Genomic DNA, 115,343 nt, shown 5'->3' on the forward strand with positions numbered 1-115,343 from the left:
TTTACAAGGAACACCTCAGCAAACCTTATTACGCTGGTACCACGAAGGTTTAAACGCTTTCGAACAAACTTGCCCTGCCGGGTCGATTATTTACACTGAGTTTGGTGAAAGCTTAATGGGTTTGTTGGCACAAAATGAGCCAGACGAAGCTGAATTGAATCAGCTAATTAGTGAAACCGCAAAACGCTATCATGCAGTAAAACAAAAACTGGATGCTGGCCGAGATCGATTATTAGAAATTCATTCTAGTGGCGGTAATAAAGCGGCTGAGTTGATTGAAAAAATTCAAGCGGCAGAACAAGATCCGCATTTTGTTACCTTTAGCTTGCGTCTCTTTGACACGATTGGGATCAACCAAGATGACAAAGGCGAAAATGCTCTAGTGCTTCATGCTAGCGAACAAATGATAGTTCCTACACTTAATGGCTTACCGGAAGACGGTTGTACCATTACTTACGATAGAGATACCGCGTTAAGCCGAGATGAAATTCAGCTGATGTCTTGGGAGCACCCTTTATTACAAAGTTGTATCGATACCATCTTGGGCGCCGATTTAGGTACCACCTCGGTAGCGCTACTTAAAAACCGCGCGCTACCTGTAGGCAGTTTATTTGTGGAAGGGATCTTTGTAATAGAAACCAGTGCCCCCGCTGAATACCAAATTGAACGCTACCTACCCGCAACGCCGGTACGCATTCTGCTTGATAAAAACGGCGGAAACTTATCTAACAACGTGAGCTTTGAGCAATTTAACCAGCAGCTTTCGGCGGTAAATCGCCATTTAGCGGCCAAATTGATTAGCGCCTCTCAAGCACAAATTCATCCTTTGTTAGCGCAAGCCAATGAACTTGCTCAACAGCAACTTTCTGAAGTGGTTGATAACGCAAGTCAAAGCATGCATCAAAGCTTGAACGCAGAGCTGGAACGTTTAGAGGCATTAAGTGCGGTTAATCCAAGCATTCGCCAAGATGAGTTGGATACCTTACGCGAACTGCGTGATAACGCGGGCAATTACCTGCAAAAAGCCCAAGTAAAACTGGACGCTTTACGAGTGATTCTGGTGTCACATAACTAGTTAGTCGATTTTCTATTTTATTTTCTCCAAGGCCTTAGCTTACACTAAGGCCTTATTTTTTAGAGCTGTAGCTATGCCTGATTTTGTTTATCGTCCGCCAATGTCTCCCTATTTTAGTGTTGTATACAAAGACGACTCAGTGATTGTATTTAATAAGGCGAGTGGTTTGTTATCGGTACCCGGTCGCCTTGAGAAAGACAGTTTATGGCATCGCGCACAGCGGGTGTGGCCAGATGCAAAAGTGGTACATCGCTTAGACATGGCAACCTCTGGCTTAATTGTAATGGCACTAGGCAAACCCGCGCAAAGCCACTTAAGCCGGCAATTTCAACAGCGACGAACCACTAAAACCTATTACGCAGAAATATTTGGTCACCCAGAACACAGTAGTGGCGAAGTTAACTTACCCTTACGCTGTGACTGGCCAAATCGTCCCAAACAAATTGTCGATTATGAGCAGGGCAAAGAGGCGCTCACTCATTGGAAAGTCATTGAGCAGCGAGAGCAAAGTAGTCTGGTTGAGCTTAAGCCGATTACTGGCCGTACCCATCAGTTAAGAGTTCATATGCAGCAAATTAATTGCCCCATTATTGGTGATGCCTTTTATGCTCATCAGCAAGCTAAAGACTTGAGTGAGCGCTTACATTTACATGCCGCCAAGCTTGGCTTTTTCCACCCTGATACAGAGCAATTTATGGAATTTGAATGCGCGCCACCGTTTTAGTTAAAGCTTACGCCTAGTGTGTCCGATACATAAGTATTAACTTGGCCAAGGAATCGTTTATCGTGCAAATTGTTAAGCTTTGCGTGCTCACCAGCTTATTGGCGATAAATGGGGCATGGGCTCAAGTTCAATCTCAAGATTTTTCACACTGGCAGGTCAATGGCGAGCTTAAGCCGCTTGACGTAGAGCAACAACAGTTTGTTAGCCTATGGCTAGAAGAAGAAACACCTCAAAAACGCGGCACAGTAATTCTGCTACCCGATTGGGGGGTATCACCTAGCGCGCCCAATAGTGTTGATTCACTCCGCCAAGCGCTACCAAAACTCGGCTGGGAAACGGGTGCTGTTCTACCTCCTGCTCCTATGCAAGGTTTAATGCAGCAAATAGAAGCTGAAGACACCGAACAACAACAGCAATACAAAAAAAACCTGCAAGCGGTAATAGAGGCAGCCAAACAAAATCAACAAGAACAATTTGGTTTTCAGGTGATTGTTGCCCAGGGTGTAATGGGCGCATGGTTGGTCGAGTTATTGTCTCAGCAGCAACTGACTCCGCCAGATGGTTTAGTGCTAATCAGTGCCTACTACCCAAACCAACAACTCAACAAAAAGCTGGCAGAACAAACTGCCAAGCTGCCTATCCCAGTATTAGATATTTACGCAGAGCAGTATAACCAATGGCAACAACATGCACGGGAACTAAGGCTAACCGCCAGTAATAAAAATCAAAAACTAAACTACCGACAAACACATCTGCCCGCCACCGCCGACAACGAGCCGAATAGTGCGAAGTTAAACAAAACCGTTTACGGATGGTTTAGCTCTTTAGGCTGGTACTAGCCGCAAGTAGTCGCAGCAAGCGCTTATTGGTAAGCTTAAGCACAAAGAACCTACGCTGATGCTTAAACATGAAAATTGTATTTTTAGACCGTCTTACTCTTGCCAATAACATTGAACTTAGCCGTCCACAATTCCCCCATCAATGGCATGAATACCCAAGCAGCACCTCACAACAAGCATTAGAGCGGGCCAATAATGCCGACATCATTATCGTGAACAAAGTGCAGTTAAACAGGCAATTGTTAGAGCAATTACCACAGCTCAAAATGATAGCGGTAGCCGCCACCGGCACCAACAACGTTGACCTAAACGCCGCTAAAGAACTAAACATTGTGGTTTCAAATGTGAGAGATTACGCATCGCAAAGCATTGCCGAACACAGCCTAGCGTTAATGTTCAATCTACGACGCAACCTATTGGCTTATCATCAAGCAATTCAACAAGGGCGCTGGCAGCAATCTCAACAGTTCTGCTTTTTTGACTACCCGATAGATAACTTAGCGGGTCAAACGCTACTGGTAATAGGCGCAGGAAATCTTGGCCAAGCCACTGCAGAGTTAGCCAGCAATATTGGCATGAAGGTGATCTTTGCAGAGCACAAAAACAAACAGCCTAGGCCGGGAAGAATGGCCTTTAACCAAGCACTTTCTTGTGCCGATATGATCAGTATTCACTGCCCATTAACTCCGCAAACTCAAGATTTAATCGATGAACCAGAGTTTTTGTTAATGAAGAAGAATGCATTGTTAATTAATACCGCACGCGGCGGCATAGTAAATGAGCAGGCCTTATTACTGGCCCTTCAAAACAAACAAATAGCAGGTGCTGCTAGCGATGTATCGGAATCAGAGCCCCCTAAGGCCGATAGCCCTTTGTTACAAGCAATGCACTTAAACAATTTTATAATGAGCCCTCATATAGGCTGGGCCAGTCAACAAAACATGCAAATGTTGGCCGACCAACTCATTGGCAATATAGATGCCTTTGCCGCTGGCCAAGCCCGTCATCAAGTATTCCCTGATTAAGCCGCTTTTCGTTGCAGCTTAACCAATTCGTAAGCTTGCTGAATATCTTGAGTTCGCTGCTTAGCAAGCTCCATCATCTCGGGCGGTAAACCTTTGGCTACCAGTTTATCGGGGTGATGCTGAGTCATCAATTTACGATAGGCTCGCTTAAGTTGTTGGTCACTATCCTCGACACTTACACCCAGTATTTGATAAGCCTCTTCTAGCTGTTTAGCAGAGCTTTGTGTGCTATGACGTTGACCGCCCCCATGACGATGAAATTTAAGTTCGGCTTCCCAGCGCGATATCATTGCTTGCAACTCTTGCTCTGAGAAACCCAACGCTAGCGCAACTCGTTCCAACAAAGCATGTTCACTGTCGTCAATCACGCCATCGGCAAATACGCCCTGTAATTGAATTTCCATAAACATTTGCAATAAATCTCGGCGGCCGTTTACTGCGGCAACAAAACGAGACACTTGCTCTTCTAGCGGGAAATCAGAATCTTTCCCTTGGCGAAATGCTTCTTGCGCTTGGCGACGGGCTTCACCTTGCAAGCGCATTTGATCCATTAAAAAGTTAGCTACCTGAATTTCTTGCTGAGTAACTACACCTTTGGATTTGGCAATATGTCCAAGTACTGCAAAAGTGGAAAATAGAAACTCTTGCTGAGCGGCCTGGCTATTAGCAGCAGAAAAAACAAAGTTTCCGCCCACTGCTTTATCAAAACGATGACCAAGCCATAAGCCGAGTAAGGCCCCAAAAACATTGCCAAATAAGAAGCCAAAAAATACCCCTAATACCTTTCCCCAAACGCGCATAGTTAATCTCTGTTATTGGTTAAATGTTTATCTAGTTCTTTCAGTCGCTGCGGAGTACCCACATCAACCCATTGTCCGTGTTGTAAGTGACCACTTACACGCTGCTTTTTCATGGCTTTGCGTAACATAGGAGCGAGCGCTTGCTTACCCTTTGCTGCATCTTCAAAAAAACACTGCTGATAAATAGCCACACCACTAAAGGTGAACTCTGGTGTATCTAGCACTTTGCCATTGTTAAGGCTGAAATCTCCAGTCAAATTATGCGCTGGGTTCGCTACCAAATACAAATAAGCATCGGCATTAGCATCAAGTGCAGTATTTTGGCAAAGCGTGCGATAATCCCAATCGTTCCATACATCACCGTTGATCACCAAAAATTGTTTACTGACGATTAAGGGGAGTGCATTAACAATTCCGCCGGCGGTTTCTAATGCAGCGACTTCGTGGCTATACAAAATCTCTATTCCCCAGCGCTGACCATCTCCTACACTTGCTTCTATTTGCTCTCCCAAATACGCGGTGTTGATAACAATTTTGCTTATCCCTGCCCTAACCAATTTATCAATGTGCCATTCAATTAAGGATTTGCCTGCTACTTTTAGCAATGGCTTTGGGCAGTTATCAGTAAGTGGTCGCATTCGCTCGCCCCGCCCCGCCGCCAAAATCATCGCGGTTTTAATCTGACTCATTGTTTAAACCCTTCAGATATGGGCTTTAGCCACTGATTAAACTTAGCTAACTCAGGATAGCGAGCACTTACTTGCATAACGTAATTAAGGGTTTGTGGAATAGCCGCTCGGTAAGCTGTTTTACCGTCACGGTGATCTAAGCGACAGAAAATACCAATCGCTTTGAGGTGTCTTTGTAAACCGGTTAAATCAAACCATCGTTGCCATTGTTCTGCACTAACATCTTGCTTAAAATTAGCTTTAATTGTCTGGTAGAGCGCTAGATTTAAGCCATCAACTAATGGCTCTGGCCATGCAATGTAACAATCCCTTAGCAGTGAAACCACATCGTAGCTAACAGGCCCCCACACCATATCTTGAAAATCTATCATCACCATTTGTTGCTTATGCAGCATCAGGTTACGACTATGGAAATCACGATGCATCGGCACATAGGGCTGCTCTAAAATCGCTCGGCTGACGGAATCACATAACTCATCCCAAGCAGCGCTGTCTTGCCAACCTTCAGCTAAGCACAACTCTTTTCCGGCAAACCACTCAGCAAATATATCTAACTCTCGCTGGATAAACGCCCGGTCAAATGTGTCTAATTCCGTCAAATCAGAGCGTTTAACTGTTTGTAAGTGAACGATTAAATCAAGTGCTTGTCTATAAAGTTGCTGAGCAGAGTCTTGATTAAGCTGATCTTCTAACATGCTAGAGCCAAGATCCTCGATACAGAGAAAGCCGTCATCGAAGTTTGCCGCTAGCACCTTAGGTGCGGCAATACCTTGATCGCATAGCGCTTTAGCCAGCGCAACAAACTGTTGATTTTTTTCTGTGCTGGGCGGTGCATCTACAGCAATCGCTGTTTCACCCGTTTTTAAGGTGAAGCGAAAATAACGTCGAAAGCTGGCGTCACCACTTATCATCGTTAACTGAGGAGGTACAATGTGTAAGGTTTTTGACAGCCATTGCTGTAAAGCAGATTCGCGCACTAAATTACCTATAATTTCTTATACTAATAGCAGCCTTTAAATAGCCGCTCACCAATAAATCCAGTATTATAAGCGGCTAACTTTAACCACAGAATTCATTAAGCACAACGTTGAAGTCTCGCGCTTGGAATTTGTTTATATCAGGGAATGGTTCATATTTATATGTTCGTAACTAAACGGTGCCTGCAAACTTCGCTAGGATTAGCGGCGTTGCTTTCTAGCCTCAGTGCTCACGCAGAAACACCGTTGTCCATGCCACAATGCCGAGCTCATATTCCAGAGCGCATCAAATCCGGTCCCGTAGACCCTCTCGCACCATACACTATTGCGGCTGATGAACTGCATGCAAAGCAGGGCGATAAAGCCAGTTTTACCGGCAATGTTGAGTTTGCTCAAGGGCCTCGTGTACTGAAAGCCGAAAATACTGTGCTTGATGAACAAGCGCAAACCCTTAAAGCTACCGGCGACATTGAATTTCAAGATAATCTAGTGAGTGTAAAAAGCGATACCTTTGACGCAAGTTTGAAGGATCACAAAGCCACACTTAACTCAGCTGAATATCAGCTCTTCGAGCAACAAGGCCGGGGCGAAGCGCATAACCTTACCATCAATGGCGAACAAAACCTTTCACTAGAGGATGCCAGCTACACTGCTTGTCCACCCGATGACAAGAGCTGGGAAATCCGCGCAGAAAAAATTGATATCGATTCAAAAGAACAATGGGCCACCACTAAAAATGCCACCGTAAGGCTATTTGATGTGCCGGTTATGTATTTGCCTTATTTCTCTTACCCCATTGGCGACCAACGGCATAGTGGTTTTTTGTTTCCAACCATCTCTACCTCAACTAAAAATGGTATAGATATCGCCACGCCCTATTACTGGAATATTGCCCCCAACTTAGATGCAACCATTACTCCGCGTTTAATGACACGCCGAGGTTTGCAATTACAAACTGAGTTTAGATATTTGAAAGGGCAAAACAACGGCACCATCAATGCAGAATACTTGGCCAATGACGACGTTATTAATGAAGACCGCTATCTATTTCATTGGGACCATCAAGGCCAATATAAACGCCACTGGCGCTTTAATACCGATTACACTCAAATCAGTGACGATAACTATTTCAATGACTTAGGCGATAAACTCGGCAAAGTGAATGAAAACCAACTATTGCAAACTGGTGATGTGGGTTACCACACCAAAAACTGGTACACCCAATTGTTAGTTCAAGACTTTCAGGTACTAGGCAACACCGAACAACCACACACCTTATTGCCACAACTTACATTCGCAGGTGATTGGGATCTCGACTGGCAAACCCTGCAATTTGGTTTTGATAGCGAAATCAGTAATTTCACTCATAGTGATAACACTGTTTACACCGCTCAACGTGTTCATTTGGAACCGAGCTTAAGTTTACCTTATGCGGTACCTGCAGGTTTTTTCCAAGCAGACCTCGCCTTAATGCATACCTACTACAACCAAGATAAAGGCAATAGTTCTGAGTACGATTACTTGGCCACAAATGTAAGCCGTACCTTGCCTAAAGTAAGTGTTCAGGGGGGCTTAAACTTTGATAGAAAAACTCGCTGGTATGGCGACAACTATACCCAAACACTCGAGCCAGTGATTAAGTATTTATATATCCCATATACCAATCAAGATGATATAGGCATATACGATACTGATAACCTACAACAAGATTATTACGGCCTGTTTCGCGATCAACGCTACAGCGGCTTAGATCGCATTGCTGATGCTAACCAAATTACTTTAGGTGTACATTCACGATTTTTGTCGCCAAGTAACCAAGAAACCTTACGCTTAAGTCTGGGGCAAATTATTTATATCGAGCCCAGCCGCACCACATTGATACCAGGAAGCGAGCCTACTAATAATTCAAGTTCGGCACTCGCGTTCGAAGCCGACGCTAACATTCAACAAGATTGGTATGGGCATACTGGAATACAAATCGATACCTTAGAAGGCCGCATTAACAAAGCCAACGCGGCGGTAGAATGGCGCCCAGAAATCCAAAAGCTGATACAGCTTAATTACCGTTATTCACAAGCCAGTGAAACCATGGTGAGCGATGTAAACCAAATTGGTAGCAAAGTAGCTTGGCCCGTTACCGATAGCATTTCTGCTGTAGGTAGCTATTACCGCGATATGATCTTAGATAGAAGCATCGAAAGCTATCTTGGCGTTCAATACAACTCTTGTTGTTGGGGGATTCGCTTAACTTACCAACGTGGCTTACAAAGCACCTATGTGGATGACTCTTCAGGCGTTGACCGAGTGGGCGAATTTGATACCTCACTACGTCTCGATTTCGAAATTAAAGGGCTTGGCGGTAGTGATACCAGCAGCCGTGAACAAATGTTAGAGGGCGGCAACTTTAAATACGGACAGCCCTTTTACCTCAACAATTAAAACCTTTAGTACAAATATGTTAAAGTAGCCGGCGCTTTGCACGCCGTAATATAGGAACGAAATGAAAAAGTTAATTTTGCTTAGTGTAAGTATGTTAATGCTTAACACTGGGCTGGTTCAGGCTCAAGAACAGTTACTCGACAAAGTCGTAGTGATTGTAAATAACGATGTCATTACAGAAAGTCAGATTGACGAGCTAACCAACAAAGTATTGCGTAATGCTACAGATTCTGGCCAAGAACTTCCTCCAGAGGAAGAGCTACAAGAACAGGTAATGGATCGACTCATCCTTGAAAGCTTACAGCTTCAGCTTGCCGACAGACTTGGCATTAAAATTAGTGATAGCCAATTAGAAAACACCATCGATAACATTATCGCTGGAGAGAAGAAAACTCGTGAGCAATTCTTAGACGATTTAGAAAAACAGAATGTTAGCTATAACCAGTTTCGCGAAGACATTCGAACAGAGATTGTTTTAGGCGAAGTTGGTCGCAGTCAAGTCCAGCGCCGAGTGAATGTTTCTGAGCAAGAGATTGACGCCTTAATGAAGCTTATAGAAGAGCAAGATAAAGGCACTGTTCGCTATCATGTAGGGCACATTTTGTTGCGCCTTGGGAGCGATGAAACCAATACTCAACAACTTGCAGAAAGCCTAGTGCAACAGTTAAAAGACGGCGAAAACTTTAATCAGTTGGCAATGACCCACTCGCAAGGTCCAAAAGCTTTAGAGGGCGGAGACTGGGGCTGGATGACCATAGAAGAAATGCCGACCTTGTTTGCAGGTGTAGTAAGAAACCAACATCAAGGTTCAGTACTAGGGCCAATTCGTACTGACTCAGGTTTACATATTTTGATGGTACTAGATGCCGAAGGTTTACAAAAAGTGGAAACGCTGGAAGTAAACGCTCGCCACATTCTAATCAAGCCATCAATTATTCTTAGTGACAACAAAGCGCAAAGCTTGCTCGCTGAATTTCGCCAACAATTAATTCTCGGCGAAGTGACCTTTGAAGAGCTGGCTCGTCAATATTCTGAGGACCCAGGTTCAGCGGTACGCGGTGGCGAGCTTGGTTGGTCGGATCCAAGTGTATTCGTACCGGCATTTAGAGATACAGCTAGCCGATTAGAAGTGGGTGAACTCAGCCAGCCATTCCGCTCAACCTTTGGTTGGCACTTGTTAGAGGTTCTCGATAAACGCACCACTGACACCACCAATAAAGCCAGTCAAAACCGCGCTTATCAAATGATCTTCAATCGTAAATTCAACGAAGAAACTCAAGCTTGGCAAGAAGAACTTCGCGAAGAAGCTTATGTAGAAATTTTGGACGGTGAGGCATGAGCCAGCCAGTAGCAAGAATTGCTATAACGCCAGGAGAGCCCGCTGGCATTGGCCCAGATTTAGTACTTGCGATTAGCCAGCGCGATTGGCCAATGGAGCTAGTGGTAGTTGCAGATCCACGTTTACTTAAAGAGCGTGCGGCTAAACTAGGCCTTAATATCACCCTACTTCCTTATCAACCAGAGCAAGCCGCTAAACCACAAGCGGCTGGCACCTTAACCGTTGCTCCAGTAGCGATGAGCACGCCAGCAATAGCTGGTAAGCTAGATGAAGCGAACGGTCACTATGTGTTAAATACGCTTAAATTTGCCAGTGATGGCAATATGAATGGGCAGTTTGCCGCAGTGGTCACTGGCCCGGTACACAAAGGTATTATCAATAAAGCCGGCGTGTCGTTTAGTGGCCATACTGAATTCTTCGCTCAACAATCAGGCACCGCCGATGTCGTGATGATGTTAGCCACCGAAGGGTTACGCGTAGCATTAGCTACCACGCACTTGCCGCTAGCCTATGTAGCTAAAGCAATTACCCATGAGCGCTTGCATAACATTATTACCATTTTGCACCACGATTTAAAAACCAAGTTTGCGATTAAGCAACCAAAGATTTTTGTTTGTGGGCTGAATCCTCATGCAGGGGAAGATGGGCATCTGGGTAGAGAAGAGCTGGACATTATTATCCCCTTGCTCGAGCAAATGCGCGAAGAACATAATATGAATTTAATTGGCCCTTTACCGGCTGATACCTTATTTCAAGACAAATACTTGGCCGAAGCAGACGCTGTATTGGCGATGTATCACGACCAGGGTTTACCGGTGCTAAAATATAAAGGTTTTGGTAAGTCGGTAAACATTACCCTTGGACTCCCCTTTATTAGAACCTCAGTTGACCACGGAACAGCTTTAGAGCTTGCGGGAACTGGTGAAGCCGATCATGGAAGTATGATTACCGCCATTGAACAAGCCATTGACATGGTGGAGCGAGAGCATGAATAAACAAGTTCACCAGGGGCACCGTGCCCGTAAACGTTTTGGTCAAAATTTCTTAAACAACGATTCGGTTATTAGCCAAATTGTGGCCACTATTTACCCACAACCAGGTGAAAACTTGGTAGAGATTGGCCCTGGTCTAGGCGCATTGACAGATCCAGTAGCGAGTACTGCTGGCCACCTGCAAGTTGTAGAGCTAGATAGAGATTTGGCTCAGCGTTTACGTGAGCATCCAACCTTGGCCGACAAACTCACTATCCATGAAATTGACGCGCTTAAATTTGATTTCATGCAATTGTGTAAACCCGAGCAAAAAATGCGGGTTTTTGGCAACTTGCCTTATAACATTTCTACGCCACTTATTTTCCATTTATTGAGCTTTACCAGTGCCATTTCTGACATGCATTTTATGCTGCAGAAAGAAGTGGTTAAGCGCATGGCCGCAGAGCCAAATTGCAAAGCCTATGGCCGATTAAGTGTAATGACTCAAGTCCAATGTAAGGTGCTACCAGCCTTAGAAGTACCGCCTGAAGCCTTTATGCCTCCGCCTAAAGTTGACTCTGCAGTGGTCCGTTTAGAGCCTTACGAAAGTACCTTGCACCCGCTCAACTCTTTAAGCACCTTAGATAGAGTGTGTAAAGAAGCCTTTAATCAACGTCGTAAAACTATTCGCAATGCTTTGGGTAATTTACTTACCGTAGAGCACTTAGAAATATTGGGACTTAAGCCAACCCTTCGACCAGAAAATTTAACTATTCAACAGTTTTGTGATATTGCTAATTACATAGATAAAGAACAATTATTGCAGGCTTCAAATAGTGACCAGTAATACTCAAGACTATGATTTAGATATTGAAGTGGAATCAGGTTTTTTACCTGAACACTCAGTACCAGAAAAGCAGCAATTTGCCTTTTTCTACACCATCACTATTCGTAATTGTAGCGCTCACGCGCTGCAATTATTACGCCGTCATTGGGTGATCACTGACGGTGATGGCAAAGTGAACGAAGTAAAAGGTGATGGCGTAGTTGGCAAACAACCCCACCTAAAACCTGAAAAGCCCTTCTCTTATACCAGTAGTGCAGTATTAGCCACCGAAGTGGGCGTAATGCAAGGCAGCTACACCTTGGTAGATGAGGCTGGTAATGAATTTGAGGCCGAAATTCCTCCTTTTCGATTATCCTTACCCAATAAACTGCACTAGCCGAGGCAAGCCATGGCCACCTATTTTGTTGGGGACATTCAAGGCTGTTTAGATGAACTAAAAGCACTATTAAATCAGTGTAAGTTCTCCAAGAAAAAAGACCAGCTTTGGCTAGCCGGAGACTTAGTCGCGCGAGGACCTAAATCTTTAGAAACCCTGCGTTTTGTAAAAGAGTTAGGCGACGCAGCGCAAACTGTCCTCGGTAATCATGATCTTCATCTATTAGCCGTAGCAAACGGTATCCATCGCGCGAAACGCCGCGACAAACTGCAAGATTTATTAGATGCACCAGATAAAGATGAGTTACTTGATTGGTTACGCCAGCAACCACTGATTGTTAAACATCCTGAGCACGATGTGGTAATGGTGCATGCGGGTATTTACCCTAAGTGGAAAGTAAGCAAAGCACTGAAACTTGGCAAAGAAGTCCACAAAGAATTGGCTGGAGACAACTACTTATCGCTGCTGAAAAGTATGTACAGCAATGAGCCAGCACATTGGAGTGATGAGTTAGTCGGTTACGACCGCTTACGCTACATCATCAATGTTTTCACTCGTATGCGATATTGCTTTCCTGATGCTAGTTTAGACTTTGAATGCAAAGTACCTCCGAATAAAAACAATAACCCTAACCTAAAACCGTGGTTCGAATTGCCCGGAAAACACCTTAAACAGACCCATATCGTCTTTGGGCACTGGGCTGCGCTAATGGGTAAAAGTAAGCAAGAGTTAGTCTCAGGTTTAGATACAGGCTGTGTATGGGGCAACCATTTATCAATGCTGCGCTGGGAAGACCAGCGCATGTATACTCAAGATTGCTTAATTGGGAATGCCGCCGGCTAAATTACGCTCTCGCTAAGGTAACAAACTCATAGTCATAAGGGTTTTGCTCATCAGCGAGATGTTTTTCTGAGGAAATGTCAGTCCATTGGTGCTGTTGATAATCAGGGAAATGTGCATCTCCCTCTACATCTTTATTAATAAAGGTAAGGTAAAGCACATCGGCAAACGCTAAACACTGTTGGTATATGTTAGCCCCACCAATCACCATAACTTCAACGTCTTCTTTAACCAAGTCTAAGGCGGCTACTACGCTACTAACTACCGTAACACCTTCAATGTTTAAATCTGGATTGCGGCTAATCACAATGTTTAAACGGCCAGGCAAAGGACGCCCAATTGAATCGTAGGTTAACCGACCCATGATCACCGGCTTTCCCATCGTTACCGCTTTAAAATGTTTCAAATCGGCGGGTAAGTGCCAAGGCATTTGATTATCTTTACCAATCACACGCTGTTTTGCCATTGCGGCAATCATTGCTACTTTCACTGCTCTACCTTTTTCTAAAACATCTGTTAAACAATTGGCCTTCCTCGGTATATCACTACCGAAGGTATAGCCAAACCAAAACTCAAGGCCATAAGTATAAACATCGTTCTTAGGCCATTTTCGATAATTGTTGCGAGCAAGGGTTCACTAAAACCATTGCTGTATAAGCTAATAATGCCCACCATGGTAGTGAAGGCGTAACTTCCTGGGATCATCGGGATAATGGCGGCCACGGTAAATACCGGTCGCGGTATTAAATAGCGCCGTGACCAATACACCCCCAATAAACCTACACTGGTGGAAGCAACGAGAGTCGCCCATTCCAGAGGTACACCCCAATAGATGCATAAGGTACGCAGACTATGCGCAAAAGCGCCGCCAATGGCGCAAAAAGCTAACATGCGTGTTGGTACATTAAACACCATGGCAAAACCTACCGCAGGAACTGCAGAGAATAAGGCATCTTCAAGAAGAAGTTTGATTAAGTCACCCATTCTATAACCACCCACTCACACCGGTAGCCCACATCGACAACGCAATGCCCATCGCTACACCCAAGGTCAGTAATGAAGCAAAAAACCAACGTGAAATCCCCATACTAATGTGTCCTTTTACCATGTCAGACACTGCATTAATAAGCGGAAAACCAGGCACCAGAAGTAACACAGAAGCCGCCATTACAGTTTGCGGTTGATTACCAATATCGTAACGTACAGCTAAGCCCGCGATGGTGGTGGCTACAAATGCGGTCATGCCAAAATTCAAAATGGGGTTATGGTGTCGGTGTGCCATTTCTTGGCGGAATGTCATGGCCACAGCGGAGGCAATAAAGGTCATGCCAAATACTGACCAATCCCCTCCGAATAAGTGACTAAAGCAAGCACACGACAAGCCAATCATAAACACCACTAGCCAGCGGTTATGTTTATAAGGCTGCAAGCGCTCGAGGCGCTTTACCACATCGGCCTCATCCAGTAACTGCTTCTCGGCCATAATGGTAATACGCTGCACTTCGCACACCATATGCATGTTAATACCACGATCGTAAACCCTGCGCGTAGTAGTAATACAGCGCCCTTGGCACAAACCAGTCAGTATTAAAGCGTTTGCAGTAATGGCCAGCTCTACGCTGTCTAAACCCAGCGCTTTGCCTAAACGCACCGTAGTTTCTTCAATGAGTTTACTTTCTGCGCCATGCTGCTGCATGATGCGACCAGCCTGCACCGCAACACGGCAGATACTAGTTTGCTGTTCTAAAGAGAGTGTACGAACCGGAGCCTGAACAGGCTCCGGAGAATGTCTAAACGAGCGTAACATTTAACGATCCAAGTAATACTACCACTGTAAGTAGCCTACTATGGTTGGTAAATAATCTCTACACCATGATCGTCATCATCATCGTCCCAATCATCATCATCTTCGTCATCCCAGTCCTCTTGATTGGCCTGGTCGATTTGCTGTTGATGATAGTCATCCCACTGGAACTTCACTTCTTCTCGTTCTGCGATTTCTTCTTCAACCACAGGCAGCGTTTCAATGAATTGTCCAATGGCCTTACAAATATCTTTAGTGCCACTATTTTCAAGCGCCGAAATAGAGAAAACTTCACCTTGCCAATCTAGTGCTTCAATCACCTGCTGGCGGATTTCTTCTGCTTCATCTTCAAGCACCAAGTCCACTTTGTTAAATACCAACCAACGAGGCTTTTCAAACAGTTTTTCACTGTATTGCTCTAGTTCATTGATGATAGTCACTGCGTTTTCTGCAGGGTCACTGCCGTCTGCAGGTAATACATCCACAAGGTGCAATAACACTCGGCAACGCTCCAAGTGTTTCAAGAAGCGAACACCTAGCCCTGCTCCGTCAGCAGCGCCTTCAATCAAACCAGGGATATCAGCAATAACAAAACCGCGGTTCTCAGATTGACGAACAACACCAAGGTTTGGAATTAAGGTGGTAAAAGGGTAATCAGCTACTTTAGGCTTAGCCGCAGAAACACTGCGAATAAAAGTCGACTTACCAGCATTAGGTAGGCCTAACATACCTACGTCTGCAAGCAGCAAAAGCTCTAACTGGAGCTGTCTTACCTCTCCTGGCGTACCGTTAGACTTACGACGAGGTGCACGGTTAGTACTGCTCTTAAAACGGGTATTACCTAAGCCGTGAAAACCACCTTTTGCTACGAGTAAACGCTGCTTATGCTGAGTTAAATCACCTAACAATTCGCCAGTGTCACGATCGCGAGCTCGAGTACCAACAGGAACCGGCAACTCTAAATCTTCACCGCGCCTTCCGGTACAGTTCGAGCCTTGGCCATTTTCGCCACGTTCCGCTTTATGGAAACGTTCGAAACGGTAGTCAATTAGCGTGTTCAGGTTTTCATCCGCGACCAAATAAACACTGCCGCCATCACCGCCATCGCCACCATCTGGGCCGCCACGAGGGACATATTTTTCACGGCGAAAGCTAATGGTGCCATTACCACCATCACCCGCATCAACTTTAATTACCGCTTCATCTACAAATTTCATTTTCTACTCCAGCATTATCGCTTAACTATAATGCACCACATCTATTAAGTAATAGAAATAGTGGCTTCTTGGAAAAAAAAAGCCCCGCTAGTAGCGGGGCTTTTTAAAGATCTAGTTGGAAGTTTATTCAGCTACGATGCTAACAAACTTACGGCTTTTAGGACCTTTTACTTCAAATTTCACTTTGCCTTCGGCAGTTGCGAAAAGAGTATGGTCTTTACCGATACCAACGTTTGAGCCCGCGTGGAACTTAGTACCACGTTGACGAACAATAATGCTACCCGCTAATACAGACTCGCCACCGAAACGCTTAACACCTAGGCGTTTGCTTTCCGAATCGCGACCGTTACGAGTACTACCACCAGCCTTTTTATGTGCCATGAGTATATTCCTCTAAATTAACCGTTAATGCCTGTAATGCGAACTTCAGTGAACCACTGACGGTGGCCCTGTTGCTTACGTGAATGCTTACGACGACGGAACTTAACGATTTTAACTTTATCGCCACGACCATGAGAAACAACTTCTGCTGTTACTTTGGAACCATCTACATAAGGTGCGCCTACTTGAACATCTTCGCCATTCGCAACTAGTAATACGTTATCAAATTCAACTGTTTCACCAGTCTCAACGTCTAGTTTCTCAAGGCGAAGTGTTTGACCTTCGGCCACACGGTGCTGTTTACCACCACTTTGGATAACCGCGTACATTTTCTTCAAACTCCGCTGTACACCTAGTATTTCAAGGTGTCTATAATTCTTAACAATGACGGCGGATTCTACGGAAAAAGATCCCTTCTAGCAAGGGGAAAATTGAAAAAGTTTAAAAATCACGCAAGCCTAAGAATTTTAGCCAGCGAAAGCTGCGTAAACACGGGAATTGAGATACTATTGCAACATTAAATTATCAAAATAAATTGCTGAATCATCGGCATTAACCTCTAATAAGATACTATGCAATTGGATGCGATAAAAAAGCTGTCTGATCAAGACATGTCTGCAGTAAACGAGTTGATCTTTAAAGAGCTCGAGTCAGATGTTGCTCTCATTAACCAAATCTCTTTCTATATCGTAAATAGCGGCGGTAAACGAATCCGTCCTTTATTGACGGTATTGGCTGCTAGAGCCTTAGGTTACCAACAACAGCAACACGTAAAGCTAGCCGCTATCATTGAGTTTATCCATACCTCTACCTTGTTACACGACGATGTAGTGGATGAATCCGAGTTGCGCCGCGGCAAAGATACTGCGAATGCACGATTTGGTAATGCGGCCAGCGTGTTGGTTGGCGACTTTCTCTATTCTCGCTCCTTTCAGCTAATGACCCAACTGCAAAACCTCAAAGTAATGGACATTCTGGCTGACGCTACCAATGTCATTGCTGAAGGCGAAGTTTTACAGTTAATCAACTGTAACGACCCCGACACGGACGAGGCACGTTACTTTGAAGTCATTTACTGTAAAACGGCAAAACTGTTTGAAGCAGCCACGCGTTTAGCCGCTGTGATCGGCGAACAGAGCCCTGAGGTAGAACTCGCCATGCAAGACTATGGCAAGTACTTAGGGACAGCCTTCCAAATAATGGATGATGTTCTCGATTACGTGGCAGACCAAGCGGAAATGGGCAAGAACGTGGGTGATGACCTTGCAGAAGGCAAACCCACCCTTCCGCTTATTTATGCAATGGATAAGGCTGAGCCAGCCGATAAAGCAGTGATCGCCGATGCCATCACTCAAGGTGGTTCACGCGATCAGCTAGAGACAATATTGGCCATTTTAGACAAAACCCAAGCCCTAGAATATTGCAGAGCTCGCGCTGCTGAAGAAGCGCAAAAAGCGATTGATGCCTTGAGCATCATCGAAGATAGCGAGTATAAGCAAGCCTTAATGAGTTTAGCCAATATTGCCGCAGACCGCGCCGCTTAAACTAAAATAGCTAGACACAAAAAAGGCTGCCGATGGCAGCCTTTTTTATTGTTCTCGATTAACTACGCAAATGGATGACGTAAAATAATCGTTTCAACACGGTCAGGCCCTGTTGAAATAATATCAACCGGCACTTCTAACAGTTCTTCGATACGAGCAATATAGTTTAACGCAGCTTGTGGCAATTGCTCACGAGTGGTTACACCAAAGGTGTTTTCAGACCAGCCAGGCATTGATTCATACACTGGTTCAGCGACTTCGTAGCCTTCAGCAGCCATTGGCGGTACGCGAAGCTCTTTGCCATCAGGCATTCTGTAAGCAGTACAAATTTTAAGCTCTTCTAAACCATCTAGAACATCTAATTTAGTTAGACATAAACCAGATAAACTATTAATTTGTACAGCACGACGCATAGTTACCGCGTCCAACCATCCACAACGACGTTTACGGCCAGTTGTTGCGCCAAACTCATGACCTTTAACACCTAGGTGTTGGCCAATATCATCGTCTAGCTCGGTAGGGAATGGACCAGAACCTACACGCGTTGTGTAAGCCTTGGTAATGCCTAATACGTAATCTAAGTGGCAAGGGCCAAACCCGCTACCTGTCGCAACACCACCAGCAGTAGTATTAGACGAGGTTACAAACGGATAAGTACCGTGGTCAATATCAAGCAAGGTACCTTGAGCACCTTCAAACATGATTGAATCACCGCGGCGGCGCGCCTGATCAAGCATATCAGTAACATCGGTTACCATAGCTGTAATCACTGGTGCCATTTTAGTCATTTGCTCAAGCACTTCGTCATAACTTACGCTTGGTGCGTCATAGTAATGATTAAGTTGGAAGTTATGGTATTCCATCACTTCTTTTAGCTTGGTAGCAAATTGCTCCATGTCGAACAAATCACCGATGCGTAAACCGCGACGAGCAACTTTATCTTCATAAGCAGGGCCAATACCACGACCAGTAGTACCAATTGCGTTTTTGCCTCGCGCTTTTTCACGCGCCATGTCTAAGGCAACATGGTAAGGCAAAATAAGAGGACAAGCTTCACTGATTACCAGGCGTTCTTTTACCGGAACGCCACGCTCTTCGAGCATAGCCATTTCTTTAAATAGCGCATCAGGAGCCAGTACTACGCCATTACCAATAATACAGGTAACGTTGTCACGAAGAACACCAGATGGTATTAAGTGGAGGACGGTTTTTTCGCCGTCAATAACTAAGGTGTGACCAGCATTGTGACCGCCTTGATAGCGAACCACATAGCTTGATTTGTCGGTAAGTAAGTCAACGATCTTACCTTTGCCTTCGTCTCCCCATTGGGAGCCAAGGATCACTACGTTCTTTCCCATTGTCTTTTGTCGTCTCAGTTAAAAAGCGATTCTAGCAGAAATCGGACAGTCAAGGGGTGCAAGTTATACCGATTTTCTATGCCAAGGTCAAAGATTAATCACATAGAAGAGTATAATAGAAACACCCACCAAGCTAAGACCAATCTGCCTAATATTGCTCGCTGGCATTGCTGAAATTAATTTTAGTAGGCGTTTCCAGCGCTTAGGAAATAACAAAGGCCCTAAGCCTTCCATTAGGCATACTAGAGCCAGCGCTAATAAAATTGAATCAGTCATAAAAAAGCCCAGTGTAAAACTGGGCCCTCAGTGTTATGGTTTCGCGGGTTCTTTCATATAACGGAAGAATTCGCTGTCAGGTTCTAACACCATCACGTCTCCGCCATTATCAAAACTGGTGCGATAAGCCATTAAACTACGCCAGAACTTATAGAACTCAGGGTTCTTAGTAAACGCGTCAGCATAAACTTTAGCAGCGGTAGCATCACCTTCACCACGCATTTCGCGTCCACGCTTATCAGCATCAGCCAATAACACGTTTACGCGACGGTCAACATTGGCACGAATGATTTCGGCTTGCTCTTGACCCTGCGAACGGTGCTCTTTAGCAACCGCTAAACGCTCTGCTCGCATACGTTGGTAAATACTACTACTTACCTCGTCTGGTAAGTTAATTTGCTTAATACGTACGTCGGTAACTTCAATACCTATCTCTGAAGAACGCGCCATACGTTTTAAAGCATCTTCCATGACTTGACCACGTTCACCAGAAACGATGTCGCGAATAGTACGCGCACCAATCTCGCTACGCAGACCATTATTGATTTTACGTTTTAATAGCGATTCAGCTTGAATAACCGAACCACCAGTCGATAGGTAGAATTGAGAAAAGTCTGCAATTCGCCACTTTACGTAAGAATCAATGATTAAGTCTTTTTTCTCAGAGGTTACAAAGCGGTCTGCATTCCCATCAAGGGTTTGAATACGCGCATCCAAAGTACGTACAGAATCAATAAACGGTACTTTAAATTGCAAGCCTGGAGAGTAGACCTTGGTATCACCTTCAGCGGTACGTTTTACTTTACCAAACTGAATAACAATCCCACGCTCACCTTCTTGAACCACAAATATCGAAGAGTAGCCCACTAACAAGGCTAAAATTACGCCAAAAATAGCTAACTGTTTCATGGCTTAGTTTCTCCCCGAAGTAGTGCGTTCACTGCTTCTAATATTAGAAGATGAAGGACGAGAAGGAATTGAACTGGCTGGTTCAGAACTAATCGTTGAAGACTTGCTGCTAGAGCTAGACTTGCGCTGATTAGGCTGTTGACCCTGGTCCATTAACTTATCGATAGGTAAATACAACATGTTGCTGTTGTTTGACGCATCAATCAACACCTTGTTCGACTTACCATAAATTTCTTCCATCGTTTCTAAATACAAACGGTGGCGAGTTACGTCTGGTGCAGACTCATATTCAGGCAGTAACAGTTCAAAACGTGCCACTTCACCCTGCGCTCTTAACACAATCTGCTCTTGGTAACCTTGAGCTTCCTGCTCAATACGCTGAACTCTACCACGAGCTCGTGGTTCAATTTCACGTTGATAAGCTTCAGCTTCACGAATGAAACGTTGCTCATCTTCTTGGGCAGAAATCGCGTCATCAAAGGCATCTTTTACTTCTTCCGGCGGGCGAGCCGGTAGGAAGTTAACGTCAACCACTTCGATACCTAAATTGTAAGGTTCGATGATCTTATTCAGTAACTCTTCGGTTTCGCTTCTCACTACTTCACGACCGGTTGTTAAAATGTCATCCATCGTTGTATGACCAATAACATAACGCAATGCGCTGTCGGTAGCTTGCGCCAAACTGTCATCTGGTGCAGTTACGCTAAATAAGTAGTTATGCGGTTGAATAACCTTATATTGAACATCCATTTCAACGCGAACTACGTTCTCGTCTTCAGTCAACATAAAGCCCGATGCAGGCAATGAACGAATTGCCTCTACATCTACCGGAATAACTTCTTGAACAAAGGTAGCTTTCCAATTAAGACCAGGTCCAACAGGACCCGCTTCCGCATCGTACTTACCAAAGGTAAGCTTAACGCCTTGTTCAGCTTCTTTAATTGTGTAGAAACCACTTGCTACCCAAATAACGGCCAAGATCACTAGCACAACAGCAATACCAAAGCCGCTAACACCGCCGCCACCGCCAACTGATGGTTTCTTGCCGCCGCCAAAGATACCGCCAAACTTACGAGTAAGTTTGGTGATCACTTCATCTAAATCAGGGGGACCCTGATTTCCATTTTTATTGTTATTGCCCCAAGGGTCACGGTCACCGCCGCCACCTTTGTTGCCAGGCTCATTCCAGGCCATCTGTGTCTCCAGAAGTTAAAGTTAATGCCTACTCACATTGAGCAATAAAACTTTCTAAATTATGGTCAAATTGCTTATCCAACCGCTGCCAAGCAATAGCATCTAATCGAATATCAACAACGATATTTCCTTCATCGTCTAAGCGTTCACCTGCTACGCAGTCTAACTGATATAGACGACTACGCAAGCGACCTTCGCTTGGTGGTAAACGCAAAGTGTGGTTAACCATTTCACCAACTAAACGTTCGCTGATTGCCTTGTACAAAAGTGGCAACCCTTCTCCCGTTAACGCTGATACCCACACTTTTTGGGGTAAACCTTCTTTATCACGCTCTATGCGTGGCGCCATATCGGGATGCTGGTCAACTTTGTTGAATACCTGCAAAAATGGAATTTCTCCCGCACCGATCTCTTCTAATACTACCTCAACCTGTTCGATATTCTCAGCCATTCTTTCATCACTACAATCAATCACATGTAATAATAGTTGAGCTTCTCGTGTTTCGGTTAAAGTTGCTTTAAATGCTGCGACTAAATCATGAGGAAGGTGGCGAATAAAGCCTACCGTATCAGCAAGAATTACCTTGCCTACGTCCTCAATGTCTATTTTTCTTAAGGTTGGATCCAGCGTTGCGAACAATTGGTCAGCTGCATATACCTTGGATTCGGTGATTTGATTAAACAATGTGGATTTACCCGCATTGGTATAACCCGCTAACGAAACCGTGGGTAATTCTGCGCGCTGCCTGGCTCTGCGCCCTTGCTCGCGCTGTTTACCTACTTTCTCTAAACGCTGTTGAATTTGTTTAATACGCGCCCGGAGTAAGCGGCGATCTGTTTCTAGTTGCGTTTCACCTGGCCCACGTAAGCCAATCCCACCTTTTTGTCTTTCTAGGTGAGTCCAGCCGCGAATCAGTCGAGATGACATATGCCGTAACTGCGCCAGTTCTACCTGTAACTTACCTTCGTGGGTGCGTGCGCGTTGAGCAAATATGTCTAATATGAGGGTTGTACGATCAAGTACCCGAGCCTCACAGAGCATTTCTAGATTTCGCTCTTGTGCTGGCGATAAAGCATGATTAAAAATAATCACATCCGCTTGGGCACTTTTAACACATTCGGCAATTTCTTCAGCTTTACCCGCACCCACAAAATATTTGGGATGAGGGGAAACTCGGCTACCGGTGATGGTAGCAACTGCGTTAACGCCTGCAGAACTGACTAACATCTTCAGTTCTTGCAGGTCTTCTCGCTCATCTTCGTCATTAAAGTTTACATGGACTAAGATGGCTTGTTCACCTGCTTCATAACGGTCAAACAAGCTTTTCTACTCCTTGGTAGTCACCAAGGCTAAGGTGCCTTCGCAATATTCTACTCTTCGGTTTTGGTTTCGCCAGGTACTGGGGTGTGGTGTGGAACAGCGCGCGCTGGAACCACAGTAGAGATAGCATGTTTATATACCATCTGGCTGACAGTGTTTTTCAACAAGATTACAAACTGATCAAATGATTCAACTTGGCCTTGCAACTTAATACCGTTTACTAAATAAATTGAAACGGGAATGCGTTCACGTCGTAACGCATTCAAAAATGGGTCTTGTAATGATTGCCCCTTCGCCATGTTATTGTTCCTTTTTTCTTATTAATTAATTGGCACAGATCAAATTCGATTATATACCACTAAGTTGGAGCCTTATAGCGACATTTTCAAGTATCACTTAGCGATTTAGTAATAATTTTGTTGTTTTCCGGGTTTGCGCTTTCTAACCAGGTCAACGATGACCACGATTTTAACCAGTTCATTTGCTTCTTGGCTAACTGCCTGGTGGCTACAACGCCGCGAAAAACCATTTCATCGTAATCTATTTCACCACTGAGGTATTGCCACATTTGGCGATACCCAACGCTACGCATTGAGGGTAAGCTTAAATCCAAATCTCCTCTTTGCATCAGCGCTTCGACCTCAGCTTCGAAACCAAGTTCAAGCATTATTGTAAATCGTTGTTCAATGAGACTGTGCAACTGCGCTTTTTCTTTCGGCACAATAGCAAATTGATGCACTTTAAATGGCAATTCAGGCAGTGGCTGCTGATTAATCTCGGTTAAAGATTTCCCCCTCAGTCGGTAAACTTCAATTGCGCGCAGCAAACGTTGGTGATCATTAACGCTAATTCTGGCCGCACTTACTGGGTCAAAACCTGCTAGTTGCTGATGCAAAAGCTCCCAAGAGCCTAATGCAGCTTCTTGTTGAATTTGTTCGCGTAACAACGGATTTGCTTCAGGTAAATCAGCAATGCCTTCCACTAGAGCTTTAAAATACAACATGGTTCCCCCCACCAATAAGGGGATGTTACCGCGCTGATGAATCTCACTGATTTTTGCTAACGCATCTTTACGAAAGTCTGCAGCAGAATACACCGCAGTGGGGTCGCAAATATCAATTAAGGCATGAGGGGCCAAGGCTTGCTCTTTTGCAGTTGGTTTAGCGGTGCCAATATCCATTCCACGATAGATTAGCGCGGAATCGACACTGATTAACTCAAAACCTTGTTGTTGATGAAGCTCAATAGCTAGCGCGGTTTTGCCCGACGCCGTTGGCCCCATCAACGTAACAACCGGTAATGTATTACTCATTGGCAAACCCCGCGATACAAGGAGATAAATCCACTAGTCGCCAAAATGTACTCGGTAGCTCATCGGCATAAATCTGTTGTAAGCCCTGACAACACTCTACTGCCTGCTGCCAAGCAAAATCATTAGGTTTGTTTTGCAGTTTGATCAAACCACTTAACAAAGCCTCTGGTTGTTGCCATTCGCTATCAGGTAATTGGCTCATCGCCAACAACAAGCTAGGTATCAACAAGGCAAAATCCACTTTTCTGAATAGCTTGGGTACTTGAGCAACAATTAGCTGTTGCTTGTTTACTAAGTTAAAACTAAAACCTAAACGACGCAGTGAATCGTTTTGTTGTTTAACTAAATGGAGTAAATCTGGCTCAATATTTAGCTTTAGTGGCAATAACAGCGGAACACTATCTAAACCTTGCTGCCATTGCTCTAACGCCTGCTTAAACGCTAAATGCTGCTGGCTTGCCCACACATCAATCATCACAAGTTGCTGTTGGTGGCGAGCCAATAAGTAGCCATTAGCGTCTAAATGCAGCGGGTATAGTACTGACTCAGCCGCAGGCTTTACAGCCGGTGAAGCTGAGTTGGATGTAAAACTAGCGCTGGTATTTAGCCATTGATTGTTCGCATTTAGCTCTTGAACGCTAGGCGGCTCTGCACGATGTAAATTAGATTGGTAAGCATGACGATTATCTCCGCCCGTGCTGACACTTGTTGGTGACGACGCCCGTGGAGCGGGTGTTGCGGTGTAGCCATGAGAAACACTTGGCGTAGAAAAATCATTATCACTTGTTTCATTCGTCCAGTGAGAATCTAGCTCTGCGGTTTGATTGGCTTGAGGAATTTTGCTTAAGGCCGATCCCAATACTTGAACAATATAGTCATGCACCAAACGAGCTTGATGAAATCGCACTTCGTGCTTAGCGGGATGAACATTTACATCTACTTGGTCTAAAGGCAGCTCTAAATACAAAACATAACAAGCATGCTGGTCATCACCCAGATACGGCGCGAAAGCTTGGCGAATTGCGTGTTGTAGTAGCTTGTCACGCATCATTCGACCATTTACATAAAAGTACTGCTGGTCGTTTTGGGCGCGAGCCACTTCAGGTAAACCCAACCAGCCATGTAAACGTAGCTGATCATGTTGATTGTCTAGATGCAAACAATGGTGAGTAAATGGCACACCCAAAACAGTACTTACTCGCTTTAACTGCTTATCGAGCTCTTTAGAAATACGGTATTGGCGAATCAATTTACCATTGTGTTTTAAGCTTACCGCCACATCAAAACGGCTCAAAGCTAAGCGCTTTAACAACTCATCAATATGAGAAAATTCGGTCTTTTCGGTGCGCAAAAACTTACGCCGTGCGGGCGTATTAAAAAACAAGTCTAATACTTCTACAGAACTGCCCACCGGGTGAGCACAGGGCTGCAAACTTACTTGCATATCTCGACCGGCGGCTTGGGCCTGCCAAGCCTGTTCTTGCTCTACAGTACGCGAGCTTAAACTCAAGCGCGATACCGAGCTAATACTGGCGAGCGCTTCACCACGAAAACCTAGCGTTGCAATGGCACTTAAATCGTCAAGGTTATCTATTTTACTGGTAGCGTGACGACTTAATGCAAGACTTAACTCGTCTTTAACAATGCCTGAACCGTTGTCTCGAATAAGAATGCGTTTAGCGCCGCCTTTATCTATTTCTATATCGATACGAGTGGCACCGGCATCCAAGCAGTTTTCAATCAGCTCTTTAACCACTGACGCCGGGCGCTCAACCACTTCACCTGCGGCTATTTGGTTAGCCAACTGCGCGGGCAGTATTTGAATAGCCATTTAACTGTTAGGAATGGTCAGCACTTGACCAATTTTTAAAGTATTAGAAGATAGTTTATTGGCTTTTTTCAAGCCCGCCACACTGGTGTTGTAACGCGCAGCTAACACCGACAAAGACTCACCTTTTTTCACGGTGTGTTTTCTCACTCCGTAGGTTTGCGCATACAGCGTCCCGGCAAGAGGCTTGGCACGGTAATGGGCTTTAATACCTTTAACCACGGCTTTAGCAATGCGCTCTTGATGATTGCCAGTTTTAAGCAGCTTCTCTTCGTTATGGTTGGTAATAAAGCCAGCCTCTACCAAGATAGAAGGAATATCAGGAGACTTAAGCACCGCTAAGCTTGCATGTTCAGGGCGCTTCTTATGCAAACTAGTTACCTTACCCAGCTCACTCAATACTTTTTTGGCCACCTCGTAGGCGGTATTCATCGAGTAGTCCATCTGCATATCAATTAATGCAAAGTTAAGGTGGGCATCATTTTCTACACTGCCCATTACCTCGCCTACTCCGCCTAGCAAATCTGACTCAGCTTCGTGATCTTCTAAATGTCGGCCTACTTCACTTTTAGCTCGGCGAGTAGACACCACCCAAACAGACGCGCCTTTAGGTTGTGAAGAGGTAAAGCCATCAGCATGAATAGAGACTAAAAAGTCTGCTTTATTTTTGCGGGCAATTTGCGAGCGTTTATTCAGATTAACAAAGTAATCGCCTTCGCGAACTAACACCGCTTTTAGGCCTTTTTCTTGATTAATCAAACGCTGAGCGCGCTTAGCAATCGCTAAAGTAATGTTTTTCTCGTAGGTTCTACGGTTACCAATAGCACCAGGGTCTTCGCCACCATGGCCTGCATCAATCGCAATAATGATGTCCCTATTTCCCGCTAACTGCTGTTGGTTTTTCGCTTTGGATATTTGCTGCTGTTTTTTCTTGGTTTGAGCTGTACCTACTTTGTCTGGTAAATCAATCACTAAGCGGTGGCCGTAGTTGCCGGTAGGTTTTAACGCAAAGATAGTAGGGTTAACCGCCTGACTAAGCTCAATGACTAAACGGTAATCACCTTTCGCCTTTGGAGTACTGGCTCGAATTTTATTAACCAATGAGCCCGATAATTCTACCTTACTTAGCTCAGCCAGCATTTTGCTGTTTTCTAAATCCAGTACCAAACGATTCGGCGTGGTGAGGTTGAAGTGTTTAAATTCAGGAGCGCCCGACAAGTCTAATACAATACGCGTATTATCCGGGCTGCTCCACACTCGTACCCCAGATACATTTGCATTAGCCATCGCTAAGCCGCATACAAAATACAAAAATAAGCCCATCCAAGGGCTCAATTTAAGGCTATGTACCATGTTTACTTAACCACTCCACAATCTCTATTCCTTGCTCACTAAAAGCTTTTACTACGGCGCTGCGTTGCTCTCCGCGGTAGACCAGCTCAACCTGCAAATCTGCCTCAGGCAAAAAGCCTTGTCCTTTTTCTGGCCACTCCACCAAACATAGACAGTCGTCGGCAAAATAATCTCGAATGCCAATAAACTCTAACTCTTCAGGATCGGCCAAGCGATACAAATCAAAGTGATTAACCCGCCAAGTATCTAGTTGATAAGGTTCCACCAAAGTGTAAGTGGGACTTTTCACCTTACCTTTGTGCCCTTTTCCTTGAATAAAGCCTCGAGTAAGGGTGGTTTTACCCGCGCCAAGCTCGCCCTCTAAGTAAATAACACTTGCTTGCTGGCAGGCTTTTGCCAGTAACTCACCTAAGGCAACAGTTGCATCTGCGTCGTTTAGTTCAATTTGCCACGTTTTCATTACAGTTCTGGATTCACTAATTGTCTTATATAAGGCATCAAGTCTGAGGCTAACATGCCTCTCTCGCCTTGCGCTGCGGCTAGATCTCCAGCCATTCCATGAATACTCACCCCAAGGCAGGCAATATCAAATAACGAATGCTGCACTGCAAATTGGGCCATTAAGCCGCCGATTATACCAGACAAAACATCTCCCATCCCACCAGATGCCATGCCTGGATTACCAACATTACAAATTTTTACTTTGCCGTCATTCCCAGCAATGATGGTTCCAGCACCTTTAAGCACACAAACGCCACCAAAAGCTTGCTGGATATGGCGTGCAGCTGCAATTCTATCACCCTCAATATCTGCCACAGAGCAAGCTAACAGTCTCGCAGCTTCACCTGGGTGTGGAGTCAAAACCCAATCATTTCGACGCAGCGGCGCTAGTGCTAAAAGATTAAGCCCGTCGGCATCAACCAAACAATGTACAGTTTGCTTAAAGGTTTCAGTTAGCAACAATTTCGCCCATTGATCTTGGCCGAGCCCTGGGCCTATCACGACACAGCGGGATGGCTTCAGTGATTCAGCCAATAGCTTTGTCTGTTCAAGCCCTATACCCGCTACCATTAATTCGGGCCGACCAGCGCTAACGACCGGTGAATTCTCAGGGTGAGTGAATACATTGACCAAACCCGCACCGGTTCGCAAGCTGGCTTCGGCGGCCATGCGAATAGCCCCTGGCATGCCTTTGTTTCCGCCCACCACAGCCAACCGGCCAAATTGTCCTTTATGTGCTGTTTTAGAACGACGCTGCAGCATTTGAGTTAATTCGCTCACCTCAACCCGCGAAACATCACTTACATTGTATTTCTCAAATTGTTGGTCAATGCCCAAACCAGCAAATACCAACTCACCGACATATTCCGCTGCATGGCCGGTAAACAAACCTTGTTTGGCGGCGATAAAGGTAATGGTGCCATTCGCGCTGATGACTGCGCCTAAGTTGCGACCAGTATTGGCACACAAACCTGAGGGTAAATCTAAACTCAACACTGGCGCTGTAGCGAGGTTAGCCTTGGCAAATAAGTCACATAAAGGCTGGCGAAGCGAGCCAGTGATACCGGTACCTAACACACCATCAATAATCACATCGCACTGCCAGTCAAGCTCATCCAATGTCTCAAGCTTACCGCCAGCAGTTACCCAAGCATCTTTTGCCGCACCAGCTTCACTGGGCTTGCCTGTTTTGCTACCAAGATCAATCACTTGAACTTGCTGACCAGACTGTTTCGCTAAACGAGCAACTACGTAAGCGTCGCCACCATTGTTGCCGCCACCCGCTAATACCAATAGTTTTTGCGCACTTGGCCACGTAGCCTGCAAATATTCAAAGGCGGCTTGTCCGGCCCGCTCCATCAGCAGTGACAAGCTGATACCTAGCTTATCGGCAATCACGGCCTCTTGGCTTTTCACTACTTCGGCGCGCCATAAAGTCTGTGGTAAACTGTAAGAAAATAAATCGTGCTTTTGAGCCATGCCCATACCAACCGAAATTGACCTAAAACAGCTTGTTCAACATATCAAGCTAACCGCTAAATCGCTAGGTTTTCAACAGATCGGCATAACAGATGTGGATCTTAGTCAACATCATCAATCCGTGGAGCAATGGCTAGCTAAAGGCTACCACGGCGAAATGGACTATCTGGCGCGAAACCTCGAGTTACGTAAACACCCTGAACTATTGCACGAAGGCACTCAACGGGTTATTTCTGTGCGCATGGACTACTTGCCCGAAGATGCCAAGTTTGCCCAAAGCCTAAGTAAAACCGAACAAGCCTACATTAGCCGTTATGCATTGGGCCGCGACTATCACAAGCTAATGCGCAAACGCCTGAACCACTTAGGTAAAACGATTAATGATTACTGCGAACAGCAGCTAAATATGCGCCCTTTTGTGGACTCTGCACCAGTAATGGAACGCCAGTTAGCCAGCAAAGCAGGATTGGGTTGGACCGGTAAACACACCTTGGTGATTAATCAAGATGCGGGCTCTTGGTTTTTCTTAGGTGAGCTATTTGTAGATTTACCGCTGCCCATTGACCAACCAGTTGAAGAGCAGTGCGGAGATTGCGTAGCCTGTATCACCATTTGCCCAACTCAAGCGATTGTTGAGCCATATCAGGTAGACGCACGCCGCTGTATTTCTTACCTCACCATCGAATACGACGGTGTGATAGACGAAGAACTGCGCCCCCTGATGGGCAATCGTATTTATGGTTGCGACGACTGCCAATTGGCCTGTCCTTGGAACCGTTACGCACAGCTAACTCAAGAAGCTGATTTTGCTGCCCGCGAACAGCTCGACCAACCCACGCTATTACAACTTTTTGCATGGACAGAAACAGAGTTTCTTAAGAAAACCGAGGGCTCACCCATTCGCCGTATTGGCCACCAGCAATGGTTGCGAAACATAGCCATTGCCTTAGGTAATGCCAGTTACTCAGAACAAGCCATTCAAGACTTACAGTCAAAACAAGATGTTAGCGACGTTGTACAAGAGCATATTGATTGGGCCATTAAGCAACAATTGGCCAAAGCCAGCAAAGCTTCACGAAAAACCGCACGTTTGATCCGTATTATAGAAAAAGGATTAACTCGAGATGCTTAATGCCCTGAGCCATTAAGTTCTGTTACACTTTTTTAGAATAAAATAATGGGAAGCAGCTCATGCACTTACTTGGCGTTGATATAGGTGGCACAGGCATTAAGGCCGCCATCGTTAATTCAAATACGGGTCAGTTGATTAGTGAACGACACCGCATCGCAACACCACAACCAGCCACTCCTCAGGCGGTTGCCACCTGCTTAAAAGAAATGGTTGAGCACTTTGCCTGGCAAGGGCCTATTGGCTGCGGCTTCCCAGCTACGGTGAGTCATGGCGTGGCGCAAACCGCTTCTAACATCGATAAAAGCTGGATTGGTACCAATGTTGAAGCCTTGTTTTCAGAGTATACCGATTGCCCCTGCTATGTGGTAAACGACGCAGACGCCGCAGGCATGGCTGAAATGGCGTTTGGTGCGGGTGTAAATCATCAAGGTGTGGTGGCCATTATTACCGTAGGTACCGGCTTAGGCAGCGCCGTTTTTGTCAATGGCGAGCTATTACCTAATACCGAATTTGGCCATATTATTCTTGAGGGAAAAGTGGCTGAGCATTATGCCAGTGCCCGAGTGCGAGAAACCGAAGAGCTTAGCTGGAAAAAGTGGGGCAAGCGCTTCAACTTATATTTACAGCGCTTAGAGTTTTTAATGTCGCCCGATTGTTTCATTATTGGCGGTGGAGCCAGCAAAAAGTTTGATAAGTACTCAGAGCAACTGGCCCTTAAAGCGGAAGCCCTGCCAGCTCAAGGCTTAAACCAAGCAGGCATTGTAGGCGCGGCCATTTACGCGCAGCATCAATGTTAACTATTTAAGAATGTCTCCGCTTAAATAGGCCTTACGCAAAGGTTCATCAAAGCGCTCTATACTATATCGCAGCAACTCTCGAGGCAGTTGATTGAGATGTTGCTGCAAAAATCCTTCAATAGCATGTTGGTTTCGTTTGGCTAATTCTCGCAGCATCCAGCCCACCGCTTTATGCATCAATGGATGGTGATGAGTGCGAAAACGTTCGGCTAAAGATAGCGTCAGCTGGCTGTCATTTTGTCGAATGTAATAAAAGCAACTCACCATGGCAATGCGTTGCTGCCACATACTGTCACTTGCAGCGAACCTTTCTAACAAATCCTTATCTTGCTGTTGCCAAATATACGGGCCAACGATTTTGGGCGCCGAGCAATCTACCAAATCCCAATTATTCACCCATTGGACATGCTGCAAATAAAAATCAATTACCTGCTGTTGCTGACTCAGTGTCTTTGATTTTTGATAATGGCTACACAACACCACTAAAGCAAAAAAGCGTTCTTCATGAAACGCCGAGCGAATTAGCTCATCCAACTCTTCTATGGCTAGCGGATAAGTTTTAGCAACCTTGCGAATATCGGGAACACGAATACCTAAAAACTGGTCACCTTCTCCGTATCCACCTGCGTAGGCTTGAAAGTATCGAGGGATAAAAGCGGCCTTTTCAGCATCGGCATGTTTGCGAAGCGCCTGTTTTATTTGAGCAAGCTGATCCATCGAATGCCTAGTTATTAAAGAAAGATATTCTGCTAGCTTAATGCAAAGAGCCAAAAATGTTTATTCTAGGCAATAAAAAAGCCCCGCATCAGTGATGCAGGGCTTTAATTTGGAGCGGCACATCAGGTTCGAACTGATGACCTCAACCTTGGCAAGGTTGCGCTCTACCAACTGAGCTAGTGCCGCTTAATTCTTCGCTAAGTATATTTTAGCTGGAATCTTTCTTAGTTCTCCAGTCATTTGGTGATGACTAAAGCTTTAATTTGGAGCGGCACATCAGGTTCGAACTGATGACCTCAACCTTGGCAAGGTTGCGCTCTACCAACTGAGCTAGTGCCGCTTTATTCTTTATCACTATTTAGTGTGTTCAAGTGCTCAACTAAGGTTGCGCTACTCTTTATATCCACACTGAGCTAGTACTGCTTTTTAAACCTCAGTCATTTGGTGATGACTAAAGCTTTTAATTTGGAGCGGCACATCAGGTTCGAACTGATGACCTCAACCTTGGCAAGGTTGCGCTCTACCAACTGAGCTAGTGCCGCTTTAATCACTATTTAGTGTGCAGAGAGTTCAACCAAGGTTGCGCTACTCTTTATATCCACACTGAGCTAGTGCCGCTTTATTCTTTCTTGCAACACCAAGCGTTACAACTAAACAAGCATTAAGCCTTGGCTTCACGTTGTTTAGGGCTGCGAATTATACGAGGAATTTTTACCTTTGCAAGAGCTGCAATTAAAATAATTACAGCTCTTAAACTGTTTGTTTAGTTTTCGCCCAGTTTAAAGAAGGTTTTTTGATAGTGCTGCATTTCAGCAATAGATTCTCGAATATCATCTAGCGCTAAGTGAGTTCCGCTTTTAGTAAAGCCATCAAGAATTTCTGGCTGCCAGCGGCGCGCTAATTCTTTCACCGTGCTTACATCAATATTTCGGTAATGAAAAAACTGCTCTAGCTCAGGCAAATACTGGTGCATAAAACGGCGGTCTTGACCAATGCTATTACCACACATCGGCGAAACACCTTTAGGCACCCATTGCTTGATAAAAGCAATAGTTTGCTCTGTAGCTTGCTGCTCGTTTACTGTGCTAGCTCGCACCCGGTCAACTAAACCAGAGCCGGTGTGAGTATTAGTACACCACTCATCCATACCCGCTAATACATCATCAGATTGATGCACAGCAATCACTGGCCCCTCTGCAAGTATGTTTAATTGAGCATCGGTAATGATGGTAGCGATCTCTAATACGCGATCGCTGATGGGCTCGAGACCAGTCATCTCCATATCAACCCAAACTAAATTCTGTTCGCTAACAGTCATGTTGACCCTATTTATATGTGGAAATATTTTCCGCAAATCTTTTTGATAAGCGGTATCATAGCGATTTATTACACTTACTTGAATAGTAGTTTTCGTGACCAAGAGAAAGAAACTGAGCCAAGGTCAACTTCGCCGCGTGCGAAGCAACCAACAAAAGCGCCTCAAAAAAGAAGATAGTCACCAATGGTTGGACGACCAATTAGGTCCCCAACAAGAAGGAACTATTATCAGCCGCTTTGGTCAACATGCCGATGTTGAATCAAACAGTGGGGAAATTTTCCGTTGTAATATGCGCCGCTCAATTGGCTCCTTAGTCAGCGGAGACGAAGTGGTATGGCGCGCTGGTAACGAAGAGCAATCTGGCATTCGAGGCGTTATTGAAGCCTGCCATGAGCGCCGCTCAGTACTCACTCGCCCAGATTTTTACGATGGAATTAAAGCCATTGCCGCTAACATCGACCAAGTCGTGATTGTTTCTGCAGTACTGCCCGAGTTCTCTACTAACATTGTCGATCGCTATTTAGTGGCAGTAGAAGATGTAGATTTAAAGCCGATCATTTTGCTCAATAAAGTTGATTTATTAGATCTAGAGCAGCGTCAAGCCATTGAGGCTCAGCTCGAAAACTACCAAAAACTCGGTTACACGGTCATTTTTGCCAGTACCAAGCAAGCCGAAGGCTTAGACGCTCTCACTCAGCAACTGACCAACAAAACCAACATTTTTGTTGGGCAGTCGGGTGTTGGCAAAAGTTCATTGGTTAACAGCTTATTGCCTGAACAAAGCATTGATACCAAAGAAGTCTCAGAAGTATCTGGGCTTGGCCAACACACCACCACTACCGCGCGTTTGTATCATTTAGAATGTGGCGGCAGATTAATTGACTCCCCCGGCGTTCGCGAATTCCAATTGTGGCACTTAGAAAATGAACGTGTTGCGTGGGGCTTTATTGAGTTTCGTCCTTGGCTGAATCAATGCCGTTTTCGTGACTGCAAGCACCAAGGTGATCCTGGTTGTGCTATGCAAGAAGCGATAGACTCTGGCAAAATTTCGCAGCAGCGATTTGATAGTTACCAGCGTTTATTAGAAACAATGGAAAGTAACAAACCTTCACGGGCGATTCCCGGGAAAAAATAATTCACCAGACCATGAGAATATAGAGTGTTAGACAAAATTAAAATTGCCGCCCAGTACTGCTTTCCACAGCATGGTTTATCTCGCTTAGTGGGTAAACTGGCCCAAGCCGAAGCAGGAAAACTCACTCATTGGGTGATTAAAAAGTTTATTAATCGTTACCAAGTAGACATGAACGATGCGGTAAACAGCGAACCTAGTGCCTATCCCAGTTTTAATGCGTTTTTTACTCGTCCACTAAAACCAGGCACTCGCCCTTTAGTAGATGGCGACTCTAATTTGGCCCATCCAGTAGACGGCGCAGTAAGCCAATTAGGACCTATTCAGCATGGCCGAATTATTCAAGCTAAGGGCCATGATTACAGTGCGCGAGAGTTACTTGGTGGTGATAAAGAGCTTGCCGAAGCATTTAACGATGGTGACTTTGCCACTATTTATTTAGCCCCAAAAGACTACCACCGCATTCATATGCCTTGTAAGGGTAAGCTGCGAAAAATGGTCTATGTGCCTGGCCAACTGTTTTCGGTTAACCCGCTAACTGCCGCTAATGTGCCTAACTTGTTTGCCCGCAATGAACGCGTAGTGGCTATTTTTGATACTGAGTTTGGCCCTATGGCCATGGTATTGGTCGGCGCCACTATTGTTGCTAGCATTGAAACCATTTGGTCTGGCACAGTAACGCCACCAGGCAGCAAGCAGGTGTTTACTTGGGACTACTCTGATCAAGATATTAGCCTAGATAAAGGTGCTGAAATGGGTCGCTTTAAGCTGGGTTCAACCGTGGTAATGCTATTTGCTAAAGATGCCATTGAGTTTGAACAGTCACTCGCGCCAACAGTGAGCACCGTAATGGGCACTCATTTCGCCAGTAAAGCCCAGTAAAATACTACCAAGTCTTGAAGGCTAGCCCTTCAAGACTGATTCAATTCTGCTTATTATTACGCTAATTCAATTATTTAATATAAAATAAATAACAATCACTAGCGCACTTAATTTGGCTCCTAACGAATGAAACCAACGCTTTTACTCCGCTGGCTTGCTTTACCTTTACTGATATTTTGTATGGCGGCTCAAGCGAACGTGGGTGGCGAAAACCACTTAAAAAGCTTAATTGGTTCCTTAGATACCCAACCCAGTAACCTCAATACTCAGCAGCAACAGCTGATTTATGAAGAATCTTTAGCTTTGCTTAAAGAAGGCAATGACTACCGAGAAAAAGCCAAATATTACCGTAGCATTATTAATAATTTTTCGCGGCTGCGTAAAGATTTACAAGACCAGCTTAACCAGTATCAAGCACCTGAAATAAGTCAGCTAGATACGCTAAATTCTAATCAACTCACCGAACAACTAAACACTTGGCAAGCCACACTTAACAGCAGCAGTGCCCGTATTGATGAACTTAAACAGCGCCAATTCGCCATAGATTTAGATGTTAGTGAGCACCACCAGCGCAGTGGTCCACTGCGTCAGCAACTAAGCTCCTTGCGAAGCAAGCTAGAGGCTCTGCAATTTGGTGTGCTTAGCGAAGTAGAAGAAGCCCAACGCGTTCGCACACAAGTGAACGAAGCAAGCTTAACTGCTCAATTAGCCATGTTAGAGCTAGCCGCACAAAGTGCCAACCAACGTAATGAACTACTGCAACTAGAGATAAGCCTGTTACAGCGCCAACAATTTTCTCAAAAACGGATTGTTGAAGAACTAAAAAATCGCCTATCTCAAGAACATCGCGCCGAAGCAAAACGTTTATCAGAGCAGTTAGCCTTTACCGCGCCCGAGCTTTTAGAACTGCCCCTCGTGAAAGAGGTCGTGGATCAAAACCAACATATTCAACGCCAATTGTCGGCCTTGTTTGACCAAAGCGAGCAAATTGCTCTGCTGCAGCAACACGCTAACAACGAGTTAGAGCACATTAAACTCACCTTTGCCAACTTCAAAGAACAGGTATCGTGGCTAAAAGTAACCCGCTCTTATGGCGAATATTTGCGTGAACAGATCAGCAGCTTACCCAAGGCAAAAACCTTAGCGCCCATAGAACAACAAATTATTGAAGTGAGGATTAGCAAACATCGCCACCAAAACTTAATTTACACTTTGCGTAGCCAAGCCCAACAACAGGCTAAACAGCAGCTTATTGCATCCCTCAGTGACGAACAGCAACAGATACTGCGCAAACACCTCAAACTCAATCAGCAACTATCCGATAAATATCAACTTGAATTAGATTCTCGTTTATTTGAATTAGCCCGTCTAAAGCTAGATTACTCCAAACTCAATGACGAACTGCGCATTATTAACCAAGAAGCCAATCAAGAGCTGTTTTGGACTGCAGATGTAAAAGCCATCGACCTCAGCTTTTTTAGTGATGTTCGCCAATCTGTTATTTGGTTATTGAATATCCAACAACTCAAACAGCTGAAACTCTCGATTCAAAACTTATCTTGGTTATGGCTGGTTTGGTTAAGTTTGGTGGCGGCAAGCATGGTGTATGTGCGTCATTTAAAAATGCACTGGTTAAAGGGCTATTTACAACGTATTGACTCTAAAACCGGCAACATTACCCGCGATAAATTTCACTATACCTTGTCGAATCTATTACTTAGTGCAGCGCTAGCCACTCCCTTAGCCCTGTTTATTGGAAGTGTTGGATTCGCCCTAAACTACAAGTGGGAATATGCCTTTTCTCGGGATGTTGGTGATGCGCTAATCAACGTAGCACTAGTATTATGGCTATTCCATTTGCTGCAGCAGTTTTGCCAGAAAAACGGTCTGCTCAATACCCACTTTAAGTGGCCACTGGTCAACATTCAGCAGGCTATTACCCTTATTCGCCGTTTAGTTTACATTAGCCTGCCGCTGGTTTTTGTTCTTAACCTTTGTATTCTACAAACCAGCCAACCAGCTTACAGTGGTCTAGCCCGTTTAGCCTTTATCGGGCTGCTGTTATGGGTAGCTTACGGCTTTCACAGTATTTACCGTATCGAGCTTCCGGTTAACTACCGTTTAGATATTTTTAAAGCACCACAACTGGCCAAAAAGCTTATTTGGGGAGCGGCAATTAGTATTCCTTTAATGGCGGCCTTGGCATCTGCCGCAGGCTTTTTTGCCACTGCGTTTACCGTATATTGGCAAGTGGTGCTGAGCTTTATTATTGCCGTGGTATTTATGCTTAGCTACCTGCTTATTCATCGCTGGATGTTACTGCAACGTCGCCGAATTGCCTTTGACCGCGCCAAGGTGCGCCGCGCAGAGATGATTGCCCAACGCCACGCCGAAGACGAAGATCCAAGTATATCTAGTGAAGGCTTTGTTGAAGCGATTGAAGAACCCGTCATCGATCTAGATACCATTAGCGCTCAATCTTTAGGGTTGTTGCGCGCCGCGTTAATCTTAGCGCTGGTATTAGTACTGCTGTTTAGCTGGTCTGAAATGACCAGCGCTTTCTCCTTCCTAGATAATATTACCTTATGGGAAAGTAATACCAGCCGCGCGGGCGTGGCAGCGGTCAACGAAATTACTCTACGCTCACTGGGTTCAGCCCTATTAGTATTCTTCTTTGCCATGCTGTTGATTCGCAACCTGCCAGGCTTGTTAGAGCTAATGGTATTGCAGCACTTGTCGTTAAACCCAGGAACGGGCTTTGCCATCACCACAATGATCAATTACATGGTGATTCTATTTAGTATCTTCAGTGGCTTTGGATTACTCGGTATTGAATGGTCTAAATTACAGTGGTTAGTGGCAGCTCTCACCGTTGGTTTGGGTTTTGGCTTGCAAGAAATTTTTGCCAACTTTATTTCTGGTTTAATCATCTTATTTGAAAAACCCATTCGAATTGGCGACACCGTCACCATTCGCGAACTAACAGGCACTATTTCCAACATTGAAACTCGCGCGACCACCATTGTGGATTGGGACAGAAAAGAGATTATTGTGCCCAACAAGGCCTTTATCACCGAGCAGTTTATTAACTGGTCATTGACCGATCCAATAACTCGTGTGGTACTCATGGTGCAAGTTAAACAAGGTTCCGACAACAACTTGGTGACACAGATATTGCAAGAAGCGGTGGAAGCAAACAGCTTAGTATTAACCAACCCACAACCTGAAATTTACTTCACCGAATATACTAACAACGGCATGAAATTCGAGATGCGAGTCTATGTAAGTGAGATGCGTTATCGCTTACCGATGACCCATGAGTTGTACACTTTGATCAACGACAAGTTTAAGGCGAATAGCATAGACATCGCCTACCCACAATTAGATGTATCTCTCAATTCTTAGTTGAGGCTTTGGGTATCGTAGAGCTTTAAAAAAACCGTTATTTCAAATAATTAGCTCAGAGATCTTAGAACATGGCCTTGCATAAACACCTTAAGCTGTTGGTTTGTTTAATTGTTCCCCTACTTATTTTGGCGCTGCCTACCAGCGCAATTCCTTTAGCTGACCTCACCATAGTACAGCATCGAATCATTGCCATTTTTGTAATGGCGGCTTTGCTGTGGATTTTTGAGCCAGTGCCGGTATTTGCCACCTCATTACTGATCATTACCCTTGAGTTAGTACTTATTTCCAATCAAGGGATTAGTGTGTTTATCGCCGATAATGGCAGCGCACCAATGGGCGACTTACTGCCTTACACCAGTATTTTTAATGCCTTCTCTTCGCCCATCATTATCTTATTCATGGGGGGTTTTGCTTTAGCCATTGCGGCATCTAAGTTTGAACTAGATAACAACCTTGCACGAGTGCTACTCAAACCGTTCGGCAAACGCATCCCAATGATTATGTTAGGCATTATGCTGATTACCGCCATCTTCAGCATGTTTATGAGTAATACTGCCACCACGGTCATGATGCTCGCTATTGTAGGCCCACTTATTGCCGCAGCCCCGCGCAACGATCTCGGCATGAAAGGGCTTATTTTGGCGATTCCAGTTGCTGCCAATACCGGTGGTATTGGTACTCCTATTGGTACTCCACCTAACGCCATCGCCCTGCAATATATTCCTGAAGGCCAAGTTACCTTTGCGTCTTGGATGGCTTTTGGTATTCCCTTTGTGATTATTCAGCTCGCTATTGCTTGGTTTTTACTATGTAAACTTTACCCATCAAAAACCGGAGTTTTGGAGCTAAATCTTAAAGGGACTTTTCAAAAAAGTACTCGCGCCTACATTGTTTACGCTACTTTCGCCTTAACTATTTTATTGTGGTTAAGTACCGCTTGGCATGGCATGAACAGCTACGTGGTGGCGATTATTCCACTCGCTGTGTTCACCCTTACCGGCGTAATCGGTAAAGACGACTTAAAGCTATTTAACTGGGATGTATTGTGGTTAGTAGCCGGTGGTATCGCTATGGGCATGGCCTTAGAAAAAAGCGGTTTAGCCGCAAAAATCGCCACCTCAATCGACTTCTCTAGCATGCCGACTTTAGCGGTGATTGTAGTGCTATCGATAGTCTGTGTGGTTATGGCTAATTTTATGTCAAATACTGCAACAGCTAACTTAATTATGCCTATAGCAGCGGCGGTAGCTACCAGCTTAAGTGGCTTAGATGGCGATGGTGGAATCACCACATTGTTGATTATTGTCGCGCTGTCGGCGTCGTTAGGCATGATGTTGCCTGTCAGTACTCCGCCCAACGCCCTCGCCTATTCTACCGGTTTTATTGAAACTAAAGATTTGATCAAAATTGGCGGGGTTATGGGAACCACCGGCTTGGCATTGCTATACATTGCCATGATGGTTATTTTGTAACAGCCCAACTAAAAAGGGAGCGATTGCTCCCTGCTCTCCCTGCGAAATACTAAGCTCGCTCGATGCTAAAACTTTGCACTTGCTGAATATTGTCGGTTTCTAGCGCTAGCATCAATAAACGGTCAATGCCCAAGGCCACGCCAGCACACTCTGGCAAACCTGCAGCCAAGGCAGCTAAAAAGCGTTTATCTATCTGCGCGGGGGCTAAACCATGTTGCTCTCTCACTTGCTGGTCTTTAGCAAAACGCCGTGCTTGTTCTTCTGCATCGGTTAGTTCATGAAAACCATTGGCTAGCTCTACGCCTTTAAAATAAAGCTCAAAGCGCTCAGCCACTCGGGGATCGGTAGCTGAAATTTTAGCTAAAGCAGCTTGCGAAGCAGGGAAGTGATAAACAAAACAAGGCCGCTGCTGGCCGATATACGGCTCTACTCCCAGAGAGAATAGCAATTGTAAAATCGTGTCTCGGTCAGGTTCCTGATCAACTAAATCGGCCACCGACAAACCCTTCGCTACTTCAACAAAATCGGCATGGCTAGCACTTAATGGGTTAATGCCTAGGCTTTGCTCAAAGGCCTCAACATAAGTTAGCCGTTCAGCACTACCACAAGCCAGCACTAAGTCTATCAGCGTGTCCATTTCGTCCATTAAAGCGAAATGGTCAAAACCCACGCGATACCACTCCAGCATTGTAAATTCTGGGTTGTGAAAGCGCCCAGCTTCTTCATTGCGAAATGCCTTTGCTATTTGATAAATACATCCGCTACCCGCCGCCAGTAGGCGCTTCATATGAAACTCTGGCGAGGTTTGCAAATACAAGCTCATGGAGTGAGGCGCAGCCGGCCCAGTTAAGGTGGTGGCAAAGCTATGTAAATGAACATCACTCACGCACGCTTGGCTCATACTTGGTGTTTCTACTTCCATCACTTTTCGCGCGGCAAAAAAGCATCTGATTTTGTTAATGATTTCAGCTCTAGCTTGAAGAGTCTCGATACTTGCAGAGGGTTGCCAAAGTGTTTCAGACATGCAAATTTTTTCCTGCATTGAGTTAGTTTTTATCGCGAGGTTTTATACCACTTTGCTAACAAAAGCGGGAGTTATATCTCAAAAGACAAATTATCTCGGAAGCCTGCTCAAAGTAGCGCCAATATTTGATTTTAGTCAAACATCAAAAAGCGAATACCCGCACAATCATTGTAGGCTTATTTCGTATGGAGAAAAGCGTGGAAGTAATCAAAACTGATGTCGCCATTGTTGGCGCTGGGGGAGCAGGCTTACGTGCTGCTATTGAAGTTGCCGAGCAACACCCCGAGTTAGAAGTGGCTCTCATTTCAAAAGTATACCCGATGCGCAGCCACACGGTTGCCGCCGAGGGCGGTGCTGCTGGTGTAGCCCAAGACCACGATAGCTTTGATAACCACTTTAACGACACCGTATCCGGTGGCGATTGGTTATGTGAGCAAGACGTAGTGGACTTTTTTGTTGAGCGAGCCCCCAAAGAACTGACTCAACTTGAGCACTGGGGTTGTCCGTGGTCTCGCCGACCAGACGGCAGCGTTAATGTTCGCCGCTTTGGTGGAATGAAGATCGAGCGCACCTGGTTTGCTGCAGACAAAAGTGGCTTTCACATTCTCCACACCTTATTTCAAACCTCAACTAAATACCCCAGCATCAAACGTTACGACGAGCACTTTGTTTTAGATTTAGTCGTAGAAGACGGCCAAGTAAAAGGCGTGATTGCCCTTGATATTGCCGAAGGCGTAGCTAAATTGATTCAAGCCAAATCGGTGATTATTGCTACCGGTGGCGCAGGCAGAGTGTATCGCTTTAATACCAACGGCGGCATTGTTACCGGTGACGGCATGGCTTTGGCCTATCGCCATGGTGTAGCACTGCGAGACATGGAGTTTGTGCAATATCACCCAACGGGCTTACCTGGATCAGGGATTTTGATGACAGAAGGCTGCCGTGGTGAAGGCGGTATTCTTACCAATAAAGACGGTTACCGTTACCTGCAAGATTACGGCTTGGGACCTGAAACGCCAGTCGGCGAACCTAAAAACAAATACATGGAACTTGGCCCACGCGACCGCTTAAGCCAATGTTTTTGGCAAGAAGCCCAGCTCGGCCGCACCATTGAAGGGCCAAATGGCGATTATGTTCACCTCGACCTCACTCACTTAGGCGAAGACTACTTATTAGAACGCCTGCCGTTTATTTGTGAATTAGCCAAAGCTTACATGGGTGTAGACCCCGTGAAAGAGCCAATCCCTGTTCGCCCTACTGTGCATTACACCATGGGGGGGATTGAAACTGATGGCCGCTGCGCTACCTCACTAAAAGGCTTATACGCCGCTGGCGAGTGTTCTTCGGTAGGTTTACATGGCGCTAATCGCTTAGGATCTAACTCGCTAACCGAGATTACCGTATTTGGCCAAGTCGCTGGAGAATCTGCAGCACGTAATGCGCTAGTATCAACCCATAGCGATAGCGCCTCACTACTTGCCCAAGCAGAGCAAACTCTCGCGAAGTATCAAGCCTTAAAAACCAACCAAGGTGATGAAAAAACCTCTGATATTCGCAACGAACTCGGTCGCACCATGGAAGATGGCGTAGGTATTTATCGAACCGAAGAAGCAATGCAGACAACTATCGATAAAATCGCCGAGTTAAAACAGCGCTATAAAAACATTAAGTTAGTCGACGACAGTGAAGTATTTAATACCGAGTGGCTGTATGCCGTAGAGCTTGGGTATTTGTTAGATGTGGCAGAGTCGATGGCTGTTTCGGCGATTAACCGTAAAGAGAGTCGCGGTTCTCACCAACGCATTGATGGCTTTGAGCAACGAGACGATGTGAACTTTTTAAAACACACCTTAGCGAATTACCGCCCGGATATGGCGCCCGAAATTAGCTACAGCGATGTGAAAATCACTAAATCTCAACCTGCAGAACGTGTATACGGCGCCGCCGCCGATGCTCAAGAAGCAGCTAAAAAACAAGCGGAGGCGAAGTAAAATGGCTGAAGTGATGAAAATTGAGATCTTACGCTATCGTCCAGAAACCGATAAAGAACCAGTATGGCAAACCTTTGATGTGCCTTTTACTCGCGAGATGTCGCTATTAGAAGCTTTGGCTTACATTAAAGATGAACTAGACCCAACCTTAAGCTATCGCTGGTCTTGCCGAATGGCGATTTGTGGTAGCTGCGGCATGATGGTGAATGGGATACCTAAATTAGGTTGTAAAACCTTCCTGCGTGATTACCCAAAAGGAATGAAGGTTGAAGCCTTAGCCAACTTCCCTATCGAGCGTGACTTGGTGGTTGATATGAGCGACTTCATCGAGAAGCTTGAGTCAGTTAAGCCTTACATCATTAACGATAATCCTAAGTCGCTAGACGATGGTTGCCACACTCAATCACCTAAAGACATGGCGCAATATAAGCAGTTTTCCATGTGTATTAACTGTGGCCTTTGTTATGCGGCGTGTCCGCAGTACGGTTTGGATAAATCATTCACTGGCCCTGCCGCTTTAGCCATATTACATCGTTATAACCAAGACAATCGTGACGCTGGTAAAGCAGAGCGAATGAAGATAGTTAACGCCGAAGAAGGCGCTTGGGGTTGTACCTTTGTTGGTTACTGCTCACAAGTGTGCCCCAAAGACGTAGACCCTGCAGCAGCAATTCAACTTGGAAAAGTAGATAGCGCTAAAGACTATGTAATTGCCATGTTCAAGCCAGGAGAGTAAGCATGACTAAACGTAAACCTTACGAACGCAAAATGGGCGCAACTTGGTGGCTTAAAAACACGTTTCATACCAAGTACATCATTCGCGAAGGCTCCAGCTTAGTCATCGCTATTTACAGCATGGTGCTGCTATTTGGCTTGTTCCGCTTAAGCCAAGGCGCTGATGCATTTAATGGCTGGTTAGGCGCAATGAGCCAACCTGCTTGGCTTGCCTTTCACTTGCTCACCCTAGTATGGACGCTGTATCACAGCATTACTTGGTTTAGCCTCGCGCCTAAAGCCGCCAACTTATGGCTTGGACAAAAGCGAGTGCCAGACAGCTGGATAGTTAACAGTATGTACGGCGCGTTAGCGGGTATAAGTGTTATTGGCCTAGTATTGGTATTAATTTAGGAGAAACAGATGAAACGTTCTAACGAACCTGTGTTTTGGGGAATGTTTGGCGCTGGCGGCATGGTAGCTGCGCTGTTCACACCTATTGCTATATTAATCACTGGCCTACTGGTGCCTCTAGGGATTATTCCTGCCGAGCAGTTCTCTTATGAAAGAGTCTTAGCCTTCTCACAACACTGGTTAGGCGCGGCAGTAATTTGGGTGATTGTAAGCTTACCGCTGTGGTTGTGCATGCATCGCCTTTACCATACCTTACACGACTTTGGGATCCATGCTGGCAACCTAGTAAAAGCACTATTCTACGGGGTGGCATTTGCTGGCTCGGTAGCTTGCGCTACACTGCTATTACTAGGCTTAATCTAAAAACAAGCGGGCTAAGGCTTAGCCCGCTTTTAAATCTTTTTGGCAGTTACGTTTTAGCGAACTAATCTCTAGCTCTAACTGCTGTTCTCGTTGTTTTAATAAATCAAGCTCAGCTTCTTTACTGGCCAATAGCTCAAAAACACCGGTTGGGTAATCTCCTGAGCCTTTAGCAAAACGAAGTCGATTCGAATAACGTCTGTCTACATGTTCCACGGGAGCATCTGCAACTACATTCATATTGATAACCTTTTTATCATTAACGATGTGGTAGATTAAGCATTGCAGACAAATCGCGATTACGCAAAGTGAAAATTTGATTTAAATCAAAGCGATTGAACCATAAGATTTATTCAACTGGCAAACATAATTTTGTTCTTTAAACACAGCTAAATTCGCTAGTTTTGCTAAAAATTAACAAATAAAAAAGGGAGCCTAGGGCTCCCTTTTTCTAAACTGTAGCGCTTATTTTACACGGCCCACATATTCAGCACTGCGTGTATCAACCTTTACTACTTCACCAATTTGAATAAACAACGGTACACGCACTACCGCACCGGTAGTTAGCGTAGCAGGTTTACCACCCGTACCGGCGGTATCGCCTTTCAGGCCAGGGTCGGTCTCTGTTACTTCCAATTCCACAAAATTAGGAGGCGTTACTAAGATTGGGTTTTCATTCCAAGTGGTAATAACACATACGTCTTGCTCAACTAACCATTTAGCCGTCTCGCCCACTGCTTTTTCATCTGCAGCAATTTGCTCAAAGGTATCGTTGTTCATGAAGTGGTAGAATTCGCCATCGTTATACAGGTAGGCTAATTCATAATCCATCACATCTGCTGCTTCAACTGACTCACCAGATTTGAAGGTTTTCTCTAATACTTTACCGGTTAACAAACGGCGCAATTTAACGCGGCTAAATGCTTGGCCTTTGCCTGGTTTTACAAATTCATTTTCTAGAATTGCATAAGGCTCGCCGTCGAGCATAATTTTTAGCCCGCCTTTGAATTCACTGGTACTATATGACGCCATTTGGTCCTCTACTTACAAGGTAATATCAATTTCAATGCTGCGAATAATACCGCGAAACGACGCTGCTGTGCAGGGTAATTGGCAAAAAGAGCTGGCAAACGCCATCACAGATCCCAAAGATCTGCTGCAATACTTACAATTAGACCCTGAAAACTATCAGTTAGACATCGCAGCACGTAAATTATTCCCAATGCGAGTGCCGCTCAGCTTTGTACAACGCATGCAAGTAGGCGACCCTAAAGACCCATTATTACTTCAGGTATTGCCACAGCGAGAGGAGTTTATTCAAGCCGCAGGTTTTACCGAAGACCCGCTTGAAGAACACCAATCTGCCGTACCGGGATTACTGCACAAGTATAAAAGCCGAGTATTATTTATTTTACGCGGGGGCTGTGCGGTAAACTGCAGATATTGTTTTCGTCGCCACTTCCCTTACCAAGACAACAGCCCTAGCAAGGCAGGTTGGCAGCAAGCCATTGACTACATCGCCAACGATAGCAATATTAACGAAGTGATCTTGAGCGGTGGCGATCCTTTAATGGCCAATGACGAGCAATTGACATGGCTGGTAGAGCAACTTGAGCAAATAAGCCACTTAACACGATTACGCATTCATAGCCGCTTACCGGTAGTGTTACCTAACCGCATAACCACCGAACTTGTTGAACTGCTCGCTAATACGCGTTTACAAAGCATTATGGTGAGCCACATTAACCACCCCAATGAAGTGAACGAACCACTTCGAACAGCCTTTTCCAGGCTGCAGCAAGCGGGCGTAACGCTGTTGAATCAAGGAGTGTTATTAAAAGACATCAATGACGATGTAGATACCTTAACAGCGCTAAGCGAAGCACTGTTCTCTGCCAACATTCTGCCCTACTACTTATTTTTGTTGGACAAAGTAGCCGGTGCGAGTCACTACGATATTGACGAACAGCAAGCAGTGTTGATAATGCGTGACTTATACCAACGTTTACCTGGTTTTCTGGTTCCACGCTTAGCGCGTGAGCAAGCCGGTAAAAACAGTAAAACACCGATAGACATCGGCTTGAGCTAAACTAAAACCATAAGGCTTGTTGGCTACCCTTTAGGTTAAACCAGCAAGCACACATTCAACTAGACACAGTGACCTTTTCAATGGATAAAACCAAGCTCGTTGAGCAAATACAAGAAAACTTAAAAGACATTTACCATAAAGCCATTGATGCAGATAGCGTGTTAAAGCAGCAGCAAGAGCAAGGTAAAGCCAAGTTTAGTGCGCTGTTCAAAGACAGCTTGTTTAAAGACCAACATCGCCAGTTTTTACCTTATGTAGAAGAGTTAGCCAGTGACTTGGTATTGTTACAAGAATGCCAAGACGATGAGCACTTTGTCACTCAACTAAAAGTAATGGTGGCTAAACTTGAGCAAATGCATAAGTTACTAGTTGAATTTAAACAACTTACTCGCCAATAGCCGGCTTAATGGTTTCACGTAAATAGGGGGAAAATTCTTCGGCCTGCGCCCAAGCAGCAATGGCCGCCCCTAATACAAACACTTCCTTGGTAATGCCTTTAAGCTGATTTAGATGCTGTTCGTTCTCCACGCCATCTACCATCAGCTTCACGCCTAAGCGATTAGCAAACATCACCGTAGCCGTTAGCATAGGCTGTTTATCGGTTGAATTTAGTAACTCAGCCATTAAAGACTTGGCCCCACGCAGGTATTGCACCGGTAGGTGATTTAACAACTCCAGAGGACATTCTGCGCTGCCAAAATTATCCAGCGATAAACTCACACCAATTCTGCGTAATTCTCTAATAGCGTCGACACAATCCAGCAGCATTTGCTGGTCACTATCGATGATATTAATGATTAATCGATGCGGCAGAATACGACTCTCTATCAGTACTTTATTCACTAATACTAATAAATCAGTATGTAAAGTAGAGGAGGAAATAGACACCGCTAATTGCAGATGAGGGTCAACCGCGTGGTGCCAGCGTTTAAGCTGTTGGGTGGCAGCTCGTAGTACCCAAGACTCTAACGTGACCACACAGCCGCTGGCATGTGCAATACTCACTAGTTCGTCTTGTTCAATCCAGCCGTAAATGGGATGTTTCCAACGCGCTTGAACTTCTGCTCCCACTACTTTATCACTCGTAAGATCTACAATGGGTTGGTAAAACAAACTTAAATCTTGTTGGTCTAGCGCTGATCGCAGTTCGCTCAGTAATTGTTGTTCGCGCTCTTTAGCTAACTGCATTTCGCCTTCGAAAAACTGCCAAGAACTGCATCGGAATTGCTGCTTAGCTTGATACATCGCAGTATCAGCCTGCCCCAATATCGTTAACCAGTCCTCGCCGTTGTCTAAAGCCATGCTGATACCAATACTGGTACCAACAAAACACTCACGCCCTTCTAAAGACATTGGTTTTTCTATTACATTGATTAAGCGTTCAGCAAAACCAGAACAATCTTCATTAGAGCGCACGCGTGTTTGTACGATGGCAAATTCATCACCACCTAAGCGCACTGCAAAGTCACAGTGGCGCATTTGGCCCCCCAAACGTTGCGCGACCAAATTGAGAATTCGGTCACCGTACTCATGCCCGTAATTATCATTAATGCTTTTAAAACCATTTAGGTCCAGCACCATAATGGCGTAATCACGGCGGTTATCTTCGAGGCTATCGACAAATTCACGTAAGCCAGCGCGATTAGGCAGGCCGGTAAGCACATCGTGATTAGCCAAATAACGGTTTATGTGATTCTCGCGCACAATCATCACAATCAGAATAGAACCGCTAATTAATAACGCACCAATCGCAAAGGACAAAATCAGTTGCAGTTGCAGTAACCTAAAGTCGGTTTTCTTATCAAATTCACTATTACGCTGAAACTCGCGATTTACCAAAGTGTTGATTGGCGCAGCATACAGATCAAGGCGCTCGACCAAACGCTCGAACTTTTCATGCGATGGTGGTAAAGCTCGCAACAGCGGCTCGATACGCTGCACCTCTTGAAACAACTCCCGCACCAAATGCTTAGCTGATTGAATGCTCTGAAAGCCTGCAGTTTCCTGGCCTTCCAATAAAACCGGGAAGCGGCTCCACAAAATATCGTAGCGCAACATCAGCTCTGATTGGCTGACGCCATTCAAGCGGTAAAGCTGCAATGCATTAACAAAGCGTCGATGCTCCATTTGCAATTGGACGACAGACCAAGAACTTGTGGATTTAGGCGACTCCAATAGCTGAATAATTTGCCGAAGTTGATACACACAGATCACCGCACTAACAATAAACAGTGAAACAACCAGCGAAATTAAGCCTTTTTTGTATTTTTGAGGAAGCCTAGTAAGCCAATTCATCAACAATTAAACTCACTTAACAATAATGCTGCGCAGCTGCCAAATCATAAAGTCGTTATATGGCATCTGTAACAGCTCTGGGTGTTTATCAATAGGTAACATTAACCATAGCGGTCCCTTGTCACGCACCCGCATCACACGATCGTTATCAGACCAAGCTAAAATAGGTTCAAATTCCGCAATATCGTCAAACTCAATTTCCACTTCGTAATTGTTTAATGCAACCAAAGTGAGCTTAGTAGAACGAGCCCCCGCCATTTCAAGCAGATCAGAGACTTTAGGGCCTTTATAGTGATGACGACTTTCAACCCAAGGATGACGAGTAACAATGGTGTGTTGCGGCATAGCTTGCAGCATTTTTAAATCGAAATCTGCCGCTCCTTCACTATTACTATTTTGAATTAAACCGGCAATGGTAAGAATTGGCTCGTCGGTTGGTTTGGGTAGCTCAGCGGCAGCCAAAGAAGTGCACACCAATAAACTTAGGGCTATCAATATTTTCATAACGCGTCCTCCTTAACGACGTTACTCAACGATCAAATTACATTTACATAGTAAGAAAGTAGTCTCTGTTACTTGAGTATGCGCGAGTTTTTCTCAATAAAAAAGGGCAAGCTGAAAGCTTACCCTTTTTATAAAACACACACTTTTCTATAGATGCTTAATAATTAGATAAAAGTAGTTCTTACTGTTAGCAACCTCAATCTAACTCGACTGTAAACTCTAGGTCCGGATGTAAAATATTATACTCAGCGTTAGTGTCAGTTGCCGGGACATATATTGGGCGCATAATATAGTTATTCCCGGCATTGATAGCTACGCCATCGCTAGCGTCGGCATAGAACAGCCAACTATTTTCGTCACCAGGAGTTGCAGGATACTCGGTACCCGCAGCCAACACTGCAAACTTGTTCCCCAGAGGATGAGCCACCGCATTTATTACAGAGCTTATGTTCCCTGTAGCGATGTCACTAGCTACTAATTCCAATTCGCCGCCATCAGACTTGGTCATGTAAAAATCCACAGGACCTTCAAACCCCGGAGTACTATAACTATTTAGTAAACGTATGTTAAACCGATCATTGTCCGGTCGAGACTGCAAAAACGTTACATGGGCTAAGCGTAAACCTTTAGGTGCTATTGAATGACCGTAGGCGTATATGAGATTAAAGTTACCCGATTTGATCCCTTTAATCGATCCTGCTTCGCCAATTGTTCCAAGAGAGTTTGAGTCTACAGCTGTGAAGGTTACATCTCTAGAACTAACATTTTTCCAAAAATCTTCTGTTAGCTGAGTAGTCTTACTATGAGATAAATAAGGAACGTCAGTCTCTTCCCCAACCGGATTACTTAGCGCAGGACCATAAGAGTAGTATAATTGTAAGTTAATAGGCGCATAATATTGGTTAGAAAAGGCCACTGCCGTTTGGGTTGTTGGATCATCATCAGCCAAAGAATTCCCCCCTCCACCAATCGATACTGAACCTTCGTCACCGCCACACCCAAACAGGCCAAATGACACTAATAGTGCCATTGCAAACTTTATCTTACGTCCCTTTAACATACCACTTCCTTGTCCGTACAAATTAAATCAAACTGATATTTTAACTAATAATATCATTTAATTACCCACCCTTGATACTTTTGTAAAGAAACTCATTAGCGGTGAGTTAATTATTTTCTCTAATGTTGAAGAGCATCAATTTTTTGCGATCCATTTACCTCGATAACGCAACACAGAAATAAAAGTTGAGCAGTTAGTGACCCGTCCTGATATGGGTTGACACTTGATTGACTAAAACGCTCGATGCACTTCATCGGGCGTTTTGTATTTTAGTGCCTCGTGAGGCCTATATTCATTGTAGAGCTTAACCGATTCATCGACCATTTTTCGTGCCTCATTTAAGTTTGTAGGTTTATTCAGCAAGTACTCCACCTTTAGTATTCCATTTATTCTCTCCGCAAGGGCGTTCTGATAACAGTCATAACCGTCTGTCATCGAACAAGATACATTCTGCTGACGGTGTATCGCTTGATATTCACTGGAGCAATACTGAACACCTCGGTCCGAATGATGAACAAGCTCCCCTATAGACCTTCGTTCCTTCAACGCATTTAAGAATGCTTGTTTGACCGTGTAAGCTTTCATATCCTTACCTAGGTGATATCCCACTATTTTTCTTGAGTAAGCATCCGTCACGAGACTGAGATAGGCTTCACCGCTTAGCGTTGCCAAGTAGGTGATGTCAGCCACCCATAACTGCTCTGGTTTATCGGGTATTAGGCCTTCTTTTATGCGGTTAGGATGGCAGTAAAAACGATGATTGCTATGTGCGGTTCGATGGTAAGCGCTTCGATTATGAACTAATAATCGATTCATTCTTAGTAAAGAGAATAAGCGGTCTCGGCCAATATCGATAGCATTCTGGGCAAGTAGGTACTTGAGCTTACGAGCCCCGATACGAGGGTGCATCATTCTTTGTACTTTCACAAAGTTGAGCACTGACTCATCTTTTTGTATTTGGTGAGCCTGGGCAATACCGCGCTTGTAAAAAGCTTGCCGTGTAATACCCATGAAGTGACAGGCTTTCGTTACAGTTAGCTTTCGGACCGCTTTTTCCTTAATAACTCGGCCTTGCGCTTCTTTGAGAGCCGAACTCCGAAGTCTCTATCCATGACTTTTACCACCGCTTCAAAGAAATCAGCTTTCATCTGAGAGTCTTCTAGCTGCTTCTCTAGCTCTTTAATGCGTTGCTCTGGGGTTTGAGGCGAAGAAGAATTTGACATAGCAGTACCTACCATTCTCGTATGCTCTATTCCTTTAGACCAATCTAGTCGACCATGTTTGCGAAGCCAAACTAAAACGGTAAAGCGACCTTGGATCCCATAACGGTCCTGAGCTTGTCGATAAGACATTTCGCCTTTTTCAACTTGGTCTACCACTGCCAATTTAAAGGCAAGAGAATAATTTCGTTGGGTACGTTTACTGGTTGTTTTCATGACACTCTCCAATTTCATGTTGGATATGTGTCAACCTTATTTAGGACGGTACACAAGCAACAAAAAAGGCCGCCTAAGCGACCTTTTCTTCTATTGCACTAAGTCTTCTTATTCGAAGATTTTAGCTACAACACCCGCACCTACTGTACGGCCACCTTCACGGATTGCGAAGCGTAAACCTTCGTCCATCGCGATTGGGCAGATTAGCTCTACAACAAATTTCAAGTTGTCGCCAGGCATTACCATTTCAACACCTTCAGGAAGCTCTACAGCACCTGTTACGTCAGTTGTACGGAAGTAGAACTGTGGACGGTAACCTTTGAAGAAAGGAGTATGGCGGCCACCTTCGTCTTTGCTTAGTACGTATACTTCAGCTTCGAACTTGGTGTGTGGAGTAATTGAGCCAGGAGCTGCAAGTACTTGACCACGTTGTACGTCATCACGCTTAGTACCACGTAACAAAATACCACAGTTCTCACCAGCACGACCTTCGTCAAGAAGCTTGCGGAACATTTCAACACCAGTACAAGTTGTTTTGGTGGTTTCTTTTACGCCAACAATTTCAATTTCTTCTGAAACTTTAACGATACCACGCTCAACACGACCAGTAACAACTGTACCACGACCTGAAATTGAGAATACATCTTCAATTGGTAGTAGGAATGGCTTGTCGATGTCACGCTCTGGCTCAGGAATGTAAGTATCTAGGGCTTCTGCAAGCTCTACAATCTTAGCTTCCCATGCTTCTTCGCCTTCTAGGGCTTTAAGCGCTGAACCTTGGATTACTGGAATGTCATCACCTGGGAATTCGTATTCAGATAGAAGTTCACGAACTTCCATTTCTACTAATTCTAGTAATTCTTCGTCATCTACCATGTCACATTTGTTCATGAATACGATGATGTAAGGTACACCAACCTGACGTGAAAGCAGGATGTGCTCACGTGTTTGTGGCATTGGGCCATCTGTAGAAGCTACTACTAAGATAGCGCCGTCCATTTGTGCAGCACCAGTGATCATGTTTTTAACGTAATCGGCGTGTCCAGGACAGTCTACGTGTGCGTAGTGACGACTTGGAGTATCGTACTCTACGTGTGAAGTAGAAATCGTAATACCACGCTCGCGCTCTTCAGGAGCGTTATCGATTGCTGCGAAATCTTTAGCTTCACCACCGTATACTTTTGCAAGTACGTTAGTAATAGCGGCTGTTAGTGTAGTTTTACCGTGGTCTACGTGGCCAATTGTACCAACGTTTACATGCGGTTTATTACGTTCAAATTTTTCTTTAGACACGATATGTACCTTCTTTTCCATTCCAACCTGCCTCACTCGAGACAGATCAATCATAGTTGAATTAGTTTACTTTGCTTCTACGATAGTATCAGCAACGTTTTTCGGCGCTTCATTATACTCTAGGAATTCCATAGAGTAAGAGGCTCGCCCCTGAGTAGCCGAACGTAGATCTGTAGCATAGCCGAACATTGCAGACAGCGGCACTTTAGACTTAATAATCTTTAAGCCCGCAGCCCCATCGTCCATGCCTTCAATTATGCCACGACGACGATTCAAGTCACCCACTACATCGCCCATCCAATCTTCAGGGGTTGTAACTTCTACTTTCATCATCGGCTCGAGCAGTACTGGATCAGCATCCAATGCGCCTTTTCTGAAGCCCATTGCACCGGCAATTTTAAACGCCATTTCGTTAGAGTCAACATCGTGGAATGAACCATCGAATAAAGTGACTTTAACATCAAGTAGCGGATACCCTGCCAGCACACCCTGATCCATTTGCTCTTTACAGCCTTTGTCTACTGCTGGGATGTATTCCTTAGGAACCGCACCGCCCACAATCTCATTGACAAATTCGTAACCAGCACCTGGCTCTAGAGGTTCCATTCGCAACCAAACGTGACCGTATTGACCACGACCACCGGATTGACGAACGAACTTTCCTTCCACTTCAACTTGCTTGCGAATCGCTTCGCGATAAGCAACTTGAGGTTTACCTACATTACAATTCACGCTGAATTCGCGCTTCATGCGATCTACGATGATATCTAAGTGTAACTCACCCATACCTGAGATAAGGGTTTGTCCAGATTCTTCGTTAGTTTCTACGCGAAACGATGGATCCTCAGCGGCCAATTTACCTAAAGCAACACCCATTTTTTCTTGGTCTGCTTTGGTTCGAGGCTCTACAGCAATTTGAATTACTGGCTCAGGAAATTCCATTCGCTCAAGAACAACTTTATTGTTCATATCACATAAAGTGTCACCCGTGGTTACGTCTTTAAGACCAATCGCAGCGGCGATATCACCAGCACGAACTTCTTTGATCTCTTTACGATCGTTTGAGTGCATTTGCACCATACGACCTAAACGCTCACGTTTTTGTTTAACCGAGTTATACACCGCAGTGCCGGTTTCCACCGTCCCCGAATAAACCCGCATAAAGGTCAACGTTCCCACAAATGGGTCGGTTGCGATTTTAAACGCCAATGCTGCAAATGGCGCATCGTCGTCAGCTGGACAGGCAACTTCGTTGTCTTTTTCGTCCAAACCTTTAATTGCGGCAACGTGATTTGGTGCTGGCAAATATTCTACAACAGCATCAAGCACTGCTTGAACGCCTTTGTTTTTGAATGCCGAACCACAAGTCGCTAACACAATTTCATTATTTAACGTGCGCGTACGCAAACCAAACTTGATTTCGGTTTCAGTTAACTCGCCTTCCTCTAAGTACTTATCCATCAGCTCGTCATTAGCTTCTGCTGCTGCTTCCACGAGTTCTTCGTGAAGCTCTTCAGCGCGGCCAAGTAGATCTGCAGGGATATCTTCGTAGTTGAAGGTGGTACCTTGATCAGCTTCGTTCCAATTAATTGCCTTCATTTTAATCAGGTCAATTACACCAACGAATCCGTCTTCAGCACCTACGTTAAGTTGAATAGGTACACAATTAGCACCCAAGCGATCACGGATTTGCTCGATTACTCGCTCAAAATCTGCACCAGCTCTATCCATTTTGTTCACGAATACCATCCGTGGAACTGAATATTTATCAGCTTGGCGCCAGACCGTTTCTGATTGAGGTTCAACACCTGATGAACCACAAAACACAACTACTGCCCCATCTAATACGCGCAACGAACGTTCAACTTCAATAGTGAAGTCTACGTGCCCTGGAGTATCGATGATGTTTACACGGTGTTCATCGAACTGTGCGTTCATACCACGCCAAAAAGTAGTGGTAGCCGCAGAGGTAATGGTAATACCGCGCTCTTGTTCTTGTTCCATCCAGTCCATGGTGGCTGCGCCATCATGCACCTCACCTATTTTGTGAGATAGACCTGTATAAAAAAGAACACGCTCTGTGGTTGTTGTTTTGCCAGCGTCAACATGAGCAACAATACCAATATTACGGTAGCGCTCAATAGGAGTTGTACGAGCCATTCTTATCCTCTTGCTAAGGAAACATCCTTAGTCTCACATAGAAAGCCGCACAGCTGCGTTAAGCAGCTGTGCAACCAATTACCAGCGGTAATGTGCAAACGCTTTGTTTGCATCAGCCATACGGTGAACGTCTTCACGTTTCTTAACCGCAGAACCTTTGTTTTCCGCTCCGTCTAGGATTTCACCCGCTAGACGTAAAGCCATAGATTTTTCACCACGTTTACGTGCTGCATCTACCATCCAACGCATACCTAATGTGTTGCGACGTACTGGACGTACTTCAACAGGTACTTGGTAAGTAGAACCACCAACACGGCGAGATTTAACCTCTACCGTTGGGCGCACGTTTTCAAGAGCCATTTCAAAGATTTCTTGGTGAGACTTGCCTGATTTCTCAGCGGCAGCGTCTAATGCACCATATACAATCTTTTCTGAAATAGATTTTTTCCCATCAACCATTACTACGTTGATGAACTTAGCCAGAAGTTCTGATCCGAACTTAGGATCTGGTAAGATTTTGCGTTGACCGATCACTCGACGTCTAGGCATTTGAATATCTCCGGTATGCTTCAGGTTTCCCCAAAACGAATTTTAAAAAAATTTCGCTATAACTAAATGTTTGGCCTTACTTAACGGAGAGCCGTTATGACTTAGGACGTTTAGCGCCGTACTTTGAACGTCCTTGACGACGATCACTTACGCCAGCACAGTCTAATGCGCCGCGTACGGTGTGATAACGCACACCTGGTAAATCTTTAACACGACCACCGCGAATCAAAATTACGCTGTGCTCTTGTAGGTTGTGACCTTCACCACCGATGTAAGATGTTACTTCGAATCCGTTAGTTAAACGAACACGAGCAACTTTACGTAGTGCTGAGTTAGGTTTTTTCGGAGTGGTAGTATATACGCGAGTACATACACCACGGCGTTGAGGACACGCAGCTAGTGCTGGTACGTTGCTTTTAGCAACCTTACTTGCACGTGGCTTGCGAACCAACTGGTTAATCGTTGCCATTTTAAATAGCTCCTGAAATTACTTTTTAACGTGTGAAAAATCTACCCCAATTTTGGGGAGGCGAAATTTTATGCGCTCGCAGGAAAAGTGTCAAGGCTTGCTCAAGCTTACAGGCTAATATTTTTCATGGTTGAGAGCCTCGCTCACCACGTTAAGGCAGGGTGATGTGTAACGCTTAGTTGTACCATGGCTTGGTAATCCACTAACACTTTATCGCATACTTCTATACCGCGAGCACTCACATCGGCACTTAACACCGATAACCTACTTTGCTGCTCTAGTTGCAGCAAACGCGGGTCACTGCGCAGCCAAGCGTACACCGCGTCTTCAATCAGTACGAGGTGACCACTGCCATCAAGCTCGCTCAAACAACGCTCAAATACTTCACTTGCGTAAGGATGTCTCATAATATGCAGCATGCTAAAACCTCAATATTGCATGGGCGTTACAGTGCCGTGAATAGAACTCTTTGGAATCTAAAGCTCTCACTGTAATAGCAAGTTGATCTAAGGCTAAGCCTCGCTCCTGCATAGAGGCTGTATCGATAAAGATCTCTTCTACGTCGTATAAATCCAGTAAGCCATATGTAGGCAATACGTCACGTTGCAGAACGGCAGCAGTATCTTGATTGTTGACCAGCTGCCAAACTCCGTCGCCGTCAAAGAAAACCACGACATCTTCAGATATAGCAGAAGATGCTAAAGCCGCATCTAAGGCTTCACGTCCCAAGCTAGAACCGTGAGGAGCGGCACCAAATACAAATACCAAGGACTTATTCATAGTTGCACCACTCTGTCGCTACTTAACATAGCAGTGGCCATTTCAGCCAACCCTGACATAGCAAACTGATGACTCATGTTAAACGACTCGACAGCTTGATTTTCAAGGTCTTCTTTGGCCACTACGCCACGACGATATGCCGCGGCACTGCAAACCAATAACTCACAACCACTATTGTTTTTAAGCTCAATCCAGCAGTGATGAATGTCCACTTCGTCACTTGCAGGCAAGCTAGTACTGAGACTGTTAGTTACGCCATCTAAATAAAAGAATACCGTTTTGAGTTGATGCCCTTCGGCCACTAGCGCATTGGCAAAATTAAGCGCGGTAGCACTGCCTTGCTTGCCATAGAGGGGGCTGGTAACAACTAAGGTATAAGAGAGGCTCATTTTGGATTACTTAATATGAGCAATAGCTTCAACTTCAACCAAAACATCTTTGGGTAAGCGAGCAACCTCTACGCACGAACGAGCAGGCGCACTTTCAGGGAAATAACTGGCATATACATCATTGAAAGCAGCAAAGTGAGCCATGTCACTAAGAAAACACGTTGTTTTGAACACTGTAGATGCGTCAGCTTCCGCTGCGGCTAGCACTGCCATCAGGTTTTCCATCACTTGTTTGGTTTGTTCACTAATACCACCGGCAACAACTTCCATAGTGGTAGGGTCTAGTGGAATTTGGCCAGAAGTAAACACTAACTCATCAATTTTAGTTGCTTGCGAGTATGGGCCAATAGCAGCTGGAGCTGACTCGGTAGATACAATTTGCTTGCTCATAATATGCTCTTATTTTTAATCACTTTTGAAATCGGAGTCTGTGACTAACAAGTAAACTTGTCAAATTTTTTACGAATGAAGCTAAAACAAAAAGCATAAAAAAAGGCAGCCAATGGCTGCCTTTTTTACACTAGAGCAAGTTACTCTGCGTCTGGCGCTGCGTTTAACAAAGCAGCTAAGTTATCAGCAGCCTCATCGGCAGTGATAGGCGCTGGGGCTTCTGCTTTATTACGACGTTCTTCGTGGTAAGCATAACCAGTACCCGCAGGTATCAAGCGACCAACGATAACGTTTTCTTTCAAGCCACGTAGCTCATCCTGTTTACCACCCACTGCGGCTTCAGTAAGCACGCGAGTCGTTTCTTGGAATGAAGCAGCAGAAATAAACGATTCTGTTGATAAAGAAGCTTTAGTGATACCTAACAACTCACGGCGATAAACCGCAGGGCGTTTGCCATCAGCAACTAATTGACGATTTTCAATATTCACTCGCGCTACTTCAGCTTGCTCACCTAGCAAGAAGCTAGAATCGCCGGCATCAAGAATCAAACACTTACGAAGCATTTGACGCACGATAGTTTCAATGTGCTTATCGTTAATTTTCACACCTTGTAAACGGTATACGTCTTGTACTTCGTTTACGATGTAGTTTGCTACAGGGCTAATACCACGCAAGCGCAAGATGTCGTGTGGAGACTCAGGACCATCGGCGATAACTTCACCTTTTTGAACCTTCTCACCTTCAAACACGTTCAAGTTACGCCACTTAGGAATCATCTCTTCATAAGCGTCTGCATCACTAGGAGTAATCACCAAGCGACGCTTACCTTTAGTTTCTTTACCGTAACTAATGGTACCGCTGACTTCAGCAAGAATCGCAGGCTCTTTAGGCTGACGCGCTTCAAACAAGTCGGCTACGCGAGGTAGACCACCGGTAATATCTTTAGTACCGCTTGATTCTTGAGGGATACGAGCAATCGCATCACCAACACCCACTTCTGCAGAGTCTTCCAAGTTAACAATGGCTTTACTCGGTAAGAAGTATTGAGCCGGAATGTCAGTACCAGCAATCAGTACGTCGTTTCCAGAACCGTCAACCAGTTTCACCATTGGACGCATTTCTTTACCAGCGCCTGGGCGCTCGTTAGGGTCCAGTACGTGAATACTTGAAAGGCCGGTAAGTTCATCGGTTTGACGGCTTACAGTGATGCCTTCAACCATATCAACGAACTTAAGACTACCAGGTACTTCAGTAATAATTGGGTGTGTATGCGGGTCCCAGTTGGCAACAACGTCACCAGACTTAACTGCACCACCATCAATCACTTCTAAAATACTACCGTATTGTAGTTTGTGGCTTTCTTTGGTTTGACCCATTTCATCAATGATGGTCAACTCCGTAGAGCGCGATGTAACTACTAGCTTGCCAGCGTTGTTGGTAACAACTTTAGCGTTATGTAGCTTGATTGAACCGGCATTTTTAACTTGAATGCTGTTCTCGGCTGCCGCACGCGATGCCGCACCACCAATGTGGAAGGTACGCATGGTAAGCTGTGTTCCTGGCTCACCAATAGATTGAGCTGCAACAACACCTACCGCTTCACCGCGACCAACCAAGTGGCCTCGAGCTAGGTCACGACCATAACAAAGTGCACAAACACCGAAGTCGTTAGCACAGCTAATTACTGAGCGAACTTTAACGGTATCCACTGAGTTTTCTTCAAGAAGGTCACACAGTTTCTCGTCAAGCAAGGTCTTGTCTTTAAGCAGTACTTCATTGTCTGTACCAGGCTTAATTACGTCACCAACCAATACACGACCAAGAACACGCTCACGTAGTGGCTCAACAACATCACCACCCTCAATATGAGGCGTCATCAAGATACCTTCTTCGGTACCACAGTCGGTTTCGGTAACAACCAAATCTTGTGCAACGTCCACTAAACGGCGAGTTAGGTAACCCGAGTTCGCTGTTTTCAATGCAGTATCGGCCAAACCTTTACGCGCACCGTGAGTAGAGATGAAGTACTGAAGTACGTTCAAACCTTCACGGAAGTTAGCCACAATCGGAGTTTCGATAATCGAACCATCCGGTTTAGCCATCAAACCACGCATACCCGCTAACTGACGAATCTGAGCAGCACTACCACGTGCGCCAGAGTCGGCCATCATAAAGATGCTATTGAAAGAGTCTTGACTCTCTTCTTCGCCATCTTTATTTAGTACCGTTTCAGTAGACAGATTGTCCATCATCGCTTTCGATACTTTTTCGTTGGCCGAAGCCCAAATATCGATAACTTTGTTGTAACGCTCACCCGCGGTAACCAAACCAGCTAAGAACTGTTCTTGGATTTCGCTTACTTCGTCACTGGCTTCTTCCACGATGTCTTTCTTAGCATCAGGGATAACCATGTCGTTAATACCTACAGAGGCACCAGACAAGGTTGCATAATGGAAACCAGTGTACATTAATTGGTCAGCAAAAATAACTGAGTGCTTAAGACCAAGTTTACGATAACAAGTATTCAGCAATCCTGAGATTTGCTTCTTACCCATTGAACGGTTAACAAGTTCGAAAGGCAGACCTTTAGGTACGATTAACCATAAAATGGCACGACCAATGGTGGTTTGCTTGATTTCAGTCTTTTCGATTTTTGAACCATCTTCAGCTACCACAACTTCAGTAATACGCACGTTTACACGGGCATGAATACTGGCTTGCTTAGCACGGTATAACTTCTCTGCCTCTTTAGGGCCAGATAAGTACATACCTTCACCTTCAGCATTTACACGTTCACGAGTCATGTAGTACAGACCCAATACAACGTCTTGCGAAGGTACGATAATTGGCTCACCGTTAGCTGGCGATAGTACGTTGTTGGTAGACATCATCAACGAACGTGCTTCTAACTGTGCTTCTAGGGTCAACGGTACGTGTACCGCCATTTGGTCCCCATCGAAGTCGGCGTTATAAGCCGCACATACTAGCGGGTGTAATTGAATCGCTTTACCTTCAATTAACACTGGCTCAAAGGCTTGAATACCCAAACGGTGCAAGGTTGGTGCACGGTTAAGTAATACCGGGTGTTCACGGATAACTTCTTCAAGAATATCCCAAACCTCACCACCTTCACGCTCAACCATCTTCTTAGCAGCTTTAATCGTAGTCGCAAGACCACGAAGCTCTAGCTTGCCGTAGATGAATGGCTTGAACAGCTCAAGTGCCATTTTCTTAGGTAAACCACACTGGTGTAAACGCAGTGTAGGACCAACGGTAATTACCGAACGACCAGAGTAATCTACACGTTTACCTAGCAAGTTCTGACGGAAACGACCTTGCTTACCTTTGATCATATCAGCCAAAGATTTAAGCGGACGTTTATTAGAACCCGTAATTGCGCGACCACGACGACCGTTGTCTAACAAGGCATCTACTGCTTCTTGCAGCATACGCTTTTCGTTACGTACAATGATGTCTGGAGCAGCTAGGTCTAATAGACGCTTCAAACGGTTGTTACGGTTGATTACACGACGGTATAAGTCGTTCAAATCAGACGTAGCAAAACGGCCGCCGTCTAGTGGAACTAGAGGACGTAAATCTGGTGGAAGAACCGGTAATACGGTCATAATCATCCACTCAGGTTTGTTACCTGAATCGCGGAACGCTTCCATAAGCTTAAGACGTTTAGTGGTCTTTTTACGCTTAGTTTCAGAGTTAGTGGTTTGTAACTCTTCGCGCATTACTTCGATTTCTTGATCAAGGTCTAAATGACGTAGTAAAGCTAGTACAGCTTCAGCACCCATTTTAGCTTCGAACTCATCGCCGTATTCTTCAAGAGAGTCTAAGTACGTTTCTTCGGTCAACATTTGGCCGCGCTCTAAGCTGGTCATGCCAGGCTCAGTCACTACAAATGATTCGAAGTAAAGTACGCGCTCAATATCACGTAGCGTCATATCTAGTAATAAACCGATACGCGATGGTAACGACTTAAGGAACCAGATGTGTGCCACAGGAGACGCTAGCTCAATGTGTCCCATACGGTCACGGCGAACTTTAGACTGTGTAACTTCTACGCCACACTTCTCACAGATAACACCACGGTGCTTCAAACGTTTGTATTTACCACACAAACATTCGTAATCTTTTACTGGGCCGAAAATACGGGCACAGAATAAACCGTCACGCTCTGGCTTGAAGGTACGATAGTTAATCGTTTCAGGTTTTTTAACTTCACCAAAAGACCAACTACGGATCTGATCAGGTGAAGCTAGGCCAATTTTAATGCCTTCAAACTCTTCGGTCTTGCTTTGTTGCTTAAGAAACTTAAGTAAATCTTTCACGTTTCTCTCCAAGTTGGAGTTAAACCTGGGGCGTTTCTAATGAAACGCCCGCCTTGCTTTTAAATCAGGTGAAGTCCTGTGCTTACAGCTCGTCCAACTCAATGTTGATACCAAGAGAACGGATCTCTTTAAGCAACACGTTGAACGACTCAGGCATGCCTGGTTCCATCTGATGATTACCATCAACGATATTTTTGTACATCTTAGTACGACCGTTAACATCATCTGATTTAACCGTTAGCATTTCCTGCAAGGTGTAAGCAGCACCGTATGCTTCAAGTGCCCATACTTCCATCTCACCGAAGCGCTGACCACCGAACTGTGCTTTACCACCAAGAGGCTGCTGAGTAACCAAGCTGTAAGAACCAGTAGAACGAGCGTGCATCTTGTCATCAACCAAGTGGTTAAGTTTCAACATGTACATGTAACCAACAGTTACAGGGCGCTCAAATTCTTGACCGGTACGGCCATCACACAACACGATTTGACCTGAATCAGGCAAATCGGCTAAGCGTAATAGCTCTTTGATTTCAGCTTCTTTAGCACCATCAAATGCCGGTGTTGCCATAGGCACACCGCCACGTAAGTTCTTCGCCAGTGTCATTACTTCTTCATCTGTGAAGCTTGCAACGTCAACTTTAAGCGCGTCATCACCTACGTTGTACACTTTCTGGATGAAATCACGCAGTTTATCCATTTCGATTTCACGCTGAACTTTCAGCATTTCGTCGATTTTCTCACCAACACCTTTAGCCGCTAAGCCTAAGTGGGTTTCTAGGATCTGACCGATGTTCATCCGCGATGGTACACCTAGTGGGTTCAAGCAGATGTCTACTGGGCGACCAGTTTCGTCATACGGCATATCTTCACGTGGAACAATGGTAGAAATTACACCTTTGTTACCGTGACGACCCGCCATCTTGTCACCAGGTTGAATGCGACGTTTAACCGCTAGGTAAACTTTAACAATTTTCAATACGCCAGGCGCTAAGTCATCACCTTGAGTGATCTTACGACGCTTGATGTCGAACTGCTTGTCGAATTCAGCTTTGATTTCGTCATATTGCGCAGCAATTTGCTCTAGCTGTGTTTGTGCGTTTTCGTCGCTTAATGCTGCTTCTAACCAATCTGCTGGTTGCTGACGATCTAAATCAGCTTCTGATTTACCGGCTGCAATCAATACAGACTTGGCACGAGCAAAGATACCTTCTTCAAGAATCTTGAATTCTTCGGTTAAATCTTTCTTCGCTTCTTTAAGCTGCATAGACTCAATTTCTTGAGCACGCTTGTCTTTTTCTACGCCATCGCGAGTAAAGACTTGAACGTCGATTACGGTACCAAATACAGAGTTCGGTACACGTAGTGATGTATCTTTAACATCAGACGCTTTCTCACCGAAGATAGCTCGCAAAAGTTTCTCTTCAGGAGTTAATTGTGTTTCACCTTTAGGTGTAACCTTACCAACCAGAATGTCACCAGGTTTAACTTCTGCACCAACATAAACAATACCTGACTCATCAAGCTTGCTTAGCGCTGACTCACCTACGTTAGGGATATCTGCAGAAATCTCTTCAGTACCTAACTTGGTGTCACGAGCGATACAACTTAGTTCCTGAATATGAATAGTAGTAAAGCGATCTTCTTTTACTACATTCTCAGAGATACCAATTGAATCCTCAAAGTTGTAACCATTCCAAGGCATAAACGCTACGCGCATGTTTTGGCCAAGTGCCAACTCACCTAAGTCAGTTGAAGGACCATCTGCTAGTACGTCGCCTTTAGAAACCGGTTCACCAGCTTTAACCACTGGACGTTGGTTAATACAGGTATTTTGGTTTGAACGGGTGTACTTAGTTAAGGTGTAAATGTCGATACCCGCTTCGCCAGGAAGCATTTCGTCTTCATTTACTTTAACTACGATGCGACTCGCATCAGCGTAATCAACCGTACCGCCACGTTTAGACACAACAGTTACACCAGAGTCAACTGCAACCGCGCGCTCAATACCAGTACCTACTAATGGCTTATCAGCTCGTAGGGTTGGTACAGCTTGACGTTGCATGTTTGAACCCATCAATGCACGGTTTGCATCATCGTGTTCTAAGAATGGAATCAACGATGCAGCAACAGAAATAATCTGCTGAGGACTTACGTCCATGTACTGAATTTGGTCAGTAGGCATGTACGTTGATTCACCTTTGTGGCGACAAGGTACTAAATCTGTTTCTACCATTTTGCCATCTACGTCGGCTTCAGCATTCGCCTGAGCGATTACGTAAGTGCCTTCGTCAATTGCCGACAAGTAATCTACTTCGTCAGTAATTTGGCCATCGATAACTTTACGGTAAGGGGTTTCTAGGAAACCAAACTCGTTGGTGCGCGAATAAACCGCTAACGAGTTAATCAAACCAATGTTTGGACCTTCCGGTGTTTCAATCGGACATAAACGACCGTAGTGCGTAGGGTGTACGTCACGTACTTCAAAGCCAGCACGTTCACGAGTCAAACCACCAGGGCCTAATGCAGAAACACGACGTTTGTGTGTTACTTCAGAAAGCGGGTTGTTTTGATCCATGAACTGAGACAATTGGCTTGAACCAAAGAACTCTTTAACCGCAGCCGAGATAGGCTTAGCGTTAATCAAGTCTTGTGGCATTAGCGCGTCTAGGTCACCAAGGCTTAGGCGTTCTTTAACTGCACGTTCTACACGAACTAAACCAACACGGAATTGGTTTTCAGCCATTTCGCCAACACTACGAATTCGACGGTTACCAAGGTGGTCGATATCATCAACTTCACCACGGCCATTGCGAATTTCAATCAGTGTTTGCATTACCTTAACGATGTCGTCTTTATCAAGCACGCCAGCTACTGAGCCGTCTTCACGGCCAACGCGGCTATTGAACTTCATACGACCAACCGTAGACAAGTCATAACGGTCGCCATTGAAGAACAAGTTCTCGAACAAGGCTTCTGCAGCGTCTTTTGTTGGTGGCTCACCAGGACGCATCATGCGGTAAATTTCTACTAGCGCTTCAAGGCGGTTAGTTGAAGAATCTACGCGTAAGGTATCTGAGATAAATGAACCATGGTCTAAATCATTTGTGTAAATGGTTTTTAGAACCTTGTGGCCCGCTTCAGATAGCGCAGCAATTAACTCTAGGTTTAATTCACTGTTCGCTTCTGCAACTACTTCACCAGTAGTTTCATCAATATATTCTTCAGCCAATACTTTATCGGCTAGGTACTCAACCGGCACTTCGATTTGCTCGACGCCTGATTTTTCCAATTGACGAATGTGGCGTGCAGTTACACGACGACCTGTTTCGATTAATACTTCGCCGTTTAACATCACGTCGAAAGAAACAGTATCACCACGCAAACGCGCAGGAACCAACTCCATCATTACCTTGCCGTCTTTTAGTTCAAAAGCGGTGGTATCGAAGAAGGTTTCTAGAATTTCTTGCGTAGTCATTTCTAACGCGCGCAAGATAATAGATGCTGGAAGTTTACGACGACGGTCGATACGAACAAACAAGTTGTCCTTAGGATCGAATTCGAAGTCTAACCATGAACCACGGTAAGGAATAACTCGAGCATTATATAACACCTTGCCTGAAGAGTGCGTTTTACCACGATCGTGATCGTAGAACACACCAGGACTACGGTGTAATTGGGATACGATAACACGCTCAGTACCATTAATTACAAAAGTACCGTTACCTGTCATCAATGGGATTTCACCCATGTAAACTTCTTGCTCTTTGATGTCTTTAACCGTGCCAGCCGGAGCTTCACGATCAAATAACACTAAGCGCAGTTTAACGCGCAAGGGAGCAGAGTAGGTGACTCCACGAATTTGACATTCTTTAACGTCAAAAACCGGCTCGCCAAGACGGTAGCTAACATATTGTAGCTCTGAATATCCTGAATAACTGGCAATCGGGAATACACTGCGGAATGCAGCTTCCAGCCCATACTCGCCTTCAGGATCGATCTCTATGAATTTCTCAAAAGAGTCAAGCTGTATTGAAAGCAGGTAAGGCGTGTCCACTACTTGAGGACGTTTTCCAAAGTCCTTACGAATGCGTTTTTTCTCTGTATAAGAGTAAACCATATGGTTCCTCAGCTCGCTGATAAGTGACCCACTCTGTCCTCAATATCTGGGACAGTTCTTACATACCGTTTGTCGGTTTTCGCTGGAAATACATCCCAACGTTTTTTGCTAGACGCACCATCTAAAACGGTGATAAAAAAGACGGCGTCTTACAGCGCAAAAAGGCCGGTGGTCAATTAACCACCAGCCATAGCCTATAAAGGCTGTAATCTACTTATAGGTAGATTACTTAAGCTCAACAGAAGCACCAGCTTCTTCAAGAGCAGCTTTAAGCGTCTCAGCTTCTTCTTTAGATACTGCTTCTTTAACAGTAGCAGGAGCTGAATCAACTAAACCTTTAGCTTCTTTCAGGCCAAGACCTGTAGCGCCACGAACTGCTTTAATAGAAGCAACTTTGTTAGGGCCAGCAGCAGTTAAGATTACGTCGAATTCTGTTTGCTCTTCAGCAGCAGCACCAGCGTCACCAGCAACAGCAACAGCTGCAGCAGCAGAAACACCGAACTTCTCTTCCATAGCTTCGATTAGTTCAACAACGTCCATTACTGACATTTCAGCAACAGCTTCGATAATTTGGTCTTTAGTGATAGACATGACTCAAATTCCTAAATTCAATTAAATTTATAAAATAATGTAGCAACAAGCAAGTTATGCTGCTTCTGACTCTTTTTGGTCGCGTAATGCGGCCAGAGTGCGTACCAGCTTGCCTGCAGAAGCTTCTTTCATAGTTGCCATTAACTTGGCAATTGCTTCGTCGTAAGTTGGTAGTTTTGCAAGAACGTTAACGTCTGCTAATGCACCTTCAAATGCTGCTGCACGTACTTCAAAGTTGTCTTGCTCTTTAGCGAAATCTGTTAACAGACGCGCTGCAGCACCTGGGTGCTCGTTAGAGAAGGCAATCAAAGTAGGACCAGAGAATGAATCGGTAAGACATTCTAGGTCTGTGCCAGCTACTGCACGGCGAGCAAGGGTATTACGTACCACTTGCATAGATACGCCAGCTTCACGTGCTTTAGCACGAAGTGAAGTCATCGCATCTACAGTTACGCCACGTGAATCAGCAACTACTGCAGAAAGTGCACCTTTGGCAGCTTCGTTGACGCCAGCAACAATTTGCTTTTTGTCTTCGAGTCTTAAGGCCATTGGCTTTACTCCTGGATCCAATACCAGATAAATCTGGTGTTTACTTCCCTCTAAATCATTAAGCTTTAGAGGCCGTTACGGTTTGGCGTTCCAGAATAAAAATTTATTCTTGGGTTTCCTCACCATCTACGTAGGGAATTAAGCGATTAAGCACCTACGGTCTTGGATGAGGGCCGAAGCCCTTACCCATAATTACAAAGCGCGAAATTTTAGTATAAATTTCACGCGTTGTAAATAATTACGCTTGAGTATCTAAAGTATTTACATCAATAGATAAGCCTGCACCCATAGTGGTAGACAAGCTAACTTTCTTGATGAATTGACCTTTAGATTGAGCAGGTTTAGCTTTCTTAAGAGCTACAACCAACGACTCTAAGTTTTCTTTAAGCTTGTCAGCGTCAAAATCAGCTTTACCAATAGTAGTATGGATAATGCCGTTTTTGTCGTTGCGGTAGCGAATCTGACCGGCTTTAGCTAGTTTAACTGCATCAGCTACATTAGGTGTAACTGTACCCACTTTAGGGTTAGGCATTAAACCACGTGGACCTAGGATTTGACCTAGTTGACCTACAACGCGCATTGCATCTGGAGAAGCAATTACTACGTCAAAGTCCATCTCACCAGCTTTAACTTGAGCGGCTAAGTCGTCCATACCAACAATGTCAGCACCGGCTTCTGTAGCGGCTTCAGCGTTTGCACCTTGAGTAAATACTGCAACGCGAACGTTACGACCAGTACCGTGAGGTAGCACAGTTGCGCCACGTACGTTTTGGTCTGATTTACGAGGATCTACGCCTAGGTTAACGGCAGCGTCAACGCTCTCAAGGAATTTAGCAGATGCTAATTCTTTAAGTAGAGTTACAGCTTCGTTAATTGAGTATTCTTTTGTTGAATCAACTTTTTCGTTGATCGCACGCATGCGCTTCGAAAGTTTTGCCATCGTATTAGCCCTCTACAACCAAGCCCATAGAACGGGCAGAACCTTCAATTGAACGACACATTGCGTCTACGTCTGCACCAGTCATATCAACTGCTTTAGCGTTTGCAATCTCTTCTAGTTGAGCGCGAGTAACCGTGCCAACTTTATTCTTGTTTGGAACACCAGAACCAGATTTAATGCCAGCCGCTTTTTTCAATAAGAAAGAAGCAGGTGGAGTTTTGGTTTCAAAAGTGAAAGAACGGTCAGAATAAACAGTAATTACTACTGGAACTGGCGCGCCTTTTTCAATTGAATCTGTTTTAGCGTTAAATGCTTTACAGAATTCCATGATGTTTACACCATGTTGACCTAGAGCAGGACCAACTGGTGGTGACGGGTTTGCGGCACCCGCAGCAACTTGAAGCTTAATATAAGCTTGGACTTTTTTAGCCATTTTAAATTTACCTTATTGTGGGTTCAAACGCCTTTCGCAAATGCGATTAGCTTCCCGATAGAACAAAGGGCAGCGGATTATAGTCGATCCCCTGCCCTAAAAACAACTGATTGTTTATTTTTTATCAGCCTTTCTCGATTTGTCCGAACTCTAACTCTACTGGCGTAGCACGTCCGAAAATCAACACTGATACTTTTACGCGACTTTTCTCGTAATCCACTTCTTCGATAGTACCGTTGAAGTCGGCGAAAGGACCGTCGGTAACTCGAACCACTTCGCCTGGTTCGAACAATGTTTTTGGTCTTGGCTTATCACTCGTTTCGTCCAGGCGATCAAGGATAGCTTTTGCTTCTTTATCAGAAATTGGCGCTGGACGTTCTGCCGTTCCGCCAATAAAACCTAAAACACGAGGCACACTTTTCACTAAGTGCCAGCTTTCGTCGTTTAGATCCATTTGAACCAAAACGTAACCAGGGAAGAATTTGCGTTCACTCTTACGTTTCTGACCGGCGCGCATTTCTACCACTTCTTCAGTTGGTACTAAGATCTCACCGAAAGACTCTTCCATAGAATGGATTTGAATATATTCTTTAAGAGATTTAGATACACGAGCTTCGTAGCCGGAAAAGGCTTGAACCACATACCAACGTAATTTGCGCTCTTCAGTCATTAGATACTCACCCCTGTTACAAAGGCAACTAAACGAACCAAGATAGCGTCTAGTCCCCATAAAATTAGCGACATGAATGCAGTAGCAGCTAATACAATCATGGTAGTTTGAATGGCTTCTTGACGAGTAGGCCAGATAACCTTACGCACTTCCATACGCGATTCTTTAGCAAATTCGAAGGCTTGCTTGCCTTTAGCGGTTTGCGAAGCAATGCCTAATGCAGCGATCAAGGCAATAACAACACCTAGAACACGCACTAATACCGACATATCTGTATATAGGTAGTTACCTACTACAGCGGCGATTAAAATTAGAGCAGCTAATGCCCATTTTAGGCCATCTAACGACCCACTTTGGTTTTCAGTACTGGTACTCATCAAACAACCTACAAATAATCCCACAAAATCATAAATCCCTTTATCAAGGGATAGTGGCAGGGGTGGAGAGATTCGAACTCCCAACATTCGGATTTGGAATCCGACGTTCTGCCATTGGAACTACACCCCTATAGCACGAAGCCCGACATTATAGGCACTTTGTTTCAAGATTGTAACCCTTGAATGTCGAAAAAACGCGACTCAATTGGCAATAAAACCGCTGCATTTTCATCAACAAGCAATGTGCCGTTAATTTCTATCGGCTAAAAACAAAAAAGGCCGCCTAAGCGACCTTTTCTTCTATTGCACTAAGTCTTCTTATTCGAAGATTTTAGCTACAACACCCGCACCTACTGTACGGCCACCTTCACGGATTGCGAAGCGTAAACCTTCGTCCATCGCGATTGGGCAGATTAGCTCTACAACAAATTTCAAGTTGTCGCCAGGCATTACCATTTCAACACCTTCAGGAAGCTCTACAGCACCTGTTACGTCAGTTGTACGGAAGTAGAACTGTGGACGGTAACCTTTGAAGAAAGGAGTATGGCGGCCACCTTCGTCTTTGCTTAGTACGTATACTTCAGCTTCGAACTTGGTGTGTGGAGTAATTGAGCCAGGAGCTGCAAGTACTTGACCACGTTGTACGTCATCACGCTTAGTACCACGTAACAAAATACCACAGTTCTCACCAGCACGACCTTCGTCAAGAAGCTTGCGGAACATTTCAACACCAGTACAAGTTGTTTTGGTGGTTTCTTTTACGCCAACAATTTCAATTTCTTCTGAAACTTTAACGATACCACGCTCAACACGACCAGTAACAACTGTACCACGACCTGAAATTGAGAATACATCTTCAATTGGTAGTAGGAATGGCTTGTCGATGTCACGCTCTGGCTCAGGAATGTAAGTATCTAGGGCTTCTGCAAGCTCTACAATCTTAGCTTCCCATGCTTCTTCGCCTTCTAGGGCTTTAAGCGCTGAACCTTGGATTACTGGAATGTCATCACCTGGGAATTCGTATTCAGATAGAAGTTCACGAACTTCCATTTCTACTAATTCTAGTAATTCTTCGTCATCTACCATGTCACATTTGTTCATGAATACGATGATGTAAGGTACACCAACCTGACGTGAAAGCAGGATGTGCTCACGTGTTTGTGGCATTGGGCCATCTGTAGAAGCTACTACTAAGATAGCGCCGTCCATTTGTGCAGCACCAGTGATCATGTTTTTAACGTAATCGGCGTGTCCAGGACAGTCTACGTGTGCGTAGTGACGACTTGGAGTATCGTACTCTACGTGTGAAGTAGAAATCGTAATACCACGCTCGCGCTCTTCAGGAGCGTTATCGATTGCTGCGAAATCTTTAGCTTCACCACCGTATACTTTTGCAAGTACGTTAGTAATAGCGGCTGTTAGTGTAGTTTTACCGTGGTCTACGTGGCCAATTGTACCAACGTTTACATGCGGTTTATTACGTTCAAATTTTTCTTTAGACATAATAGTCCCTCTGGATAAAGGTTATTGGCACAAAAGCACCATTGGTTTGCGTTTACCAAACGGTAAAGAGTAATAGGGAGAATTTAAAGGAATGTGGTGCTGATAGGCAGATTCGAACTGCCGACCTCACCCTTACCAAGGGTGCGCTCTACCAACTGAGCTATATCAGCAACGTGGAGCGGGCAGCGGGAATCGAACCCGCATCATCAGCTTGGAAGGCTGAGGTAATAGCCATTATACGATGCCCGCATCAAACCTTTGGAAGACGACCTACTACCAAAATAATGGTGGGGGGGGACGGATTCGAACCATCGAAGCTTTCGCGGCAGATTTACAATCTGCTCCCTTTGGCCACTCGGGAACCCCCCCACACTGTCACCTAAAACTAGATGAAGCCTTACACTTAAGAGATGGTGCCGATTGCCGGAGTCGAACTGGCGACCTACTGATTACAAGTCAGTTGCTCTACCAACTGAGCTAAATCGGCATCGCTTAAGTGCTGCGCATTCTATGTAATGCATTTATTAAATGCAACAAGCAAATGGAAAAAAAACCTAAGGAAAGCATTGAACGCGCAAAAATCAGCCAGCAGGGTCAATTATTGGCCACGTAGCGAGACTTCACCCGCCATATACACTTGCTCGCCTGCGTCAGTTTCTAGTATCAGTTGTCCCTGCTGGTCTACGCCTTTAGCAAGACCGAACAGCACTTTGTCTTCAGAAAAACGAAGGCTCACTGGCTGGTTCTTAAATACGTCGTAGCGGTTCCAGCGTTCTTGCAGGGCTGAAAATCCTTGTTCACGAAACACTGCGTACATTTGATTTAAGGATTGAACAATTAAACAGGCTAGTTGGCTGCGATCAAGTATTTGACTCGGATCATTTTCTAATTGGGTAAATAGCTGATCGATGTGCTTAGCTCTTTCATCGTCGACCCGAACATTTACACCAACGCCTACAACTAAACTAACTTCACTATTTGCATGGCCTTGCAGTTCTATCAATACACCGCCCAGCTTTTTACCATCGAGGTAAATATCATTAGGCCATTTTAGCCCAAGGTTGGAATAACCCGCTTGTTCAAGGGCTTCCACCACAGCAAGACCAACAGCAAGGCTCAAACCCATTGCCGCTTCGATGCCATCTTGTAGACGCCACAACAGCGACATGCAAAGCTGGCCAGCATAAGGTGTTTGCCAAGTGCGGCCACGACGGCCTCTGCCAGCGCTTTGAAATTCAGCGAGAACAACCTGCCCATGAGGAAGTTGATTGAGGTTTTTCATCAACCATGCGTTGGTTGAATCCACTTGTTCGATCACCACCGGTGAATTATCTGGCAACGTTAAGGTTAACCGTTCTAAGTCAAGCAAAGAGATAGGAGCGGCAAGCCGGTAGCCTTTACCTTTCACTTTATAAATATCTAAACCTAGCTGGGTATACTTGTTGATATAGCTTGCAACAGTAGTGCGTGAGACCCCAAGCAGTTGAGCGAGTTGCTCACCCGAACAAAACTGCCCGCGAGCCAATGCTTGAACAAGCTTATAAGGTTTATTCTCTCGCATTGGGCAACCCTAAAACGCTATTTGGTTGAACCTCTCCAAGCTCTCCAATAAAGCGCACTTCAGGTTCCAGTAAAATACTGAACTGCTGCCAAACCTGTTGCCTAATATGCCGACATAAGTCGAGGACATTATTGGCAGATGCTTGCTGAATATTCACCAATACCAAGGCTTGTTCTTGATGTACTGCTGCATCGCCAATGCGATGCCCTTTTAGTCCTAATTGGTCAATTAACCAACCTGCAGCAACCTTAACATCGCTCGTTGTAGTTGAATAATGAGGAAGAGCTGGGAACCGCGTCAACAATTCTTCTAGGCGCAGACGACTGATTATCGGGTTTTTAAAGAAGCTTCCGGCATTTCCTAGCTTACTTGGATCTGGTAGCTTGCTATTGCGAAGCTCGCAGACCTTATCAAAGACTTGTTTAGCACTTGCTGAAACAGGCAACTGATTAAGACCACTATAGCTAAGCTTAGCTGACCACTGTTTAGCTAAGCAAAGGGTAATATTAGTAATAACAACCTTTCCCTTTAGGCTTTGCTTAAAGATACTGTCTCGGTAGTTGAATTCACATTGTTCACTATTCAAGCGCCTTAATGATTGAGTCTCTAAGTGAAAAAACTCTACCTCGCTGCACACATCAGCCAGTTCCAGTCCATAAGCACCGATATTTTGTACTGGAGAAGCCCCTAAGGTGCCAGGTATGAGGGCGAGATTCTCTAGCCCGAAGTATCCATGCTCAATCGTCCACTTTACAAACTCATGCCAGTCCTCACCAGCAGCAACACTAATGTTGAAGTGTTGCGCTTGCTCCTCAACCTCTATGCCTTGGAGTTGGTTTACGATCACCACCCCTTTAAAATTTTCGAGTAATAATAAGTTTGAACCGCTACCTATAGTTATCCATGGTAACTGTTGTTGGTTTATCCAAGTAAACAACTGTGGTAGGTCTTGCGCATTATTCAATTCAAATAAGTAACGAGCGTTGGGGTTAAGACCAAAGCTGTTATAACGGCGCAAACACACGTTTTCTAGAAGTGGAAAAGGTAAGGTCATTTTCGTAGGCGAACTCGGCTAACTTCGTGGTTTTGCCCTTTCTCTAAAATGAGATCAGCACGCTCCCGAGTAGGTAAAATATTTTCCATCAAGTTAACTTGGTTAATGCTCGACCAGATTTGTTTAGCCACTTGGTCAGCTTGTTGTTCGTCTAAGCCGGCATAATGGTGGAAATAGTTATTGGGATTAGTAAAGGCGCTCGCCCTAAACTTTTGAAAACGCTCAACGTACCACGTTTCTAAAAGATCTGGTTTAGCATCCACAAAAATTGAGAAATCTAAGTAATCAGAAACAAATACTTGCCTAGCCTGTTGCTTGGGGTAATCCCCAGAAGACTGCAGTACATTCAAACCTTCCAAAATAACAATATCGGGTTGTTCAACCACAACTTGTTTGTCTTTAACAATGTTATACGAAAGGTGTGAATATATCGGGCCAGACACTTTAGCTTCGCCTGCTTTTAGTGCAGACACAAACTCTACCAGTCCCTTTTGGTCATAACTTTCTGGAAAACCCTTTCGTTGCATCAAACCACGAGCTTCAAGCTCTTCATTGGGGTACAAAAAGCCGTCGGTAGTAACAATGTCTACTTTGGGATGTTCTGGCCAACGTTGTAATAGCGCTTGCAAGATTCTCGACGTGGTACTTTTGCCGCCTGCAACACTGCCCGAAACACCAATAATGTATGGAACATGCTTATTGCTGCCTAAGAAATTGGCCAGTACTTCACGACGGTCTTGTCGTGCTTTCACATAAAGATTAAGTAATCTCGAGAGGGGTAAATAGATGTCGCACACTTGCTGCAATGATAGCGCTTCGTTAATACCACGAATGCTCTCTAGATCATCTTCAGTTAAGGTGAGTGGTACAGATTTTCGGAGTGTTGACCAAGCTTCGCGTTCAAAATCTAAGTAACTAAATGCATGCTGCGTGGTGCTTTGTGTTGCTGGCATGGGCCCTTCCTATATAGTGCGGCACAACCATATACCAAAACTGTTTAACTCTCCACCTTCCGGCAGGAATTAGCCATGCTGACGAAACTTATCTTCGTGAATAGGAACAACTTTAGGGCTGCGCTCTACAAGATGCACTGACGGTAGGTCGTAATCATAGGCACGACGATTACGTGCAACCTTGTTGAACACAACCCCGGCAATCTCTATGTCCATACGAGACAACTTGTTTAATGCGCTTTCTATCGATTTTCCGTCTGTGCGCTCAGCTTGTACCACCATTAACGTTGCGTCTACTACAGGCGCAACCATCACGGCATCAGTTACTTGCATCAAAGGACCTGTTTCAATCACGATACGGTCATAATGCTGGCGCAAACCTTTAAGCAAGAGCTTGAATTTTTTAGAGGCTAAGAGGGAAGTTGAATGGCGGTCGATAAGACCGGCCGTAAGGACATCAAAGCCGAGTTGGTTATCACGATAAATACACTGGGATACCGTATGAGTTCGAGATAACAGGTGAGTTAAACCCGGCTGGGTTAAGGGATAATTTAAGTAAGTAGAAACCGACGCGCGACGCAAGTCGGCATCAATTAGCAGTACTTTTTCAACGTCACTACAAGCTGCTGCAGTTTGAATAGTTAAACTGGTTTTACCTTCGCCTTCTAAAGCAGATGTGAACAATACCACTTGCCCGCGATTTGGGCGCATTTGCAAACGTGCTCTCAAGGAACGCAAAGGCTCGCCCAACCAAGGGTGCACACCTTGCCGTAACCACTTATTACTGCGTACTTTCACTTTAGGTACTTCAGCAATGACTTCGACGCTCATTGCTGTTTCTAGCTCTTCAACAGTTGCGAAAGTTCTCGACATCGCTTGTTTCAATAATACAAACACAACACTAAGTATGCCCGCTAACATTCCCGCCAAAATAACAATAATCGCTTTCTTCGGCTTAATGGCTGACTCGGGTAAACGAGCACTATCAACTAACTGAGCATAACCACGATTGAAGCCCTCGGCAGCCTCAGCTTCTTTGAACTTCTCTAAGAAAGTATTGTATAAACGGGTATTACTGTCTATTTCGCGAGTTAACTGATTAAAACGGGTGGTTTTTCGACTAAGGTCTTGGTACTTAACTTTAGCTAAACGTAAAGACTCAGCCAAAGCGGCTTCGCGAGCGACTGCCGATTGATAGCTTTTCTCGATACCTGAAATGATAAAATTGGTTTGGCTACGAAGCTCTAACTCTACTCGAGCTATTTCTCCAGACAGCGACACCCGTTTAGGGTGTTTAGGCCCATAGCGCTTGGCGAGATCAGCTTGTTCAAGCTCTAGTTCAATGCGTCGGCGCTTAATATTCTGCACCATCGGGTCCCGTTGAATTTCGCTTAAAGAAGTAAGTTTATCCAAGTCCCCTTTTGAAGCGCGTTTAACGATGGACCATAAGGCACTGGCTTCACTTTTTAGACGCTGGGCTTCTAATTGTTGGGTAGTGAGCTGTTGTAGCTCTTTACCAATAAGTCCAAGAATACCTTCTTGGTCTACCAAATTTTCTTCTTCTCTGTAAAGCTGCAATTCAACTTCTGAGCTTTGCAATGCCGTTTTTAAGCGATTCAGTTCTTGCAATAACCAACCAATAGTTTGGTCGGTGGCTGCTTCACTAGAGCTGCGATGGTATTCAATATAGGCCTCGGCGACAGCAATCGATACTTGCTGCGCTAACAATCTATCCCAGCTTCTAAAACCAATTTCAACCAAGCGACTTTTAGGAAGAGGGGTTACCGAAAGGCGCTGCTTAAATACCCTCAGTAGCCGCGCCTCGCTTGGGGTTGCAGAAGGGCTAAACTGACTGCTGTAGCCGAGAGTAACCACTTGCCACCAGTATCGCCAAGGTGCGATTGGGGCGCGCAAAAATTCGGGGTGGTGCTGTAAATCGAGCTTGTTAATCACTGCTAGAGCAATACGTTCTGAACGTAAAATCTCCATTTCAGTATTAAAGTAAGACTCTGCTTGAGTATCAAAATTATAGACATCTTCTACAGCCACCATTTTTGCTTGGCTGTAACCTATCATCAATTTTGAGGAGGCTTGATACAAAGAAGGCAGTGCTTTTACATAAAGCATACTCAGCAGTAATGTCACCATCACTACAAGGATTATGTTTAATTTGGCTTGCCACAAGGTAACAAAAAGCTGTCGCAAATCGACTTCTTTCCCTTCTCTAGACTGTGACGGCTTCTGCTCTTCCATGAACCTAAACGACTGCTCCATTAGTTCTAAAACTCATATAACTAAATGATACTGCCAGCTCATGCCAGGACATGCAATTGGGAAATATAGAAATTGAGGGGGGAGTTGAGTAATTGTGCTACAAAATCAACTAATAACATTAGTATTTATAAGCTAATTATAGAAAAAAGGCCCCTAAACAGGAGCCTTTTCATTCGTTTTTAAAGCTTAGGCTTTAACTACTACGTCTACCAAAGTCCAAGACTTAGTCTTAGAAATTGGAGCACATTCTTTGATAGTTACTACATCGCCTTCAGCGGCAACGTTAGCTTCATCATGTGCATGTAGCTTAGTAGTGCGTTTGGTGTATTTACCGTAAATAGGGTGTTTAACCTGACGCTCAATAGCAACAACAATAGACTTGTCCATTTTGTCGCTAATTACTTTGCCTTGCAATGTACGGATATCGCTCATTACGCACCTGCCTTCTGATTCAGAATTGTTTTCACACGCGCGATGTCGCGACGTACGTTTTTAAGCAAGTGAGATTGGGCTAATTGACCAGTACTTGCTTGCATACGCAAGTTGAATTGCTCACGAAGCAGGTTTAGTAGCTCAGCTTTAAGCTCTTCAACACTTTTATCTTTAAGTTCGTTAGCTTTCATTACATTACCGTCCGCGTTACAAAAGTAGTGCTAATAGGCAACTTGCGAGAAGCTAGTTCAAACGCTTCACGAGCAAGTTCTTCTGATACACCGTCCATTTCATACAGGACTTTGCCTGGCTGAATTTGGGCTACCCAATATTCCACATTACCTTTACCTTTACCCATACGAACCTCAAGAGGCTTCTGAGTAATAGGTTTGTCTGGGAATACACGGATCCAGATTTTACCTTGACGTTTAATGTGACGAGTCATCGCACGACGTGCTGCTTCGATCTGACGAGCAGTAAGACGGCCACGGCCAGTCGCTTTAAGACCGAAGTCGCCAAAAGACACATCTTGTCCTTTGCCTAAACCACGGTTACGACCAGTGTGCTGCTTACGGAATTTAGTACGTTTTGGTTGTAACATTCCCGATTCTCCTATTTAGCGTTGCGCTTGTTGCCGCGCTTCGGCTTAGAAGGAGCTTCAGGAGCTACAGCCAATGGCATACCGCCAAGAACTTCGCCTTTAAAGATCCAAACTTTAACGCCGATGATACCGTAAGTAGTCAACGCTTCTGAAGTTGAGTAATCGATGTCAGCACGTAAAGTGTGTAGAGGTACACGGCCTTCACGGTACCATTCAGCACGAGCAATTTCTGCTCCGCCTAAACGACCACTAACTTGAACCTTGATACCTTTAGCGCCTAGACGCATTGCATTTTGCACGGCACGCTTCATAGCGCGACGGAACATAACACGACGTTCTAGTTGGCTAGAGATAGAGTCTGCTACTAATTTCGCGTCTAACTCAGGCTTACGAACTTCTGAGATATTGATTTGCGCAGGTACGCCAGCTAATTTAGCTACGTTCTTGCGAAGTTTCTCAACATCTTCACCTTTCTTACCAATTACAACACCTGGGCGAGCAGTGTGAATAGTCACACGAATGCTTTTAGCAGGACGTTCAATTGTAATGCGAGACACAGAAGCACTTTTCAATTCTTTAGTTAAGAACTGACGTACTTTGTGGTCACTGAAAAGGTTGTCTGCGTATTCACCTTTATCGGCATACCAGGTTGAATTCCATGGTTTTACGATACCTAGGCGAATACCATTAGGATGTACTTTCTGACCCATTGCTTATCTCCTAGTTATCAGATACAACCACAGTGATGTGGCTGGTACGCTTGATAATACGGTCGGCTCGGCCTTTAGCACGAGGACGAATACGCTTTAGAGTTGGACCATCATCAACGAAGATTTTGGTAATTTTCAACTCATCAATATCAGCACCTTCGTTGTGCTCAGCGTTAGCAATAGCAGACTCTAGAACTTTTTTAACAAGTCCTGCTGCTTTTTTGCTGCTGAATTGCAACGTAACAAGTGCTTTTTCTACTGGTAGACCACGTACTTGATCTGCAACCAGGCGAGCTTTCTGCGCAGAACCACGAGCAAAACGATGTTTAGCTAAAGCTTCCATAATTTATACTCCTACTTCTTCTTCGCTTTCTTATCTGCGACATGGCCGCGATAAGTACGAGTTGGCGCAAATTCACCCAGTTTATGACCGATCATTTCATCGGTAACAAATACTGGAACGTGCTGACGACCATTATGGACAGCGATGGTCAAACCGATCATTTGTGGAATGATCATTGAGCGACGAGACCAAGTTTTCAATGGTTTCTTGTCCCCGCTTTCCACCGCTTTCTCTACCTTCTTCAACAAGTGTAGGTCAATGAATGGACCCTTCTTGAGAGAACGTGGCATGGCGATTCCCCTTATTTCTTAGAACGACGGCGTACGATATATTGATCCGTACTCTTGTTTTTACGAGTTTTGTAACCTTTGGTTGGAACACCCCAAGGAGTAACTGGATGACGGCCACCAGATGTACGACCTTCACCACCACCATGTGGGTGATCAACTGGGTTCATTACCACACCGCGAACGGTAGGACGAACACCACGCCAGCGCGTTGCACCAGCTTTACCAAGTTTACGTAGCATATGCTCGCCATTACCTACTTCGCCTAATGTAGCGCGACAATCAGATAATATCTTACGCATTTCACCACTACGTAGACGTAGAGTTACGTATGCACCATCACGCGCAACGATTTGAGCGTAAGCACCAGCAGAACGTGCCATTTGGGCACCCTTACCAGGCTTCATTTCAATCGCGTGAACAGTAGAACCTACTGGCATGTTACGCATTGGCAAACAGTTACCTGCTTCGATTGGTGCATCAACACCAGAAGCAATAGCTGCGCCTGCTTTAACACCTTTTGGTGCCAAAATGTAACGGCGTTCACCGTCTGCAAATAATACCAAAGCAATGTGAGCACTGCGGTTTGGATCATATTCAAGACGTTCTACTTTCGCAGGAATGCCATCTTTATCATTTCGTTTGAAGTCAATCATACGGTAGTGTTGCTTATGACCACCACCAATATGACGCACGGTAATTACACCGCGGTTGTTACGACCACCAGATTTCGACTTACTTTCCAACAAAGGAGCGTAAGGCTTGCCTTTGTGCAGGTCAGTGTTAACCACTTTAACAACGTGGCGACGACCAGCAGATGTAGGCTTACATTTTACAATAGCCATTTAAGAATACTCCTATTACTCTGCGGCACCGGTGAAGTCGATGTCTGAACCTTCAGCTAAGGTTACATACGCTTTCTTCACGTCGTTACGGCGACCGAAACGAGCTCCGTGACGTTTAGTTTTACCTTTTTGGTTCAAGGTAGTAACGCCAGTCACTTCAACTTCGAATAGTTTTTCAACTGCAGCTTTGATTTCTGCTTTAGTTGCTGTAGAAACAACTTTGAATACGATAGTGTTATCGGCTTCAGCAGACATAGTGCTCTTTTCAGAGATATGTGGAGCTACTAGTACTTTCAACAAACGTTCTTCGCTGATCATGCTAACCACTCCTCAATTTGTTTCACTGCATCAGCAGTTATCAACACTTTATCAAAAGCAATCAAGCTAACTGGATCAATACCAGCTACATCACGAACGTCTACTTTGTAGAGGTTACGTGCGGCCAGGAATAAGTTTTCATCAACTTCAGGCGTAACGATTAATACATCGTTCAAATCGAAGTCTTTCAACTTAGCAACTAATTCTTTAGTTTTTGGCGCTTCAACGCTGAATTTCTCAACCACAATCAAACGTTCTTGACGAACAAGTTCAGACAAGATGCTGCGGATTGCGCCGCGGTACATTTTCTTGTTAACTTTTTGGCTGTGATCTTGTGGCTTAGCTGCAAAGGTTACCCCGCCGCTACGCCAAATTGGGCTACGAATTGTACCGGCACGAGCTCGGCCTGTACCTTTCTGACGCCATGGCTTCTTACCACCACCTGATACTTCAGAACGTGTTTTCTGAGCGCGTGAACCCTGGCGAGCGCCTGCAGCGTATGCAGTTACTACCTGGTGAATCAACGCTTCGTTAAAGTCACGTCCGAAGGTAGTTTCGGAAACTTCAAGAGCGCTTTGCGCGTCTTTCAATACCAATTCCATTACTATCTCCTAGCGTTACGCTTTAACAGCAGGTTTAATGATCACGTTACCATTGGTAGCACCTGGTACGGCACCTTTAACCAAAATTAGGTTACGTTCAACATCAACACGTACAACATCTAGGTTTTGCGTAGTTACACGCTCTGCACCCATATGTCCGGCCATCTTCTTGCCCTTGAATACTTTACCTGGGCTTTGGTTTTGACCAATAGAACCAGGAGCACGGTGGCTCAAAGAGTTACCGTGAGTAAAATCTTGGGTAGCGAAGTTCCAGCGTTTAACACCGCCTTGGAAACCTTTACCTTTAGAAGTACCAGTAACGTCTACTTTTTTAACTTCATTGAACAAGTCAACTTTTAGCTCATCAGCTACGTTAACTTCTTCACCTTCACCGTCTGCTAGACGGAATTCCCACAGGCCGCGACCCGCGTCAACACCAGCTTTAGCGAATTGACCCGCTTCTGGTTTGCTAACACGACTTGCTTTTTTAGCGCCGGTGGTCACTTGTAGAGCACGGTAACCGTCGCTGTCCTCAGTGATAACACGAGTAACGCGGTTTGGCTCACATTCGATTACGGTAACTGGAATTGATGCGCCATCTTCAGTGAAGATGCGAGTCATTCCAACTTTACGACCGATTAGACCAATCATTGTAAAAACCTCTTATTAGTCAGACTCAGGCTTAGCCCAAGCTGATTTGCACATCTACACCAGCAGCAAGGTCAAGGCGCATCAAAGCGTCAACTGTTTTATCAGTTGGCTCAACGATGTCTACTAGACGCTTGTGGGTGCGAATTTCATACTGATCACGCGCGTCTTTATTAACGTGCGGAGATACCAGAATGGTGTAACGCTCTTTACGAGTAGGCAGTGGAATAGGACCACGAACCTGAGCGCCAGTGCGTTTGGCAGTTTCTACGATTTCCGCAGTAGATTGATCGATCAGACGGTGATCAAATGCTTTCAAGCGGATTCGAATTCTTTGGTTCTGCATTGACAGAGCTCCAAATAAAAAATTAAAGAACCTAACACACACCAACGACATCCTTATCCAAAATTTGGGGATGGTAGTGCATGCGACGAGTAACGTTTGCTTCCAAATCGGAAACACTGTTAGTAGTTAACTTAAACCAAGCTAACTAAATGAATTGCCTAAACAACTCAACCCACTAAATTAGTGAGCTGGCGTATTATACTCAAGCAGGGTAAAAAAACAAGTTAAACCCAAATAATTGTTCAATAGGTAAACACCCACAGCAAAAGAAGTCTCACCAAGCGTTAGATAGCTCGCAAAACCTTAATCATTGTAAGTCTATAATATTCAACAACAAGCGTTAACTTGGATTGCCATGACTCAGCACCACAGCCTGTTAATCATAAGCCAGCAGCCTTGGTCAACAATACTTGAGCAAGCGGACGCCCCTTGGCGATACTGGTACTGTGAAGACGTACCCGATAACTCGCAGTTGCAACTTCATCATGTAGCACTGATTGTGATTGATACGGAGCGACTAGCCCAGCCGAAAAATGCTTTAGCCTTACAGGCCTTATTACAGCAACCCGTTTACGAAAACCTTAAGCTGGTATTGCATCATACTCAGCAAATGCCCAGCGCCGAGCAAGTGTTCCACTGGATAAATCAGTTTAGCCCACACGCGATTATCCCCCCTAACAGCAGTAACAGTGAAATCACGCAGCTAATGTACAACAAATGGCCTATTCACCAACAGCAAACTGCTCAACAACGCTGGTTAGAAAAGCAGCTAGCAGCACAAGTTGCAAAGATTAGGGCTAACTTCTTTGACTATACCGCCTTAAGCGATCAACAGCTTTCAGATAAAGTGATTTCAGCACTGTATGGTTTTTTCCAAGACAATGATGAAGACCACCTTTGTCGTACTTACAGCGCAAATCACGTATTAACACAAGAAGGCAAAGCCAATCGCTTCTTATGGTTTATCGCTAAAGGCGAAGTTGTGCTTAAGAAGCAACAGGGTCAACACATACTCGAAGTAGCCCGCATGCAAGCCGGTTCATTAGTGGGAGGTATGTCTTTCGTTACCGGTGAGCTTGGTTTTACCAGTGCGGTAACCACGCAGCGAACCGACGTGATAAAACTTGACCGGGCAACCTTTGCCAAAGTACTCGATTCGAGCAGTCAATTGCTGCCTCTATTTACTAACCTGCTATTGCGCCATTTTAACCGACGTTTGCAAAAGAGCATTCATACCAAACTTACCTTGCAGAGTACCCTTAATTCTCTAGACTCCGCTCACGAACAGCTTATAGAAAAAGAGAAAATGGCAGTGCTTGGCCAGCTCATTTCCGGCATTGCTCATGAGTTAAACAACCCTGTGGCCGCAATCATTCGCGGTAGCGACACCATCGCCAAGCAATTACCCACCGTATTAAACAATGAGTTAACCCATCCACAACAGCAACTTGGCCATGAATTGCTCAAGGCAGCGTTCACTTTAAAACCTATGTCCACCAGCGAGATACGCCAGCGCAGCAAAAACTCGATAGAACTTTTTGGTGATGCCATTACTGCAAGAAAAGCGGTAACTATAGGCCTAGACGGCCCCAGCTTGCGCCAACAATATTTGGAGTGCAGCGACACAGTAGATAATTCTCAGTTAATCGCAACGCTGGCGAGTTACCATCAAATCGGTAACTTCCTTCGCAATATTCAAGTTTGCGCTTCACGAATAGCTGAACTGGTAAAAGGCTTAAAACACTATGCAGGTCGCGATCCTGAGCAACCAGTACTGGCCGACTTGAACGAAGGCATAGCAGAAACCCTTGTGATTTTAGAGAATCGTTTACGTGGCTTCGAGGTTGAGTGTAGTTACGGCCTGTTACCGGTTTACCGCTGCCACCCTATCGCGTTGCAGCAAGTGTGGACAAACCTTATTGCCAACGCTCTAGACGCAATGGGGACTCATGGAAAACTCAGCGTAAGCAGCCAATATATCGAAGCCTCACCCAGCTATATCTCCATTTGTATTGAAGATAATGGCCCCGGCATCAAACCAGAGATTATAGAAAAGATATTCCAACTTAATTTCACCACCAAGCGTGAAAGTAACTTCGGCTTGGGAATAGGTTTAACGGTGTGCCAACAAATAGTTGCACAGCATTTAGGCAGAATCGAAGTGGAATCTGAGCTAGGACAATTTACCCGTTTCATAATTACCTTACCATTGAATCAGACCTAGGACTTTAAGGAGCCGCACCATGGAACAATTATTGATTTTATGTGTTGATGATGAACGCGAAGTGCTCGACAGTGTACTACACGATATCGCCTCTTTAAGCCCACCTTTTACCATCGACGGTGCCGAGAGCGTAGCTGAAGCCCGCGAAGTGATAAAAGACTTTGAAGCGCAAGGTGGTCAACTCGCCCTAATTCTTGCCGATCACATCATGCCCGACGAACTCGGCATCGATTTTCTTATCGATCTTAATCACGCCGACAATAGCGAAGCAGCTAAAAAAATTCTGCTCACAGGGCAAGCTGGCCTGCACGATACCATTGAGGCCATTAATCGCGGCGGACTCAATTATTACCTAGCCAAGCCTTGGTCAGAAGATCAACTATTAAGCATTGTTAAAGAGAAGCTCACCGATTATGTGCTTGAACATTGCGGCAACCCCATGCCTTTTGCTCAAGTATTAGACGGCGAACGAATATTTAGCCATGTGTCACAGCATCGCATGGATATCGGTAACTGATACCAAGCAGCAAAGTATTCGCATAGTTGTATTTTCTGGCTACTATTGAGCATAAGCAAATCAACTGAAGCGCAATGATATGGAATATCAGCAACTAAAAGATTATTTAATGGCGAAACCAGAGGTAACTCAGGATTTGCCCTTCGCGCCTGACGTACCAGTGTTTAAGGTTCGTAGTAAAATGTTCGCGCTAGTGAGTTGGAAAGAGGGCGAGATGAGTATGAACCTGAAATGCCAGCCTGAGCAAATAGATGCGCTTATCGATATCTATCCCGCGATTACTCGTGGCTACCACATGAGCAAACGCCATTGGCTCACTATTCACTTTGATGGCAGCGATGCAGAAAACGAAGCGTTTCGCTTAATCGATAATTCTTTCGAGTTAGTGGTTAAAGGCATGAGCAAAAAAGCCCAAACTGAACTCCTTGCAGCCCAAGAAAACACTTAGGAACAGTGCATTGCGCACCACCAGCACTGTTCGTTTACTGACTCTACTTTTATTAGGTTTGATGCTAAGTGGCTGTGCCAACAACGCCCTCACAGAAAACTCTCAAGCGGTGCCTTTAAAAGTAGATTATTGGCCTCACTCAAACGTAGTAACAACGCCGCTTCCACAACTTAGAGTTGCAAGTATTAACCTTGCCCACGGCCGAAAAAATGTCTTAAACCAACTGCTAGTAAGTAGTACAACTACTCGGCAAAACTTGCTAGATATTGCGGCCTACTTAAAACAGCAAAACATTGATGTAGTTGCTCTGCAAGAAGCCGATGCCTCATCTGCTTGGTCAGGTTCTTTCAACCATGTTGAATATATCGCACAGCACGCTGGATACTCGTGGCACGCACACAGCTTACATAGCAACGGAAAACTTGCCAATTACGGTACTGCCATTTTATCTAAATACCCAATAAGCGAAGCCTATGCTTATCACTTTATGCCAACGCCCCCTACCACTACTAAGGGTTTTACCGCAGCCAAAATACACATTACTGCTACGCAAAGCGTGGATGTAGTATCACTGCACTTAGATTTTTCTCGCGCTAGCAAAAGGCGCCAACAGATGGCGGAACTAAGAGAGCGTTTTAACCAGCATGAAGGTAGCGCCATTATAATGGGTGACTTTAATAGTGAGTGGGAAAAAGATGAAAGCGTAGTTAGCCAGTTTGAAAACAACAGCCGCTATCGTGTTTATCAACCGCAAAGCACTCAACTTGCCAGCTATAAAAACAAACGCTTAGATTGGATATTTATCAGTAAAGACCTCCAATTTATAAACTATGAGCTGGGCCCAAATACCCTTAGTGACCATCGCCCAGTAATCAGCCTGATAAAGCTGAGTGAAACACTAAATTCCAGCCAATAAAAAAGCCTCGTTAAACGAGGCTTAATGATCAGTGGATGCACTTAACTAAGCAACATTTTGCTTATGAATAAGGGTGTTGTTATCCAGAATAAACTCTAATGCCACTTCATCACAAGCATGCTGACGAGGACAAATATCACAATCCTTCATTACCTTTTCAGGCAGCATGTTTTTAGAGGTAGGGCTAAAGCCAAGCTTCATGAAGAATTCTGGAACACGAGTCAGTACAAATACCTTCTCAATTTCCATCTTCTTGGCTTTCTTCATTAAGTGTTGCACCATGGCTCGGCCTTGGCCAGCACGCTGTGAGCCAGGGTTAACGCCTAATGAACGAATCTCTGCTAGGCCAGTATCGTACAAGTATAGCGATGCACACCCAGTCACCTTGCCAGCTTGCTCGCTTACCGTGAAATCTCCAACGGCTTGTACTAATTCAGGACGTGGTCGCGGTAAGTTTTCACCCGCTTGCGCCCAGTAGTTAACCATAGTTTCAATGGTATCTAAGTCGGTCATTCGAGCAGAGCGAACGTATAAACCTTTTACGTTACGTTTCGACAAGCGAGTTTCGGCTTCGGTTAAGGCATGCTCAACTTGCTCTGGCGCTACGCCGCCTAAGGCCTGGCGTTTAGCTAGCGTTGATTCTAGGGACAAGTTTGGATAAACGTCATCTTCAATCTCTGGCGCTAACTCTTTAAATTCAGTTAGGCTTAAGTCTTCAAGCGGAACGCCTTTCTCAATGGCTTTAACCACTGCAATGCCCACAATATGGTGCGCTTCGCGGAAAGGAATACCTTTAGCCACTAAGTAATCGGCCAGTTCAGTAGCATTTGAGTAACCACCTTTAGCGGCCTCAGTAGTGGTTTCTTCATGCACATCCATATCATCAAGCACCAACTCAGCCATGGCTAAGCAGTCACCCCAAGTATCTAGCGCGTCAAACAAACCTTCTTTGTCTTCTTGCATGTCTTTGTTATAAGCCAAAGGCAATGCTTTAAGGGTCATCATAATGCCCGACAATGCTCCGTATACTCGGCCGGTTTTACCACGGATAAGCTCTAGTGCATCTGGGTTTTTCTTTTGTGGCATCAATGATGAGCCAGAGGTCACTTGGTCTGACAAATCTAAAAATGCCGACTCACCCGAGTTATAAAAGATTAAATCTTCAGCCATGCGGCTTAGGTGAATCATACTAATAGAGGCAGTTGAGATAAGCTCAACCACGTGGTCGCGGTCAGACACTGAATCCAAGCTGTTACGCGTAGCACGGCGAAAGCCTAAATCTTTAGCAATTTGCTGACGATCCATTGGGTAGGCAGTACCGGCTAATGCGCCACAACCAAGTGGTGATACATCTAAACGGCTTAGGGCATCTTGCAAACGAGAGTAATCACGTTCAAACATTTCTACGTAGGCCATTGCCCAGTGAGAAAAAGTAACCGGTTGAGCGCGTTGCAAGTGAGTGTAACCTGGCAGCACAGTGTCTTGCTGTTGGCGAGCAAACTTAACCAGTTTTTGTTGCAGCTTGTCTAGGTGCTCGAGTAATTCAACACCTTGGCTTTTACACCACAATTTTAAATCGGTAGCAACTTGGTCATTACGGCTACGGCCTGTGTGAAGCTTTTTGCCTAAGTCGCCCACTCGTTGGATAAGTTGAATCTCTACCCATGAGTGAATATCTTCAGCATCACTGCCCAAAATCTGTTGCGGGTTTTCAGCAACTTGTTTACCCAAATCCAATAAGGCCGATTCCAAGCGCTGTTGCTCGTCGGCGGTAATTACGCCCACACTTAACAATGCTTTCGACCATGCAATTGATCCGGTTATGTCTTGCTCCGCTAAACGATAATCAAAACGTAACGAATCATTGAACTGCTTAAATCTGGTATCTGCAGCTTGGCTAAAACGCCCACCCCACAATGCCATTTTACTCTCCATTTATTATTGCAAAGACCCCAGAGCAAATTGCCTCTGAGGTCTGTGTATTTCCTGCTTATACGTCGGCCAATCTTATTTGCTATTTAAAGCACGGATCCGGCTGGCTAGAGAGTATAAACGAATAAAGCCTTCAGCGTGCTTTTGATCGTACACTTGGTCTTCACCAAAAGTGGCAAACTCTTCTGAGTACAAGCTATTTGGTGAGCGTTTTTGTACCGCTACCGCTTGGCCTTTGTATAACTTAATCACTACGTCACCGTTAGCATCTGCAGCCATTGCTTCAGAAGCGGCGATTAGTGAAGTACATAAAGGCGTGAACCAACGACCGTCATACACCAAGTGTGCCATTTCTTGACCCACTTTTTCACGCCAAACACGTGACGTTTTATCGAGTACTAGTTCTTCAATCGCACGTAAAGCAGCCACAATTACCGTGCCGCCTGGCGTTTCGTAACAACCACGAGACTTCATACCTACGGTGCGGTTTTCGGTAATGTCGATACGGCCAACACCATGAGCTGCGGCAATGTCGTTCAGCTTCATGACTACTTGGTAAGGGCTTAATGCTTCATCGTTTACTGCAACAACACGGCCATTTTCAACTTTAAGGTTTACGTATTCTGGCTCGTTTGGCGCATCTACTGGATCAACCGTTAATGTCCACACACCTTTACTTGGCTCGTTCCATGGGTCTTCTAGCTCGCCGCCTTCGTGTGAAATATGCCACGCGTTAGCGTCACGGCTATAGATTTTAGTTGCTGAAGCCGTGGTTTCGATTTTGCGCTCTGCTAGGTAATCGAGCAAATCTTCACGGCTTTCCATTTCCCATTCACGCCAAGGTGCAATCACTTTTAGCTCTGGAGCAAGGGCTGCAAAGCAGCTTTCGAAACGAATTTGGTCGTTACCTTTACCAGTACAACCATGACATACCGCATCAGCACCCACTTTACGGGCTACTTCTACTTGGGCTTTAGCAATAATAGGACGCGCCATTGAAGTGCCTAACAAGTAAGTACCTTCATATACAGCACCAGTAGCGATAGTTGGGTAGATGTAGTCAGCAACAAACTCTTCTTTAAGGTCAACGATGTAACACTCTGAAGCACCAGACGCTAAGGCTTTTTCTTCAAGCCCAACCAACTCTTCTTCGCCTTGGCCTACATCGGCACAAAAGGCAACAATTTCACAATCGTTGTAGGTTTCTTTTAACCACGGAATGATGGCCGACGTGTCCAAACCACCTGAGTATGCTAATACAACTTTTTTGATATCTGACATTCTTAAAATTCCTTGTTCAACTCAGCTTTTAGCTGAATAGCCACTAACTTAATAAACTCACTAATACGGCGTTTTGTGCATGCATGCGGTTCTCAGCTTGATCAAAGATCAACGACTGAGGCCCATCCATCACTTCCGAAGTAATTTCCAACTCGCGGTGAGCAGGTTGGCAGTGCAATACGTGGTTAATGCCACATGATTGCATCAAATTCTGGTTAATCTGATAAGCCATGTACTTATCTTTTACAGATTGCAACGGCGTATCGTCTCCCATCGATACCCAAGTATCTCCGTAAACCACATCGTAGCCTTTAATATCTTCCACATTGTTGGTGACAACAATTTTGCCGCCGTGGATTTTGGCTAGCTCGTTAGCCTTTTGTACGATTTGAGCGTCTGGGCTTGCGCCTAGTGGGCACACAGCTGCGACCTCCATACCTAAAATGGCTCCGCCCAATAATAACGAATGGGTGACGTTATTACCTTCACCCAAATAAGCTAACTTCACTTTGCTTAACTCTGAGTACTGCTCGCTAATGGTTTGAAAATCGGCAAGCCCTTGGCAAGGGTGGTATAAATCACACAGGGAATTGATGATAGGCACCGACGAATTATCTCGCAGGGTTTGTAATGTTTTGTGCGAAAACACGCGTGCAACAATAGCATCGGCCCAGCGAGTAATATTTGATGCGAAGTCTTTTACACTTTCACGCTCGCCCATGGCACCGTTTTGTTGATCTAGGTATACCGCATGGCCGCCTAAGCGGTTAATGCCAATATCAAAGGTGACGCGAGTACGTAACGACGGTTTTTCGAAAAGGGTTACCACACTTTTCCCGGCCAAGGTTTGGCCGTAATCTTTTGGTGCTTTCTTAATTTTAGCGGCCAATTCCAGTAGCCCTAAAATTTGCTCTTGAGTTAAGTCCTGCAAGCTCAGCAGGTGTTTAAAATCACTCATCTTCTTTCCTTAAACGGTAACCTGAGTCCCTACCGACTCACCATTGTGTGTTTGTCCAGCTAACAAGCTGGCCAGTTTCGCTGGATCTTTCCATGATGCTAGCGCTACTGGTGTTTGCAAAAATGCTGCAGCATCTAAAGCGGCATTCACTTTTACCGTCATGCCATCGGTAATCACACCGTCGGCAATTAATTTCTCAGCTAATTGGCTATTTAACTCAGCCACCAGCCGCTTATTCTGGTCAAGCACGCCAGCAACGTCAGACAACAATACCAATTGGCCTTGTAATAGTTTGCACACAGCTAAAGCCGCTTGGTCAGCGTTTACATTATATAACTCGCCGTCTTCACCAATACCAATGGAACTCAACACTGGCACATGGCCTAAGCTGATTAAGCTGCTTAACAAAGCAGGGTTGCTTGGTGATGCTTCACCTACATGGCCCAACCGTGGGTCCATTTGCACAACCTTGCAACTGCCAGCGTCACTTAAACATAAACCCACAGCCGATAAACCTGCTTTTAAAGCTTGGGCTAATAGCAATTTGTTACTGGTACCTGCAAGGGCACCAACCACATAAGGGATTTGTTCTTTTGGGGTAATACGCAAGCCGTCTAGCTTTTCTGATACAAAGCCGGTTTTAGCCAATACGTCTTCAACCACCACGCCACCGCCATGCACCAATACAATAGGTTGCGAAACTTGCTGAAGCGCAGCAAACAAGTTATCCAAGGCTTGAGCATTATTCAATACCGCGCCGCCTAATTTAATCACTAATGGTTTCATAATTAGCCCTTAAACTAGCGATTCGCTAACGGCAAAGCCGTTACGAATGTTTAAACATTGAATGGCTTGGCTAGCGGCCCCTTTCAATAAGTTGTCTTCGGCCGATACCACAATTAAGTCATCGCCTTGTTGCTGCCAAGCTAAATCAATAAATGGCGTGCTTTCGACTTTAGCGATTGATGGCCACTCACCGCTTAGCAAACGCACAATGTTTTGTCCGGCGTAAGCTTGCTGATAAGCCTCATTAACTTGTTCTTCGGTAGTTCCCACTTTTAGGCAAACATTAATGGTGGCTAGAATACCGCGCTTAAAGTTACCGAGATGAGGAGTGAAAATAACCGGGTGACCTAAGTGCGCAGCAATTTCTGGCTGATGACGATGATTAAATACGCCGTAAGGCGCTAAGCTAACTTCGCAGAATGAGCTGGTTAAAGATGCTTTACGCCCAGCCCCACTCACCCCACTGGTGGCATTAATAATCGCTTTGCTGCTTTCATCAATCAGCCCTGCCTCGGCCAAAGGCTTAAGTGCAGTAAGAGAGGCGGTAGGGTAACAACCAGCAACAGCCACTAAATCGGTTTGCTTAATTTGCTCGGCGTTCCATTCAGCTAAACCGTATACGGCTTTTTCTAATAACTCAGGAAATTGATGAGTAAAACCATAGAATTTTTCGTAGAACTCTGCACTTTGAACACGAAAGGCACCCGACAAATCGAACACCTGACAGCCGGCCGCCAAAAACGCCTCGGCTAAATCGTGACTTACCTCGTGTGCGGTCGCCAGTAAAACAATGTCAACATCGGCAAAGGTATTGGCAATATCAGCAACAATTAACGGTTGTACCGGCGCATCTACCACGCCGCGTAATTTACCGTGCAAGGCAGACAGTGCCTTGCCTGCGTCTAAGCTACGCTCTGATACGTACAAACCCGCAAGCATTAATTGAGAGTGGCGACTAACATAAGCCGCTAACTCTGCACCGGTGTACCCACTTGCTCCAACAATCGCAGCCTTTAACATCGTTTCTTGTTCCCTTGAAATCTTATGGCATAGTGTTTTTTGTAAGAGGCTATTTTACTGACCAATTAAACAAAAAGTCACTTTTTTAAGCACAATTTTTTTGGTGCTTATCTACTATAAGCGGAGCATACCACAGGCAATTCTTTATGCAATAAAAATGAATTTTTATTTACCTTTGATTTTATAAACATCGACTAAAAAGAAGCGAAAACAAAGTCGCAGTTCTACAAATATCGACAATAATCTATGGGGAAGCGCTTGATCCTAAGCAAAGGATTCGTCGTTAACTGTAATTTAATTACATGTATTTTGACTATATGGCCAGTCTTAGGTATGTTTTTGCATCAGGACTAGGGTGATTTAGTAAAAAAATTTCAATAATCGCTAGCAAACACAAGTGAAGGAAAAAGAATGAGCCAAACAATGCCTCAAGAAATCAATGGGTCGTTACGAGGAAATGTTAACTTACTCGGACAACTACTTGGCAACACCATTAAGAGCCACATGGGAGAAGCGTTTCTAGAAAAAGTAGAAACCATTCGCCAGCTAGCTAAAGCTTCACGAAATGATGATGACCAAGCCCGCGAGCAACTACTAGAGTTATTGCGTAACCTAAGTGATGACGAGCTACTGCCGGTAACCCGCGCCTTTAGCCAATTTTTGAATCTTGCCAATATTGCCGAACAGTTTCACACTATTTCGCGCAATTGCGAAGGCAGTACCTGCGCACAAGATCCTATCGACTTGGTGTTTCAAAAACTAAAAAGCGAAAACTTGAGCGAAGCTGAAATTCATCATGCTGTAGCGCAACTGAATATAGAGCTAGTACTTACTGCTCATCCTACCGAAGTAACTCGCCGCACCTTAATTAACAAACACGTTGCCATTAACAATTGCTTAGATTGGTTGGAACTAGATCTGCCTGACCGAGAACGTAGCCAATTACTTGGCCGCTTAGAGCAATTGGTTAATCAAGCTTGGCATACTGATGAGATTCGCCAGCAACGCCCTACTCCCGTAGATGAAGCTAAATGGGGCTTCGCAGTAATCGAAAACTCTTTATGGCATGCCGTACCTGATTTTGTTCGCCAGCTGGACAACAAACTAGGCCAACACTTTGACATGCGTATGGCACTCGATGCTGCGCCAGTAGTATTTTCTTCGTGGATGGGTGGTGACCGCGACGGTAATCCTTTTGTTACCGCAAATGTTACCGAAGAAGTATTGCTTTCTAGCCGCTGGGTAGCGGTAGATTTGTACTTAAAAGAAATACAAACCTTGGTTAGCGAATTGTCGATGAGCGATGCCAATGAAGCACTGCTTGAGCAAACTGGCGACCAAAGCGAACCTTACCGCGCGCTACTAAAAGTATTACGTAGCGAGTTGCAAGAAACTCACGACTACTTAACGGCTAAATTAAAAGGCCAATACACCGAAGCCCGTGACCTTATTACCAATACCGAGCAACTGCGCGAGCCTTTAGAGCTTTGTTACTATTCGCTACAAGACTGTGGCATGGGCATTATTGCCGACGGTACCTTGCTAGATTTACTGCGTCGTATTGCCTGTTTCGGTATCAACTTACTGCGCTTAGACATTCGCCAAGATAGCGGTCGTCACGAGGAAGTATTTTCGGAAATCACTCGCTACTTAGGCATGGGTGATTACGCACATTGGAACGAAACCGATAAACAGCACTTTTTATTACAAGAATTGAATTCAAAACGTCCATTATTCCCGCGCGCTTGGGAGCCTAGTGAGTCGGTTCAAGAAGTACTAGATACCTGTGCCGTTATTGCCAAGCAAGAACGCGAAGCCTTAGGTATTTACATTATTTCTATGGCCAGTGAGCCATCAGACGTATTGGCGGTTCAACTATTGCTGCAAGAAGCTGGTTGTCCATTCCGTTTACCTGTTGCCCCATTGTTCGAAACGCTAGACGATTTGAACAACGCTCCAGCGACTATGAGCAAGCTGTTATCTATTGACTGGTATCGCGGTTATATCTCGGGTCAGCAACATGTAATGATTGGTTACTCTGATTCCGCTAAAGATGCTGGCGTACTTGCTGCTTCATGGGCACAGTATCGCGCACAAGAGGCCCTAGTCTCTATCTGCGAAGGCCATTCTATTAGTTTAACCTTGTTCCATGGTCGTGGCGGTACTATTGGTCGTGGTGGTGCTCCGGCACACGCCGCACTGTTGTCGCAACCTCCGGGTTCATTAAAAGGTGGCTTACGTGTGACCGAGCAAGGCGAGATGATTCGCTTTAAGTTTGGTTTACCAAAAGTAGCCTTAGACAGCTTAAATCTTTACGCCAGTGCGGTACTAGAAGCTAACTTAGTTCCACCGATGGAGCCAAAGGATGAATGGCGCGGCGTGATGGACCAAATCGCTGAGACCTCTTGCGAAGCCTACCGTGGCATTGTTTGGGGCGAAGAAGATTTTGTGCCTTACTTCCGCGCAGCCACTCCAGAACGTGAACTGGCTAAACTGCCATTAGGTAGTCGCCCTGCGAAGCGCCGCTCCGACGGTGGTGTAGAAAGCTTACGCGCCATTCCATGGATTTTCTCATGGAGTCAAAACCGTTTGCTACTTCCTGCTTGGTTAGGCAGTGGTGCAGCGTTCGAAGGTTTGATTAAAGACGGTAAGAGTGAATTATTAACCGAGATGCGCGCGTGGCCATTCTTTGATAATCGCCTAGCAATGTTAGAAATGGTATTTATGAAAGCTGATACTTGGCTATCTAAAATCTATGATGACCGCTTGGTTGAGCCAGAGCTGCAAGTACTTGGTGAAAAACTACGTACTAAGCTAGAAACAGCCAAAGCCGCTATTGTGTCGCTAGCACCAGATAATCGCTTGTTAGCGAATCAAGCTTGGGTAGTAGAATCGCTTAATTTACGTAACCCGTATATTGATCCTCTACATGTATTGCAGGTTGAACTGCTTAATCGTTCTCGTGCCAACGAAGAACTATGCCCAGTTGTAGACCAAGCCTTGATGGTGAGTATTGCAGGTATCGCAGCCGGCATGCGTAATACCGGCTAAGTAATAAACTTGAGTAATAACAACCCCGCTTTACGCGGGGTTGTTTGTTCTTAGGCTAAGCTAACACTCTATTTAACTATTTACAGCAAGAAGCCGCTAGGCTTCACGGCGTCGCTCATTGATCCTTAGGATGTCTTCAATGCAACAATACAAAGGATGGTTATTTCTCGCCTCATTACTGCTTTATCTACTGCATGCTTTTGAAGTAATAGGCGTTGGCTTAGCCACTGTAGTGACTTGGGCGGCGGCACTGGCGTACTTGCCACAGTTAAGCCGCGCAATACGCATTCAGGCGGGCTGTTTGTTAAGTATAGGCATTGTTTTGTTGTTGCTCGCCGCTAGCCAAAATACCTTGCTAAGCCCAATAGACGTTTTGTCTATTAACCTCCCCTTATTAGCCATGTTTAGTGCGGTGTCTTTCCTCGCCTTAGCCAATCCAGAAAACCAGCAAAACCCACTACCCACCGGTAAACGCAGCATCGCCTCTACCGCCTTAGGGGTGAACTTGCTTGGCGCTATAATCAACCTGTCGATAATCTTTATTGTTGGCGACCGATTAGCGAAGCAAAAGCAACTCACCAACGCTCAGCAAAAGGTACTTATGCGTTGCTTTTGTGCGGCTGCCTGGTGGTCTCCTTTTTTCATTGCCACCGCAGTATCCATTACCTACGCGCCAGGCATGCAGTGGTTAGATGTATTATTGCCAGGGGCCTTAATGGCCTTGATTGCACTTATTTTTACCACCGCAGAAGTTTCGCTACGCGATAAAGACAGTTTTGCCGGCTACCCATTGCGCCGCGAGAGTTTAACCATTCCTTTTGTATTGGCGGTCACGGTTATCGGGCTACATTTTGCCTTTCCTGATGTCAGTATTATTTTGATGATTACCTGTTTAGCGCCTATTGCAGCGCTCACCTTTGCCAAAGGTAAGTCGAAGGTAATTATCGCTCGGCAGTTCATTACGCACCGCCTATCTAACGTAGGTAGCCAATATGTGCTGTTTTTAGCGGCGGGGGTATTCTCTGCTGGCATTAAAGCCTTGTTATTGGCCTATCCTGAAACCTTGAGCTTACATAACATTGAATTTTCACATCAAACCTTTGCAGTAGTATTGGCTCTGATGATTGTGGCCTGCATGTTTGGTATTCATCCAGTGATTAGTATCTCTTTAGCCAGCCCATTGTTATTACCCCTTAACCCAGAACCAAGCCAGTTAGGCTTTTTATTCCTTAGCTCTTGGGCGATTTCTACCGGCAGTAGCCCTTTGTCAGGAGTAGGTTTAACCATGATAGGGCGCTATCAATTCACCACTTCACAAATACTTAAAAACAACTGGTATTACGCCTTTAGCATGTGGCTGATTTGTTCTGGGGTAAATGCGCTGCTGATGTAACTGGGGGAAACCCGCATTTTTCTCACTTTGCCTTAAAGTTTGCCACTTGTAGCTATTTTCCCTTGGCCGTTGTACTAAATTTCGCCTCTCGGCGACGTCATTTTTCTTTGACGACCAAAGAAAAACGAAGCCAAAAGAAAGGTCGCCCTGCATTATCTTTATCCTTCGTTGCTCAGTGACTTGGCGATAATGAAGGAAGGGAGCAAGAAAAAGCTAATATAAACCTTCCCGCAGTGTGCTAGGTTCGATTAAAGACGTATAGAATCGAATGGCTCTTTGACCAATAATTAATCATAAAGGTAAAATGTTTAATTGGGTTAAAATAAGTTCGGATAAGATTAGATAATGTCAACAGAAAAGAAACCCAGTAGTTTTTATAAGTACTGTCCCGTTCATAGCTCACCCGAAAAAATTATTAAGTGTGATAACCCAAACCAGCTAGAAGAGCTAGGGGAGTATTCCCTACTAAATCTCTTTAATCATCAAGCAAAGTTTTCTTCTCGCATCGATTTCAATGACCTATTCGATACTAGAATAAACTTCACAGTTCCTGACAAAAGAGAGGTTAAGAGTTTTTTACGACAACTATCGGTAAAAAAGAGAAGAGAAGCAAAGCCATTCTTTGATAAAAAGATTGGTCAGATCAACTTTAAGAAGTATCGCGATCAAATCAACGAGTTATTTGATAATTACAAGATGTATTGTGTAACTATCAAAGGCAACAATAACCTTATGTGGTCACACTACGCAAATAATCATCAAGGTTTCTGTATCGAGTTTGATGCAAACAAACTAATTGCAGAAAAAGTTAGCTATGAGCCCGAACTAGCCAAATTTAGACTCCTTAATATAGTGAAAGAAAACTATGGCTTGATCACCAAAAAGCATCTACGTGATTTAATCTCTGCGGCAACACTAACTAAGCTTGATGAATGGGGTTATGAAAAAGAGTACCGGATCACTGCTAGCCATGAAATGGATAGGCTATTTGAAGTTCAAAAAGCCGTTAATTTTTCTATTTACAAAACAAACCCTGATTGGGTAAAGGCTATAATTTTTGGCCATAGAATGGATGAAAAAATTCGCCGCTACATTATCAACACATACAAAAATAATGTTAAATACAAGATAGCAGAACCTGATATGCAAAAGGGTACAATCAATATATTAAATTACTAAGGTATCTAAAATCATATCGACACATTACTTCAGAGTTGGTTTGAAAAAGCGACCTTCCTCAAACCAACCTTATCGGCTAACCCACAAATTACAACAAACTTACATTGAAATATTCAATTTTTATTGACTAACTGTCAGACAAAAAAAGCCTAGCATTGCTAGGCTTGGTATCTCTCAGCTGTATTAGTCACTAAGCAGGTACGGCTTCAGCCGGGCGAACACCTAAGGTGTGACAAATGGCGAAAGACAACTCCGAGCGGTTAAGCGTGTAGAAGTGGAAGTCTTTCACTCCTTCGCGAGACAATACTTTCACCATCTCAATGGCAACACTCGCTCCCACTAGGTTACGGGTTGTTTGGTCGTTATCTAAACCTGCAAACTGTCCATGTAGCCAACTAGGTACTTTTACATTGGCAAACGAAGCAAACTTTTTCAGAGTTTTGTAATTCGATACCGGCAAAATTCCCGGTACAATTTCGCCTTCAATGCCTATGGCCGCGCAGCGATCTCGAAAGCGTAAATAGCTTTCAACGTCGAAGAAAAACTGAGTAATCGCGCGATTAGCGCCCGCGTCCATTTTACGTTTAAGCGCAAGCAAATCGGCTTGAGCACTTTTTGCTTCTGGGTGAACCTCTGGGTAGGCCGCCACCGAAATATCAAAGTCAGCTTCTTCTTTAAGTAGCGCCACCAAATCGCTCGCGTACATTTGCGGTTTAGCCGAACCTTCTGGCAAATCTCCCCGTAAGGCAACAATATCTTTAATACCACTGTTCCAGTAATCACGGGCAATTTGGCGTAACTCATCGGGCGTCGAATCAATGCAGGTTAAGTGCGGCGCCGCCGCTAAACCGGTACGATCTTTAATGGCTTTAATCACCTTATGAGTGCGATCTCGTGTTCCCGAGTTGGCGCCATAAGTCACGGATACAAACTTTGGTTTTAAGGTTTGTAAACGCTCAATAGACGACCAAAGCGTTTGCTCCATCGTTTCTGTGGTAGGCGGAAAGAACTCAAAGGACACGTTAATATCGCGGTTAAGCTCGCTTAAGCTTTGATTCAGTGTTTCGATTTGTTGCGCGTTATGAAATCCCATTGACCTTCTCCGTTAAAGACTTTTAGACGTCTATACCGCTAGATACTAAAGAGATGGCTAATGAAGTCAACGCTATTCATGTTGTACTTAGCTTTAGATGAAATATTTTCAACATTAAGTAAATCAGTGCTTAAGGGTAGATATCTATGATTTATCCAACACTAATGTGTAAATAAAACCCTAGCAGAGGGAGAAGTGGTAACGATTTACTCATTTATTCTCTGTCAAAAGGCGTGTAACGAATATGATTAATCCACCACTCTTTGGTGCCTTCAGGCGTTTTTACAAACACATCATCGTCTACTTGCTTACCAATTAGAGCGCGAGCCATGGGGGAGTCGATAGTGATGTAACCCAACTTAGGGTCTATTTCGTCGGTGCCAACAATACGGTAGCGCACCACGTTAGCATCGTCGTTTTCTAATTCGACCCATGCGCCAAAAAACACTTTGCCAATTTGCTGTGGATAATGATCAACAATCTCTAATGCGTCGAGACGTTTGTTTAAAAAACGCAGCCGAGAGTCGATACGGCGTAACTCGCGTTTACCTTCTTTATACTCGGCATTTTCTGAGCGATCGCCAAGCGCAGCGGCTTCCGAAACAGCTTGGGTGACTTCTGGTCGTTTTACCTTCCATAAGTATTTAAGTTCTTTGTCTAATTTGTGCCAGCCGGCGCGGGTAATTAAGTTGGTTTTCATGGTGTTTTATAGTCTCTGCCTAAGCCGGTAATTATAAACGACTTAGGCAGGGTAACGGCAAGAGTTTGTTACATGATGTGGGCTTGAGTGGTTTCGCGTTTCACTAATTCCACAGGCGGTAACCTAAATTGTTGATTGGCTCCGCCATTTAACATATCCAATATGGCTAGCGCTGCGGCATAACCAGTATCAAAAATAGGTTGGCGAACCGTGGTTAAAGGCGGAATGAAAAACGCCGAACTTGGCACATCATCAAAACCAATCACAGAAACACGTTCTGGCACAGGGCGCTTAGCTTGATACAAGGCTTGCATAGCACCGTAGGCGGTTAAATCGTTGGCGGCAAAAATTGCACTAAACTGGCGCTTGTTGGCCAATAAACGCTGCACAGCATCAAATCCAGATTGCTCGGTAAAGTCACCCTGCTCCACCAGCTGCAATTTAACTGGCAAACCTGCATGTTCCATCGCTTGGCAATAACCTTCGTAACGCTGTTGAGCATCAGGATGATCGGCATTACCTTTAATATGAACAATTTCTCGATGGCCTAATTGAATCAGGTGATTGGTGGCCATGTAAGCGCCCACCGAATTTTCAATTTTGATTGAACGTAAGCGTGCTGCTTCAAGTTCACGGCCCAGGGCCACAATTGGGCGCTTCTTAGAAAACTCAAGCACCTGATCATCACTCAAACCACCTGTAACAATAATAATACCGTCTACCGAACGCGACAGTAATAGTTGCATCGACTCAGTTTCTTCTTCGGTATTCCAGTGCCCTGTAACAATAATATGTGAGTAACCTTGAGCCAGTAATACTTCTTCTATACCGCGCAAAATAGAGGCATAAAATGGGCTATCTGGATGTTGTACCAATACCCCAATCGTCATGGTGCGGCTGCTAGCACTGGCACCTGTTTGCTGGCCAGGCTTGTAACCTAGTTCAACCATAGCCGCTTGAATTTGTTTACGTTTAGCATCAGACACATAGGTAGTCTGGTTCATAAACCGAGACACGGTACTCGGCGAAACGCCCGCTAACGCTGCAACGTCATATACTGTAGAGCGTTGTTCCAATTTGCTTTTATCTTTCACTGTTATTCTCTGACAACTAACCCGAGTTTGCATTTTATCTCCTCTTTGCCAGGTCATATGGTGGTATACCAAAGAGACAAAATTCCTGCCCCACTATATACGTCTACTTAGCTAAGAACTTGCTTTGAATGAATTTGAGCCCCAAAACGACGTCGCAGATCACATTATCTGAACACACCAGCGCTTAGTTAAAGCATTTGCTTTAGTAAAAGATAAATAAAGGCCAACCTTAGGTTGGCCTAGTTACTTGCTTTTATTGAGCTTATTTCGCTAAGCGGTGCTCATCTAACACACTACTTGCCCAGACTAATGGTGCATTCCAGTTGATGGTAATTTCGTTCAATGTCCAAGCACCGATTTCGTCAACAAAACACGTTTGGCCAATACATTTACCTTTCATACCGGCCGCAACAGGGTCACTAAAGCTAATAGAGTTTGGTCCACCCGACAATGCTCCTGGAGCAGGTTTTGGCGAGTTTTCATCAGCTTGATGCGCCCAAAAACGATGGTGAGGATTTTTTAGTGGGTTACTGCCGTAGCCAGTAATGTAAGACTGATCCAAAGGATTACGCCCTAGAATGTAGTCCATGGCATGCACTAAAGCTTGCATATACTTGCTGTCACCACTGTAATCTGCAGCATAAGTTAAGAATATGCCACGGTTCACTAAATTGGAGTTAGATCCCCAAGGGTATTGTTCGGCAGTATAGGGAATGTGGTAACCCTCTTTTGCCAATTGCGCCGAATAACCGTCGGCTGTAGCAATGATCTTAGCGCGTGCCTTATCACGGGTGGCCTCATCTAATTTGCTTGGCACGAGCGCAAGGCTTAAAGTACCGGCCGAGCTTAAATCCTGCCAGAACAAATCACCTTTAGCGGTTTCATCTCCTAGAGGAGCCGCTAAGAAAGCAGGCGATGCTTTTAGGGCTTCTAGATACTGAGCTTCGCCAGTGCTAATGAATAACTCGGCGGCTGCCCAGTAAAACTCATCGGCTAATTCCGTGTCGCCATATGGGCCTGAACCGGTAAAGTTATCGTAAGCGTACACTTCTGGGTGCTTAGCTGCGGCTTGCCATGCGCGGCTAGCGGCAGTTGAGCACTCCGCAGAAAAATCAGCATCAATCTCTTTCCATATACGCGCACACTGGGCAGCGGTAGCCGCTAAGTTAAGTGTGGCTGCTGTACTTGGCTGGCCAACATAACGCTTTTGAGTATCTTTATGGGGAGGTAGCGGCATGCCGGTCCACTTTTCATCGGCCACTTTATGAAAGGCTAATCCTGAGGCATCAATTTCAGTCAGCTTTAAGGCACTTAAATTATCTTGCTGGTTACCGACCGGCACAAATACTTTTTTGCCTTCAGGAATTTGCATTGCCAACATGAATTCCATGTTCCAGCGAGCTTCATCCAAGAGGTCATTCACTCCATTACCAGCTTCTGGAATGGCTTGTTTGCCATCAGCAAAGGGCTCTGGCGCGCCATCAATCCATAATGAACGCTCGTAAAGATTCATTAAGGTCCAGGTACTAATACCGCCATTCACCACGTATTTACCATGGTCACCAGCATCATACCAACCACCGGTTAAGTCCATATCAAAATCACAACCTGGCCATTGATTTCCTTTGTCATCGGCTTTATCAAAACAGCTCACTACATCTGAGGGGTGACCCGCCGGACGCGCTAGATTAGCTCGTTGTACAAAATCAGCTTTAACCTCAATACCACTGCGGTTTTGGTAAAAATACCCTAATGCATCATGTTTCAATTTACCGTACAAGTCTTCGGTAATGCTGAAAGGATGGCTAGACTGGCCGGCAGCTTCCAAGGTTAAGCCTGTTTGTGGCGTGTTGATTCGGCTGAAGTCTGCACGATGCACATTCTCGCCAGAGCTTTTATTTTCACCAAATACTCGCGTTTTACCGTTCGCCAGTACTTCCCCTTTGGCGTCTTTCAACTGCCAAAAAATAGGTTGCTGCGAGTCACTGTTAATAACAGCAAACTTCTCAGATGTTGGAAAGAAGCCCAACTGATTAAGTCGTACCTTAGGAATATTGTTCACAATGACAAAGGATTTCCCCTTCACCGAAATGTTACTAAAGCAGACATTGGCTTCTTGCTGAGCGCCTAACTGAAATTGAAACTCTGTTTTCGCATCACTGGAAACCTCTTGAGTAAACGTAAAGCTAAAGGCTTTTGGCTCGGTAGATACCTCAATAGCTTGATTGAAGTATTGAGTGTAAGGTGCACCTTCATGTTGAATAAGCGTAGTAAAGGCAGTGTTTTTATTGGCTCGGGCGGTAAAATCAATCGAATAGCTTTCGCCCTCCTCCAAACCAAAACCACGCTGACCTAAAATAACATCCCATGGGTTAGACCCGGCACGTTTAATATCCATACAGGCTTCGCCATCTTTAATAACAAGCTCTGCGCCAGTAGACCACCAACCATTGGTGCCACCGCCAAACGCTGCATTTTGCAACATTTCATCACCCGCTGAATGGGCTGAGGTACTAACTAAACTCGCCAAGATGAGTCCTTGGCTTAAAGAACTAACGTTTAAACTGAATAGGGGCTTTCTGCTCGCGCTCATTTCGCTCTCCTTGAACTGAGGCATTAAAATCACTATCACTGTAATCAGTAAACTTTGTTTATTTAAGGCTTGAGCTCACATATCCATGACCAAATGGATGCAACCAAACATATCTATGAACCAGTTATGAAAAAAAACTCACGTTGTGAAATTGTTTTCACATTATTAACTTTTTAAACAGTTAATTTCTTCTTGAAGCCACACAATAACTGAATAAGATAGTGCCACCACCGCCGTAGGATGCGGCGTCTTGAGATAAGCAAGCACATGTCAAATATTGAACCACAAATTGCCATAGATATTAATGCTAATGCACAGCAAGTTAGCGCTGCTATTGCACTGCTCGACGAAGGCTCTACAGTACCTTTTATTGCCCGCTACCGAAAAGAAGCCACTGGCGGACTCGATGACGGGCAACTGCGTTTGCTAGAGCAGCGTTTAAGTTACTTGCGAGAAATGCAGCTACGCAAAATCAGCATTCTTAAGTCAATTACCGAACAAGACAAATTGACTCCACAACTTGAGCAAGCCATTAATGCCGCGACCAGCAAAACCGAATTAGAAGATTTATACCTGCCTTACAAGAAAAAGCGCCGCACTAAAGGTCAAATAGCCATTGAAGCAGGCATAGAGCCTTTAGCCGAGGCTTTGCTTCTACAGCCCGATACCGCGCCGGAATCTTTAGCTGAAAAGTATATCAATGTAGAGGCTGGCTTTGCCGATAGTAAAGCGGTATTAGATGGCGCAAAGTTCATACTAATGGAACGCTTTGCTATTCAAGCGCCTTTACTTGCCAGCTTACGAGTGTTTCTGCAGCAGAACGCCGTGGTTAAAGCCGAGGTAATAGAAGGCCAGCAACAAAACGGCCAAAAATTTCAAGACTACTTTGATTACCAAGAAGCGATAGGCAAAATTCCATCGCATCGCGCTTTAGCGATTCTTCGAGGCCGTAATGAAGGTATCCTAAACCTTAGCGTTGAAGTCGAACAAGACGAGGCCTTAAGCCACCCAGCAGAGCAAATTATTCGAGACTACGTACAACTCAATCCCAAGGGTGTTGCCAGTGATCGTTGGTTGGCGTCTGTAGTGCAATGGACATGGCGAGTAAAACTAAAATTACAGCTAGATACTGAGCTACTCAACCAAATTCGTGAACACGGCGAAGATGATGCCATCACGGTATTTTCTCGAAATCTAAACGACTTACTAATGGCCGCCCCTGCTGGCGCTAAAGCGACCTTAGGTTTAGACCCCGGCTTACGCACTGGTGTGAAAGTCGCCGTAGTAGACGCTACCGGAAAAATGCTGGCCTACGACACTATTTACCCTCACGCGCCACGTAATCAGTGGCAAGACTCGCTAAAAACCTTGGCCAGTTTAGTTACTAAGTATGATGTAAAACTGATCAGTGTGGGTAATGGTACGGCTTCTCGTGAAACCGACAAACTAGCCGCAGACCTCATTAACATGTTACCTCCGCGAGGTATTCAAAAAGTAATGGTAAGTGAAGCGGGTGCGTCGGTGTATTCGGCTTCAGAACTAGCCGCTTTGGAATTTCCTGATTTAGATGTATCGATTCGTGGCGCGGTATCTATTGCTCGCCGCCTACAAGACCCTCTCGCTGAGTTGGTAAAAATTGAACCCAAAGCCATTGGTGTTGGTCAATACCAACACGACGTAAGCCAAAGCAAACTATCGCAGCAACTGGATAGCGTAGTAGAAGACTGTGTAAACGCAGTGGGTGTTGATATCAATATGGCATCGGCACCTTTACTCAGTTTTGTGGCAGGGCTAAACACCACCATCGCGCAAAACATTGTGGCTTATCGTGATGAAAATGGAGCGTTTAAATCGCGCGCAGCCATTAAAAAAGTAGCGCGTTTAGGGCCTAAGGCCTTTGAACAAGCCGCCGGGTTCTTGCGTATCCATCAAGCAAAAAATGCCTTAGATGGCTCAGCTGTGCACCCCGAAGCCTACCCGGTGGTTGAAGCGATAGCCAAACACAGCCAGTGCCAAGTAAGCCAATTAATTGCCAATAACGAGCGCTTAAGTAACTTAGACCCAAAACAGTTCACTAACGATAAATTTGGTTTGCCGACCGTAACCGACATTATCGCTGAGCTGAAAAAACCCGGCCGCGATCCACGCCCAGAGTTTGCCACGGCTAACTTTAAAGAAGGTGTGAATACCATCGGTGACTTAAAGCCTGCAATGTTGCTAGAAGGCGTGGTGACCAACGTGACTAACTTTGGCGCTTTTGTTGATGTAGGCGTGCATCAAGACGGTTTGGTGCATATTTCTTGTCTTGCCAATCACTTTGTAAAAGACCCTCACCAAGTCGTAAAAGCCGGTGATATTGTAAAAGTGAAAGTACTGGAAGTAGAGCCACAGCGAAAACGCATTGCCCTTAGCATGCGTTTGGATGAAGACATTCCTCAAACTGCAGCAAATAACAACAAGCCCAGAAATCCCCATCAGGGAAAACCTAAGCAAGCAACCACCAGTAGAGCAACACCTAGGCACGAAGCTAAACCACAAAAAACAGCGCCTATTAATAGTGCCTTTGCAGATGCCTTTGCTAAAGCTAAAAAGTAACAGGGAGAATGCCAAGTAGGCTTGCATTTACTTGGCTTAAGCTGGCAAACGTAATTGAGACTGCGGCCAAAAGGCTAAGGCTAAAAAGTAACATGGGAAGACTAAGTAGACTTACGCTTACTTGGTTTAAGCTTGTAAACTTAACTGAGACTGCGGCCGAAAGGCTGCAGCACTAGCATAACGCTGCTGAATGTGGTCATTGCGTTGCGCCATTTGTTGCGCAATGTCGGGGTAACGTTGCTGCAAGACTTGCGCATTTTGTTGTTGCAGAGCTTGTGCAGACTGTCGCTCTTCAACGGTTGGACTTAAACCTGTTTCAAATGCCGACGGTTGTTCGTCCGAGGCTAACAAGCCAGGAGGTTGGCTATGGTTAAGCTCTTGCTGCGCTTCAGCGGCCTTTTGTTGAGCTTGTGCGGCAACTTGCCTATCTTGACTCGACGGCTCTGCTGGCGCTAAGGCTGCGCGCTGAACTTGTTCCATTTTAGCAATGGTTGCTTGAGGATCATCAGGAATCTCACTGACATCAATTGATACCTCGCCACCTACCGCATATTGTTTACCATCAGGGCCACGCTCTAGCTCAAAAGAAGCGGCGCTGGCGTATTGGCCACCCACAGCTTGGTGTTGAGCTTCATGGGTTCTCACTTCACGGTCACGAGAACTGAGCTCATCAACCTTCTTTTGTTCGCCTTCGCTAAGTTCATTTTGACTTTTTTGCCTGGCGCTTGGCTGCTCTGATCCTGATTGACCCGACCCCGCTTGCTCACCGTCTTTGGCTTGATCGCCCTGTTTACCTTGCTGATCACCCTGTTGCTCGCGACCTTGCTGAGTTTCTCGCTCGCTAATTTTAGCGTTTTGCTGTTCTTGAACTTGTGGGTATTGAGCAGTAACTTGTGGTTTAGAGCGATCTTTTTCTGCGCCTACCTCTGGCTCTTTGGCAAAACTAGCAACTTCTTTAGGTTGGGCAATAACTTGGCGCAACTGGTTGTCGCGGCGCGCCGCATCTGTGGGCGGCGAAAGCGTATTGGGGAACACATTAGGTAAGCTAACATTGATATTCATATTAGGCCTCTATATCCAATAAAGTACCTAACATTTTTGATTCTGTTTGAATCACTTTAGCGCCCGCTTTGGCGTAAAGTTCGGCTTGGCTCAAACTGACTAGCGCATCTACCACTTCATTTTGCTGAGGTTCCCGCTTTGCTGCGACCTCAGCCAAGGTTTGGGCACTTTCGCTAACTTGTTGATTTGCGTTAGCAATAATTTGATAACCGCTGTTCGCTGCTCCAACTTGCATATGCCCTCCAACTAAATCCGCAAAAAGCCACCTATGATTAAAGCTAATTTTAGCAAATCGTACACTTTTACACCACTACTGACTGCCCAAACTCGATAATCTTATCTGCAAACAAAACTTTTTCAGAGATGAATGGAGCATGTGATGAGCTTTCAAATTGGTACTGCTGAGCCTCACTATGTAATGCGGCATGTTGCTCCATAGCGGCTTTTGGTACTAAAGCGTCACTGCGCCCATAAAGTTGTAACCATGGCATGTTTATTTGAGCAACTTGCGCTCGTAAGTCTTGGCTCTGCAGTAAGGCTAAACCTTGCTGCAAGGCGTCTAACTTAGGCAAAGGTTTATCGGCCAACAGGTCACGCAATTGTTTGATATCTTGCTTAGCGTGAGCGCTGCCCATGGCTTGAATAGCCAAAAACTGTTGTAGCGTTTTATTAAAGTCTTGCTGCAACCCTAGAGCAAAACCGCTTAGCACCTTGTCTTGAATGCCCGGCCAATCTTCCCCCGCGACAAAGTGGGCGGAACTGGCAACGGTAATCAAGCCGGCAACATGCTCAGGCAAATGAATAGCGGCATGTTTTGCCACTAAGCCGCCTAACGACCAGCCCAGCCACAGTGCTTTTTCCGGTACTTGTTTTGCAATAGCTTGTGCCATTCCCTCAAGGCTTAAGGTTTCGATAGCTGTAGAGTGGCCAAAACCCGGTAAATCAAAACGATAAACGGTAAAGTGCTGACTCAATAATTCACTCACAGGCTGCCAAACAGCGCCGTTTAAACCCCAACCGTGAATAAGAATTAACGCTGGCCCACTGCCTTGCCGCTCAAAATGCAATTTGCTCATCTACACTTAACTACTTGTTTATAAGGGGAGCCAATGTTAACCAGTTTTTCCAAGGCTTTAAACCATCCGTTGCTGCAATCAACCCAATGTGTTTTTTGCTTACAATGTAAAAACACTAGGCAAGCTTGTTGCTCGAGCTGCTACGCCATATTACGTGGGCAGCATGGTGAACGTTGCCAAACCTGTTATTTGCCCTTGGCAGAACCAGGTATTTGCGGAGAATGCCAAACAGAGCCGCCCCACTTCGACCAAGTCATTTGTTTAAATGATTACCAATGGCCGCTTGAACCTGTCATCAAAGCCTACAAATACGGCAAACAACAATACCTAGCAAAACCCTTAAGTCGGCTACTGTTGAATCACGCCAAGCAACAAAGCTCAGGATTGCCTGAAGCTTTTTTACCAGTGCCTCTACATTGGTTAAAAAAATGGCGACGAGGCTTTAATCAAAGTGAATTGCTCGCCAGCAGTGTTGCTAAGCAACTAAATAAACCGATGTGCACACCGCTAGTACGTAAACACTATGGTATAAGCCAAGCAAGTCTTAATCGGCAACAACGCCAGCATGCTTTAGCCGCCAGTTTTAGCCTTAAAAACAAAATCCAATTTAAACATTGGGTATTAGTAGATGACGTGGTGACCACTGGCAGCACTGCCAACGTGATAGCCAAGATGCTCAAGCAAGCGGGGGCCGAACAAGTCGATGTTTGGGCAATTGCCCGAACCGATAAACCTAAACATAAAAAATCGCCAGCCAGCAACACTAGCAGAGCTCACAAAAAAGCCGTACAATAAACCTTAGTAATTTAGTCAGGTATCGAGGAAGCAGATGGTATCGATCTCAGAAACGGCTCAACAACACTTTGTTAAGCTGCTAGAACAACAGCCTGAAGGCACCCACATTCGTGTATTTGTGGTAAACCCAGGTACCCCTAGTGCAGAGTGTGGCGTATCTTACTGCCCACCAGAATCGGTTGAAGACGACGATACTGCACTGCAATTTGATGGCTTTAAAGCCATGGTAGATACCGCAAGCGCGCCCTTTTTAGATGAAGCGGAAATCGATTTTGTCACCGATAAAGTGGGCTCGCAACTTACCCTTAAAGCACCAAACGCTAAAATGCGTAAAGTTGAAGATGACGCACCACTTATCGAACGTGTTGAATACGTTATCGAAAGCCAAGTAAACCCTAACCTTGCCTCACATGGCGGTAAAGTTAGCGTAATGGAACTCACTGAAGAAGGTGTGGTTGTACTGCAATTTGGCGGCGGCTGTAACGGCTGTAGCATGGTTGACGTAACCCTGAAAGAAGGCATTGAAAAGCAATTGCTTGAAGCTTTCCCAGGTGAGTTAACCGGGGTGAGAGACGTAACAGAGCACCAAGCAGGTGAGCACTCTTACTACTAGCTGCGCTTATCGTTAAGTAGATGCTAGCGAAATAAAAAGCCTATCTATTGATAGGCTTTTTTGTGTCAGTAATTAACTTAAACCAAGCTATTCTTCGCGCTGGTCACGCGCTAAAAGATCCATCGCTGCTTGCTTTGGCGATTTAGCTTTATAAAGCACCTGATAAACCTGCTCAACGATTGGCATTTCTACACCAACCCGTTGCGCGAGCAAATACACTTCTTTGGTATTGCGGTAACCTTCTACCACCTGACCAATATCCGCTTCTGCTTGCTCAAGTGATTTACCGGCACCTAGTGCAAGACCAAATCGGCGGTTTCGGCTTTGGTTATCAGTACAAGTGAGTACCAAGTCACCCAAACCAGCCATACCTTTGAAAGTCTCAGCTTCAGCACCTAAGGCTTTACCCAAACGCGCCATTTCGCGTAAACCACGGGTAATTAAAGCGGTGCGTGCATTTGCGCCAAAACCTAAGCCGTCGGCCAATCCTGCACCTATCGCAATCACGTTTTTCACTGCGCCGCCCAGTTGCACGCCAACAATATCGTTGTTGGTATACACTCTAAAGCTACGTTCACAGCGCATTACTTCAGCCAAGTAGCTAACAAAGTCAGTATCTGATGAAGATGCCGAAATGGCCGTAGGTAAACCTGCGGCTAATTCTTTAGCAAATGTAGGCCCTGAAATAACCGCTAACGAGCGTTGCTCGCCAAGCACTTCAACCGCTACTTCTGAAAGCAAGTGCCCAGTATTTGCCTCTAAACCTTTGGTTGCCCAAGCTACACGCGACTCGGCACTCAGCATGGGCTTTATTTGACGCATAATGTCAGCAAAAGCAAAGCTAGGCACCACCACTAATAAGTTGTCGCTTTGGGCAACGGCCGTCGCTAAATCAGCCTCTAACTCGAGACTATCAGGAAAGGTAATACCGGGTAGAAAATCTTGGTTTTCACGGGCTGCATTAAGTGCAGCCACATGTTCAGGCTCATGACCCCATAACACGGTACGTTGTCCATTACGGGCAATGGCAATCGCCAAAGCAGTACCGTATGAGCCAGCGCCCAATACGGTCATAGTCGCCTTTGAGTTAGTCATTAAGCGTCAGCTTTAGCCGCTTGTTGCTGCTCAGCTTGCTGTTGTACGTAGTTAGCAAACAAGGCATCAAAGTTAACTGGTGCAAGGTTAATTTGTGGGAATGAACCTCGGTTAACTAAATTAGATACCGCTTCACGAGCGTAAGGGAACAAAATGTTCGGGCAGTAGGCGTTAATTGCGTGAGCAAGTTGCGGCTCTGGCATATTACCTAGGGTGAAAATACCACCTTGATGAACTTCACATAAGAATGCTGTTTTGTCTTCTACTTTTGCAGTAACTGTAAGCGTAAGCACTACTTCAAATACGTTATCAGCAAGTTTGTTGCTAGTAGTATCTAGGTCAACTTTCACTTCTGGTTTCCATTCTAGTTGGAAAACTTGAGGAGAGTTAGGCGTCTCGAAAGAGATGTCTTTGGTGTAGATACGTTGAATTGCAAATTCTACTTGTGGTGCTTCTGTGGTTGCTGCTTCAGCCATGATAAATACCTTTAATACTGTGTTTTAAAATTGTCTAATTGCTAAGCGTTAGCAATCAAAGCGCGATCTTATTTCTTAGTGATCGGTAGGTTTGCAGATTTCCAGTCGGTCATGCCGCCGCGTAAGTTATACACTTGCTCAAAACCACCTTTAACTAGCGTATTTGCCGCTGAGCCAGAACGCATCCCTGTTTCACATACAACGATAATGGGGCTGCCCTTTAAATTTTCAATAGGCTTGAAGTTATTAGCCTGTATTTGAGTTAAAGGAATGTGACGTGCGCCCGCAATATACCCTTTTTTGTATTCATCGTTAGTACGAACATCAACCACTACGGCGTCTTGTTTATTGATAAGCAAGGTCGCTTCGTGATTACCCACTGAAGTCACTTTTGACAACATTGGTTGAATAAAACTGTAAATAACGGCACCGAACAAACCTACCCAAGCGAATGAAATGATAGGGTTATTTCCGACAAATTCGACAACTTGCTGCATAGTATGACAATTCCAGTTAAGCAAATAGTTAGTGATAATGGGGCGAGAGTATACACCCGAGCGGCAAGAATAGCAGCTATCGTAGACGCGTAACTAGGCAAATTGACCTAAGATTCATACACCAACAAAAAAACCACTTAAAATGACTAATCTCGGTTGAATTGCGTTCAATCAGGTGACTCAAACTAAAAATGTAGTAATATTTCACTAATTCGTTTTTCACTTTTACATTTACCGATTGAGGAAATTGCAATGTCTGCAAGCAAAAAGCCTTTGGCTCTAATCATTATGGATGGCTGGGGCTACCGCCAAGATAGCGCGGATAACGCCGTAGCAAACGCGAACACCCCTGTACTAGACAACCTTTGGAACACTGCTGCTAGCACACTGATTTCAAGTTCTGGTCTAGATGTTGGTCTACCTGACGGCCAAATGGGTAACTCAGAAGTAGGCCACACCAATATTGGTGCCGGTCGAATCGTATACCAAGAACTGACTCGCGTTGGTAAGTCAATTACAGATGGTGACTTCTTCACCAATGACGTTTTAGTGGGCGCGGTAGATAAAGCCGTAGCAGCCAACAAAGCTGTACACATTATGGGTCTACTTTCTCCAGGCGGCGTTCACAGCCACGAAGACCACATGTTAGCGGCTATCGAACTCGCCGCGAAACAAGGTGCTAAAGAAATTTACCTGCACGCATTTTTAGATGGCCGCGATACGCCACCACGCAGCGCCCAAGGTTCTATCGAGAAATTTGATGCTAAGTTTGCTGAAGTGGGCGCGGGTCGCATCGCTTCATTAGTAGGTCGTTACTACGCCATGGACCGCGATAACCGTTGGGAACGTGTAGAGGAAGCTTATCAGCTATTAACCGAAGGCAAAGCAGAATACAGTTACGCTAACGCAACTGAAGCACTAGCGGCCGCTTACGCGCGTGAAGAAAACGATGAATTTGTTAAAGCATCAGTAATTGGTGATTCACCAGCAGCCATTAACGATGGCGACGCGGTATTGTTCATGAACTTCCGTGCTGACCGTGCTCGTGAAATCTCTCGCTGTTTTGTTGAGCAAGACTTCACCGGCTTTGCGCGCGCTAAAGTACCAGCCTGCGAGTTTGTTACGCTGACTCAATACGCAGCAGACATTAACGCACCTTGTGCTTACGGCCCAACAGACTTAGTGAATACCCTAGGCGAATGGCTAGAGAAGAAAGAGAAAACTCAACTACGCATCTCAGAAACTGAGAAATATGCTCACGTTACCTTTTTCTTCAACGGCGGCAAAGAAGACGCGTTTGTTGGCGAAGATCGCGAACTTATCCCTTCACCTAAGGTAGCCACTTACGACCTGCAGCCAGAAATGAACTCGGAAATGTTAACCGATAAGTTTGTTGCTGCCATTGAAAGCGGTAAGTACGATGTAATTATCTGTAACTACCCTAACACCGACATGGTTGGTCACACTGGCGTTTATGAAGCAGCAGTAAAAGCGTGTGAAGCAGTAGATACAAGCATTGGTCGTTTAGTGGAAGCACTAGATAAAGTAGGCGGCGAGTGTTTAATTACAGCTGACCACGGTAACGCCGAGCAAATGGTTGACCCAGAAACAGGTGGCATCCACACCGCTCACACTAACCTACCGGTACCATTTATCTACTACGGCCGCGAAGCCACGCCAGTAGAAGGTGGTCGCCTAAGTGATATCGCTCCTACCATGCTAAGTTTGATGGGCATGGAAACTCCAGCAGAAATGACTGGCAAGGCCTTGATGAATTTGAAATAATGGCTTGATGAAACAGCCTAATTCACATTCGAATCAAGGTGTTATTAAACGCCTTGTTCGCCTGTTAAACGCCAGCCTTATCGCTGGCGTTTTGCTATTGCTCTGCTCTCCTACTCATGCCGATGAGCAACAGCAGCTGATTAATGTGCAAAAACAGCTCAAGCAGCAACAACAGCAACTCAAACAACGCAAAAGCAATATATCTAAAGCCCAAGAGCAGTTACGCCAATACGAATTAGCGCTTGCTGACTCTAGCCAACAACTAAGAAAACTCAACAACCAACTGTCTCATTCTAAAATGGAGCAGCAGCAAATTGAGTCACAGATAAATACCTTAAAACAGCAGCTCAAACAGCAACAAAAAGCCCTAGCAGCTCAAATAAATAGCGCCTACCGTTTAGGTGAAAGCGACTATATGAAGATGCTGTTGAACCAACAAAATGCAGCCAACTTAGAGCGTATGGTCAGTTATTACCAATATTTGGCGAAAGCACGCAGTGCTGCATTACTTGAAGTAAATGATAAGCAAATTGAATTAAGCCGAGTACAAGAGCAACTGGCAGAGTCGCAGAAAAAGCTCGAAGCCTTAGTAAGCCTGCAGCAAGACAAATTACAGCAATCTCAAGCTCAACAGAATCAACGTAAGCAACAGCTCGCTAAACTCAATACCTTGCAAAACACAGAACAAAGCCGTTTAGAGCAGCTGCAAATAAACGAACAGCAGTTACAACAAGTGATTAGTGACAAAATTGAACAGCAGCAACAATTAGCTTTGAAGCAAAACTTGGATAAAACCCCACTCACCGGGTTAGCCAAAACCAAGGGCAAGCTGCCATGGCCACTTAGTGGACGAGTTCTGCATAGTTACAACAGCCAAAATCAAGGGCAAACACGCTGGCAAGGCATTGTGATTGATTCCCACCCTGGCACCAAAGTGCAAGCAGTAGCGGCTGGTAATGTGGTCTTTGCCGATTGGTTGCGTGGTTACGGGCTAGTGGTAGCTATTGATCACGGAGAACAGTACTTAAGTTTTTACGGCTATAACCAAAGCATAAACGCCGAAGTGGGTGAACGGGTAAATGCCGGAAAAACCATTGCTTACGCGGGTAACACGGGTGGGCAAACCACCAATGCATTATTCTTCCAAATTCGCCATAAAGGGCAGACCCAAGACCCGAGTAAATGGTTAAAATAGTTAGCGCTTGTGTAAGCGTATTGTTTTGTAGCCATCTGCTTGCCAGCCAACTCACCATTATTATCGACGATGTGGGTAATAGCGCCCGTGACATTGACTTATTGGAGCTTCACCCCAGCATTACGCTTTCGGTTTTGCCTTCCAGCCCCTATGCCAAAGAAATTGCCGAACTAGCCCAACAGCAGCAGCGCGAAGTGATGTTGCATTTACCCATGCAGGGTAGCGGGGAAATAGCGTTAGGGCCTTATGGCTTAAACGACCACTTGGATGAAGGCAGCTTTA

At 44.9% G+C, this 115,343-nt stretch carries 112 protein-coding genes and 8 tRNA genes (2 of these 120 cut by a window edge); 36 read left to right on the plus strand and 84 right to left on the minus strand.

The window, feature by feature from the left end; translation table 11 throughout:
• From rapA to ACLD71_RS02460, 4 genes are all read left to right on the plus strand, one after another.
• Nucleotides 1–1,075, plus strand: partial view of an RNA polymerase-associated protein RapA gene (gene rapA / locus ACLD71_RS02445; RefSeq protein WP_411992807.1) — the 3' end only. Its footprint begins 1,844 nt before the window's first position; the window shows 1,075 of its 2,919 coding nt (coding positions 1,845–2,919); its start codon lies off the left edge, out of view; it ends in the stop codon at nucleotides 1,073–1,075.
• A gap of 73 nt (nucleotides 1,076–1,148) precedes the next feature.
• Nucleotides 1,149–1,799: a pseudouridine synthase gene (locus ACLD71_RS02450; RefSeq protein WP_411992809.1), complete on the plus strand. Its 651-nt coding sequence runs from the start codon at nucleotides 1,149–1,151 to the stop codon at nucleotides 1,797–1,799.
• A 62-nt stretch (nucleotides 1,800–1,861) separates the two neighbouring features.
• On the plus strand, nucleotides 1,862–2,638 hold the full coding sequence (locus ACLD71_RS02455) for a DUF3530 family protein (RefSeq protein ID WP_303554504.1): 777 nt from the start codon (nucleotides 1,862–1,864) through the stop codon (nucleotides 2,636–2,638).
• Between the two features lie 68 nt (nucleotides 2,639–2,706).
• Complete coding sequence (locus ACLD71_RS02460) at nucleotides 2,707–3,663, plus strand: D-2-hydroxyacid dehydrogenase (protein ID WP_411992811.1); 957 nt, start codon at nucleotides 2,707–2,709, stop codon at nucleotides 3,661–3,663.
• On the opposite strand, the gene djlA is transcribed toward ACLD71_RS02460, so the two are convergent.
• Genes djlA through ACLD71_RS02475 form a run of 3 tightly spaced genes read right to left on the minus strand, consistent with a single transcriptional unit; the run spans nucleotide 3,660 to nucleotide 6,129 of the window.
• Complete coding sequence (gene djlA / locus ACLD71_RS02465; protein WP_411992813.1) at nucleotides 3,660–4,463, minus strand: co-chaperone DjlA; 804 nt, start codon at nucleotides 4,461–4,463, stop codon at nucleotides 3,660–3,662. The genes ACLD71_RS02460 and djlA overlap by 4 nt on opposite strands.
• A gap of 2 nt (nucleotides 4,464–4,465) precedes the next feature.
• Nucleotides 4,466–5,152, minus strand: coding sequence for an N-acetylmuramate alpha-1-phosphate uridylyltransferase MurU (murU, locus tag ACLD71_RS02470; protein ID WP_411992815.1), 687 nt, complete (start codon nucleotides 5,150–5,152; stop codon nucleotides 4,466–4,468).
• Nucleotides 5,149–6,129, minus strand: a complete 981-nt coding sequence (locus tag ACLD71_RS02475; protein WP_411992817.1) for an aminoglycoside phosphotransferase family protein — start codon at nucleotides 6,127–6,129, stop codon at nucleotides 5,149–5,151. Before ACLD71_RS02475 ends, murU begins: the two co-directional genes overlap by 4 nt.
• Nucleotides 6,130–6,291: 162 nt before the next feature.
• Between ACLD71_RS02475 and lptD the strand changes: the two genes are divergently transcribed.
• From lptD to ACLD71_RS02505, 6 genes are all read left to right on the plus strand, one after another.
• Nucleotides 6,292–8,568, plus strand: a complete 2,277-nt coding sequence (lptD, locus tag ACLD71_RS02480) for an LPS assembly protein LptD (protein ID WP_411992819.1) — start codon at nucleotides 6,292–6,294, stop codon at nucleotides 8,566–8,568.
• Between the two features lie 61 nt (nucleotides 8,569–8,629).
• Nucleotides 8,630–9,907: a peptidylprolyl isomerase SurA gene (surA, locus tag ACLD71_RS02485; RefSeq protein WP_137674304.1), complete on the plus strand. Its 1,278-nt coding sequence runs from the start codon at nucleotides 8,630–8,632 to the stop codon at nucleotides 9,905–9,907.
• Nucleotides 9,904–10,902: a 4-hydroxythreonine-4-phosphate dehydrogenase PdxA gene (gene pdxA, locus ACLD71_RS02490; protein WP_303516717.1), complete on the plus strand. Its 999-nt coding sequence runs from the start codon at nucleotides 9,904–9,906 to the stop codon at nucleotides 10,900–10,902. Before surA ends, pdxA begins: the two co-directional genes overlap by 4 nt.
• Nucleotides 10,895–11,725 carry a 16S rRNA (adenine(1518)-N(6)/adenine(1519)-N(6))-dimethyltransferase RsmA gene (gene rsmA, locus ACLD71_RS02495; RefSeq protein WP_137674306.1) on the plus strand — a complete coding sequence of 277 codons (831 nt, stop codon included), beginning with the start codon at nucleotides 10,895–10,897 and terminating at the stop codon, nucleotides 11,723–11,725. Before pdxA ends, rsmA begins: the two co-directional genes overlap by 8 nt.
• Nucleotides 11,715–12,101 (plus strand): Co2+/Mg2+ efflux protein ApaG, encoded by a 387-nt coding sequence (gene apaG, locus ACLD71_RS02500; RefSeq protein WP_137674307.1) that lies wholly within the window; start codon nucleotides 11,715–11,717, stop codon nucleotides 12,099–12,101. The genes rsmA and apaG overlap by 11 nt, the downstream gene beginning before the upstream one ends.
• Before the next feature lie 12 nt (nucleotides 12,102–12,113).
• Nucleotides 12,114–12,944 (plus strand): symmetrical bis(5'-nucleosyl)-tetraphosphatase, encoded by an 831-nt coding sequence (locus ACLD71_RS02505; RefSeq protein ID WP_411992822.1) that lies wholly within the window; start codon nucleotides 12,114–12,116, stop codon nucleotides 12,942–12,944.
• A 1-nt stretch (nucleotide 12,945) separates the two neighbouring features.
• Here ACLD71_RS02505 and folA read toward each other — a convergent pair whose 3' ends face one another.
• The 6 genes from folA to rplU all read right to left on the minus strand — a co-directional run bounded on the left by folA (nucleotide 12,946) and on the right by rplU (nucleotide 16,672).
• The gene (gene folA / locus ACLD71_RS02510) at nucleotides 12,946–13,431 is read right to left on the minus strand and encodes a type 3 dihydrofolate reductase (RefSeq protein WP_411992823.1); all 486 of its coding nucleotides are present in this window, start codon (nucleotides 13,429–13,431) and stop codon (nucleotides 12,946–12,948) included.
• A 26-nt stretch (nucleotides 13,432–13,457) separates the two neighbouring features.
• Nucleotides 13,458–13,925 (minus strand): threonine/serine exporter family protein, encoded by a 468-nt coding sequence (locus ACLD71_RS02515; protein WP_411992825.1) that lies wholly within the window; start codon nucleotides 13,923–13,925, stop codon nucleotides 13,458–13,460.
• A gap of 1 nt (nucleotide 13,926) precedes the next feature.
• Entirely contained in the window at nucleotides 13,927–14,748 is an 822-nt protein-coding gene (locus ACLD71_RS02520) for a threonine/serine ThrE exporter family protein (RefSeq protein WP_303516722.1), read from the minus strand.
• 38 nt (nucleotides 14,749–14,786) lie between these two features.
• On the minus strand, nucleotides 14,787–15,962 hold the full coding sequence (gene cgtA, locus ACLD71_RS02525; protein ID WP_303516723.1) for an Obg family GTPase CgtA: 1,176 nt from the start codon (nucleotides 15,960–15,962) through the stop codon (nucleotides 14,787–14,789).
• 123 nt (nucleotides 15,963–16,085) lie between these two features.
• Nucleotides 16,086–16,343: a 50S ribosomal protein L27 gene (gene rpmA / locus ACLD71_RS02530; RefSeq protein WP_137674313.1), complete on the minus strand. Its 258-nt coding sequence runs from the start codon at nucleotides 16,341–16,343 to the stop codon at nucleotides 16,086–16,088.
• Nucleotides 16,344–16,360: 17 nt separating this feature from the next.
• Nucleotides 16,361–16,672 (minus strand): 50S ribosomal protein L21, encoded by a 312-nt coding sequence (rplU, locus tag ACLD71_RS02535; protein WP_411992828.1) that lies wholly within the window; start codon nucleotides 16,670–16,672, stop codon nucleotides 16,361–16,363.
• Between the two features lie 243 nt (nucleotides 16,673–16,915).
• On the opposite strand from rplU, the gene ispB reads away from it, so the two are divergent.
• Nucleotides 16,916–17,887 (plus strand): octaprenyl diphosphate synthase, encoded by a 972-nt coding sequence (gene ispB / locus ACLD71_RS02540; protein ID WP_411992830.1) that lies wholly within the window; start codon nucleotides 16,916–16,918, stop codon nucleotides 17,885–17,887.
• A 62-nt stretch (nucleotides 17,888–17,949) separates the two neighbouring features.
• On the opposite strand, the gene ACLD71_RS02545 is transcribed toward ispB, so the two are convergent.
• The 11 genes from ACLD71_RS02545 to ACLD71_RS02595 form a co-directional block, all read right to left on the minus strand.
• Nucleotides 17,950–19,245 (minus strand): adenylosuccinate synthase, encoded by a 1,296-nt coding sequence (locus ACLD71_RS02545; protein WP_411992831.1) that lies wholly within the window; start codon nucleotides 19,243–19,245, stop codon nucleotides 17,950–17,952.
• Nucleotides 19,246–19,332: 87 nt separating this feature from the next.
• Nucleotides 19,333–19,521 carry a DUF2065 domain-containing protein gene (locus ACLD71_RS02550; RefSeq protein WP_137674317.1) on the minus strand — a complete coding sequence of 63 codons (189 nt, stop codon included), beginning with the start codon at nucleotides 19,519–19,521 and terminating at the stop codon, nucleotides 19,333–19,335.
• Between the two features lie 33 nt (nucleotides 19,522–19,554).
• Nucleotides 19,555–20,430, minus strand: coding sequence for a protease modulator HflC (gene hflC / locus ACLD71_RS02555; RefSeq protein WP_137674318.1), 876 nt, complete (start codon nucleotides 20,428–20,430; stop codon nucleotides 19,555–19,557).
• A 3-nt stretch (nucleotides 20,431–20,433) separates the two neighbouring features.
• Entirely contained in the window at nucleotides 20,434–21,624 is a 1,191-nt protein-coding gene (hflK, locus tag ACLD71_RS02560) for an FtsH protease activity modulator HflK (RefSeq protein WP_137674319.1), read from the minus strand.
• 28 nt (nucleotides 21,625–21,652) lie between these two features.
• Nucleotides 21,653–22,945 carry a ribosome rescue GTPase HflX gene (gene hflX, locus ACLD71_RS02565; RefSeq protein ID WP_411992833.1) on the minus strand — a complete coding sequence of 431 codons (1,293 nt, stop codon included), beginning with the start codon at nucleotides 22,943–22,945 and terminating at the stop codon, nucleotides 21,653–21,655.
• A gap of 50 nt (nucleotides 22,946–22,995) precedes the next feature.
• The gene (gene hfq, locus ACLD71_RS02570; protein WP_137674321.1) at nucleotides 22,996–23,244 is read right to left on the minus strand and encodes an RNA chaperone Hfq; all 249 of its coding nucleotides are present in this window, start codon (nucleotides 23,242–23,244) and stop codon (nucleotides 22,996–22,998) included.
• An 86-nt stretch (nucleotides 23,245–23,330) separates the two neighbouring features.
• On the minus strand, nucleotides 23,331–24,257 hold the full coding sequence (gene miaA, locus ACLD71_RS02575; RefSeq protein ID WP_411992835.1) for a tRNA (adenosine(37)-N6)-dimethylallyltransferase MiaA: 927 nt from the start codon (nucleotides 24,255–24,257) through the stop codon (nucleotides 23,331–23,333).
• Nucleotides 24,250–26,088 carry a DNA mismatch repair endonuclease MutL gene (gene mutL, locus ACLD71_RS02580; RefSeq protein ID WP_411992837.1) on the minus strand — a complete coding sequence of 613 codons (1,839 nt, stop codon included), beginning with the start codon at nucleotides 26,086–26,088 and terminating at the stop codon, nucleotides 24,250–24,252. Before mutL ends, miaA begins: the two co-directional genes overlap by 8 nt.
• Complete coding sequence (locus tag ACLD71_RS02585; RefSeq protein ID WP_411992838.1) at nucleotides 26,089–27,438, minus strand: N-acetylmuramoyl-L-alanine amidase; 1,350 nt, start codon at nucleotides 27,436–27,438, stop codon at nucleotides 26,089–26,091.
• Entirely contained in the window at nucleotides 27,428–27,898 is a 471-nt protein-coding gene (tsaE, locus tag ACLD71_RS02590; RefSeq protein ID WP_411992840.1) for a tRNA (adenosine(37)-N6)-threonylcarbamoyltransferase complex ATPase subunit type 1 TsaE, read from the minus strand. The genes ACLD71_RS02585 and tsaE overlap by 11 nt, the downstream gene beginning before the upstream one ends.
• Nucleotides 27,898–29,418, minus strand: coding sequence for an NAD(P)H-hydrate dehydratase (locus tag ACLD71_RS02595; RefSeq protein ID WP_411992842.1), 1,521 nt, complete (start codon nucleotides 29,416–29,418; stop codon nucleotides 27,898–27,900). The genes tsaE and ACLD71_RS02595 overlap by 1 nt, the downstream gene beginning before the upstream one ends.
• On the opposite strand from ACLD71_RS02595, the gene queG reads away from it, so the two are divergent.
• Both queG and ppgK read left to right on the plus strand, forming a co-directional pair.
• Nucleotides 29,417–30,550, plus strand: coding sequence for a tRNA epoxyqueuosine(34) reductase QueG (gene queG, locus ACLD71_RS02600; RefSeq protein WP_411992844.1), 1,134 nt, complete (start codon nucleotides 29,417–29,419; stop codon nucleotides 30,548–30,550). The two genes, ACLD71_RS02595 and queG, sit on opposite strands and share 2 nt — an antisense overlap.
• A 59-nt stretch (nucleotides 30,551–30,609) precedes the next feature.
• Complete coding sequence (ppgK, locus tag ACLD71_RS02605) at nucleotides 30,610–31,347, plus strand: polyphosphate--glucose phosphotransferase (RefSeq protein ID WP_411992846.1); 738 nt, start codon at nucleotides 30,610–30,612, stop codon at nucleotides 31,345–31,347.
• Here ppgK and ACLD71_RS02610 read toward each other — a convergent pair whose 3' ends face one another.
• From ACLD71_RS02610 to orn, 5 genes are all read right to left on the minus strand, one after another.
• Nucleotides 31,348–32,064, minus strand: coding sequence for a DNA alkylation repair protein (locus ACLD71_RS02610; protein ID WP_411992848.1), 717 nt, complete (start codon nucleotides 32,062–32,064; stop codon nucleotides 31,348–31,350).
• Between the two features lie 110 nt (nucleotides 32,065–32,174).
• A tRNA-Gly gene (locus tag ACLD71_RS02615) sits at nucleotides 32,175–32,250 on the minus strand.
• A gap of 78 nt (nucleotides 32,251–32,328) precedes the next feature.
• Nucleotides 32,329–32,404 (minus strand) — tRNA-Gly (locus ACLD71_RS02620).
• Nucleotides 32,405–32,530: 126 nt separating this feature from the next.
• A tRNA-Gly gene (locus ACLD71_RS02625) sits at nucleotides 32,531–32,606 on the minus strand.
• A gap of 221 nt (nucleotides 32,607–32,827) precedes the next feature.
• Nucleotides 32,828–33,382, minus strand: a complete 555-nt coding sequence (gene orn, locus ACLD71_RS02630) for an oligoribonuclease (protein WP_411992850.1) — start codon at nucleotides 33,380–33,382, stop codon at nucleotides 32,828–32,830.
• Between the two features lie 94 nt (nucleotides 33,383–33,476).
• Between orn and rsgA the strand changes: the two genes are divergently transcribed.
• From rsgA to ACLD71_RS02650, 4 genes are all read left to right on the plus strand, one after another.
• Nucleotides 33,477–34,517 (plus strand): small ribosomal subunit biogenesis GTPase RsgA, encoded by a 1,041-nt coding sequence (gene rsgA, locus ACLD71_RS02635; RefSeq protein ID WP_411992852.1) that lies wholly within the window; start codon nucleotides 33,477–33,479, stop codon nucleotides 34,515–34,517.
• Nucleotides 34,518–34,541: 24 nt separating this feature from the next.
• Nucleotides 34,542–35,396 (plus strand): archaetidylserine decarboxylase, encoded by an 855-nt coding sequence (gene asd / locus ACLD71_RS02640; protein ID WP_137674332.1) that lies wholly within the window; start codon nucleotides 34,542–34,544, stop codon nucleotides 35,394–35,396.
• Nucleotides 35,397–35,522: 126 nt separating this feature from the next.
• Complete coding sequence (gene mscM, locus ACLD71_RS02645) at nucleotides 35,523–38,801, plus strand: miniconductance mechanosensitive channel MscM (RefSeq protein WP_137674333.1); 3,279 nt, start codon at nucleotides 35,523–35,525, stop codon at nucleotides 38,799–38,801.
• Nucleotides 38,802–38,872: 71 nt separating this feature from the next.
• Nucleotides 38,873–40,276 (plus strand): SLC13 family permease, encoded by a 1,404-nt coding sequence (locus tag ACLD71_RS02650; protein ID WP_137674334.1) that lies wholly within the window; start codon nucleotides 38,873–38,875, stop codon nucleotides 40,274–40,276.
• Nucleotides 40,277–40,325: 49 nt separating this feature from the next.
• Here the strand turns inward: ACLD71_RS02650 and epmA are convergent, their stop codons facing one another.
• Nucleotides 40,326–41,300 carry an elongation factor P--(R)-beta-lysine ligase gene (epmA, locus tag ACLD71_RS02655; RefSeq protein WP_411992855.1) on the minus strand — a complete coding sequence of 325 codons (975 nt, stop codon included), beginning with the start codon at nucleotides 41,298–41,300 and terminating at the stop codon, nucleotides 40,326–40,328.
• 197 nt (nucleotides 41,301–41,497) lie between these two features.
• Between epmA and frdA the strand changes: the two genes are divergently transcribed.
• From frdA to frdD, 4 genes are read left to right on the plus strand one after another with little or no spacing between them, the layout of a single operon-like run.
• Nucleotides 41,498–43,291, plus strand: a complete 1,794-nt coding sequence (gene frdA, locus ACLD71_RS02660) for a fumarate reductase (quinol) flavoprotein subunit (RefSeq protein WP_411992856.1) — start codon at nucleotides 41,498–41,500, stop codon at nucleotides 43,289–43,291.
• A gap of 1 nt (nucleotide 43,292) precedes the next feature.
• Entirely contained in the window at nucleotides 43,293–44,027 is a 735-nt protein-coding gene (locus ACLD71_RS02665; RefSeq protein WP_137674337.1) for a succinate dehydrogenase/fumarate reductase iron-sulfur subunit, read from the plus strand.
• A 2-nt stretch (nucleotides 44,028–44,029) separates the two neighbouring features.
• Entirely contained in the window at nucleotides 44,030–44,419 is a 390-nt protein-coding gene (locus ACLD71_RS02670; RefSeq protein ID WP_411992857.1) for a fumarate reductase subunit C, read from the plus strand.
• A gap of 9 nt (nucleotides 44,420–44,428) precedes the next feature.
• Complete coding sequence (gene frdD, locus ACLD71_RS02675) at nucleotides 44,429–44,782, plus strand: fumarate reductase subunit FrdD (protein ID WP_137674339.1); 354 nt, start codon at nucleotides 44,429–44,431, stop codon at nucleotides 44,780–44,782.
• An 18-nt stretch (nucleotides 44,783–44,800) separates the two neighbouring features.
• On the opposite strand, the gene ACLD71_RS02680 is transcribed toward frdD, so the two are convergent.
• On the minus strand, nucleotides 44,801–45,019 hold the full coding sequence (locus tag ACLD71_RS02680) for a hypothetical protein (RefSeq protein WP_137674340.1): 219 nt from the start codon (nucleotides 45,017–45,019) through the stop codon (nucleotides 44,801–44,803).
• A gap of 225 nt (nucleotides 45,020–45,244) precedes the next feature.
• Complete coding sequence (gene efp, locus ACLD71_RS02685; RefSeq protein ID WP_137674341.1) at nucleotides 45,245–45,811, minus strand: elongation factor P; 567 nt, start codon at nucleotides 45,809–45,811, stop codon at nucleotides 45,245–45,247.
• 34 nt (nucleotides 45,812–45,845) lie between these two features.
• Between efp and epmB the strand changes: the two genes are divergently transcribed.
• Both epmB and ACLD71_RS02695 read left to right on the plus strand, forming a co-directional pair.
• Nucleotides 45,846–46,868, plus strand: coding sequence for an EF-P beta-lysylation protein EpmB (gene epmB, locus ACLD71_RS02690; RefSeq protein ID WP_411992860.1), 1,023 nt, complete (start codon nucleotides 45,846–45,848; stop codon nucleotides 46,866–46,868).
• Between the two features lie 80 nt (nucleotides 46,869–46,948).
• Nucleotides 46,949–47,266, plus strand: a complete 318-nt coding sequence (locus ACLD71_RS02695; RefSeq protein WP_303511835.1) for a primosomal replication protein PriC — start codon at nucleotides 46,949–46,951, stop codon at nucleotides 47,264–47,266.
• Here the strand turns inward: ACLD71_RS02695 and ACLD71_RS02700 are convergent.
• The 41 genes from ACLD71_RS02700 to rpsJ form a co-directional block, all read right to left on the minus strand.
• Nucleotides 47,253–49,163, minus strand: coding sequence for a putative bifunctional diguanylate cyclase/phosphodiesterase (locus ACLD71_RS02700; RefSeq protein WP_411992862.1), 1,911 nt, complete (start codon nucleotides 49,161–49,163; stop codon nucleotides 47,253–47,255). The genes ACLD71_RS02695 and ACLD71_RS02700 overlap by 14 nt on opposite strands.
• A gap of 12 nt (nucleotides 49,164–49,175) precedes the next feature.
• Nucleotides 49,176–49,667 (minus strand): molybdopterin-binding oxidoreductase, encoded by a 492-nt coding sequence (locus ACLD71_RS02705; RefSeq protein ID WP_411992864.1) that lies wholly within the window; start codon nucleotides 49,665–49,667, stop codon nucleotides 49,176–49,178.
• A 196-nt stretch (nucleotides 49,668–49,863) separates the two neighbouring features.
• A complete protein-coding gene (locus tag ACLD71_RS02710; protein WP_411992865.1) occupies nucleotides 49,864–50,727 on the minus strand; it encodes a hypothetical protein in 864 nt (287 codons plus the stop codon).
• 231 nt (nucleotides 50,728–50,958) lie between these two features.
• Nucleotides 50,959–52,163, minus strand: a protein-coding gene (locus ACLD71_RS02715; protein ID WP_411992867.1) for an IS3 family transposase whose coding sequence is annotated in 2 segments (ribosomal slippage) — nucleotides 50,959–51,776 and nucleotides 51,776–52,163 — 1,206 coding nt in all. Because the reading frame shifts where the segments join, the coding sequence is not laid out codon by codon here.
• A gap of 108 nt (nucleotides 52,164–52,271) precedes the next feature.
• Nucleotides 52,272–53,456, minus strand: coding sequence for an elongation factor Tu (gene tuf / locus ACLD71_RS02720; RefSeq protein ID WP_137674361.1), 1,185 nt, complete (start codon nucleotides 53,454–53,456; stop codon nucleotides 52,272–52,274).
• Nucleotides 53,457–53,522: 66 nt separating this feature from the next.
• Nucleotides 53,523–55,616: an elongation factor G gene (fusA, locus tag ACLD71_RS02725; RefSeq protein WP_137674347.1), complete on the minus strand. Its 2,094-nt coding sequence runs from the start codon at nucleotides 55,614–55,616 to the stop codon at nucleotides 53,523–53,525.
• Between the two features lie 78 nt (nucleotides 55,617–55,694).
• Entirely contained in the window at nucleotides 55,695–56,165 is a 471-nt protein-coding gene (rpsG, locus tag ACLD71_RS02730; RefSeq protein ID WP_137674348.1) for a 30S ribosomal protein S7, read from the minus strand.
• 94 nt (nucleotides 56,166–56,259) lie between these two features.
• Nucleotides 56,260–56,634 (minus strand): 30S ribosomal protein S12, encoded by a 375-nt coding sequence (rpsL, locus tag ACLD71_RS02735; protein WP_016404065.1) that lies wholly within the window; start codon nucleotides 56,632–56,634, stop codon nucleotides 56,260–56,262.
• A gap of 143 nt (nucleotides 56,635–56,777) precedes the next feature.
• A complete protein-coding gene (tusB, locus tag ACLD71_RS02740; RefSeq protein ID WP_411992870.1) occupies nucleotides 56,778–57,053 on the minus strand; it encodes a sulfurtransferase complex subunit TusB in 276 nt (91 codons plus the stop codon).
• Between the two features lies 1 nt (nucleotide 57,054).
• Nucleotides 57,055–57,414, minus strand: coding sequence for a sulfurtransferase complex subunit TusC (gene tusC, locus ACLD71_RS02745; RefSeq protein ID WP_411992871.1), 360 nt, complete (start codon nucleotides 57,412–57,414; stop codon nucleotides 57,055–57,057).
• Nucleotides 57,411–57,803 carry a sulfurtransferase complex subunit TusD gene (tusD, locus tag ACLD71_RS02750; RefSeq protein ID WP_411992873.1) on the minus strand — a complete coding sequence of 131 codons (393 nt, stop codon included), beginning with the start codon at nucleotides 57,801–57,803 and terminating at the stop codon, nucleotides 57,411–57,413. The genes tusC and tusD overlap by 4 nt, the downstream gene beginning before the upstream one ends.
• A 6-nt stretch (nucleotides 57,804–57,809) precedes the next feature.
• The gene (locus tag ACLD71_RS02755) at nucleotides 57,810–58,193 is read right to left on the minus strand and encodes a RidA family protein (protein ID WP_411992874.1); all 384 of its coding nucleotides are present in this window, start codon (nucleotides 58,191–58,193) and stop codon (nucleotides 57,810–57,812) included.
• Between the two features lie 140 nt (nucleotides 58,194–58,333).
• Nucleotides 58,334–62,533 (minus strand): DNA-directed RNA polymerase subunit beta', encoded by a 4,200-nt coding sequence (rpoC, locus tag ACLD71_RS02760; RefSeq protein ID WP_137674353.1) that lies wholly within the window; start codon nucleotides 62,531–62,533, stop codon nucleotides 58,334–58,336.
• An 82-nt stretch (nucleotides 62,534–62,615) separates the two neighbouring features.
• On the minus strand, nucleotides 62,616–66,650 hold the full coding sequence (gene rpoB / locus ACLD71_RS02765; protein ID WP_411992876.1) for a DNA-directed RNA polymerase subunit beta: 4,035 nt from the start codon (nucleotides 66,648–66,650) through the stop codon (nucleotides 62,616–62,618).
• A 225-nt stretch (nucleotides 66,651–66,875) separates the two neighbouring features.
• Nucleotides 66,876–67,241 carry a 50S ribosomal protein L7/L12 gene (gene rplL / locus ACLD71_RS02770; RefSeq protein WP_137674355.1) on the minus strand — a complete coding sequence of 122 codons (366 nt, stop codon included), beginning with the start codon at nucleotides 67,239–67,241 and terminating at the stop codon, nucleotides 66,876–66,878.
• Between the two features lie 54 nt (nucleotides 67,242–67,295).
• Complete coding sequence (rplJ, locus tag ACLD71_RS02775; RefSeq protein ID WP_137674356.1) at nucleotides 67,296–67,790, minus strand: 50S ribosomal protein L10; 495 nt, start codon at nucleotides 67,788–67,790, stop codon at nucleotides 67,296–67,298.
• A 238-nt stretch (nucleotides 67,791–68,028) separates the two neighbouring features.
• Nucleotides 68,029–68,730 carry a 50S ribosomal protein L1 gene (rplA, locus tag ACLD71_RS02780; RefSeq protein ID WP_137674357.1) on the minus strand — a complete coding sequence of 234 codons (702 nt, stop codon included), beginning with the start codon at nucleotides 68,728–68,730 and terminating at the stop codon, nucleotides 68,029–68,031.
• A gap of 4 nt (nucleotides 68,731–68,734) precedes the next feature.
• Nucleotides 68,735–69,163 carry a 50S ribosomal protein L11 gene (gene rplK, locus ACLD71_RS02785; RefSeq protein ID WP_137674358.1) on the minus strand — a complete coding sequence of 143 codons (429 nt, stop codon included), beginning with the start codon at nucleotides 69,161–69,163 and terminating at the stop codon, nucleotides 68,735–68,737.
• A 124-nt stretch (nucleotides 69,164–69,287) separates the two neighbouring features.
• Nucleotides 69,288–69,833, minus strand: coding sequence for a transcription termination/antitermination protein NusG (gene nusG / locus ACLD71_RS02790; RefSeq protein WP_137674359.1), 546 nt, complete (start codon nucleotides 69,831–69,833; stop codon nucleotides 69,288–69,290).
• Nucleotides 69,833–70,210, minus strand: a complete 378-nt coding sequence (secE, locus tag ACLD71_RS02795) for a preprotein translocase subunit SecE (RefSeq protein WP_137674360.1) — start codon at nucleotides 70,208–70,210, stop codon at nucleotides 69,833–69,835. The genes nusG and secE overlap by 1 nt, the downstream gene beginning before the upstream one ends.
• Before the next feature lie 54 nt (nucleotides 70,211–70,264).
• A tRNA-Trp gene (locus ACLD71_RS02800) sits at nucleotides 70,265–70,340 on the minus strand.
• Nucleotides 70,341–70,528: 188 nt separating this feature from the next.
• Nucleotides 70,529–71,713: an elongation factor Tu gene (tuf, locus tag ACLD71_RS02805; protein ID WP_137674361.1), complete on the minus strand. Its 1,185-nt coding sequence runs from the start codon at nucleotides 71,711–71,713 to the stop codon at nucleotides 70,529–70,531.
• A gap of 94 nt (nucleotides 71,714–71,807) precedes the next feature.
• A tRNA-Thr gene (locus ACLD71_RS02810) sits at nucleotides 71,808–71,883 on the minus strand.
• A 4-nt stretch (nucleotides 71,884–71,887) separates the two neighbouring features.
• Nucleotides 71,888–71,962, minus strand: a tRNA-Gly gene (locus tag ACLD71_RS02815).
• Nucleotides 71,963–71,998: 36 nt separating this feature from the next.
• Nucleotides 71,999–72,082 (minus strand) — tRNA-Tyr (locus tag ACLD71_RS02820).
• 42 nt (nucleotides 72,083–72,124) lie between these two features.
• Nucleotides 72,125–72,200: transfer RNA gene (locus ACLD71_RS02825), tRNA-Thr, on the minus strand.
• Between the two features lie 111 nt (nucleotides 72,201–72,311).
• Nucleotides 72,312–73,274, minus strand: coding sequence for a bifunctional biotin--[acetyl-CoA-carboxylase] ligase/biotin operon repressor BirA (birA, locus tag ACLD71_RS02830; RefSeq protein ID WP_411992879.1), 963 nt, complete (start codon nucleotides 73,272–73,274; stop codon nucleotides 72,312–72,314).
• Nucleotides 73,261–74,328: a UDP-N-acetylmuramate dehydrogenase gene (gene murB, locus ACLD71_RS02835; protein ID WP_411992881.1), complete on the minus strand. Its 1,068-nt coding sequence runs from the start codon at nucleotides 74,326–74,328 to the stop codon at nucleotides 73,261–73,263. Before murB ends, birA begins: the two co-directional genes overlap by 14 nt.
• The gene (gene coaA, locus ACLD71_RS02840; RefSeq protein WP_137674364.1) at nucleotides 74,325–75,281 is read right to left on the minus strand and encodes a type I pantothenate kinase; all 957 of its coding nucleotides are present in this window, start codon (nucleotides 75,279–75,281) and stop codon (nucleotides 74,325–74,327) included. Before coaA ends, murB begins: the two co-directional genes overlap by 4 nt.
• Before the next feature lie 69 nt (nucleotides 75,282–75,350).
• Nucleotides 75,351–77,534 (minus strand): GumC family protein, encoded by a 2,184-nt coding sequence (locus tag ACLD71_RS02845; protein ID WP_161985188.1) that lies wholly within the window; start codon nucleotides 77,532–77,534, stop codon nucleotides 75,351–75,353.
• Nucleotides 77,535–77,741: 207 nt separating this feature from the next.
• Entirely contained in the window at nucleotides 77,742–77,987 is a 246-nt protein-coding gene (gene rpsQ, locus ACLD71_RS02850) for a 30S ribosomal protein S17 (RefSeq protein WP_137674366.1), read from the minus strand.
• Entirely contained in the window at nucleotides 77,987–78,178 is a 192-nt protein-coding gene (gene rpmC / locus ACLD71_RS02855; protein ID WP_137674367.1) for a 50S ribosomal protein L29, read from the minus strand. The genes rpsQ and rpmC overlap by 1 nt, the downstream gene beginning before the upstream one ends.
• Nucleotides 78,178–78,588 carry a 50S ribosomal protein L16 gene (gene rplP / locus ACLD71_RS02860; protein WP_137674368.1) on the minus strand — a complete coding sequence of 137 codons (411 nt, stop codon included), beginning with the start codon at nucleotides 78,586–78,588 and terminating at the stop codon, nucleotides 78,178–78,180. The genes rpmC and rplP overlap by 1 nt, the downstream gene beginning before the upstream one ends.
• 11 nt (nucleotides 78,589–78,599) lie before the next feature.
• Nucleotides 78,600–79,298, minus strand: coding sequence for a 30S ribosomal protein S3 (rpsC, locus tag ACLD71_RS02865; protein WP_137674369.1), 699 nt, complete (start codon nucleotides 79,296–79,298; stop codon nucleotides 78,600–78,602).
• Between the two features lie 10 nt (nucleotides 79,299–79,308).
• On the minus strand, nucleotides 79,309–79,641 hold the full coding sequence (rplV, locus tag ACLD71_RS02870) for a 50S ribosomal protein L22 (RefSeq protein ID WP_016403499.1): 333 nt from the start codon (nucleotides 79,639–79,641) through the stop codon (nucleotides 79,309–79,311).
• A gap of 11 nt (nucleotides 79,642–79,652) precedes the next feature.
• Nucleotides 79,653–79,931, minus strand: a complete 279-nt coding sequence (gene rpsS / locus ACLD71_RS02875) for a 30S ribosomal protein S19 (protein WP_137674370.1) — start codon at nucleotides 79,929–79,931, stop codon at nucleotides 79,653–79,655.
• An 11-nt stretch (nucleotides 79,932–79,942) separates the two neighbouring features.
• Entirely contained in the window at nucleotides 79,943–80,773 is an 831-nt protein-coding gene (gene rplB / locus ACLD71_RS02880) for a 50S ribosomal protein L2 (protein ID WP_137674371.1), read from the minus strand.
• A gap of 15 nt (nucleotides 80,774–80,788) precedes the next feature.
• Entirely contained in the window at nucleotides 80,789–81,091 is a 303-nt protein-coding gene (gene rplW, locus ACLD71_RS02885; protein ID WP_137674372.1) for a 50S ribosomal protein L23, read from the minus strand.
• Nucleotides 81,088–81,693 (minus strand): 50S ribosomal protein L4, encoded by a 606-nt coding sequence (gene rplD, locus ACLD71_RS02890; protein ID WP_137674373.1) that lies wholly within the window; start codon nucleotides 81,691–81,693, stop codon nucleotides 81,088–81,090. Before rplD ends, rplW begins: the two co-directional genes overlap by 4 nt.
• Nucleotides 81,694–81,708: 15 nt before the next feature.
• The gene (gene rplC / locus ACLD71_RS02895) at nucleotides 81,709–82,344 is read right to left on the minus strand and encodes a 50S ribosomal protein L3 (RefSeq protein ID WP_137674374.1); all 636 of its coding nucleotides are present in this window, start codon (nucleotides 82,342–82,344) and stop codon (nucleotides 81,709–81,711) included.
• Nucleotides 82,345–82,375: 31 nt separating this feature from the next.
• Nucleotides 82,376–82,687: a 30S ribosomal protein S10 gene (gene rpsJ, locus ACLD71_RS02900; RefSeq protein WP_137674375.1), complete on the minus strand. Its 312-nt coding sequence runs from the start codon at nucleotides 82,685–82,687 to the stop codon at nucleotides 82,376–82,378.
• 355 nt (nucleotides 82,688–83,042) lie between these two features.
• Between rpsJ and ACLD71_RS02905 the strand changes: the two genes are divergently transcribed.
• The 4 genes from ACLD71_RS02905 (at nucleotide 83,043) to ACLD71_RS02920 (ending at nucleotide 86,792) form a co-directional block, all read left to right on the plus strand.
• Nucleotides 83,043–84,911, plus strand: coding sequence for an ATP-binding protein (locus ACLD71_RS02905; RefSeq protein ID WP_411992886.1), 1,869 nt, complete (start codon nucleotides 83,043–83,045; stop codon nucleotides 84,909–84,911).
• 19 nt (nucleotides 84,912–84,930) lie between these two features.
• Nucleotides 84,931–85,428: a response regulator gene (locus ACLD71_RS02910; protein WP_137674377.1), complete on the plus strand. Its 498-nt coding sequence runs from the start codon at nucleotides 84,931–84,933 to the stop codon at nucleotides 85,426–85,428.
• A gap of 79 nt (nucleotides 85,429–85,507) precedes the next feature.
• The gene (locus ACLD71_RS02915) at nucleotides 85,508–85,876 is read left to right on the plus strand and encodes an MmcQ/YjbR family DNA-binding protein (protein ID WP_137674378.1); all 369 of its coding nucleotides are present in this window, start codon (nucleotides 85,508–85,510) and stop codon (nucleotides 85,874–85,876) included.
• A 10-nt stretch (nucleotides 85,877–85,886) separates the two neighbouring features.
• Complete coding sequence (locus ACLD71_RS02920) at nucleotides 85,887–86,792, plus strand: endonuclease/exonuclease/phosphatase family protein (protein WP_137674379.1); 906 nt, start codon at nucleotides 85,887–85,889, stop codon at nucleotides 86,790–86,792.
• Nucleotides 86,793–86,837: 45 nt separating this feature from the next.
• On the opposite strand, the gene argH is transcribed toward ACLD71_RS02920, so the two are convergent.
• From argH to argC, 5 genes are all read right to left on the minus strand, one after another.
• Nucleotides 86,838–88,715: an argininosuccinate lyase gene (argH, locus tag ACLD71_RS02925; protein ID WP_137674380.1), complete on the minus strand. Its 1,878-nt coding sequence runs from the start codon at nucleotides 88,713–88,715 to the stop codon at nucleotides 86,838–86,840.
• 84 nt (nucleotides 88,716–88,799) lie between these two features.
• Nucleotides 88,800–90,005, minus strand: coding sequence for an argininosuccinate synthase (locus tag ACLD71_RS02930; protein ID WP_303511789.1), 1,206 nt, complete (start codon nucleotides 90,003–90,005; stop codon nucleotides 88,800–88,802).
• A gap of 43 nt (nucleotides 90,006–90,048) precedes the next feature.
• Complete coding sequence (locus ACLD71_RS02935) at nucleotides 90,049–90,963, minus strand: ornithine carbamoyltransferase (RefSeq protein WP_411992889.1); 915 nt, start codon at nucleotides 90,961–90,963, stop codon at nucleotides 90,049–90,051.
• A 9-nt stretch (nucleotides 90,964–90,972) separates the two neighbouring features.
• Complete coding sequence (argB, locus tag ACLD71_RS02940) at nucleotides 90,973–91,749, minus strand: acetylglutamate kinase (protein WP_411992891.1); 777 nt, start codon at nucleotides 91,747–91,749, stop codon at nucleotides 90,973–90,975.
• Nucleotides 91,750–91,758: 9 nt separating this feature from the next.
• The gene (gene argC, locus ACLD71_RS02945) at nucleotides 91,759–92,769 is read right to left on the minus strand and encodes an N-acetyl-gamma-glutamyl-phosphate reductase (protein WP_137674384.1); all 1,011 of its coding nucleotides are present in this window, start codon (nucleotides 92,767–92,769) and stop codon (nucleotides 91,759–91,761) included.
• Nucleotides 92,770–93,180: 411 nt separating this feature from the next.
• Between argC and ppc the strand changes: the two genes are divergently transcribed.
• The 3 genes from ppc to ACLD71_RS02960 all read left to right on the plus strand — a co-directional run bounded on the left by ppc (nucleotide 93,181) and on the right by ACLD71_RS02960 (nucleotide 98,392).
• Nucleotides 93,181–95,820: a phosphoenolpyruvate carboxylase gene (ppc, locus tag ACLD71_RS02950; RefSeq protein ID WP_235836244.1), complete on the plus strand. Its 2,640-nt coding sequence runs from the start codon at nucleotides 93,181–93,183 to the stop codon at nucleotides 95,818–95,820.
• Nucleotides 95,821–95,959: 139 nt separating this feature from the next.
• Complete coding sequence (locus tag ACLD71_RS02955; RefSeq protein ID WP_411992893.1) at nucleotides 95,960–97,213, plus strand: hypothetical protein; 1,254 nt, start codon at nucleotides 95,960–95,962, stop codon at nucleotides 97,211–97,213.
• Between the two features lie 345 nt (nucleotides 97,214–97,558).
• Nucleotides 97,559–98,392: a DUF2971 domain-containing protein gene (locus ACLD71_RS02960; RefSeq protein WP_411992895.1), complete on the plus strand. Its 834-nt coding sequence runs from the start codon at nucleotides 97,559–97,561 to the stop codon at nucleotides 98,390–98,392.
• Between the two features lie 190 nt (nucleotides 98,393–98,582).
• On the opposite strand, the gene metF is transcribed toward ACLD71_RS02960, so the two are convergent.
• From metF to ACLD71_RS02980, 4 genes are all read right to left on the minus strand, one after another.
• Nucleotides 98,583–99,485: a methylenetetrahydrofolate reductase gene (metF, locus tag ACLD71_RS02965; protein ID WP_411992897.1), complete on the minus strand. Its 903-nt coding sequence runs from the start codon at nucleotides 99,483–99,485 to the stop codon at nucleotides 98,583–98,585.
• Nucleotides 99,486–99,699: 214 nt separating this feature from the next.
• Nucleotides 99,700–100,185 (minus strand): transcription elongation factor GreB, encoded by a 486-nt coding sequence (gene greB / locus ACLD71_RS02970; RefSeq protein ID WP_411992899.1) that lies wholly within the window; start codon nucleotides 100,183–100,185, stop codon nucleotides 99,700–99,702.
• A gap of 68 nt (nucleotides 100,186–100,253) precedes the next feature.
• Nucleotides 100,254–101,312: a substrate-binding domain-containing protein gene (locus ACLD71_RS02975; RefSeq protein ID WP_235836245.1), complete on the minus strand. Its 1,059-nt coding sequence runs from the start codon at nucleotides 101,310–101,312 to the stop codon at nucleotides 100,254–100,256.
• A 229-nt stretch (nucleotides 101,313–101,541) separates the two neighbouring features.
• Nucleotides 101,542–103,872, minus strand: a complete 2,331-nt coding sequence (locus ACLD71_RS02980; RefSeq protein WP_411992901.1) for a glycoside hydrolase family 9 protein — start codon at nucleotides 103,870–103,872, stop codon at nucleotides 101,542–101,544.
• A 267-nt stretch (nucleotides 103,873–104,139) separates the two neighbouring features.
• On the opposite strand from ACLD71_RS02980, the gene ACLD71_RS02985 reads away from it, so the two are divergent.
• Nucleotides 104,140–106,467, plus strand: coding sequence for a Tex family protein (locus ACLD71_RS02985; protein WP_411992903.1), 2,328 nt, complete (start codon nucleotides 104,140–104,142; stop codon nucleotides 106,465–106,467).
• Nucleotides 106,468–106,593: 126 nt separating this feature from the next.
• Here ACLD71_RS02985 and ACLD71_RS02990 read toward each other — a convergent pair whose 3' ends face one another.
• The 3 genes from ACLD71_RS02990 to bioH form a co-directional block, all read right to left on the minus strand.
• Complete coding sequence (locus tag ACLD71_RS02990; RefSeq protein ID WP_137674390.1) at nucleotides 106,594–107,529, minus strand: putative metalloprotease CJM1_0395 family protein; 936 nt, start codon at nucleotides 107,527–107,529, stop codon at nucleotides 106,594–106,596.
• Between the two features lies 1 nt (nucleotide 107,530).
• Entirely contained in the window at nucleotides 107,531–107,764 is a 234-nt protein-coding gene (locus ACLD71_RS02995) for a flagellar biosynthesis protein FlgE (protein ID WP_137674391.1), read from the minus strand.
• 67 nt (nucleotides 107,765–107,831) lie between these two features.
• A complete protein-coding gene (gene bioH, locus ACLD71_RS03000) occupies nucleotides 107,832–108,605 on the minus strand; it encodes a pimeloyl-ACP methyl ester esterase BioH (protein ID WP_137674392.1) in 774 nt (257 codons plus the stop codon).
• A gap of 33 nt (nucleotides 108,606–108,638) precedes the next feature.
• Between bioH and ACLD71_RS03005 the strand changes: the two genes are divergently transcribed.
• Complete coding sequence (locus ACLD71_RS03005) at nucleotides 108,639–109,400, plus strand: ComF family protein (RefSeq protein WP_137674393.1); 762 nt, start codon at nucleotides 108,639–108,641, stop codon at nucleotides 109,398–109,400.
• A gap of 34 nt (nucleotides 109,401–109,434) precedes the next feature.
• Nucleotides 109,435–110,013: a Fe-S biogenesis protein NfuA gene (nfuA, locus tag ACLD71_RS03010; protein WP_137674394.1), complete on the plus strand. Its 579-nt coding sequence runs from the start codon at nucleotides 109,435–109,437 to the stop codon at nucleotides 110,011–110,013.
• 87 nt (nucleotides 110,014–110,100) lie between these two features.
• Here the strand turns inward: nfuA and gpsA are convergent, their stop codons facing one another.
• The 3 genes from gpsA to ACLD71_RS03025 all read right to left on the minus strand — a co-directional run bounded on the left by gpsA (nucleotide 110,101) and on the right by ACLD71_RS03025 (nucleotide 112,081).
• A complete protein-coding gene (gpsA, locus tag ACLD71_RS03015; RefSeq protein ID WP_137673452.1) occupies nucleotides 110,101–111,108 on the minus strand; it encodes an NAD(P)H-dependent glycerol-3-phosphate dehydrogenase in 1,008 nt (335 codons plus the stop codon).
• On the minus strand, nucleotides 111,108–111,584 hold the full coding sequence (gene secB, locus ACLD71_RS03020) for a protein-export chaperone SecB (RefSeq protein ID WP_137673451.1): 477 nt from the start codon (nucleotides 111,582–111,584) through the stop codon (nucleotides 111,108–111,110). Before secB ends, gpsA begins: the two co-directional genes overlap by 1 nt.
• Nucleotides 111,585–111,652: 68 nt before the next feature.
• Entirely contained in the window at nucleotides 111,653–112,081 is a 429-nt protein-coding gene (locus ACLD71_RS03025; protein WP_137673450.1) for a rhodanese-like domain-containing protein, read from the minus strand.
• Between the two features lie 252 nt (nucleotides 112,082–112,333).
• On the opposite strand from ACLD71_RS03025, the gene gpmM reads away from it, so the two are divergent.
• The 3 genes in view from gpmM to ACLD71_RS03040 are tightly spaced (at most 7 nt apart) and all read left to right on the plus strand, a layout consistent with a single transcriptional unit that may run on beyond the window.
• Nucleotides 112,334–113,866 (plus strand): 2,3-bisphosphoglycerate-independent phosphoglycerate mutase, encoded by a 1,533-nt coding sequence (gpmM, locus tag ACLD71_RS03030; protein ID WP_137673449.1) that lies wholly within the window; start codon nucleotides 112,334–112,336, stop codon nucleotides 113,864–113,866.
• Between the two features lie 7 nt (nucleotides 113,867–113,873).
• Entirely contained in the window at nucleotides 113,874–115,061 is a 1,188-nt protein-coding gene (locus ACLD71_RS03035) for a murein hydrolase activator EnvC family protein (protein ID WP_411992907.1), read from the plus strand.
• Nucleotides 115,049–115,343: the 5' end (the start) of a divergent polysaccharide deacetylase family protein gene (locus ACLD71_RS03040; RefSeq protein WP_137673447.1), read on the plus strand. It continues 497 nt past the right edge of the window; the window shows 295 of its 792 coding nt (coding positions 1–295); the start codon lies at nucleotides 115,049–115,051; its stop codon lies beyond the right edge, outside the window. The genes ACLD71_RS03035 and ACLD71_RS03040 overlap by 13 nt, the downstream gene beginning before the upstream one ends.

This window comes from Agarivorans sp. DSG3-1, assembly GCF_046774965.1.
Taxonomy (GTDB): Bacteria; Pseudomonadota; Gammaproteobacteria; order Enterobacterales; family Celerinatantimonadaceae; genus Agarivorans.

Excerpts from the sequence above, each read along its gene's own strand:
- ACLD71_RS02450 (WP_411992809.1), top strand. The coding sequence starts at position 1,149 with ATGCCTGATTTTGTTTATCGTCCGCCAATGTCTCCCTATTTTAGTGTT.
- ACLD71_RS02460 (WP_411992811.1), top strand. The coding sequence starts at position 2,707 with ATGAAAATTGTATTTTTAGACCGTCTTACTCTTGCCAATAACATTGAA.
- djlA (WP_411992813.1), bottom strand. The coding sequence starts at position 4,463 with ATGCGCGTTTGGGGAAAGGTATTAGGGGTATTTTTTGGCTTCTTATTT.
- murU (WP_411992815.1), bottom strand. The coding sequence starts at position 5,152 with ATGAGTCAGATTAAAACCGCGATGATTTTGGCGGCGGGGCGGGGCGAG.
- lptD (WP_411992819.1), top strand. The coding sequence starts at position 6,292 with ATGTTCGTAACTAAACGGTGCCTGCAAACTTCGCTAGGATTAGCGGCG.
- surA (WP_137674304.1), top strand. The coding sequence starts at position 8,630 with ATGAAAAAGTTAATTTTGCTTAGTGTAAGTATGTTAATGCTTAACACT.
- pdxA (WP_303516717.1), top strand. The coding sequence starts at position 9,904 with ATGAGCCAGCCAGTAGCAAGAATTGCTATAACGCCAGGAGAGCCCGCT.
- rsmA (WP_137674306.1), top strand. The coding sequence starts at position 10,895 with ATGAATAAACAAGTTCACCAGGGGCACCGTGCCCGTAAACGTTTTGGT.
- ACLD71_RS02505 (WP_411992822.1), top strand. The coding sequence starts at position 12,114 with ATGGCCACCTATTTTGTTGGGGACATTCAAGGCTGTTTAGATGAACTA.
- ACLD71_RS02515 (WP_411992825.1), bottom strand. The coding sequence starts at position 13,925 with ATGGGTGACTTAATCAAACTTCTTCTTGAAGATGCCTTATTCTCTGCA.
- ACLD71_RS02520 (WP_303516722.1), bottom strand. The coding sequence starts at position 14,748 with ATGTTACGCTCGTTTAGACATTCTCCGGAGCCTGTTCAGGCTCCGGTT.
- cgtA (WP_303516723.1), bottom strand. The coding sequence starts at position 15,962 with ATGAAATTTGTAGATGAAGCGGTAATTAAAGTTGATGCGGGTGATGGT.
- rpmA (WP_137674313.1), bottom strand. The coding sequence starts at position 16,343 with ATGGCACATAAAAAGGCTGGTGGTAGTACTCGTAACGGTCGCGATTCG.
- rplU (WP_411992828.1), bottom strand. The coding sequence starts at position 16,672 with ATGTACGCGGTTATCCAAAGTGGTGGTAAACAGCACCGTGTGGCCGAA.
- ispB (WP_411992830.1), top strand. The coding sequence starts at position 16,916 with ATGCAATTGGATGCGATAAAAAAGCTGTCTGATCAAGACATGTCTGCA.
- ACLD71_RS02545 (WP_411992831.1), bottom strand. The coding sequence starts at position 19,245 with ATGGGAAAGAACGTAGTGATCCTTGGCTCCCAATGGGGAGACGAAGGC.
- ACLD71_RS02550 (WP_137674317.1), bottom strand. The coding sequence starts at position 19,521 with ATGACTGATTCAATTTTATTAGCGCTGGCTCTAGTATGCCTAATGGAA.
- hflC (WP_137674318.1), bottom strand. The coding sequence starts at position 20,430 with ATGAAACAGTTAGCTATTTTTGGCGTAATTTTAGCCTTGTTAGTGGGC.
- hflK (WP_137674319.1), bottom strand. The coding sequence starts at position 21,624 with ATGGCCTGGAATGAGCCTGGCAACAAAGGTGGCGGCGGTGACCGTGAC.
- hfq (WP_137674321.1), bottom strand. The coding sequence starts at position 23,244 with ATGGCGAAGGGGCAATCATTACAAGACCCATTTTTGAATGCGTTACGA.
- miaA (WP_411992835.1), bottom strand. The coding sequence starts at position 24,257 with ATGAGTAATACATTACCGGTTGTTACGTTGATGGGGCCAACGGCGTCG.
- mutL (WP_411992837.1), bottom strand. The coding sequence starts at position 26,088 with ATGGCTATTCAAATACTGCCCGCGCAGTTGGCTAACCAAATAGCCGCA.
- ACLD71_RS02585 (WP_411992838.1), bottom strand. The coding sequence starts at position 27,438 with ATGGTACATAGCCTTAAATTGAGCCCTTGGATGGGCTTATTTTTGTAT.
- tsaE (WP_411992840.1), bottom strand. The coding sequence starts at position 27,898 with ATGAAAACGTGGCAAATTGAACTAAACGACGCAGATGCAACTGTTGCC.
- queG (WP_411992844.1), top strand. The coding sequence starts at position 29,417 with ATGCCCATACCAACCGAAATTGACCTAAAACAGCTTGTTCAACATATC.
- ACLD71_RS02595 (WP_411992842.1), bottom strand. The coding sequence starts at position 29,418 with ATGGCTCAAAAGCACGATTTATTTTCTTACAGTTTACCACAGACTTTA.
- ppgK (WP_411992846.1), top strand. The coding sequence starts at position 30,610 with ATGCACTTACTTGGCGTTGATATAGGTGGCACAGGCATTAAGGCCGCC.
- ACLD71_RS02610 (WP_411992848.1), bottom strand. The coding sequence starts at position 32,064 with ATGGATCAGCTTGCTCAAATAAAACAGGCGCTTCGCAAACATGCCGAT.
- orn (WP_411992850.1), bottom strand. The coding sequence starts at position 33,382 with ATGACTGTTAGCGAACAGAATTTAGTTTGGGTTGATATGGAGATGACT.
- mscM (WP_137674333.1), top strand. The coding sequence starts at position 35,523 with ATGAAACCAACGCTTTTACTCCGCTGGCTTGCTTTACCTTTACTGATA.
- ACLD71_RS02650 (WP_137674334.1), top strand. The coding sequence starts at position 38,873 with ATGGCCTTGCATAAACACCTTAAGCTGTTGGTTTGTTTAATTGTTCCC.
- epmA (WP_411992855.1), bottom strand. The coding sequence starts at position 41,300 with ATGTCTGAAACACTTTGGCAACCCTCTGCAAGTATCGAGACTCTTCAA.
- ACLD71_RS02665 (WP_137674337.1), top strand. The coding sequence starts at position 43,293 with ATGGCTGAAGTGATGAAAATTGAGATCTTACGCTATCGTCCAGAAACC.
- ACLD71_RS02670 (WP_411992857.1), top strand. The coding sequence starts at position 44,030 with ATGACTAAACGTAAACCTTACGAACGCAAAATGGGCGCAACTTGGTGG.
- frdD (WP_137674339.1), top strand. The coding sequence starts at position 44,429 with ATGAAACGTTCTAACGAACCTGTGTTTTGGGGAATGTTTGGCGCTGGC.
- ACLD71_RS02680 (WP_137674340.1), bottom strand. The coding sequence starts at position 45,019 with ATGAATGTAGTTGCAGATGCTCCCGTGGAACATGTAGACAGACGTTAT.
- efp (WP_137674341.1), bottom strand. The coding sequence starts at position 45,811 with ATGGCGTCATATAGTACCAGTGAATTCAAAGGCGGGCTAAAAATTATG.
- epmB (WP_411992860.1), top strand. The coding sequence starts at position 45,846 with ATGCTGCGAATAATACCGCGAAACGACGCTGCTGTGCAGGGTAATTGG.
- ACLD71_RS02695 (WP_303511835.1), top strand. The coding sequence starts at position 46,949 with ATGGATAAAACCAAGCTCGTTGAGCAAATACAAGAAAACTTAAAAGAC.
- ACLD71_RS02700 (WP_411992862.1), bottom strand. The coding sequence starts at position 49,163 with ATGAATTGGCTTACTAGGCTTCCTCAAAAATACAAAAAAGGCTTAATT.
- ACLD71_RS02705 (WP_411992864.1), bottom strand. The coding sequence starts at position 49,667 with ATGAAAATATTGATAGCCCTAAGTTTATTGGTGTGCACTTCTTTGGCT.
- ACLD71_RS02710 (WP_411992865.1), bottom strand. The coding sequence starts at position 50,727 with ATGTTAAAGGGACGTAAGATAAAGTTTGCAATGGCACTATTAGTGTCA.
- fusA (WP_137674347.1), bottom strand. The coding sequence starts at position 55,616 with ATGGCTCGTACAACTCCTATTGAGCGCTACCGTAATATTGGTATTGTT.
- rpsG (WP_137674348.1), bottom strand. The coding sequence starts at position 56,165 with ATGCCTAGACGTCGAGTGATCGGTCAACGCAAAATCTTACCAGATCCT.
- rpsL (WP_016404065.1), bottom strand. The coding sequence starts at position 56,634 with ATGGCAACGATTAACCAGTTGGTTCGCAAGCCACGTGCAAGTAAGGTT.
- tusB (WP_411992870.1), bottom strand. The coding sequence starts at position 57,053 with ATGCTGCATATTATGAGACATCCTTACGCAAGTGAAGTATTTGAGCGT.
- tusC (WP_411992871.1), bottom strand. The coding sequence starts at position 57,414 with ATGAATAAGTCCTTGGTATTTGTATTTGGTGCCGCTCCTCACGGTTCT.
- tusD (WP_411992873.1), bottom strand. The coding sequence starts at position 57,803 with ATGAGCCTCTCTTATACCTTAGTTGTTACCAGCCCCCTCTATGGCAAG.
- ACLD71_RS02755 (WP_411992874.1), bottom strand. The coding sequence starts at position 58,193 with ATGAGCAAGCAAATTGTATCTACCGAGTCAGCTCCAGCTGCTATTGGC.
- rpoB (WP_411992876.1), bottom strand. The coding sequence starts at position 66,650 with ATGGTTTACTCTTATACAGAGAAAAAACGCATTCGTAAGGACTTTGGA.
- rplL (WP_137674355.1), bottom strand. The coding sequence starts at position 67,241 with ATGTCTATCACTAAAGACCAAATTATCGAAGCTGTTGCTGAAATGTCA.
- rplJ (WP_137674356.1), bottom strand. The coding sequence starts at position 67,790 with ATGGCCTTAAGACTCGAAGACAAAAAGCAAATTGTTGCTGGCGTCAAC.
- rplA (WP_137674357.1), bottom strand. The coding sequence starts at position 68,730 with ATGGCAAAACTTTCGAAGCGCATGCGTGCGATCAACGAAAAAGTTGAT.
- rplK (WP_137674358.1), bottom strand. The coding sequence starts at position 69,163 with ATGGCTAAAAAAGTCCAAGCTTATATTAAGCTTCAAGTTGCTGCGGGT.
- nusG (WP_137674359.1), bottom strand. The coding sequence starts at position 69,833 with ATGACTGAAGAGCGCAAATTACGTTGGTATGTGGTTCAAGCCTTTTCC.
- secE (WP_137674360.1), bottom strand. The coding sequence starts at position 70,210 with ATGAGTACCAGTACTGAAAACCAAAGTGGGTCGTTAGATGGCCTAAAA.
- tuf (WP_137674361.1), bottom strand. The coding sequence starts at position 71,713 with ATGTCTAAAGAAAAATTTGAACGTAATAAACCGCATGTAAACGTTGGT.
- birA (WP_411992879.1), bottom strand. The coding sequence starts at position 73,274 with ATGCGAGAGAATAAACCTTATAAGCTTGTTCAAGCATTGGCTCGCGGG.
- murB (WP_411992881.1), bottom strand. The coding sequence starts at position 74,328 with ATGACCTTACCTTTTCCACTTCTAGAAAACGTGTGTTTGCGCCGTTAT.
- coaA (WP_137674364.1), bottom strand. The coding sequence starts at position 75,281 with ATGCCAGCAACACAAAGCACCACGCAGCATGCATTTAGTTACTTAGAT.
- ACLD71_RS02845 (WP_161985188.1), bottom strand. The coding sequence starts at position 77,534 with ATGGAAGAGCAGAAGCCGTCACAGTCTAGAGAAGGGAAAGAAGTCGAT.
- rpsQ (WP_137674366.1), bottom strand. The coding sequence starts at position 77,987 with ATGAGCGATATCCGTACATTGCAAGGCAAAGTAATTAGCGACAAAATG.
- rpmC (WP_137674367.1), bottom strand. The coding sequence starts at position 78,178 with ATGAAAGCTAACGAACTTAAAGATAAAAGTGTTGAAGAGCTTAAAGCT.
- rplP (WP_137674368.1), bottom strand. The coding sequence starts at position 78,588 with ATGTTACAACCAAAACGTACTAAATTCCGTAAGCAGCACACTGGTCGT.
- rpsC (WP_137674369.1), bottom strand. The coding sequence starts at position 79,298 with ATGGGTCAGAAAGTACATCCTAATGGTATTCGCCTAGGTATCGTAAAA.
- rplV (WP_016403499.1), bottom strand. The coding sequence starts at position 79,641 with ATGGAAGCTTTAGCTAAACATCGTTTTGCTCGTGGTTCTGCGCAGAAA.
- rpsS (WP_137674370.1), bottom strand. The coding sequence starts at position 79,931 with ATGCCACGTTCTCTCAAGAAGGGTCCATTCATTGACCTACACTTGTTG.
- rplB (WP_137674371.1), bottom strand. The coding sequence starts at position 80,773 with ATGGCTATTGTAAAATGTAAGCCTACATCTGCTGGTCGTCGCCACGTT.
- rplW (WP_137674372.1), bottom strand. The coding sequence starts at position 81,091 with ATGATCAGCGAAGAACGTTTGTTGAAAGTACTAGTAGCTCCACATATC.
- rplD (WP_137674373.1), bottom strand. The coding sequence starts at position 81,693 with ATGGAATTGGTATTGAAAGACGCGCAAAGCGCTCTTGAAGTTTCCGAA.
- rplC (WP_137674374.1), bottom strand. The coding sequence starts at position 82,344 with ATGATTGGTCTAATCGGTCGTAAAGTTGGAATGACTCGCATCTTCACT.
- rpsJ (WP_137674375.1), bottom strand. The coding sequence starts at position 82,687 with ATGCAGAACCAAAGAATTCGAATCCGCTTGAAAGCATTTGATCACCGT.
- ACLD71_RS02905 (WP_411992886.1), top strand. The coding sequence starts at position 83,043 with ATGACTCAGCACCACAGCCTGTTAATCATAAGCCAGCAGCCTTGGTCA.
- ACLD71_RS02910 (WP_137674377.1), top strand. The coding sequence starts at position 84,931 with ATGGAACAATTATTGATTTTATGTGTTGATGATGAACGCGAAGTGCTC.
- ACLD71_RS02915 (WP_137674378.1), top strand. The coding sequence starts at position 85,508 with ATGGAATATCAGCAACTAAAAGATTATTTAATGGCGAAACCAGAGGTA.
- argH (WP_137674380.1), bottom strand. The coding sequence starts at position 88,715 with ATGGCATTGTGGGGTGGGCGTTTTAGCCAAGCTGCAGATACCAGATTT.
- ACLD71_RS02930 (WP_303511789.1), bottom strand. The coding sequence starts at position 90,005 with ATGTCAGATATCAAAAAAGTTGTATTAGCATACTCAGGTGGTTTGGAC.
- ACLD71_RS02935 (WP_411992889.1), bottom strand. The coding sequence starts at position 90,963 with ATGAGTGATTTTAAACACCTGCTGAGCTTGCAGGACTTAACTCAAGAG.
- argB (WP_411992891.1), bottom strand. The coding sequence starts at position 91,749 with ATGAAACCATTAGTGATTAAATTAGGCGGCGCGGTATTGAATAATGCT.
- argC (WP_137674384.1), bottom strand. The coding sequence starts at position 92,769 with ATGTTAAAGGCTGCGATTGTTGGAGCAAGTGGGTACACCGGTGCAGAG.
- ppc (WP_235836244.1), top strand. The coding sequence starts at position 93,181 with ATGAGCCAAACAATGCCTCAAGAAATCAATGGGTCGTTACGAGGAAAT.
- ACLD71_RS02955 (WP_411992893.1), top strand. The coding sequence starts at position 95,960 with ATGCAACAATACAAAGGATGGTTATTTCTCGCCTCATTACTGCTTTAT.
- ACLD71_RS02960 (WP_411992895.1), top strand. The coding sequence starts at position 97,559 with ATGTCAACAGAAAAGAAACCCAGTAGTTTTTATAAGTACTGTCCCGTT.
- metF (WP_411992897.1), bottom strand. The coding sequence starts at position 99,485 with ATGGGATTTCATAACGCGCAACAAATCGAAACACTGAATCAAAGCTTA.
- greB (WP_411992899.1), bottom strand. The coding sequence starts at position 100,185 with ATGAAAACCAACTTAATTACCCGCGCCGGCTGGCACAAATTAGACAAA.
- ACLD71_RS02975 (WP_235836245.1), bottom strand. The coding sequence starts at position 101,312 with ATGCAAACTCGGGTTAGTTGTCAGAGAATAACAGTGAAAGATAAAAGC.
- ACLD71_RS02980 (WP_411992901.1), bottom strand. The coding sequence starts at position 103,872 with ATGAGCGCGAGCAGAAAGCCCCTATTCAGTTTAAACGTTAGTTCTTTA.
- ACLD71_RS02985 (WP_411992903.1), top strand. The coding sequence starts at position 104,140 with ATGTCAAATATTGAACCACAAATTGCCATAGATATTAATGCTAATGCA.
- ACLD71_RS02990 (WP_137674390.1), bottom strand. The coding sequence starts at position 107,529 with ATGAATATCAATGTTAGCTTACCTAATGTGTTCCCCAATACGCTTTCG.
- ACLD71_RS02995 (WP_137674391.1), bottom strand. The coding sequence starts at position 107,764 with ATGCAAGTTGGAGCAGCGAACAGCGGTTATCAAATTATTGCTAACGCA.
- bioH (WP_137674392.1), bottom strand. The coding sequence starts at position 108,605 with ATGAGCAAATTGCATTTTGAGCGGCAAGGCAGTGGGCCAGCGTTAATT.
- ACLD71_RS03005 (WP_137674393.1), top strand. The coding sequence starts at position 108,639 with ATGTTAACCAGTTTTTCCAAGGCTTTAAACCATCCGTTGCTGCAATCA.
- nfuA (WP_137674394.1), top strand. The coding sequence starts at position 109,435 with ATGGTATCGATCTCAGAAACGGCTCAACAACACTTTGTTAAGCTGCTA.
- gpsA (WP_137673452.1), bottom strand. The coding sequence starts at position 111,108 with ATGACTAACTCAAAGGCGACTATGACCGTATTGGGCGCTGGCTCATAC.
- secB (WP_137673451.1), bottom strand. The coding sequence starts at position 111,584 with ATGGCTGAAGCAGCAACCACAGAAGCACCACAAGTAGAATTTGCAATT.
- ACLD71_RS03025 (WP_137673450.1), bottom strand. The coding sequence starts at position 112,081 with ATGCAGCAAGTTGTCGAATTTGTCGGAAATAACCCTATCATTTCATTC.
- gpmM (WP_137673449.1), top strand. The coding sequence starts at position 112,334 with ATGTCTGCAAGCAAAAAGCCTTTGGCTCTAATCATTATGGATGGCTGG.
- ACLD71_RS03035 (WP_411992907.1), top strand. The coding sequence starts at position 113,874 with ATGAAACAGCCTAATTCACATTCGAATCAAGGTGTTATTAAACGCCTT.